The sequence below is a fragment of the Pseudomonas sp. I3-I5 genome, assembly GCF_022699445.1.
Lineage (GTDB): Bacteria > Pseudomonadota > Gammaproteobacteria > Pseudomonadales > Pseudomonadaceae > Aquipseudomonas > Aquipseudomonas fulva.
Genome location: NZ_CP093940.1, coordinates 3951781 through 4067123, shown reverse-complemented (window position 1 = coordinate 4067123; position 115343 = coordinate 3951781). Strand labels below are relative to the sequence as shown.

The following is a 115343-nucleotide window of genomic DNA, read 5'->3' as shown; positions in this document are numbered from 1 at the left end:
TGTTGTTGCTGACCGCGCAATCGTTCAGGCGCCGCAGCTTGCCGCTTCAGAGCCGTGCCCTACGCACAGGCTGCGTTCGGCCTGCTGAAGTCGCGAAGATCAACAGCACAATACACATGGCTGGAAGCCGCGTTCAGTGAATAACCCATGTGGAGTGATCATAGCCAAGAGAAAAACTTCAAGTTGATATCAGCCCGATGAGCCGTCCGCACGATGTGTTTCACCGGAGATATCGTTTTGTAGGCACGCGGTGGCCATTTCGGTCTTTGGCTTACGGGTAGAGGTGCGTTTCTTTCTCTGCGGGCGTTTGCCTGGGCGAGTAGCCCATAGGTAAGCGTTTTCACGCAACCGTGCTTGGATAGCGGGTGGATAATCATCAAGTGTGGTCAGCGGCGGGACGGGTTTTCCGGGCAAACCGGCTTCACGAATGATCCTGGGCCAGCGCGGTTTCCAGCACAGCATCAGGCTTAGCCAATGGCCGGTGCCGATGATCAGGAAGGCGGGCGAGATCAAGACCAGGCCGAGTTTGGTGATTCGAGAGGATTTTCGAAAGTAGTGGGTCAGGCCTTCGAATTGAGGCGTGAAGGCTTGCCAGGGCCAGGGAAAATGCGAGGTGATAGACGGGCGCGGCAGGCCCTCAGGGCCCTCGTCCATGAAGCGGCGGATGAACTCCCACTCGGATTGCTGCTCCGCAAAGTTGTTGGAGGCTTTGCCGACGTGGACGAGTTCTGGATGAAGTGTGCCGGTGAATGAAGGCGGCCATAGGAGTTCCAATGGAAGGCCTACGCCTGCGGCTGTAGCGTATTTTTTATCTGAGCCACTGGAGGTGACGCCGTGCCAGGGAAGTGTGGCGATACCCCCACAGGACGTCGGACGATGCAGGTAGACCTGTTGGGTAATTCGGTTGAAGCGTACTAGCAAATGGCGGGATGTGAACATTTCCAAACGTGAAATACGTAAGCCATATTTTACGTAAGGTATGAAAATCAATAGCGCCAAGCTGGTACTAAATAGCGCTATGAATAGCTGGGGTCCGTATGACTCATCCTGAACGCTTTTATCCATTTCCAACAGTCGCATCAACGATATTGCCGCCATGTATAAGAAAGATGCGGCCGTACCTATGAAAGTAGCGGAAATCAGGCTGATAAGTCCGCGTTTATCCTCCCACATGCCACTGCGTATTTCCAGAACGTGCTCGTTATAAATATAAATTGGTCCGCGACTTTTAGGGATATTGCTGGCTGATTTCTTCGCGGCCTCAATCATTTCCTGATCGTCGCTTTCATACACGATTTTTTTTCTGGTTTTTTTATGTCGCTTTTCGAAAGCTTCGCGCTCGTCCTTCGGATCGGTGTAGGCAAGCCATGTAAGCCACTCAAAAAGGTACACTAGGTGGTCTCCCAGATTGCGCTGAACAGGTCTTTGAGTTCTTCTGAGTCTTCGGCATAACCTTTGTCAGATAGTTGAATGCGAAAGCAGCATTTGTTGCACCATTTTTCAAGGGCGTCTTTGTCGATAATAAGTAAGACGGTACTGCTAATGAGCACGATGGCGCCTCCGAACCAGCTCAGGCGACTAAGCCAAAGCATGGCAGCATTGTTCGCGGCCAGTCGTGCTGATAATAGTGACAGCGTAGTGCTTAAGCTACTTGTGTATGTGCTTTTGACGCTGATGGATAGCCAACTTAGAAGCGCACTAGCCTGGGAAAACGCTATTCCTCCTTGTCCCGTGAGTAAGGCAAGAGTAGCGCCTATCCTGGCGCCATAAGCTGCTACTGATAACTGTTCAGATTTAGCTTGTGCATCAAGGGCATCGGAATAGTCCCACCTAATGCTTATGATTCCCCCCACCGCCGCCAAACCAGCCCCCCACAACCGATACCGTCCCAGGCTAACTTGCGCGCCCCGCGCAGTGACGCTGTTCCCACCAACACCCCTGAGTGTCAGTTCAGTGCCCACCGCAAGCAGCTCCATCCCCGCAGCCGCACTGGTAAATGCGGCCGCAGTCACTTCGCTCCAGAAGCGTCGGTCCTTGTCATCCCGTCTGCCTTGTAACAACAGCAGCCCGGCCTCCAACAGCAGCAATCCGCTGGCGACCCGCAAGCGATAGAACTGATTCCCGTGCACCCCGTTCAACGTCTCGGCATAAGCTCGATCAAGCCGGCGCACGATGGGGGCCGCGACGCGACCGGGCGAGGGCGTTTTACCGTCCAGCGCCTGCTCACTCAAGCGCAGTTCCACGGCTTGCTTACCCAGTGAGGCAATGAGGTAGGTGCTCAGGCGTCGATACAGCAACCGGTCAGTGCTACCGGGCGCACCTACTGACAGGCTCTGGCGCCCCAGCTGCCCGAGCCAGGCCAGCGCGCCAGCAGTGTTGGTGGGGCTGTGTTGCGTGAGCTGGTCCAGGTGGCTGTCCAGCCGGCTGAAGTGTGCGGCGAGCTCTTTGGCTTGTTTGAGGGCCGCCTCCAGTTGAAGAATAGGGTCGCTGCCCGGTGCCAGTGCGTCCAGCGCTGTGCGTGTCTGCGCAAGCACCTCTGCGATCTCGCGCTGATTATGGACAAACGAGCGCAGCGCCAGGTTGTCGGGGGTGATAGCGTCGGCGCGCCACCATTGAGCAAGCAGCGCTGCGCCGGATGGCACGCCTTCGAGGCCGGCTACGCACAGCCCTGTCTGGTGCGCAAAGCACAGGCCATTGGCAGGGTCGTTTTCGTCGTAGTGGGCAAGTGCGTCCACCAGCGCGGACGACTTCAACCATGCGAGGTGATCTGCCGCTCTGGACTCGGCGAGACGTTGGGCTTCGGCGCTCTGCGCCTCAAACACATCAAGGTGCTGGTACATACCTTTTAGGTTAACGAGTGACAGATAGCGCTCTTCGAATTGCTTGGCAAATTCTCCGTTTTTCGCGCGCGTTTCGAGCTTCTGCCTTTCAAGTTCAGCGGCGCTGTCCAGAATGTGCTCTTTAGCTGTTGCCCACCACTCGGCCATGTACCGTGGAACCGCCTCGTCGCTGCCGAGATAGCCGCGCATCGCCTCTCTGCGGCGATCGACCATTGCGGCAACCTTTCGCTCCGTGAATTGCTGATGCAGTTCGGTGAATGTTTGCGCAACCAACACCTTTCGCTCGTTACTAGGGCCACCGCTCTCAGTGCTGGCTTCCAGCCAATGCTTGAGGTGTTCCATGCCAGCGTTGCGCCAGGCATTGAGTTCCTGGGTAATGCCGATGGCATCCTCCACCACCACGGCAACGCCCCGTGCTTCAGGTTTACTGCCCAAGGGGCCCAAGGCTTGGCGGGCCGCCGCCAGCGAGCTGATGCTTGGTGTACTGAAGACCTGAGCGTCCAACAGCGTGCGCAACACGTCGTTGGATTCCGCGGCAAAGTCGGCGACAAGGTTCAACTGGTCATGACGTATCGTGTAGGGCCTGGGCATTGGGCAGCTGGGGCTGGCGAAGGGCGCTATGTCTACGGCAGGCAGCAGGTCGCGTCGACGCAGCAATTGCCGCTGCGCCGCGATGGTCAACGGATCGGGGCTGTAGAACAGGCGAAGCTCGAGCAAGTCGTCGAGATCATGAACCGTGAATGCCCAGGTCATAGCGCGCACGACATCCTGGAATATGGAGATGCCAGGCGGTTTTGGCTCTGGATGTTCAGGGTCGAAGAGCGACAGGGCGCCGTTCGCGGCGATTCGATAGGGAGGGTGAAGGCTGTATTGCCCACTGAGCCTGCGCTTTTCCATGACATACAGGAAACCTTCACGCAGCGGGCGAATGGCATAGTCCGCCTGATGCAGCGCGGCGGTGCGATGCGGGTGGCGCAGGTGTTGAGGCAGAGTAGGGAGCTGCTGACGCTGGTGGGGATTACCGCCCACGGCGGCATAGCGTAATGGCAGAACGGTGAAGGTGCGGGTGCATGAGACGGCGGGCCCTATGGATAAAGGGTCTTGCAAGGCTTCGCAGTTCTGCCGATTGATTTCCATCAGCATCTTCAGATCGAACATGAGGGCCTCTGGCGAATTAAACGGTGCAGGTGTGTTTGAAGGCATTGGGCAAGTGGCAGGCTTCGCTCGAGTGATTCTCCATGGCAGCCTGCCAAACGGAATCGCAAGTCGGTTTTTCGCAAGCAGTACCGAGTAGGCCTGCCGTCTCAACGCCGCATTAACCAGGTACTCATCGAGTCGCTTTCCTGCACTCAATTTATATTCGAAGGTACTGTTTTCGTCTTGCCAGGAAGTTCCCAATGCTCAGTAGGAATTTTCGTTGCAGGGCACGCTTCATACTCAAGCGGCATCGGTGCTTGCTCTTTGCGGCAAGCCAGATCATCAAGTCATGCAAGTTAGAGAGGGCGGCGGGAATACGCAGATTGCTCTGCTAGGTCGGTAGACACCGTTTGCTGGGTGATCGCCATTTGCACAGTGTTTGGCCGCAAGCACCCTGAAGGGCCGTATCAGCCATTAATGAAGCCTAACAGGCAATAAAAAACCCCGGAGCCAGTCCGGGGTTCTTGTACGTCACACTACGCGATCAATCCTGGTTGGCCAGTTTGTGCTCGAGGTAGTGAATGTTGACGCCGCCTTTGCAGAAGCCTTCATCACGCACCAGATCACGGTGCAGCGGGATGTTGGTCTTGATGCCATCGACGACAATCTCGTCCAGGGCATTGCGCATGCGGGCCATGGCTTCGTCACGGTCCTTGCCCCAGGTGATCAGCTTGCCGATCAGCGAGTCATAGTTCGGCGGAACCGAATAACCGCTGTACAGGTGCGAATCGACGCGCACGCCGTTGCCGCCTGGTGCGTGGAAGTGCTTCACCTTGCCGGGGCTTGGGATGAACTTCTTCGGGTCTTCGGCGTTGATACGGCACTCCAGCGAGTGGCCGTGGACCACCACGTCCTCCTGGCGGAACGACAGCTTGTTGCCAGCGGCGATGCTCAGCATCTCCTTGACGATGTCGATGCCTGTGACCATCTCCGACACCGGGTGCTCAACCTGCACACGGGTGTTCATCTCGATGAAGTAGAAGCGGCCATCTTCGTACAGGAACTCGAACGTTCCCGCACCGCGGTAGCCGATCTCTATGCACGCGTCCACGCAGCGCTTGAACACTTCCTGGCGCGCTTTCTCGTTGATGCCTGGGGCCGGAGCCTCTTCCAGCACCTTCTGGTGGCGGCGTTGCAGCGAGCAGTCACGGTCACCGAGGTGGATCGCATTGCCCTGGCCGTCGGACAAGACCTGTACTTCCACGTGACGTGGGTTGGTCAGGAACTTCTCCAGGTACACCATCGGGTTGCCGAAGGCTGCACCGGCTTCGGTACGGGTGAGCTTGGCCGAGGCGATCAAATCCTCTTCCTTGTGCACCACGCGCATGCCGCGACCACCACCGCCACCGGCGGCCTTGATGATCACCGGGTAGCCGACGTCGCGAGCGATGGCCAGCGCGACTTCTTCGTCTTCCGGCAGCGGGCCGTCGGAGCCCGGCACGGTCGGTACACCCGACTTGATCATCGCGTCCTTGGCCGACACCTTGTCACCCATCAGGCGAATGGTGTCGGCTTTGGGGCCAATGAAGGCAAAGCCGGACTTCTCAACCTGCTCGGCAAAATCGGCGTTTTCCGCCAGGAAGCCGTAACCGGGGTGAATCGCGGTCGCGCCGGTGACTTCGGCAGCGGCGATGATCGCCGGGATGTGCAGGTACGAATCCTTGGACGATGCAGGGCCGATGCAGACCGACTCGTCTGCCAGGCCCAGGTGCATCAGTTCACGGTCAGCGGTGGAGTGCACGGCGACGGTCTTGATACCCAGCTCTTTGCAGGCACGCAGGATCCGCAGGGCAATTTCCCCGCGGTTGGCGATCAGGACTTTTTCGAGCTTCCCAGACATCGTTGGCTCTCCGCGATTCAAACGATGGTGAACAGCGGCTGGTCGAACTCAACCGGCTGGCCGTCTTCTACCAGGATGGCGTCGATGACACCGCCGACATCGGCTTCGATGTGGTTCATCATCTTCATGGCTTCGACGATGCACAGGGTGTCGCCTTTCTTCACGCTCTGGCCCACTTCAGCGAAGTTCGGCGAGGTCGGCGAAGGTTTGCGGTAGAAGGTGCCTACCATTGGCGAGCGGATGACGGTGCCCTTGAGGGCCGGGGCAGCGGCGGCAGCTTCGACAGCAGGGGCGGCAGCGGCGACCGGGGCAGCGGCAGGCGCAGCCATCGGGGCAGGTGCGTAGAACTGCTGGGCAGCTGGGGTCTTGCTGTGACGGCTGATGCGAACCGACTCTTCGCCTTCCTTGATCTCCAGCTCGTCGATGCCAGACTCTTCCAGCAGCTCGATCAGTTTCTTGACTTTACGGATATCCATTAATCATCAACTCCCAAAGGTTCGGTCAGGGGGCGAAATTGTTAAAGCGTGTCGACACGCTTCTCTTGACCCTGGCCACCGAGGCCAGGGCTTTCATCATTTGGGCTGTGCGTTGGCAGCCAGCTGTTCCAGCGCGGACTCCAGGGCCAGGCGATAACCGCTGGCGCCCAGACCACAGATCACCCCTACGGCTACATCGGAAAAGTAGGAGTGATGACGGAACGGTTCGCGTTTGTGCACGTTGGACAGGTGCACTTCGATGAATGGGATGCTCACCGCGAGCAATGCGTCACGTAGTGCAACGCTTGTGTGGGTGAATGCAGCCGGATTGATCAGGATGAAATCCACACCCTCGTTGCGTGCCGCATGAATGCGATCGATCAACTCGTATTCGGCATTGCTCTGCAAATACTGCAAATGGTGGCCCGCGGCGCGAGCACGTTGCTCTAGGTCCTGGTTGATCTGGGCCAGGGTCACGGCGCCATAGTGGCCGGGCTCGCGCGTACCGAGCAGGTTCAGATTGGGGCCGTGAAGCACCAGTAGCGTTGCCATCTGCGAGTTCCTTGGATTTGTAGGGCAATTCGACACAGCGCGGCGAGTGTGCCTAAAGCGACGGCAAGTGTCCAGTTCCCGGCAATAGCCAGCACGATGACCGAGATTCGCGCGAAGTATATGACCGAATAGCAGGATCCGGTCACTGATCGCCGATATGTTCCTATGCCAGCGGGCCGTTACAGGCCTGACGTGTCGCGAACGCGGGACAAAATGGACGCAAAGTTCTCGGCATTTATCTCGCCTATCACCCGATCAGCGGTCAGTTCGCTGCCGTTGGCGGCAAAGAACATCAACGCTGGCGGGCCGAACAACCGATAGCGGTCCAGCAGGGCTCGCTGGGCCGCATCGCTGCGCGTCAGGTCCAGGCGCAACAGTTTGAAGCCCGCCAGTTGCGGCAGTACCTGAGGTGCATTCAACACCTCGTGCTCGATGACTTTGCAACTGATGCACCAGTCTGCGTACCAGTCCAGCAGTACCGGCTGGCCTGCGGCCTTGGCATCGGCCAGTGCAGCATCGAGCGCCTCGGCGGTGGTCAGTGTTTGCCACGCCTGGGCAGGGGACGCAGCCTGACCAGCCATGCTCTCACCAACCGGAGGCAACGGCCGCAGCGGATCACCCTGGCCGCTGAGGGCGCCATACCCGCAGGCCAGGGCGTAGACCAGCAGCGCCAGGCCAAGCAGTTGGGCCAGGCGTTGGCGAGGCGTCTTGACGACGAATTCCAGTGTCCCCAGGAACACGGCCACCCCGGCCGCGAGCAACCCGATCAGCCCCAAGGTGACGGGCCCTGGCAAGACCCTGCTGAGCAAACCGATGGCCAGCCCCAGCAACAGGACGCCGATGGCGTTCTTGACACTGTTGAGCCATGGGCCGCTTTTCGGCAGCCAGGCGGCGCCACCGGTTGCGACCAGCAGCAGCGGGGCACCCATGCCCAGGCCCAGCGCGAACAGTTTGAGCGCACCGCCCAGGGCGTCTCCACTGGCACTGATATACAGCAGAGCACCGGCCAGCGGCGCCGAAACGCAGGGTGAAACCAACAGGCTGGACAACACGCCCAAGGCCGCGGCGCCCAGCAGCGAGCCGCCTTGGGTGCGATTGGCGACGCCGTCCAGACGGTTGCTCAGGGCCTGGGGCAGCTTGAGTTCGAACAAGCCGAACATGGCCAGGGCGAAAGCCACGAAGAACAGCGCAAAAGGCACCAGTACCCAGGCCGACTGCAGGCGCGCCTGCAGGTTGAGGCCTGCGCCGAACAGGCCCATCAAGGCCCCGAGGGCGGCGAAGCTGGCAGCCATGGACAGCACATAGGCCAGTGACAGCGACAGCCCGCGCAGCCCTCCTGTCTGACCGCGCAGTACCACACCCGAGAGAATGGGCAGCATGGGCAGCACGCATGGCGTGAACGTGAGGCCTACGCCGGCGATGAAGAACAGCAGGAGCGCTTTCCAGTCCCAGACGTGCGCGGCCTGGCTGCTCGGCGCGCTATCACCGTCAATGCTCAGCCGTTCGGTTTCAGGTGGATAGCACAAGCCTTTGTCAGCGCAGCCCTGGTAGCCCACCTGCAAGGTGAAAGCCCTGGAATCATTGCGTGGCAGCTCGATGTCGACGATGCCGTGATACACCTCCACATCGCCGAAGAATTCGTCATGCTTGGCCTCGCCCTTCGGGATGACCGGCGTGCCCAGAACAATGTCGGCCGGCTCGGTTCGAAACACGAAACGGTGGCGGTACAGGTAATAGCCGTCGGTGGCCACCAGGCGCAGCTTGATGGCATGGGCGTCGGCCTGGATCAGGCTGAGCTTGAAGGCTTCGTGTACCGGGAGGAAGTCGGCATTGCCGGCCAGTGAGGAGGCGCCGAGGGTGGCGCTGGGGCGATTGTCCAGCAACCCCGTGGCGAACACCGGGCTGGCCAGCAGTAGGCACAACAGGAAAAACAGGCGGTGCATGGTGAACTCGCAAGAACGAACGTGCCGCGCATCATAACGGAGTTGACGCTCAGGGAACCATGCGTGGGCCTGCCCGTCTTGCCGGTGATGGTCTAAAGCTATTTCGTGGAGCCAGGGCGGTCGGTTCAGGCCCTGAAGGCACCCACCGCCTGGTTCAGTGCGCTGCCAAGGCTAAGCAGGTGGTCGCCTTGCTCGCGTCCTTCACCGATGCGTTGCAGATTATCTCCGCCCAGTTGATGAATCCGCTCGCTGTGGTCACGGATTTCGCTCACCGCTGCGCTTTGTTGCGCCGTCACTTCGGCAATGCGCAGGGCAGTGTCGGCAATGGTGCGGATCGCGCACACGATTTCGTCCAATGCGCCGTCGGCGGTCTGGGCCTGATTGGCAGTGGCCTCGGCATGCTCCAGTTGTACCCGCGTACCGTCCACGGCGCCCTTGGCTGCCTGCTGCAATCTGTCGATCAGGGTCTGGATTTCCCCAGTAGCGCCGGTGGTGCGTTGGGCCAGGGTGCGGACTTCGTCGGCTACCACGGCGAACCCGCGACCCATTTCACCGGCGCGGGCGGCTTCGATGGCGGCATTGAGTGCCAGCAGGTTGGTCTGTTCCGCGATGGACCGGATCACTGTCAGCACGCCACCGATCGTGGCCGACTCTTCTGCCAGTTGCTCGATCATGCGCGCGTTGCCCTGCACCTCGTCGACCAGCGTGCGTAAACCCGACAAGCTTTGCCCGATCACCGCCTGGCCCTGTTCCACTGCCCGGCCTGCGTCACGGCTGGCCAGGGCTGCAGCGCTGGCGTCGCCAGCCACCTGCTGGATGGTCGCTTCCAGTTCTCCAAGCGCGTCGCGAATCTGCCCGGTATCCCCGGCCTGTCGTTGTGCGCCATCGTGCAAGGCAGCACTCATGTCGGCCAGCGCATGGCTGCTGCCGGCCACTTGCTCGGCGTTGTGCCGCAGGGCGCCTACCAGTTCGACCAGGTACTGGCGCAGGCGATTGAGCGAGGCCTGGATGTCATGCAGCTCGCGGTTGGTCCTGCCCATTTCGACAGGCTGGGTAAAATCGCCCTCGGCCCAGCGCGACAGCGCAGGCGCCAGGCCGGTGAGTGTGCGTGCAAGACGACGTTGCAGGGTGTCGATGAGCAGGGCGATCAGCAGGATCATCACGATCATCCCCCCTTGCAGGGTGCGCACTTCGCCCGCGATCGTGCCATGCAGGCTGCGCACCTCTGGCTCCAGGGCCGCGATGGCCTGGCGCACTGCCTCCAGTTGTTGCGTGGCGCGGGTCGCCAGGGCGGCGCGCTGGGCGATCTGGGCACGGGTACGTTGCAGCTCGGCCGGATAGCGCCCAACCAGGCTTTGCAACTCGCGCTTGAGGCCTACGGCGACGTCTTCCTGCTGGGCACGGGTATCGGTCTGCAAACCCATCAGCGCGGCAAAGTCATCCGCGCCGGATTCGGCAGCACGGGTCACGCCCAGCAGCGGCAAGCCTTCGATGACGTGCGCCTGGGCCTGAATCGATTGCAGCTCGCGTTCCAGCTCGTTCGCAAGTTCCGGCCGGCCGCTGCCCACCAGCTTTTCCCGCGCCAGGCCAAGCCTGCTTAGGTGCAAGGTCGCCTCGACAAGCGGCAGCAGGTATCGCCCAGCGTCGGGGCTGGTGCTGTCGCGCGCATAGGTGGTCAGTTGCTCCAGATTGGCCCCCAGCTCGCGCTCGGATTGCAGCAACAGCGCCTGGGGGTCACCGGCCAACTTGCCGGCGGCCAGCAACTCACCCGCGCTGAAGGCCTGGAGGTCGTCCAGGCTGGGGCGCAGTTGGCTGGCCATCGTCTCGGGCCAGTCGGCCAGCGAGGCTTGCAGTTGCACCGTGGCCTGCAGTGCCGCGGCATGGCGCAAGGCATCGCCGTTGCCAAGATAGGCCTGGATGTTCTCGGCCGCCTCAGTCTGGAAATGGCGCGACAGGGTCAGGTAGCGCTCCATCATCTGGTAGGGGCGCTCCAGCGCCCGCTGCGACCACCACAGCGTGACGCCCAGGGCGATGCACACCGTCACCAGTAACAACGTATTCAAATTGGTCAGCCACTTCAGGCGCATAGCCGCGAGCTTCCTGCGGGGGAGGGAGGAGTCAGGGGCCTGAAGTTATTGCGTTCGTGTGACGCGATGATGACGGCGGCACGCAGTTGAATGGCAAAGTGCCTTTATCCTTTGCCCGGCTTTTCAGGGCTCCACACGCACCACGCAATTGCGTCCCGCATGCTTGGCCCGGTACAGCGCCTCGTCGGCCGCGCTGGCCATGGTCAGCGCATCGAGGCCGTCATCGAGTTGCACCACGCCCGCGCTGAACGTACAGCGCAGGTCATGGGGCTGGGCTGGGTAGAGGATTTCGGCAAAACGCCCGCGGATGTCATCGAGCACCTTGTACGCCGCCTCCAATGGGGTATTGGGCATGACGATCGCGAATTCCTCGCCGCCGTAGCGTCCGATGAAATCGGTCTTGCGCAGGCGTTGCTTGAGAAACAGCGCCAGGCTCTTGATTACCCGGTCGCCCATGGGGTGGCCGTGGCGGTCGTTGATTTTCTTGAAGCGGTCGATGTCGAGCATGGCAAAGCTCAACGGCTGCTGTTCGCGCCGGGCACGGAAGCTGCAATCCTCGAGCAATTGCAGGATATGGGTGTGGTTGTACAGCCCGGTCAGGCTGTCGCGGACCATGCGCGCCTTCAGGTGCCGAGCGCGGGCCGCGCGGTTGCGCACCGTGGTGATCAGGTGGCGCGAGCGAAACGGCTTGGTCAGAAAGTCATCACCGCCTTCGCTCATGGCCTCAAGTTGCTTGTCCAGGTCATCCTCGGCCGACAGGTAGATGATCGGCACACTGACGTAGCGGTCGTTATGGCGAATCACCTTGGCCAGTTCAGGGCCGGTGCACGCCGGCATGTACAGGTCAAGGATGATCAAGTCAGGCTGGAAGTCAGCCAGCTCGGCCATGGTGGCGATCGGGTCGGTCAGGCTGCGGGTGATCATCCCGGCGCCTGCCAACACCCGTTCCGTGAACAGAGCCTGGGTGCGTGAGTCATCGATGATCAGCACGCGCAGGGGATCGTACGGCGCGGCATCGGTCAGTAACTCGACCTTCTCCAGCAGGCTGGAAGCCTCCAGCGTCCCGGTGAGGAAATCGCGTCCGCCCGCCCGCACGGCAGCCAAGCGCGTCGGGGTATCGGTTTCGTGGTGGCTGAAGAACAGCAGCGGCAGGGGTTTGGTCTGCCGCGCCTGGGCTTCGGCCGCCAACGTCAGGCCCTGGCCGACCCCATTGAAGTCGACGTCCATGATGACCGCCGAAGGCGGGCATTCGTCCACCGATGCGCGAAAGGCATCGGCAGTGGGCAAGGCCTGTACGCCCAGGCCGAAGAATTCCAGTTGCTGGGCCAGGCGCTCGGCGCGGTCGTGGTCCTGCAAGAGGATATAGACCGGCCTGCGCTGGGGCGCCAGCAGCAACTGATCCTGTGGATCGTCCTTGCGCAGGCCACTACGCGCAACATGCTCAGCGGGGCACTGCGGGCTCGGCTCAACTGCTTGGCTCATGTCCTGGCTACTTGTCGTTAGGGGTATGCAGGGGCAGTGATGGCTCTATGCTAGCAGCTCTTGAGCTGCGTATGCGTGGCCCCTTTCAACAAACTGGGCTGAATGACTATTCAGTTCTCGACCCAGGGGTCGCTTATGCGTAAGGCGGTGTCTGCTTTATAGTGCTGTCAGGCGGGCTTGCCGTGGCACCCTGGCGTAGGCCTGTGGTCAAAGCCCCTGAACCGTCGTGACTGATCAAGGATATAGCCATGCTGGACTGGAAAAACCGCGAGGCCAAAGCCGAGCCCCGCGAGCGTGTCGACGGCCGCGGCGCTGCCGCCCGTAGCTATTTTGGTGGCCTGTGGGGCCGCTCACTGTTGGCCCTGATCGGGCTCTACCTGCTGGTGTGCATCGGTCTTGCCTGGTACTGGAGCCAGGAACCCGAATTGTTCCCGGTGCAGCAGAACGCCCAGAGCGCAGCCGAGCGTAACGGCCAGCAGATGGTAGTGGGCTACACCACCGTCGAAACGCTCAAGACCGTGGCGAGCACCTTGTTGAACAAGCCAGGTGGCTATATCGCCAATGACCGTCTCCCGCCAGGCCTGTGGATGGACAACATGCCCAACTGGGAGTACGGCGTACTGGTCCAGGTGCGTGACCTTTCCCGCGCGCTGCGCAAGGACTTCGCCCGCTCCCAGTCGCAATCGACTGAAGACGCCGACCTGGCCAAGGCCGAGCCGCGCTTCAACTTCGATTACAAGAGCTGGATCCTGCCGTCCAGCGAATCGGAATTCGAAGAAGGCATCAAGTCGCTGGCGCGCTATCAGGCTCGCCTGGCTTCAGGCGACAAGGGCGCGATCTTCTATACCCGTGCAGACAACCTGAACAACTGGCTGGGTGACGTCGCTACCCGCCTGGGCTCGCTGTCGCAACGACTCTCGGCCAGTGTAGGCCGCGTGAAGCTCAACACCACCCTCAAGACCGAGTCCGTGGTGGCTGGCCAGGCGCCGCAGGTAGATGAGGAAGTGGTGGAAACCCCATGGCTGCAGATCGACGACGTGTTCTATGAAGCCCGCGGCCAGGCCTGGGCGCTGTCGCACCTGCTGCGTGCGATCGAAGTCGATTTTGCCGACGTGTTGGCCAAGAAGAACGCCACCGTGAGTGTGCGTCAGATCATCCGGGAACTGGAGGCCTCGCAAGAGCCTCTGTGGAGCCCGATGGTGCTCAACGGCAGTGGTTTCGGCATGTGGGCCAACCACTCGCTGGTCATGGCCAACTACATCTCCCGCGCCAACGCGGCGGTCATCGACCTGCGCCAGCTGCTGTCGCAGGGTTGAGATGAGCTTCAGCCCTGATGAAGCCGCCCACCGGGCGGCTTCGGACCGGGAGCAGGTTACCTGGGTGGACGAACACGACCAGGTGCTCGGCGCATTGCCCAGGGCGCAGTTGCGCGAGCGCGGGCTGATCGGGCGCTGCACGTTCATTCTGTTGTTCAATGGTGCCGGTGAACTGTGCGTGCACCGGCGTACCCTGAGCAAGGCGCTGTACCCCGGCTACTGGGACGTTGCCGCCGGCGGCATGGTGGCCGCTGGTGAAACGTACGCCGAATCGGCTGCGCGCGAGCTGGCCGAGGAACTGGGCGTCGCCGACGTGACCTTGCGCTTTCACGAGCGGTTTTTCTTCGATCAGCCTGACAATCGCCTGTGGTGCGCCTTGTACTCGGCAGTGTCCGATGCGCCGCTGCGGCTGCAGCCCGAGGAAGTGATCGAGGCACGTTTCATCGGTATCGACCAGGCCCTGGAGGACAGTCGGCTCAGGCCTTATTGCCCTGACTCGATGGCTGCGTTGATCCGCTACAGGAACAGCCTCGTCTAGCCGCTGCAGAGCGGGTCGCAAAACATTCGCAAAATGGCGCAATCCAGTACTTAGCAACTGCACCGTTTATCGTTACACTGCGCGGCCTTTTCGGGCTGCCGCACGTGTTGCGGCAGTAGCGCCGCCCCTGCCAGAGTGGGGCTTCGCGGTCGGCCTCATGTGCAGGTACGACCAGTTTTTGTCCTCAGCACCGAGGCACAAAAGTGGCCAAGAAAGCTTCTTCCCTCTCCGCCCTCGGCGGTCTCGTTTATTCGACCGATACCGGTCGTCATTGCCCTGACTGTGGCCAGCCCGTGAATGCCTGTACCTGCAAGCAGCAGGTCATTCCCGAGGGTGATGGTATTGCCCGCGTGCGCCGCGAGAGCAAAGGCCGTGGCGGCAAGACCGTGACGACCGTCACGGGTGTGCCGTTGCCGGCCGATCAGCTCAAGGAACTGGCTGCCACCCTCAAGCGCCGCTGTGGTACCGGTGGCGCGCTCAAGGACGGCGTCATCGAGATCCAGGGTGATCATGTGCAATTGCTGCTCGACGAGCTGAGCAAGCAGGGCTTCAAGGCGAAAAAGTCGGGCGGCTGAGTCGCTCGGCAGGTTTTCGTCCTGCGCTTTCTAAACTCGTCGCAGTGACCAGGGTCTACCCCAGAGCACGGGCGAACCGTCATTTTTGGCTTCTACACTGCTTCCCCGGTTTGACCGGCAGTGTCTTGACTCAATTTATAGGGGACTTGAATGTCCGTACGACGCACACGCAAAGACGATGGTAGCCAATGGACCGTGGCCGACAGCCGCAGTGTTTATGGCATCCGCCATTGGGGCGCTGGGTATTTCGCCATCAATGAAGCCGGGCGCGTCGAAGTGCGCCCCAACGGCCCGGACAGCTCGCCGATCGACCTGTACGAGCAGGTTGACCAGCTGCGCCAGAGCGGCCTGTCGCTGCCTTTGCTGGTGCGCTTCCCCGACATTCTGCAGGACCGCGTACGCCAGCTGACCGGCGCCTTCGACGCCAACATCGCGCGCCTGGAATACCAGAGCCAGTACACCGCCCTGTACCCGATCAAGGTCAACCAGCAGGAGGCGGTGGTCGAGAACATCATCGCCACCCAGAACGTGTCCATCGGGCTGGAAGCCGGCTCCAAACCCGAATTGCTGGCGGTGCTGGCCTTGGCGCCCAAGGGCGGTACCATCGTCTGCAACGGTTACAAGGACCGCGAGTTCATCCGCCTGGCGCTGATGGGACAGAAGCTGGGCCACAACGTCTTCATCGTCATCGAGAAAGAGTCCGAAGTGGCCTTGGTCATCGAGGAAGCGGCCGACCTCAAGGTCAAGCCGCAGGTGGGCCTGCGCGTGCGCCTGTCGTCGCTGGCATCGAGCAAGTGGGCTGACACCGGGGGCGAGAAGTCCAAGTTCGGGCTTTCTGCCGCGCAGCTGATTTCCGTGGTGCAGCGTTTCCGCGATGCCGGCCTTGATCAGGGTATCCGCCTGCTGCACTTCCACATGGGCTCGCAGATCGCCAACCTGGCGGACTACCAGCACGGCTTCAAGGAAGCCATCCGCTATTACGGCGAATTGCGCGCCCTGGGCCTGCCGGTGGACCACATCGATGTGGGCGGCGGCCTGGGTGTGGACTACGACGGCACTCACTCGCGCAACGCCAGCTCGATCAACTATGACATGGATGACTATGCCGGCGTGGTGGTAGGCATGCTCAAAGAGTTCTGCGACGCGCAGGGCTTGCCGCACCCGCACATCTTCTCGGAGAGCGGCCGTTCGCTGACGGCTCACCATGCCATGCTGGTCATCCAGGTCACTGACGTGGAGCGACACAATGACCAGGTGCCGACCATCGAGAACAAGGACGCGCTGCCCGAAACCGTGCAGTGGCTGGCCGATCTGCTGGGGCCCACCGACATCGAGATGGTGACCGAAACCTACTGGCGCGCCACCCACTACATGGGCGATGTAGCCGCGCAGTATGCTGACGGCAAGATCAGCCTGGCCGAGAAAGCCCTGGCCGAGCAGTGCTACTACGCTGTGTGCCGTCGTCTTTACAACTCGCTGAAGGCTCGCCAGCGCTCGCACCGTCAGGTACTCGACGAGCTGAACGACAAGTTGGCGGACAAATACATCTGCAACTTCTCGGTATTCCAGAGCCTGCCGGACACCTGGGCCATCGGTCAGGTGCTGCCGATCATCCCGCTGCACCGCCTGGACGAAGAGCCCCTGCGGCGTGCCGTGCTGCAAGACCTGACGTGTGACTCCGACGGCAAGATCAACCAGTATGTCGATGAGCAGAGCATCGAGACCAGCATGCCGGTGCACGCCCTGAACGAGGGCGAGGACTACCTGCTGGGCGTGTTCCTGGTCGGTGCCTACCAGGAGATTCTGGGCGACATGCACAACCTGTTCGGTGACACCGACTCGGTCAACATCTACCAGAATGCCGATGGCAGCGTGTACCACGCCGGTATCGAGACCCACGACACCATCGAGGACATGCTGCGCTACGTGCACCTGTCCCCCGAGGAGCTGATGACTCACTACCGCGACAAGGTGGCCAGCGCCAAGATCACCGCGCGCGAGCGTACCCAGTACCTGGATGCGCTGCGCCTGGGCTTGACCCGTTCGTCCTACCTCTCGTCCTGAGAAGCGTCAACCCGTGAGGCCTCATTGCCGTCACGCCTTCGCGGCGTGGCGGCAGTGAACACTGGCTTCGAATGCTCACGGGTCCACGCCACTGATCTCACGCCACCCAGGCGTCCTTGCCTTGCAGGCGCCACCCCACCCAGGCCAATGTCAGGGCGCGCACGCCCATGAAGACGAGAAACGCCAACCACAGGCCATGGTTGCCCAGCCCGCTCAGGGCAAAGGCCAGCGGCAATGCAATCGCGAGAGATGCCAGCATGGCGTTGCGCATTTCCCGAGCCCGTGTGGCCCCGATGAACAGCCCATCGAGCAAATAGCTCCACACGGCGATCAACGGCAGGCACGCCAGATAGGGCAGGTACGGGTAAGCCGCCGCCCTGACACTGTCGATATCGGTTTGCAGATCGATGAACAGGTGTCCTCCCACCCAGAACAGACCGGCAAAGACCGAACTCGCAATCAGCGACCATCCACCGGCCACCACCAGCGCACGGCGTAACGTGTCGCGGTCCCGAGCGCCAATGGCGTGACCGCACAGCGCCTCGACCGCGTGCGCCAGGCCATCGAGGGCATAGGCCGTAAGCAGCAGGCCGTTGAGCAGCAGTGCATTGGCCGCCACCGTGGCCTCGCCCAGGCGTGCGCCCTGTACGGCGATTAGTAGAAAGACCAACTGCAAGGCAAGGCTGCGCAAAAAGATGTCGCGGTTCACCGCCAACAGCGGGCGCCAGGCCTGCCAGCGTCTGAGTGCTGCCCAGGCGATGTGGCCCGGATAGGCGCGCAGGGCCGGACGGGTAAGCGCCAGGCCCAGCAGGGCCGCGCACCATTCGGCAATCACCGACGCGCGTGCCGAGCCCAGGACGCCCCAATCCAGGCCGAGCACGAACCACAGGTTCAGCACGATATTGAGCAGGTTGGTGGTCAGCAGGATCGCCAACGGCGCCCGGGCATTCTGTGTCCCCAGAAACCACCCGACCAAGGCGAAGCTGGCCAGTGCCGCCGGGAGGCCCAGCAACCGGGTGTGGAAGAAGGTTTGCGTAGCCTGCCCCAGGGCCGCGCTGGGCTGCATGGCGTGCAGTGCCAACTGGCTGAAGGGCAGGGCCAGCAGGCCGATGAGCAATGCGAACCCCACTGCCAGCATCAGGCCCTGAACCAACACCTGGCGCAGGGCGGCGCCATCCCCTCGGCCGGCGGCCTGGGCGGCGAAGCCTGTCGAGCCCATGCGCAAGAAGCCCATCAAGCCGACCATGAAGGTAAACAGCGTAGCGCCCACGGCCACTGCGCCGAGTTGATGGGCATGGGGCAGGTGGCCAATGACGGTGCTGTCGACCAGCGCAACCAGTGGCACCGAGACATTGGACAGGATCATGGGCGCGGCCAGCCCCCACACCTTGAAGTGGGTGGGGCGGTGGTGCCAGTCGGCGAAGAATCGGGGCATGTTCATTCCGGCGAAAACGAGGGCTGCAAACGCTCGAACGGACGCGCGCCAGGCGGCAATGCAAGCCAAGGGCGACAGTGTAACGGCCACGCAACCATTGTGTGCGATCAAGGTCTCATCTGGCGCACAACGCTGGGTGCAGCACTCGGCCTTGCGCTATAGTTGCTGCCTTCATCTACACCCTGCCTTCGAGTGTCTACTCCATGTTCAACAAAGGATTGTTGCTGGCCTGCGCGCTGGCCTTGCTCAGCGCCTGTGACGCCTCAACGCCCGACGCCTCGGCCCCTGCCCAGAAGCCAACCGCCAGCGCTACCGCCAAGACAGCGCAGCGCGAAGACCCCGCCGTGCTTGCCAAGCGCTACGAGGGTCGTGAGCTGACGGTACTGGATGTGTCGGAAGTACAGCTCGATGGCGCGGCCACGCTGTCGGTCAGTTTCTCGGCGCCGCTGGATGCCGACCAGGATTTCGCCAACAGGGTTCACCTGGTGGACACGGTCAAGGGCAAGCTGGACGGTGCCTGGGAGCTGTCCGACAGCCAGATGGAGCTGCGCCTGCGTCACCTGGAACCGCAGCGCAAGCTGGTGCTGACCGTGGACAAGGGCCTGCTGGCTGTCAATGGTAAGGCCTTGCAGGAAGAGTCGATCACTCGCCTTGAGACACGCGACCTGCAACCCACCGTTGGCTTCGCCAGCCGGGGTTCGCTGTTGCCGACGCGGCTGGCAGAGGGACTGCCGGTCATCGCATTGAACGTGGACAAGGTGGATGTGGAGTTCTTTCGCGTCAAACCGGACATGGTCTCCTCGTTCATGGCCAACTGGGGGCGTAGCAGCAGCCTGGAGTACTACCAGTCCAAGGACACGCTGAGCATGGCCGAGCTGGTCTACAGCGGCCGCTTCGACCTCAACCCTGCACGCAACACGCGTGAAACCGTGCTGTTGCCCATTGCCGGCATCAAGCCGCTGCAGGAGCCCGGTGTGTACCTGGCCGTAATGCGCGCCTCGGGTACCTATGATTACTCCCAGCCAGCTACCCTGTTCACCCTGAGCGACATTGGCGTGTCGGCCCACCGCTACCGCGATCGCATCGATGTGTTCGCCCAGGCCCTGGAGGGGGGCAAGGCGATGGATGGCGTCAACATCGAGCTCCACGACAAGAAAGGCAAGCTGCTGGCCCAAGCCAGCACCGATGGCAAAGGCCATGCTGAACTGCCGATCACAACGAAGGCCGATACCCTCATCGCCACCCAAGGCGTGCACACGACCTTGTTGCGGCTCAATACTGCGGCGCTGGACCTGGCGGAATTCGACATCACCGGTCCCCAGGCCAATCCGCTGCAACTCTTCATCTTCGGCCCGCGCGACCTGTATCGCCCAGGCGAAACGGTGCTGTTGAACGGCTTGCTGCGCGACCAGGACGGCAAGCCCGTCAAGGCGCAACCGGTGAACGTCGAAGTACGCCGGCCGGATGAACAAGTCAGCCGCAAGTTCGTCTGGGAAGCAGACGATAACGGCCTGTTCCAGTACCAGTTGCAACTGGCCACCGAGGCGCCGACCGGCCGTTGGCAACTGCTGCTCGACCTGGGCGGCGGACGCAAGCAGGTCTACGAGTTCCTGGTCGAGGACTTCCTGCCTGAGCGGCTGGCCCTCGAACTCAAAGGCAGCAGCAAGCCCCTGGCCCCTGATCAGGACGCGCGCATCGAGGTGACTGGCCGCTATCTATACGGTGCGCCGGCCGCTGGCAATCGCCTGAGTGGCCAGGCCTATGTGCGCCCGCTGCGTGAAGCGGTACCTGCACTGCCGGGCTACCAGTTCGGCTCGGTTACCGAAGGCGAACTGGAGCAGGACCTGGAGCTTGATGAAGTCACCCTCGACCAGGCAGGCAAGGCGGTCCTGGATATTTCCAGCCGCTGGGCAGAGGCGCGTTCGCCGTTGCAACTGACCGTGCAGGCGAGCCTGCAGGAGTCCGGTGGCAGGCCCATCACCCGTCGCCTTGAGCAACCTGTTTGGCCGGCCGAACGCCTCCCAGGCCTGCGCGGGCTGTTCGACGGTGATGAAGCCGACAGTGAAGGCCCGGTGGAATTCGAGTTTCTGGTCGCTAACCGCGAGGGCAAGAAACTGGCCGCCGACGACCTGAAGGTCAGGCTGATCCGCGAGCGACGGGATTACTACTGGAATTATTCGCAAGGTGATGGCTGGAGCTACGCCTACAACGAAAAGTTCCTGACCCAGGTGGAAGAGACGGTAAGCGTCAAGGCCGACGCCACGGCCAAGCTGAGCTTCCCGGTCGAGTGGGGCCCCTATCGCGTTGAGATCGAAGACCCGCAGACCGGCCTGGTGTCCAGTCAGCGCTTCTGGGCAGGCTACCGCGCCCAGGACAATGCCGAAGGCGGAGCGGTACGCCCCGACCAGGTCAAGCTGGCCTTGGACAAGCCCTCCTACGCCGACGGTGCAACGGCCAAGGTCACGGTTACGCCACCAGCCGCCGGCAGTGGTTACTTGATGATCGAGTCCAGCGACGGCCCGTTGTGGTGGCAGGAAATCCAGGTACCTGCAGAAGGAAAGACCTTCGATATCCCGCTGGACAAAGCCTGGGCACGCCACGACCTTTACCTCAGCACCTTGGTGGTGCGCCCAGGTGAACGCAAGGCCAATGCCACGCCCAAGCGTGCGGTAGGCCTGTTGCACCTGCCGCTCGACCGTGCCGAGCGCAAGCTGGCGGTGACGTTGCAGGCACCGGAAAAAATGCGTCCCAAGCAGCCACTGACGGTGAAAATCAAGGCGGCAAACGCCGACGGCAGCGTGCCTGCACAGGTGCGTGTGCTGGTGTCGGCGGTGGACGTCGGCATCCTCAATATCACCGACTTCAAGACCCCGGATCCCTTTGCAAGCCTGTTTGGTCGCAAGGCCTACGGTGCCGATCAGCTCGACATCTACGGGCAACTGATCGAAGCCGGGCAAGGGCGTCTGGCCAGCCTGGCATTCGGTGGTGACGCGGCGATGGCCAAGGGGGGCAAGCGCCCTAATACCACCGTCACCATCGTGGCCCAGCAGAGCCTGCCGGTGACCCTGAACGAGAAGGGGGAAGGGCAGGCCACGGTCGATATCCCTGATTTCAACGGTGAGTTGAGGCTCATGGCCCAGGCCTGGACCGAGGATCACTTTGGCATGGCAGAGGGCAAGACCGTGGTGGCCGCACCGCTGATTGCCGAACTCTCGGCCCCGCGGTTCCTGGCAGGCGGCGATCAGACGCGTTTGGCGCTGGACCTGGCCAACTTGTCGGGAGCTGCCCAACAGCTGACCGTGCAAGTGACCACCGAAGGGCAAGTGAGCCTGACCGGCAATGCCATGCAGTCTGTGGCGTTGGCCGAAGGCCAGCGGTCCACCCTGATGATTCCGGTACAGGCTCAAGGTGGCCTGGGGCAGGGCAAGGTGCATGTGCAGGTGACCGGCCTGCAGTTGGCCGGCGAGGCGCAGACCACGTTCGAGCGCGAATGGACACTGGGCGTGCGTCCGGCCTATCCCGCCATGCTCAAGCATTTCCGCGTGGCCTTGAAGGATCAGCCCTGGACGTTGCCCGAGGCGGACCTTGCTGCTTTCGAGCCTGCCGGCCTCGAGGGCACGCTGGCCCTGTCGAGTCGCCCCCCGCTCAACCTCGCCGAACAGATCCGCGCGCTGAAGGCTTACCCGTATGGGTGCCTCGAGCAGACCACCAGCGGGCTGTACCCATCGTTGTATGCGGACGCCGATACCCTAAAACGGCTCGGCATCGAGGGTGAACCGGCCACGGTGCGCAAGCGCAAGATCGAGATGGGCATCGAGCACCTGCTGGGTATGCAGCGCTACAACGGCAGCTTTGGCTTGTGGAGTGCCGACAGCGAAGAGGAATACTGGCTGACGGCCTATGTCACCGACTTCCTTCTGCGTGCCCGCGATCAAGGCTACGGGGTACCCGCCGAGGCGCTGAAGAAAGCCAGCGAGCGGTTGTTGCGCTACCTGCAGGAGCGCAACCTGATCGAGGTGGACTACAGCGAGGACGCCGATCACACCCGGTTCGCCGTGCAGGCTTACGCCGCGCTGGTGCTGTCGCGCAGTCAGCAGGCGCCCTTGGGCGCGCTACGCGGGTTGTTCGAGCGCCGCGCCGATGCGCGTTCCGGTTTGCCGTTGGTGCAACTGGCCGTGGCGCTGGACAAGATGGGTGACAAACCTCGTGCCGACCAGGCCCTGCAGGCAGGGCTCGCCGTCAGCCGCGGCAAGCACTGGATGGCAGACTACGGCAGCCCCCTGCGTGACCAGGCGTTGATCCTGGCACTGCTGCAGGAAAACAAACTTGCCAGTGGCCAGGTGGACCAGCGGCTCTTCGCCCTGTCCGACGAAGTGGCGGCCAATCGCTGGCTGTCCACCCAAGAGCGCAACGCCTTGTTCCTGGCCGGACGTGGCCTGCTGGGTACGCCTGAAGCCAAGTGGCAGGCCCGCCTGGACAGCGCCGGTGAGCTGCGTGATTTCAATAACGCCGAAGCCGGCATGAAGCTGGAAGGGCCACTGCTGGCCTCGCCGCTGACGGTGCAGAACCAAGGCAGCCAGACCGTCTACCAGCAACTGACCCTGTCGGGTTATCCCCGCCAGGCGCCGCCTGCCAGTAGCAATGGCATGCAGATCCGCCGCGAGTACTTGGGCATGAAGGGCCAGCCGCTGGACCTGGCGAACCTGCGCAGCGGCGATCTGGTGCTGGTGCATCTTGCCCTCAAGGCCGATGAGCGCGTTCCCGATGCGCTGGTGGTCGATCTCTTGCCAGCGGGCCTGGAGCTTGAAAACCAGAACCTTGCGCAAAGTGCAGCCAGCCTGGATAACGCCAGCGGCGCAGTGAAGCAATGGCGCGAATCGATGCAAAATGCCAACGTGGTTCACCAGGAGTATCGCGACGACCGTTACGTCGCAGCGCTCAAGCTGGACAGCTACGCAACCACTCACCTGCTGTACCTGGCGCGAGCGGTGACCCCAGGTACCTACCGGGTACCGCCACCGCAGGTCGAGTCGATGTACCGCCCCAACCTGCAGGCCGTGGGGGAAGGGCAGGGTGAAATGACGGTCAAGCCTCGCTAGGGGCAAGCCTTGTGCGGCGATCAGGGCTTTCACCTGTTCGTCGCACGGCCACTCAATGAATCACCCAGCTCATTACCCACAGGCCCAATACCAGCCAGATGATGCCGAGGATGATCGAGGCACGCATGAAGGCGCGGATCGCCGAAAACAGCAACATCAGGCCCACGATCAGGGCCAGGATGCTGACCAGCGAGGTGTCCATGCCCAAGGTGCGCGACAGGCCATCGACGAAGTTGCCGCCCGCATTGGCCAACAGGTTGAACAACCCGCTCAGCGCGTCGACGACGATGCGGATCAGCGATCCCAGTGCTTGCCCCAGCCATTCGAAAAAACCTTCTACATGCATAGTTGCTTCCTGATCAACATGGCGGCGTTCTTGCCGTTTCCAGTGCTTTGGCCCTTGTCGGGGCAGGTCGGTTCCCGATGCCAAGCTTAGCCCGTTGGCGGCGATCGCGAACCGGCAAGGCAGTGCGTGCCCTGGTGATTGGCGCGGTGGCCTTGATGGGGCTGCTGTGGCTGGCCGACCGGATCTGGCCTTTGCCCATGCCTTCCGACGACCTGGCCCGGGTCGTGCTGGCCGAAGATGGCACGCCGTTGTGGCGATTCGCCGATGCCGACGGGGTGTGGCGCTATCCAGTCAGCCCCGAGCAGGTGTCGCCTCTATACCTGCAAGCGTTGCTGACGTACGAGGACCGCTGGTTCTACCATCACCTGGGCGTGAACCCGATGGCTTTGGTCAGGGCGGCGTGGTTGAACGCGCGGGGCGGCCGCGTGGTGTCAGGCGGCAGCACGTTGTCGATGCAGGTAGCGCGCCTGCTCGATCCCCATGATCGCACCGTGGCGGGCAAGTTGCGGCAGCTGTGGCGCACGCTGCAGCTGGAATGGCACCTGTCCAAGCGGGACATTCTGCAAATCTACCTGGACCGCGCGCCGTTTGGCGGCACCTTGCAAGGTGTTGCCGCTGCCAGCTGGGCTTATCTGGGCAAGTCGCCCTTGCACCTGACGCCGTCGGAGGCAGCCCTGCTGGCGGTGCTGCCGCAAGCGCCCAGCCGCCTGCGCCCTGACCGCCACCCCGAGCGCGCCGAACGCGCGCGCAACAAGGTGCTGCAACGGTTGGCGCAGTATCAAGTGTGGCCCGAGCAGCGCCTGCGTGAAGCAGCTGAAGAACCGCTGGTGCTGGCACCGCGCCAGGAGCCGGCATTGGCGCCACTGCTGGCCCGCCGTCTGAACACCCCTGATAGCCCGCCGTTGATCCGTACCACCGTGGACGCCGGGTTACAGCGCCGGCTGGAAGACTTGCTGCTGGGATGGCGAGCGCGCCTGCCGGAGCGCACGTCTGCCGCAATCCTGGTGGTCGATGCGCAGACCATGGCTGTACGCGCTTACTTGGGCTCGATCGACCTCACGGACGCCCGGCGCTTCGGGCACGTGGACATGGTGCGGGCGTTGCGCTCGCCTGGCTCCACGCTCAAGCCGTTTCTGTATGGCCTGGCGATGGATGACGGGCTCATTCATTCCGAGTCGCTGTTGCAGGACGTGCCACGCCGCTACGGTGACTACCGTCCGGGCAATTTTTCCAGCGGCTTCAGCGGGCCAGTGTCGGCCAGTTCGGCATTGGCCCTGTCGCTCAACTTGCCCGCCGTGCAGTTGCTCGAGGCCTATGGCCCGAAACGCTTCGCCGCGCAGCTGCGCATGGGCGGCTTGCCGCTGACGCTACCGCCGCTGGCCGAGCCGAATCTTTCGCTGATCCTGGGCGGTGCCGGTAGCCGCCTGGAAGACCTGGTAGGCGGCTATGCGGCCTTGGCCCGGGAGGGTAAAAGCGCCCAGGTGCGGTTGCAGCCCCAAGCACCCTTGGTGGAGCACCGGCTCTTGTCGCCGGGTGCGGCGTGGATCATTCGGCGCATCCTTGGTGGCCAGGCTCGGCCCGACCGCGATCGGCATGCCGAACTGGTACGTCGCCCCCAACTGGCCTGGAAAACCGGCACCAGCTACGGCTTTCGAGATGCCTGGTCGATTGGCGTCGGCCCTCGCTACCTGATCGGGGTATGGATTGGCCGGCCGGACGGCACCCCTGTGGCCGGGCAGTTCGGTCTGGCCTCGGCCGCCCCGTTGATGCTGCAAGTGCACGACCTGCTCAGCAACCGGGACAGCCAGCGCGGGTTCGAAGCCCCGGTGCAGCGAACGCCTGCCAATGTCGGGGTGGCGGCGATCTGTTGGCCTTTGGGGCAAGCTATGAGCCGCCAGGACGACAACTGCAGGCGCCAGCGCTTTGCCTGGACCCTGGACGGCACCGTTCCCCCTACGTTGCAGGCGGCCGATCAGCCGCTGGGCCTGGGTTTGCGCGAACACATCTGGGTCAACGACCGCGGTTTGCGCGTCGACAGCACTTGCCCAGGCGCCCAGGCGCGCGAGGTGGCCCTGTGGCCCGCCCCCCTGGAACCCTGGTTGCCTCGAGCTGAACGGCGGGCTGCCCGTCTACCGGCCATGGACCCCACATGCCCACCGCAAGGCCCGGTCAGTGCCCCGCCGCTGGCCATCGTCGGTATTCGTTCTGGTGACCATCTGCGTCGCCCCGCCACCAGTGGTGAGCCGCTGCAAGTGCCAGTGTCGGCGCTGGGCGGTGGTGGGCGGCGTTGGTGGTTCCTCAATGGGCAACCGCTGGGGGAAACCCAGGGGCAGGACAGCCTGCTGGTGCGCCTGCCGCAGGCAGGGCAGGCCGAATTGAGTGCGCTGGACGAAAGCGGTGAGACCGCGCGGGTCGTGTTTCAGGTCAACGAGTAGTACGGCGGTGTGCCGGTGCCTTGGCACCGGCACCTGTCAGTGCGCCGTGAAGCGTTGATTCACCGGGGAGGAGCCTGGTGTCAGAGCCAATGCCAGTTGCGTGCGGTTGTGCATATGGGTCAGGCGCAACACCTGGGACACGTACAGTTTCACTGTGTTTTCGGTGATACCCAATTCACAGGCGATCTGATAATTGGTCTTGCCCTTGCCCACTAGCCGCGCCACCTCCAATTGACGGGGCGAGAGCTTTTCGAACACCGAGGGCAGCTCGGCCTCGGCTTCCTCCGTGTCGCCGGCGCGCCGGTGAGCCCCCTGCCCGCGGGCTTTTTCCAAGTCCTGATACAATTCGTCGACGGACTCTGCCAGATCCTGCAGGCGCTGATTGAGCCCACTGAGGTCGTGGAAACCGCGCTGACGTTCCTGCAGCACCTGCTCCTGGCGGCGTACCCCTTCGAGCAGCTCGTCAAGGTCCATCGGTTTCTGGTAGTAGTCCGCAAAGCCTTCGCGCAGCGCCCGAATGACGTCCTGCTTTTCGGCACGGCCGGTCAACATGATCGCCTCGAACATGCGCTGATTGCCGTCGATCTGCTTTAGAGCCCGCATCAGTTCGATGCCATCGCGTCCGGGCATGTGAAGGTCGCAGATGATCAGACCGATGGCTGGGTCGGCCTTATAGTGTTTTACCGCCTCATCCGTGGAGAGTGCCGATACGCAACTGTATCCCTTGGCTTGCAGGAACTCGCACAGCTGTTCGACGATGACCGACTGATCATCGACTACCAGCACTTTCATTTCACTTACAGGTTTGGACACGATCAACTCCCTGTGAATATACGGCCCTGCTCCCGGGCTAGACGCTCTGGCAGATTAAAAGTAGCCGTACCTCTCGTAGTTGTACAAGGTGTGTACAAGATTAGGGACCGCTGGTTTCTTCATTGGATCCATACAGCTGTCAGAAGGTAGCCAGCCAGCACATAGGGGACGAATGCCTGCTTGTCGCCCATGGCTTCGGTCAGGGCCTGCAGGCGTTTTTTCACCTTGGGGTTGAGCAGCGTCCATAAGCGCCTACGGGTAGTCAGCCAGATCAACAACGCGATCCCGGCCCCGATAAAGGTGCCGAGCACATGATCGGTGCCGGTAGCCAATGCCAGCGCGCCCATCAGTTTGACGTCATCGGCGCCGAAGTGGCCCAGCATGTAGCCGGGCAAGGTGAGGAGCATGACGATGGCCAGCCCCCAGCCTGCCGAGCTAGGGTCGGCGCCAAGCCAAGTGTGGCCGGTTGCGAACAGCCATAGCAGAGCCCCTACGGCCACACCCAGCGTCAATAGATCCGGGAGCTGGCGCTGGCGCACATCCTGTTCGGTACACAAGGCAAGCCACAGAAGAAGAACAATGCTTTGCATCGACAGGTCGCCTTTCCTGGTAGATGAACACTTACCCGTTCAGTCAGGTTTCCTTAGTCAAGATAGACCGGAACCTGCATGACGGCCGTGTGCCGCGAGGAAAAGGCGCTGGGAGAATGAGTTTTGTCGCAGTCGTCGTCTGTCGAGAGGGGCGGTCGGCCTCTGCCTGCACCCCGCCACGGGGCGAGGCAGGCAGAACATGCCCCGCTAGCGTTTGCTGCCAGGTGGATAATTGCCCAGCACCTGAGCCACCGTTTTTTGGATGGCTTCGTTGCGTTCCTGCGGGCTTGGCGGGTAGTTGTTCATGATCTGCTCGGCACTGCCGCGCCAGACCAGCTTGCCATCGCGCCCATCAAGCAAGTCGACCTGGATGGTGGCGACCTTGTAGTCGACGCTGCGGGTTTCGTTGTACATCGGCCCGCCCCAGTAACCTCCCCAATAGCCACCCCACCCGCCGCCGTAGTTGGTGGTGACCTGTTGCTGGCGTTGCTCCACTATCAGATAGGTGCGCACGTTGAGGTCCGCTCGCGTGCCAGGGGGCGCTGGGCGTAGGCCACGCTGATCAAGCTGTTCGCTGACCGCCTGACGGATGCGCTGCTCGGTCAGGTCGCTCTTGATGCGTGGATCGTCAGGACGATATTGCAGGCCGGGCTCCTGCCAGGCCCAGTTGCGGTAGGCGGCAAAATCACGACTCGCGTCGTAGTCCTGCTGCACATTATGGCTTGAGCAGGCAGCCAGCAAGGCCGCGAACGACACGAGTAACAGGCGGCGAAACATGATGAATCTCCGTTAGGCGTTAACTGGGAGGATAGCCGCTGAGGGCCTTGCGCACGGCGTCGCGCACGGCATTTTCACGGTCTCGCGGTGAACCCTGGTCGTTGCCGCTTTCGGCGCTGGCGCTCCAGACGGCCTGGCCGCTGCGGCTGTCGTACAGGTCGATGCGCACCACCATGACCTCAACCTGATAGGTGCGCACCACTGGGGTACTGGCATAACCCCCAAAACCGTTGCGGTAACCGCCATAGCCTACGTTGCCGTAGGGCCCGTAGTAGGGGTCGTAGCCGTCGTAGTCGCGCACTTGGCGCAGGCGTTTCTCAAGGCGGATATCGGCGCCGACGAGCAGGTCGCCAACGCCGCTGCGGGCAGGGCGCAAGCCCTGCTGATCAAGCGCTGCGGCGACGGCATCCGCCAACTGCGCAGGATCGGCATTGGCCGAACCGCTGGGCAGGTGGCCGTCACGCCAGCTCCAGCTGCGGTAGCGGCCGTAGTCCCGTGTCGGTGCGGGGTAAGCGCTTGCGTCGAACGTGGTCGCTGCCTGAGGCGGGGCTGGTGGCAGTGGGCGGCTGCTGGCGACGTAGGGATTGGTGCCCTGGCATCCGGCCAGAACCAACGGCAGCAGGGCCAGTGGCAACAGACGGTACGGCATGCTTGCTCCTCACGGCAGGTCAACGTGGGCGACAGACCCAGTGCAGGTAGCGGCCCAGGCCGGCGAAACTCGGATGGCGGCGGTGAGCGAGCTCCATTTCCAGCAGGTCCAGCAGCTCGGCGCGGTCCTGAAATTCCTTGGGCATATAGTCATGGAAAACACGTATGCCACTTTCACTTTCGACCTGCCACAGAGGTTCAAGTTGCGCCCTGAGCGCCCGCGGATCAAGTGGTTTCTGCGGGGTAAGGCTCTGCTTTTCACCTTCGAGGCGATTGCTGCGCAGTTTGCGGAAGTGGCCCTTGAGCAGGTTGCGGTAGACCAGGGCATCGCGGTTGTAGAACGCCAACGACAGCCACCCTTCGGGGGCCGTGAGTTGATGCAGAACTGGCAGGATACTTTCCGGCTCAGCCAGCCATTCAAGTACCGCGTGGCACACAACCACGTCGTAGGGCTCGGTCAGCTCGCCCAGCAACGCTTGCCAGGGTGCCTGGATGAACGTTGCCGCCTGACCCGCTGCGGCAAAGCGGGCCCGTGCCCCTTCGAGCATGGGCTCGGCAGGTTCGGCCAGGGTAAGCTGGTGCCCGCGCTGGGCCAACCATAGCGCCATGTGGCCAAGGCCAGCACCGATATCGAGGATGCGCAACGGGCGATCCGGCAAGGCTTCGGCCAGGTCGGCCTGCAAGACTGCCAGCCTGATCGCACCCTTTGCGCCGCCATAGATCTTTTCGGCAAAACGGGTGGCCAGTTCATCGAAATGACGGTCGTTCATCGTGCGAAGCGCCTTTCACTGTCGGCCAGCTTGGCGCGCACCACCTGGTCCATGTCCAGCCCCAGTTCACTGCACAACAGCAACAGGTAGAGCACGACATCGCCTACTTCCTGACCGGCGTGGGCCAACTGTTCGGGTGGCAGGCGACGTGACTCGTCCTCGCTGAGCCACTGGAAGATTTCAACCAGCTCGGCCATTTCAACGCTGGCGGCCATGGCCAAATTCTTTGGGCTGTGGAAACGTTGCCAGTCATTGGTATCGCGGATTTGATGCAGGCGTTGAGTCAGTTCTTGCAGGTTCATCGGGTTCTCCTCATGGCGCATAGCTTCCGCGCAGGGCCGTTGCAAAGCAAGCTTCCCTGCACGGGGGCAGCACGCGCGAGTCAGCCCTGCAAGCAGGCCCAGCGGCCGAGCATATGTACCACGTCCGCCTGGCCGTCCAGGCGCAGTTCACCCACAGGGCCGGCCTGGCTGGCCCTGAGCACCACCTCCGAGGGCAAGCGCACGGGTTTGTGGAAGTCTACTTCGAACCAATAGCCACTGTGGGGCAAGTGCCCGTGCAGCGCGGCCATGGCCATGGCCTTGCTCCACATGCCGTGGGCGATGGCAGTGGGAAAACCGAACAGCTGGGCGCTGGGGGCGCTGAGGTGAATGGGGTTGTAGTCGCCGCAGACCTTGGCATAACGGCGGCCGATATCACTGTCGGCATACCAGCGCGTGACTTCAGGCAAGCTGCTGGCCTGATCCTCGGCCGTTTCTGCAGTTTCTGCAGTTTCTGCCGCTTCTGCGGGGTCGCCGTCGAGCTTCAGCCCGCGCACGAGCATGCGGCTGGTTTCCCGCCAGAGCACGCCGATACCGTCCGCCGCCTCGGTGACCAGGTCGAACGTTCCGCCTTTGGGGTGGGGCTGCAGGTTGTCGGCGTGAACCGCCATGCGCAGCGACTCGATGCCCCCAAGCGGGCGAATGACGTCAATGCGGTTGTGCAGGTGGACCAGCCCCAGTAGCGGAAAGGGAAACTGCTCGGCGGTCATCAGCTGCAGTTGCAGGTTGAACGCCATGATGTGCGGATACGTGGCAGGCAGCCGGCCATCGTCGACGGAACGACACAACTGCCGGTAGGCATGCAGTTGCTTGGGCTGAACCGCCAGGGTGCAGCGCAGCCCGTGCATAGGCAGTTGATCACCGGTGATGCGTCGTTTGCCCGCTGCGCGCAGGTACAGGCTGGCGCGGCTGGCGGGTTGGTGCAGGTCATGCCATTGTCGTTGCATGCTCAGGCCCCCATCAGTGCTTGGCCGCACACCCGCAGCACCTGGCCGCTCACGACACCAGAGCCAGGTTGGCTAAGCCAGGCGATGGCTTCGGCCACATCCTGGGGCTTGCCGCCCTGGCCGAGCGAACTCAGGCGTCGCCCCGCCTCGCGCAAGCCCATGGGCATGGCGCCAGTCATATGGGTCTCAATGAAGCCAGGCGCCACTGCGTTGATGCTGATGCCTTGCTCGGCAAGCGTCGGTGCCCAGGCCTGAGCCAAGCCAATCAGCCCAGCTTTGCTGGCCGCATAGTTGGATTGCCCACGGTTGCCGGCGATGCCGCTGACCGAAGCCAGCAGGGTGATGCGGGCGTCCGCGTGCAACGCGCCGTTATCGAGCAGGGCCTGGGTCAGCACCTGCGGAGCCTTGAGGTTCACCGCCAGCACGGCGTCCCAATATTCGGGAGTCATGTTCGCCAGGGTCTTGTCACGGGTGATGCCTGCGTTGTGCACCAGGATGTCGAGGCCATCGGGCAAGGCCGCCAGCAACTGTTCGGCGGCGTCACTGGCGCAAATGTCCAGTGCTAGCGCCTTGCCACCCAGGCGCGCAGCGAGCGCCTGCAATGGCTCGCTGGCCTGGGGCACATCGAGCAGCAACACGTCGGCACCGTCGCGGGCCAGGGTTTCTGCAATGGCGGCGCCGATGCCGCGGGCAGCCCCGGTGATCAGCGCACGCTTGCCGCTAAGCGGCCGTGTCCAGTCCTCCACCTGAGCCTGGCAGGGCTGAAGGCGCAGCACCTGCCCCGACACGAAGGCGCTCTTGGGTGACAGGAAGAAGCGCAAGGCGCCTTCGAGTTGAGATTCGGCGCCATCACCCACGTACAGCAACTGTGCAGTAGCGCCGTTGCGCAGCTCCTTGGCCAGTGACCGGCTGAACCCTTCAAGCGCACGCTGGGCGACGCTGGCCATCGGGTCAGCGACGGCCTCAGGCGGGCGACCCAACACCACGATATGGGCGCAGGGCGCCAGGTTGCGCAGCAGCGGCTGGAAGAATTCGCGCAACTGCGTGAGCGCATCGCTGTCGGACAAGTGACTGGCATCGAACACCAGCGCCTTGATCTTGGGGCCCAACCCGGCGACCCAGGGTTCGCACTGGAGGTCTTGGCCGTTGAAACCGTAAACCGCGTCGGTCAACCGCGCTGCGAGTGTTTCGACCTGGCGTGCCAAGGGGCCGCCGCCAAGGACCAACGGCCCGTCCACTGGCCGCATGCGGCCCGCTTCCCAGCGCTCCAGGGTGGCTGGACGAGGCAGGCCCAGGCTGTCGACAAGTTTGCGGCCGAGGCTTGAGTTGGCAAAACCAAGGTAGCGATCACTCATGGTGGGTCCTCCGAAAGCAAGTCTGACAGTGTGGACCAGGATTGTGGCCAGGTCGTTCGAATGCAGCAAAAACACCTAGGCTCTACGGATCAAATTGTTTCAGGAGGAACATGCGCATGCGCTCACTTCGCCGGGTCGCTATCTTGGGCGGCAATCGAATCCCATTCGCCCGTTCCAATGGTGCGTACGCCACCGCCAGCAATCAGGACATGCTGACTGCCGCACTCGAGGGGCTCATCGAGCGCTACCGCCTGCACGGCCTGCGCCTTGGCGAAGTGGTGGCAGGGGCGGTACTCAAGCATGCCCGGGACATGAACCTTACGCGCGAGTGCGTGCTGGGTTCACGCCTGTCGGCCTCGACCCCCGCCTATGACATTCAGCAGGCCTGCGGCACCGGGCTTGAAGCTGCATTGCTGGTGGCCAATAAAATTGCCCTCGGGCAGATCGACTGCGGCATCGCCGGCGGCGTCGACACGACCTCCGACGCACCCATCGCCGTGAGCGAAGGCCTGCGCCGGATGATGTTGCAGGCCAACCGGGGCAAGACGCTAGGTGACCGACTCAAGCCTTTTCTGGGCTTGCGGCCTCACCATCTCAAGCCGTCGCTGCCGCGCAACGGCGAGCCACGCACCGGGTTGTCGATGGGCGAGCACTGCGAACGCATGGCCAAAACCTGGCGCATTGGCCGGGACGAGCAGGATGAGATGGCGCTGCGTAGCCATCAATGCCTGGCACGTGCCTACGAAGAAGGTTGGCAGGATGATCTGATGACCCCTTTTCGGTCGCTGACCCGGGACAACAACTTGCGCCCCGAGCTGACACGGGAGCAACTGGCCAAGCTCAAACCGGCCTTCGACCGCAGCGATGAGGGCACCTTGACGGCAGGCAACTCCACGCCGTTGACCGATGGCGCCTCGCTGGTGTTGCTGGGGACTCAGGAGTGGGCAGACCAACATGGCCTGCCGGTGCTCGCCTACCTGGTCGATGGCGAAACAGCCGCGGTGGATTTCGTCGACGGCCGCGAGGGCTTGCTGATGGCGCCCGTGTATGCGGTGCCGCGATTGCTGGCCCGCAACAACCTGACGCTGCAGGATTTCGATTACTACGAGATCCATGAGGCATTCGCGGCCCAGGTACTGTGCACCCTCAAGGCCTGGGAGGATGACCAGTACTGCCGGGACCGCCTTGGGCTGGATGCGCCGCTGGGGGCGATCGACCGTTCTCGGCTGAACGTGAAGGGCAGCTCACTTGGGGCAGGCCATCCATTCGCCGCAACGGGTGGGCGCATCCTGGCCAACTTGGCCAAGCTGCTGTCGACAGCGCCCCAAGGGCGAGGCCTGATCTCGATCTGCGCCGCAGGCGGGCAGGGCGTTACGGTCATCGTCGAGCGGTGAGCGTCGGTGTTGATCCGGCTGGGTGACCGAAGGTGGCCATCGAGCCGGATAACGCCGAGGGCGCCTGGGCTGTTAGGCTTGTCCGATCATCATGATAAGAAGTCGCCATGCCTGCCATCGGACATCCCCGTCCCATTCCAACGCTCGATTGCCTGCCTCGACCACTCTATGCCCGCGCCGAGCGACTGGTCGCCGGCTCGTGGACGACGTCGCATCAACACGACTGGGTGCAGTTTTCCTATGCCATCAGTGGCGTATTGGGGGTGTACACCCAGGCAGGCAGTTACTTCGCCCCGCCGCAATGGGGCGTGTGGATACCCGCGCAGGCCGAGCATGCGGTGTCCAGTTCGATGCAGGCTGAAATGCGCAGCCTCTACATACGCCGCGATGCCTGCCCTTGGGCGGCTGAGCGTTGCCGTGTGCTGGAAGTGACCCCCTTGGCCCGTGAGCTGATCAAGCAGTTCTGCCTGTACCCTGCACATTACCCAGAAGGCGATAGCGCACAGGCGCGTCTGGTCGCCGTGCTGCTTGACCAGTTGCAAGCGTTGCCAGAGGTGGCGTTTTCGTTGCCGCTGCCGCAACATCCAGGCTTGCTTGCCCTGTGCAATGGCCTGATCGCTGCACCGGAGCAGCCGCAGACCTTGCAGCAATGGGCGCGCGAACTGGGGTGTTCGGAAAAGACCCTGATGAGGTTGTTCCAGCGCGAGACCGGGTTGAGCTTTCGCAACTGGCGCCAGCGCATGCGCCTGCTGTCGTCCTTGACCGCGCTCGAGGCGGGGCACACGGTCACTGACGCGGCGCTGGGCTGCGGGTACGACTCGACCTCCGCCTACATCGCCGCGTTCAAGCAGCTGTTCGGTGCCACGCCAGGCGAGCTTAAACTCTAGCGGCTTACCTGGTTCGGCGCCCCGCGAGCCGGGTGAACGTGCACGCCCGATACTTGCGAGGCTTTTGCCGTCAGGTACGGAACCTGCGGACCAGCGCGTCCAGCTCGTTGGACAGGCCGGCGAGGCTTTCGGAGTCCTGGCGGGCTGCCTGGGCCAGTTCTGCCACCAGCTGGGCATCGCCGTGGATCTGGCTGATGTGCCGGTTGATGTCCTCGGCTACCTGGTGCTGCTCTTCGGCTGCCGTGGCGATCTGCGTGTTCATGTCACGGATCACGTCCACCGACTCGCGTATTTGACCAAAGCTGTCGCGGGCCATGCCGATACGGCTCACCGATTGCTGCGAAACTTCGAGGCTGGCGTGCATTTGCGCCGCCACCTCGGCCGTACGCCCGGCCAGGTTGCCCAGCAGGCCGTCGATTTCGGCCGTGGAGTCGGCGGTTCGCTTGGCCAGGGCACGCACTTCATCTGCCACCACTGCGAACCCACGCCCTTGCTCACCGGCACGGGCCGCTTCGATGGCGGCGTTGAGCGCCAGTAGGTTGGTCTGCTCCGCAATGGAACGGATGGTGCCCAGGATCGACTGGATGGCGTTGCTGTCGCGCTCAAGCTGCTGAATCGACTGCGCCGACTGTTCGATCTCGTGGCTCAGGCGGTCGACGCTGCTGACGGCGGCATCGATCTGCTGCTGGCCTTCGCGCGCCTGCTGCTGGCCGCTGTCGGCCGACTGCGCCGCCTGGCTGCAGGAACGTGCGACCTCGTTGGCAGTGGCGACCATTTCATGGAAGGCAGTGGAGACCATGTCGACTGCCTCACGCTGGCGCCCGGCGGCCTCGGCCATGTCGCTGGACACGCGTGTCGAGCTGGTGGAGGTGTTGAGGATATTGCCGGCCGCGGCGCTGATGTGCTGGATAAGGCTGCGAATGGCCCCCAGGAACTGGTTGAACCAGCTCGCCAGCTGGGCAGTTTCGTCACGGCCGCGGATTTCCAGGTTGCGGGTCAGGTCCCCTTCGCCCTGGGCGATGTCCTCAAGCCCGTTGGTGACGCTGTTGATCGGGCGCACGATCAGTTTGGCGAAGGTGGCACCCACGACGGCGAACACGGCAGCCAGTACCAGCGCGACGATCCCGATCAGCCAGGTCAGGCGGGTGGTGGTCTGCATCACCTCGCGCTGCTCGATCAGCCCGATAAGCGTCCAGCCCAGCTGTTCGTCCGGGTAGATGTTGGCCATGTAGCGAACACCGTCCAGCTCGACTTCAGCCAGGCCCTTGCCGTGCTTGGCAAGCTCGGCGTAGCCGTCGCCGAAGCTCGCCAGTTGTTTGAAGTTGTGCGCGGTATCCCGTGGGTCTACCAAGACGTTGCCGTTATTTTCGACCAGCAGCAGGTACCCACTTTCGCCCAGCTTGATCTGCTTGACGATTTCGGTGAGGCCTTTGATGGAAACGTCGACGTTGACTACGCCGCCAGGGTTGCCCAGCTGGTTGGCCACGGCACGCACGGTGCTGACCAGTACGGCATCGTCGGCGGCCCAGTAGTAGGCACCGGTGCGCAGGGTCTTGCCGGGATTGGCCATGGCCAGCTGGTACCAAGGGCGCGTACGCGGATCGTAGTTGACGAACTTCTGCCCTGCCGGCCAGCCGACGTAGCCCCCGTCGGCGACCCCGTAGGAGAGGTAGGCATAGGCAGGATGAGCATTGGCCAGGCTGGTCATGAACGCCAGAATCTTGCTCGATTGCTCGCCCAGCTCGTAGGAAGGCGTGGCGCTCGTGTACTTGGTCAGCTCGTTGCCAGTGGCCGCCACCAAGGGTTGCGAGGCCATGTACTCCACGTTCTGGCTGATGCCTTGGAAGAAGATGTTCATCGCGTTGCTGACCTGACGGATTTCTCGACTGCTGCTGTCGAGGAAGCCGTCCCTGGCCTCGCCGCGTAGGTTGAGTACCACCAGGGTGGCCACCAGCACGATGGGCAGGGCGGCGATGATCGCAAAAGCCCAGGTCAGTTTCTGTTTGATGCTCATCGGCGCTCCCGAATTATTGTTGTCGACACATGAGGCAGGTACCTAATGCATCGGCAGCAACCGAATTTTATGTAGGAAAACGCCCGTAATTATTGGGCGAAGTCGCTATTGATGCCTATTCGGTCGCGTTTGGACGGGTATGCCCTATGAGCTTGGTTGCACGGGTGCCGGGAATGCTCAGCGGCAGCAGCGCCCCGGCGCTTCGTTGGCCAGTTCCTTGAGAATCGGGCAGTCCGGGCGGTCATCACCCTGGCAGCTGGAAACCAGCTCGACCAAGGTGTCGCGCAGGCTAAGCAGTTCGTCGATACGTTTGTTCAACACATCGATATGCTGGTTGGCCAGTGCTTTGACATCAGCACTGGCTCGCTGCCGGTCCTGCCACAAGGTGAGCAGCTTGCCGACCTCCTCGAGGGAAAACCCCAGGTCTCGCGAGCGCTTGATGAAGGCCAAGGCGTGCAGGTCGGCAGGCTGATAGATCCGATAACCGCTGTCGCTGCGCAGGGCAGGCTTGAGCAGGCCGATGGATTCGTAATAGCGGATCATCTTGGTGCTGAGCCCGGTCCGGGCCGCCGCTTGGCCGATATTCATGGTGCCTCCTGATCGAGGGCGGGCTTCCAGGCCTTGAGCAACAGCGCATTGCTGACCACGCTGACGCTGGAGAGCGCCATGGCCGCGCCGGCCATGACCGGGTTGAGGTAACCGAAGGCAGCCAGCGGGATGCCGACGAGGTTGTAGATGAACGCCCAGAACAGGTTCTGGCGAATCTTCGCGTAGGTTCTACGGCTGATTTCGAGGGCTGCCGGCACCAACCGCGGGTCCCCGCGCATCAGGGTGATGCCGGCGGCCTGCATCGCCACATCCGTGCCACCGCCCATGGCGATGCCGATGTCTGCAGCCGCCAATGCCGGTGCGTCGTTGACGCCGTCGCCGACCATGGCTACGGCGCCGCCCTGCTTGAGGGTCTCCACGGTGGCGGCCTTATCCGCTGGCAGCACCTCGGCGTAGACATCGGTAATGTCGAGGGCGGCCGCCACGGCCATGGCGCTGCCCCGGTTGTCGCCTGTGAGCAGGTGGCTGCTGATGCGCTGGCTGCGCAGCGTCTGGACCGCCTGACCGGCCCCGGGCTTGAGTCTGTCACCGAATGCGATCAAGCCAAGCACGCTGGGCGAAGTCCCGCGCTGGACGAGCCAGGACAAGGTGCGCCCTTGTGCTTCCCAGGCGTCAGCCGACGCGGCCAGTTCGCCGGGTGCCAGGCCAAGGTCTTGCAGCAGGCGGCGATTGCCCAGTGCCAGGTCACGTCCATCGACACGCCCGGCAATGCCGCGGCCGGTCAGGGATTGGCTGTCAGTTACCTCGTGCACCCGCAGGCCACGCTCGGCGCAGGCGTCCAGCACGGCCTTGGCCAGCGGGTGTTCACTGCCGCGCTGAAGCGCGCCGGCCAATCGGTAAAGGTTGTCCGTATCGCCGTCCAGCGCTTGGCTATGCACCACGTTCGGGCTGCCGGAGGTGAGCGTGCCTGTCTTGTCGAACACGACGCGGTTGACGGCCTGCGCGCGTTCCAGTGCTTCGGCATCTTTTATGAGAATGCCGTGGCGTGCGGCAACGCCTGTACCCGCCATGATCGCGGCCGGCGTGGCCAGCCCCAGCGCGCATGGGCAGGCGATGACCAGAACGGCCACGGCGTTGATCACAGCGGTTTCGAACGGGGCACCGGCCAGCCACCACCCTATCAAGGTGATCGCGGCGAGTATCAGTACGGCGGGCACGAACACCTGGCTTACCCGGTCGACCAGTTTCTGAATGGGCGCTTTGGCGGCTTGGGCGTCTTCGACCAAGCGGATGATGCGCGCCAGGACGGTTTCGGTGCCAAGCGCCTGGGTGCGGACCAGCAACCGGCCTTCGCCGTTGATCGCACCCCCGGTGATGCTGTCCCCGGGTTGCTTGGCGACTGGCAGGCTTTCGCCGCTGATCAGGGCCTCATCGGCATGGCTGTGGCCGTCTTCGACGATACCGTCGACCGGAAAACGCTCACCTGGTTTGACCATGACCAGGTCACCCACGCGCAGCTGGGTGATGGCGACCTCCTGCTCCACGCCATCGATGACCCTTAGCGCACGCTCGGGACGCAGCGCTTCCAGTGCGCGTATGGCGCTGGCGGTCTGGCGCTTGGCACGGCTCTCCAGGTATTTGCCCAGCATGACCAGGGCGATGACCACTGCACTGGCTTCGAAGTAGAGGTGTGGTGTGGTACCCGATGGCGCGTTGGCCCATTGATAAAGACTCAAGCCGTAACCGGCACTGGTCCCGAGGGCGACCAGCAGGTCCATGTTGCCGCTGCGCGCACGCACGGCCTTCCAGGCCGCAACGTAGAAGCGGGCACCCAGGATGAACTGCACCGGCGTTGCCAGCAAAAACTGCGCCCAGGCCGGCAGCATCCAGTGCAGGCCCAACGGTTGTACCAGCATAGGCAACACCAGGGGAGACGCCAGCAGCAGCGCCGCAGCGACTGCAAGCCGTTCCCGGCGCAAGCGGCGCTGGATCGTCGCTTGTTCATTCTCGGGGGCGCGCGGCAGGCTGGCGTCATAACCGGCTTGCCCTATCGCATCGATCAGCGCCGCGTCCGGCACGCCGTCGAGAACGTCCAGGTGGGCACGTTCGTTGGCCAGATTGACGCTGACCTTCAGCACCCCCTGCACCTTGGCCAGCGCACGCTCGACTCGGCCGACGCAGCTGGCACAGGTCATGCCGGCGATCTGCAATTCCACCGTATGACTGGGTACAGCGTAACCGGCTGCGTGGACGGCGTTGACCAGTGCATCCAGGCTATCGGCCGGCGCCTGCACACGGGCCTGCTCACTGGCAAGGTTGACGGTGACGTGATCTGCGCCGGTGACCTTGCGCAAGGCACGCTCCACCCGGCCAGCGCAGCTGGCGCAGGTCATGCCGGAGACGGGCAGGTGATAAGTGACGGGCGTGGACATGGTTTCCTCCTTGGGCACGCTGCCAGCATCAACCTTGCCACCTGGGGAAGGTCAATAGTCCAGCGGCGTTCGCTTGAGCTCCATCCCATAGTGGCCCATCGCGATGCGGTACTTGTTGATCTGCCCGGCTTGCAGGTTCAACCGGGTGCTACGTTGATCCTCAAGGCCCGGGGCGCAACCGGGTGTCTGCCCAGGCAGCAGGCGCAGGCGTACATCGACGGGGCCCGCAGGCAGGTTGAACGACGTGGACTGTTCCTGGAACAGTCGCCCCGCCAGTTGATCGTTGAGGTAGACACCGATCTCGCAACTGGTGGCCACTTCAAGCCGTTCGCGGGAAATGATCAGTACGCTGTAGGCCGAGTTGTCTTCGGCGGCGGCCGGCGGCACTGCAGCGAGCGCACCCAGCAGCCCGATGAAGCCCATTGCTGTCCTGAACATGAACACTCTCCTGCTTGCCTGTTTCAAAGTCGCAGCTTGGCCGAGGTGGACGCGAATTGCCACCTCCAGACACGCCCGCTTGACCTTGCCCCCATGGCAAGCTTGAAACTCGCTGAAAACCTTGAGGAGGTGTTTCCATGCACGTATTCACTGTAGAAGGCATGACCTGTGGCCATTGCGTGAAGGCGGTCACCCAAGCTGTTCAGGCGCTCGATGGCGCTGCCAAGGTCGATGTCGATTTGGCCAAGAAGCAGGTTCGCGTCGATAGCAGCGCCGACCCAGCGCAGATACGGGCGGCCATCCAGGAAGAGGGTTACCAGGCCGAAATTGCGTAGGCGCTCGAGCTGGCAACGCTATTATTGGATTGTTTTGCGCAGCACGGGGTCCACAGCAGGTAGAATGTGCAACTTTGTTAGCTTGCTATGGATTCCCGATGAACCTGCGAATGGTCCTTATCCTGGGCGCACTCAGTGCGTTCGGGCCTTTGGCGATCGACTTCTACCTGCCTGCCTTTCCGGCGATAGCCCAGGCGTTCGCCACTGATGAAAAACACGTCCAGACCACTCTGGCTGCCTACTTTCTCGGGTTGTCGATCGGGCAGCTCCTCTATGGCCCGGTAGCTGACCGTTTCGGTCGGCGCAAGCCGTTGCTGTTTGGCGTGGCGCTTTTTACCCTGGCATCGCTGGGATGCGCCTATGCGCCCAACCTGGACACCCTGATTCTGGCGCGCTTTGTCCAGGCACTGGGCGGCTGCGCGGGTATGGTGCTATCCCGGGCGATCGTCAGCGACAAGTGCGACCCGGTGGCTTCGGCCAAGGTGTTCTCGCAGCTGGTGCTGGTCATGGGCTTGGCGCCGATCCTTGCGCCCATGCTCGGCGGCGTGCTGGTCAACCATGCTGGGTGGCAGTTCATTTTCCTGTCCTTGAGCCTGTTCAGTGCCGGTTGCCTGCTCGCCGTCAGCCTCGGGCTGCCTGAAAGCATGCCTGATCATATTCCCCGGCAGCCATTGTCAGGGGCTTTGCGTCAGTACCTGCGCCTGCTCGCCGACCGTGTGTTCCTGGGGCACGCCTTGACGGGCGGTATCGCCATCGCCGGCATGTTTGCCTACATCGCAGGCTCGCCGTTCGTGTTCATCAAGTTGTACGGAGTACCTGCCGAGCATTACGGGTGGTTCTTCGGTGCCAATGCTGCGGGGTTCATCCTGATGGCTCAGGTGAACGCACGCCTGCTGGCTAAACGCGGGCCCGCCTGGCTGCTGACCCGGGCGGTATGGGTATACCTGGCAGCAGGCCTGGTTTTGCTGAGCATGGCGGCAATCAGGCCCCCAGCGCTCTGGCCGCTATTGGTACCGCTATTCGTGTGCATAGCGAGCCTGGGCTTCATTCTGCCCAACGCCTCGGCTTGCGCCATGAGCGGGCAGGGCGCTCGGGCTGGCAGCGCGTCGGCCATGATGGGCTGCGTGCAGTTCAGTGTTGCCGCTGGGGCCGCGGCGTTGGTGGGTTTGCTGCACGATGGCAGCGCGGTGCCCATGGCGCTGGTGATGAGCCTGTGTGGGGCATTGGTGGTCACGGTTGCGCTGTTGACGCGGCGCTTGCAATTTAAACGCTCGGTATGAGGCGTGAAGAACCTTCGATTATATCTGCGCTATTTGGTGAAGACGGCTGTGGGCATCTTCCGAATTTGCAATAAGTGATATGCCTTAACTCACTCCATGCTGGGCCATGTTTCCTGTCAAACCGCCGATATACAGGCTGTTTTGCGAACATGCCGTTGAATAAGTCTCCTGCAAAGGGTAGCCCTACCCAGTGCATTTTTGCGACAACTAGGCCTGGGAGTGGCGCCAGGGTGGCTCCAGGTGCGGCTTATACTGACGAGCCAGGCCGGCGCGAGCGAGGGCGTTCGTGGGCCAGGGTCGGCCATCGCACCTACACAGTGAATATGCAGGAGTCACAGGGACATGAAAGCAGCCAGCAGCATCAGCCAGATCGCCAGCCTGATGGCCGACCCCAAGCGCAGTGCCATGTTATGGGCCTTGATCGATGGCACCCCCCGCCTGGCCAACGAGTTGGCCATCATGACCGGGCTCAGCGCCTCATCGGCCTGTGCACATCTTTCGCTGCTTTCTTCAGCGGGCTTGCTTCGGCATGAGGCCAGGGGACGCAAGCGTTATTTCCGCCTGGCAACGCCTCAGGTGGGCGCCGCTGTAGAGGCCCTTGCCAGCGTGCAACTCGAACAGGCAAGAAACCGTCATGCCCACACGCCGCGCCCTTCATTGCCCATGTCCGTGCGACGCGCCAGGCGGTGCGGCGATCACCTGGGCGGTGAGCTTGCAGGCGAACTCTACCATCGACTGGTAGTGGCTGGATGGCTGGATGGTTGTGGGCGGCAGTTGGTGGTCAGCGATGAGGGGCGAGCGCAACTGGCTCGCCTCGGCGTATACATCGATGCGCTGGCACCGCATCAGCCCCGAGCATGCACGATGTGCCGCTGCACCGAGTGGCACGACATGGAACCGCACCTGGGGGGCATTCTGGGCCAGGCGCTGTTCCGGCTGTTCCTGCAATCAGGGTGGATGCGCGAGGCCGAAGATACCCGGGCGTTGCACATATCACCGCTGGGTATCCAGCAGATCAATCGCATCGCCCGGGTCGAGACGCTGCAGGTGGGCTGAACGCGTCAGACCAGGCGCGCATCCAGGCTGTTCTGGGCAAGCCGGCGAGCTTGCTCTTGGGTCATACCCAGGTGAGTGTGCAGGGCGTGGAAGTTTTCCGTCACGTAGCCACCGAAATAGGCTGGGTCGTCCGAGTTGACGGTGACCTTCACGCCTTTTTCCAACATGTCGAGAATGTTGTGTTGGCTCATGTGGTCGAACACGCACAGCTTGGTGTTGGACAGTGGGCACACGGTCAAGGGGATCTGCTCCTCGATGATGCGCTGCATGAGGCGCTCGTCCTCGATGGCGCGCACACCGTGATCGATACGCTTGATCTGGAGCAGGTCCAGCGCTTCCCAGATGTACTCGGGCGGGCCTTCCTCGCCGGCATGCGCGACGGCCACGAAGCCTTCGCTGCGTGCCCTGTCGAACACACGCTGGAACTTGCTCGGTGGGTGGCCCATTTCGGAACTGTCCAGCCCAACGGCAATGAATGCGTCGCGAAACGGCAGGGCCTGGTCCAACGTCTTGTGGGCTTCGTCTTCGCTCAGGTGACGAAGGAAGCTCAGGATCAGGCCGCTGCTGATGCCCAACTGGTCACGGCCATCCTTGAGTGCCTGGTTGATGCCATTGAGCACCACTTCGAAAGGGATGCCGCGGTCGGTGTGTGTCTGTGGATCGAAGAAGGGCTCGGTGTGAATCACATTCTGCGCTTTGCAACGCTGAAGGTAAGCCCATGTGAGGTCATAGAAGTCCTGTTCGGTGCGCAGAACGTCGGCACCCTGGTAGTACAGGTCGAGAAACTCCTGCAAGTTGTTGAAGGCGTACGCACCGCGCAACGTCTCGACATCAGCCCAAGGCAGGGCAATCTTGTTGCGCTCGGCCAGGGCGAACAGCAACTCGGGTTCCAGGGAGCCTTCAAGGTGCAGGTGCAGTTCGGCCTTGGGCAGGGCGTTCAACCAGTCATACATATAAGGTGATCTCAATCAGGTACGGTTGCCGCCATTCTACAGGGCCCGGCCCGGCCGTGCGCCCCAATGGCGGCAACCTGCCCAATCACCAGACCAAGGGTTCGCCCTTGTAGTTGATGAAGCGCAGGCCCGCCGTTCCACCCTGGGCCTTGATCTGCTCGAGCATGCCACGCGTGCTGGTCAACACGTCGATCTCCGCGTTTTCTCCGCCCATGTCGGTTTTCACCCATCCTGGGTGCATGGCCAATACGCACAGGTCATGGCGCTGCTGGGCCACCACAAAACTGTTGATCATGGAGTTGAGGGCCGCCTTGCTGGCTTTGTACAAGCAAATCTCCCCGCCATCAGGCACTGCGACACTGCCCAGAATGGAGCTCATGAAGGCGAGTACGCCGGTATGTTCACGTACATGTTCAACCAGGCGGCGTGCGACACGAATCGGTGCAACGACGTTGGTCATGAACAGGTCACCGATTTCTTGGTGTGTGACGTTTTCCACATCCTGTGGGAGAGGGCCCATGACACCTGCGTTGATAAACACCAGGTCGAATAGCTGGCCGGTCAGACGCTCGGCCAGGGTGTCGAGTTGGGCTGGGTCATTCATTTCCAGCTGTTCGATACGCACGCCTGGAACATCAGCCAGAGCGCCTGGTGTTTGCAGAGTGCGTACGGTGGCGGTGACCTCCCATCCGTCTTCGTACAGGCGGTTGACCAAGCCTAACCCCAGGCCACGTGAGGCCCCGATGATCAGAGCGGTTTTTGAATCGGCCATGAGCGTGCTCCGTATGATTGTCAGAGCCACTGAGCATAATCCATAGGGCGCGGGGTCGTGCCAGGTCATTCGTGTTGTTGCTCGGGAGAGCGTTGCTGCTCGAAAAATGAGCGAACCTTGGTGCGGCCTTGTGCAACAGGCGCCCTGTCGTTCCACTCACGGGTTATCCACAGGCTGCTCCACAATTAATGTGTGCAAACCGCAGCGGTCCAACCTTATTACCACCTGCGCATGGGGATAACTCGGGCCGGCTTTGGTCAAGCCGCCGATCCAGCAACCGTGGTCAAATTTTGAACAAACCTGTGGAGGGCTCATGCTTATTGGGCTCTAGGCGTATGCCCCAAGCTTATCCACAGCCAGGCCCACAGTTGCTGTGGGCAATACTCAGCAACTCTCCAACAGGATCCGGCCGCGGCTAAGGTCTGCCAATTGCTGCTGCAGTGGCTGCCTGTGGGCATCTTCAAAGGCAAGCCTCAGGTCTACACCATTGGCGGTGAAGTGCTCTTCAAGCACCAGACCCTGAACGTCGGCGATCCGCAGTTTCACCAGTGCCAACTCGCTGAACGCACAACTGCAAGTGAACTCGCTGCGCTGTACCAGCAGGCGTTTGGGGGCCTGCTGCAGGCATTTGTTGGCACCGCCGCCGTATGCCCTGGCCAACCCGCCGGTGCCAAGCTGAATGCCACCGTACCAGCGGATGACCAGTACTACTACCTGATCGCAATCCTGTGCCTCGATGGCTGACAAGATCGGGCGCCCGGCCGTGCCGCCGGGTTCACCATCGTCGCTGCTGCGGTATTGAGCACCGATTTTCCATGCCCAGCAATTGTGGGTGGCGTCGGGGTCGCTGTGACGCTCGATGAAACTCATGGCATCGCTGGCACTGTCGATGGGCCCGGCCAGGGTAATGAAGCGGCTTTTGCGAATGTCCTCGCGGTATTCGCAGAGGTCGAGCAGGGTAGAAGGCATAAATGTCGGTCAGGCAACTGGCGCGATGCCGCATCCTTTGAGAATGATGTGGATAAGGTTGGTGCTGGCATCTTCCATGTCTTGCTTGGTCAACCGGCTGCGGCCAGTGACTTGGCAGATCTGCGTGGCGAAGTCGGCGTAATGCTGGGTACTGCCCCATAGCAGGAAGATCAGGTGGACGGGGTCGACAGGGTCCATCTTGCCGGCGTCCATCCAGGCCTGGAACACTGCCGCCCGGCCCCGGAACCACTCGCGGTAGTCAGCGCTGAAGTATTCGGTCAGGCATGAGCCGCCGCTGATGACTTCCATGGCGAAGATTCGGGACGCCTGCGGGTTGCGCCTGGAGAACTCCATCTTCGTGCGAATGTACCGGCTAAGCGCCTCGCCCGGGTCGTCCTCGACGCTCAAGGCGTTGAAGGTGCTGTCCCATAGCTCGATGATGTTGCTGAGTACGGCAATATACAGGCCCAGCTTGTTGGTGAAGTAGTAATGCAGGTTGGCTTTGGGCAGCCCCGCCTTGAGGGCGATGGTGTTCATGCTGGTGCCCTTGAAACCATGACGGGCGAACTCGTCTTCGGCGGCCTTGATGATGGCCTGTTCGTTTTTCTGTCGGATACGGCCTGCGGGTTTGCCGGAGGCGGATAGGCGATGCGCAGGGACTTCTAATGTCATGAACGATTCCGTGCAGGGGGATGGCTGCGTCTGTAGGACAAGATTACCTTCCCACGGCAAAGTAACAAGCATTGGCGGCAGAGAGTGGCATCAACGTGTCGCAGCCAGACTTTCCAGAAAACTCTCAAGCACCAGGTTGGGCCTTCTGCCTTTTCGCGTCACCCAGCTCAAGCTCAGGTCATAGAAACGTTGCTGCGGCTTGAGCGCTCTCAGCCTTCCTTGCTGGACCCAGAGCGCAGCGTAGTGATCAGGCAAGTAACCCATGTAGCGCCCTGTCAGGATCAGAAACGCCATGCCTTCGCGATCAGAGGCGCTGGCCGTGCAGTTGAGCACCTGGTAGTGGGCCTGGACTTCGGCAGGCAAGCGGAAGGTTGGGGTAATGGCTTCCTGGCGATTGAGGCGCTCATCGTCGAGCAGATGGTCATCGGCGTAGAACAGCGGATGACCGACGGCGCAGTACAGCAGCGAGCGTTCGCTATACAGCGGTTGATATTCCAGCCCCGACAACGGGCTGGTCTGGGGGACGACGCCCACATGCAGGCTACCATCTAGAACGCCGTGCTCCACCTGGCTGGGTGCAATCATGCGGATCTGGATACGCACGTCCGGACCTCGGTCCTTGAGTTCAGCCAGCGCATGGGTGATGCGCATGTGCGGCAGGGTGACGAGGTTATCGGTCAGGCCGATGTTCAACTCGCCGCGCAAATGCTGGTGCAGGCCGTTGACTTCGGTACGGAAGGTCTCCAGTGCGCTCAGCAGTTGCAGCGCCGAGTGATAGACCTCTCGGCCTTCCTCGGTCAACGAGAACCCTGCACGCCCGCGCTGGCACAGGCGCAAACCCAGACGCTGCTCAAGATCGTTCATCTGCTGACTGATAGCCGATCGCCCGATACCCAGCACGTTTTCCGCGGCGGAAAACCCGCCACATTCCACCACGCTGCGGTAGATTTTCAGCAGGCGAATATCGAAGTCGCTGACTTGGGCAAGCGGATCGGGGCGTCGGCTCATCAGTTTAGTCGTGGCCTGTGTAAAGGTTAGAAATGCAGGCTTTTTCAGACTTTATCGCCGTGCCAAGTTAGCTGCAACAACATCCATCGTTGCCTAATCGTCTCTCGAGGAACCGCCGATGAACATGCTCCAAACCGCGCCTGCCGGTATCGCCAGCCAGCTCAAGCTGGATGCGCACTGGATGCCCTATACCGCCAACCGCAATTTCCAGCGCGATCCTCGGCTGATCGTGGCGGCCGATGGCAACCATTTGGTGGACGACAAGGGGCGCAGGATTTTCGATGCCCTGTCAGGTTTGTGGACATGTGGCGCGGGCCATACCCGCAAGGAAATCACCGAGGCGGTGTCGCGTCAGATCGGCACCCTGGACTATTCGCCGGGGTTTCAGTTCGGGCACCCGCTGTCCTTCCAGCTGGCTGAAAAGATTGCCGAACTGACCCCGGGTGACCTGAATCATGTGTTCTACACCAACTCAGGCTCCGAATGTGCCGATACGGCGCTGAAGATGGTGCGCGCCTATTGGCGCTTGAAAGGCCAGGCCACCAAGACCAAGATCATTGGCCGCGCCCGTGGCTACCACGGGGTGAACATCGCGGGTACCAGCCTGGGCGGTGTCAACGGCAACCGCAAGATGTTCGGGCAGTTGCTGGACGTCGATCATCTGCCCCACACCGTATTGCCGGCCAACGCGTTCACCAAGGGCCTGCCGGAAGAAGGCGGCATCGCGCTGGCTGACGAGATGCTCAAGCTGATCGAGTTGCACGACGCGTCCAATATTGCAGCGGTGATCGTCGAGCCGCTGGCGGGTTCGGCCGGCGTGCTGCCGCCGCCCAAGGGTTACCTCAAGCGTTTGCGTGAAATCTGCACTCAGCACAATATCCTGCTGATCTTCGACGAAGTGATCACCGGCTTTGGCCGCATGGGCGCGATGACCGGCGCCGAGGCCTTCGGCGTTACGCCTGACCTGATGTGCATCGCCAAGCAGGTGACCAACGGGGCGATCCCCATGGGGGCCGTGGTCGCCAGCAGCGAGATCTATCACACCTTCATGAACCAGCCGACGCCGGACTATGCCGTGGAATTCCCCCATGGCTATACCTACTCCGCACACCCGGTCGCCTGCGCGGCAGGTCTTGCCGCACTGGATCTGCTGCAAAAAGAAAACCTCGTGCAGTCTGCTGCCGACCTGGCACCGCATTTCGAGAAGCTGCTGCACGGCGTCAAAGGCACCAAGAATATCGTCGATATCCGCAACTATGGCCTGGCAGGCGCCATCCAGATCGCCGCCCGGGACGGAGATGCCATCGTTCGCCCTTATGAAGCGGCCATGAAACTGTGGAAAGCGGGCTTCTATGTGCGGTTCGGTGGCGACACCTTGCAGTTCGGCCCAACCTTCAATACCAAGCCCGAAGAGCTGGACCGTCTGTTCGATGCCGTGGGCGAGACCCTGAACCTGATCGACTGATTTCCTGCGTTCAAGGCAGGCGTTTGCCGCAGGCACGCCTGTCACGCCTCTTTTTTTCTGGAGTGTTACATGAGCATTGTTCAGCACCTGATCAACGGTGACCTGGTTACCAAGGGCGAGCGCACCGCCGATGTGTTCAACCCTTCCACTGGCCAGGCCATTCGCAAGGTCGAACTGGCCAGTCGTGCGACCGTGCAGCAAGCCATCGATGCCGCCAAGGCCGCGTTCCCGGCCTGGCGCAACACCCCGCCGGCCAAGCGCGCGCAAGTCATGTTCCGTTTCAAGCAACTGCTCGAGCAGAACGAAGCGCGAATCGCACAGATGATCAGCGAGGAGCACGGCAAGACCCTGGAAGATGCCGCCGGTGAGTTGAAGCGCGGTATCGAGAACGTCGAGTTCGCCTGTGCTGCACCTGAATTGCTCAAGGGCGAGTACAGCCGAAACGTAGGACCCAATATCGACGCCTGGTCCGACTTCCAACCGCTGGGCATAGTGGCGGGTATCACGCCCTTCAACTTCCCGGCGATGGTGCCGCTGTGGATGTATCCACTGGCAATCGCATGCGGCAACGCATTCATTCTCAAGCCGTCGGAGCGCGACCCCAGCTCGACGCTGTTCATCGCCCAGCTGTTGCTGGAAGCGGGCCTGCCCAAGGGCATCCTCAATGTGGTGCACGGTGACAAGGAAGCGGTGGACGCCCTGATCGAGGCACCGGAGGTCAAGGCGCTGAGTTTCGTGGGTTCCACGCCGATCGCCGAGTACATCTACGCTGAGGGTACCAAACGTGGCAAGCGCGTCCAGGCACTGGGCGGCGCGAAAAACCACGCAGTGCTGATGCCCGATGCCGACCTGGACAACGCCGTCAGTGCGCTGATGGGGGCTGCCTATGGTTCGTGCGGTGAGCGTTGCATGGCCATTTCGGTCGCGGTATGCGTGGGTGACCAGGTGGCCGATGCGCTTATTGCCAAGCTTGAGCCGCAAATCAAGGCACTGAAGATCGGTGCGGGCACATCGTGCGGCCTGGACATGGGGCCGCTGGTCACGGCGGCTGCTCGCGACAAAGTGGTTGGCTACATCGAGGAAGGCGTAGCGGCGGGGGCCAGGCTCGTTGTCGACGGTCGCGGCCTGCACGTATCGGGTAATGAAGAAGGCTATTTTGTCGGCGGCACCTTGTTCGACAAGGTGACCCCGCAAATGCGCATCTACAAGGAAGAGATTTTCGGGCCGGTGTTGTGTGTAGTACGGGTCGACAGCCTTGAACAGGCCATGCAACTGATCAATGATCACGAGTATGGCAACGGTACCTGCATCTTTACCCGTGACGGTGAAGCGGCACGGTTGTTCTGCGATGAGATCGAAGTAGGCATGGTGGGGGTGAACGTTCCGCTGCCGGTCCCTGTGGCCTACCACAGCTTCGGCGGTTGGAAGCGTTCGCTGTTTGGTGACCTGCATGCCTACGGGCCGGACGGCGTGAGGTTCTACACCCGGCGCAAGGCCATTACTCAACGCTGGCCGCAACGTGCTAGCCATGAAGCATCGCAGTTCGCGTTCCCTAGTTTGTAAGCGTGCTGTAAACGAAGAAGGAGGCCACGGGGCATCCTTCTTCTATATAGCGTCATGGTTCATTCATGTACGGCGTCTTTCCCACCCACGGCCTGAATATTTCAAATACATGAAATTAAAGGTTGACGCGGTTTCGAATCCCCTTATAATGCGCCCCACTTCCAGCGACATCGGAACGCGAAACTCCTTGAGATTCAATGAGTTAGCCAGTTCGGGTGGTGCTGAAAGGGCTACGATCGAATAGATCGAAGGCGGTTGAGAAGAAGGTTGACAGCGTGTTGAAACGCTGTAGAATTCGCCTCCCGCTACGAGAGATCGAAGCGAGTCAAGTGGTTGAAGTTGAACGAGTTTCTCGAAACAAACTTCAAAATAAATGCTTGACAGGCAATGAGGAAAGCGTAGAATGCGCGCCTCGGTTGAGACGAAACACTCTTAGCCAAACGCTCTTTAACAAATCGAATCAAGCAATTCGTGTGGGTGCTTGTGAGTACGGACTGATAGTCAGAAAGATTATCAGCATCACAAGTGACCATGCGAGAAATCACATAGTCATTTGAGATTGCTGAGCCAAGTTTAGGGTTTCTTAAAAACCCAAGCAGTATTGAACTGAAGAGTTTGATCATGGCTCAGATTGAACGCTGGCGGCAGGCCTAACACATGCAAGTCGAGCGGATGACAGGAGCTTGCTCCTTGATTCAGCGGCGGACGGGTGAGTAATGCCTAGGAATCTGCCTGGTAGTGGGGGACAACGTTTCGAAAGGAACGCTAATACCGCATACGTCCTACGGGAGAAAGCAGGGGACCTTCGGGCCTTGCGCTATCAGATGAGCCTAGGTCGGATTAGCTTGTTGGTGAGGTAATGGCTCACCAAGGCGACGATCCGTAACTGGTCTGAGAGGATGATCAGTCACACTGGAACTGAGACACGGTCCAGACTCCTACGGGAGGCAGCAGTGGGGAATATTGGACAATGGGCGAAAGCCTGATCCAGCCATGCCGCGTGTGTGAAGAAGGTCTTCGGATTGTAAAGCACTTTAAGTTGGGAGGAAGGGTTGTAGATTAATACTCTGCAATTTTGACGTTACCGACAGAATAAGCACCGGCTAACTCTGTGCCAGCAGCCGCGGTAATACAGAGGGTGCAAGCGTTAATCGGAATTACTGGGCGTAAAGCGCGCGTAGGTGGTTTGTTAAGTTGGATGTGAAAGCCCCGGGCTCAACCTGGGAACTGCATCCAAAACTGGCAAGCTAGAGTACGGTAGAGGGTGGTGGAATTTCCTGTGTAGCGGTGAAATGCGTAGATATAGGAAGGAACACCAGTGGCGAAGGCGACCACCTGGACTGATACTGACACTGAGGTGCGAAAGCGTGGGGAGCAAACAGGATTAGATACCCTGGTAGTCCACGCCGTAAACGATGTCAACTAGCCGTTGGAATCCTTGAGATTTTAGTGGCGCAGCTAACGCATTAAGTTGACCGCCTGGGGAGTACGGCCGCAAGGTTAAAACTCAAATGAATTGACGGGGGCCCGCACAAGCGGTGGAGCATGTGGTTTAATTCGAAGCAACGCGAAGAACCTTACCAGGCCTTGACATGCAGAGAACTTTCCAGAGATGGATTGGTGCCTTCGGGAACTCTGACACAGGTGCTGCATGGCTGTCGTCAGCTCGTGTCGTGAGATGTTGGGTTAAGTCCCGTAACGAGCGCAACCCTTGTCCTTAGTTACCAGCACGTTATGGTGGGCACTCTAAGGAGACTGCCGGTGACAAACCGGAGGAAGGTGGGGATGACGTCAAGTCATCATGGCCCTTACGGCCTGGGCTACACACGTGCTACAATGGTCGGTACAGAGGGTTGCCAAGCCGCGAGGTGGAGCTAATCTCACAAAACCGATCGTAGTCCGGATCGCAGTCTGCAACTCGACTGCGTGAAGTCGGAATCGCTAGTAATCGCGAATCAGAATGTCGCGGTGAATACGTTCCCGGGCCTTGTACACACCGCCCGTCACACCATGGGAGTGGGTTGCACCAGAAGTAGCTAGTCTAACCTTCGGGGGGACGGTTACCACGGTGTGATTCATGACTGGGGTGAAGTCGTAACAAGGTAGCCGTAGGGGAACCTGCGGCTGGATCACCTCCTTAATCGACGACATCAGCCTGCTGATGAGCTCCCACACGAATTGCTTGATTCATTGTAAAAGACGATGCTGTAACGCGACCCTGTTATAGGTCTGTAGCTCAGTTGGTTAGAGCGCACCCCTGATAAGGGTGAGGTCGGCAGTTCAAATCTGCCCAGACCTACCATTACTTGGTTCAGCCGTAGAATACGGGGCCATAGCTCAGCTGGGAGAGCGCCTGCCTTGCACGCAGGAGGTCAGCGGTTCGATCCCGCTTGGCTCCACCAATCCTTCAGGTTTGCAGCACTGTTCAGAATACAGAAATGAACATTCCGGTGTGAATGTTGATTTCTGACTTTTGTCAGATCGTTCTTTAAAAATTCGGATATGTGATAGAAATAGACTGAAGACCAGTTTCACTGCTGGAATTCAGGCTAAGGTAAAATTTGTGAGTTCTGCTCGAAAGAGCGACGTGCGAATTTTCGGCGAATGTCGTCTTCACAGTATAACCAGATTGCTTGGGGTTATATGGTCAAGTGAAGAAGCGCATACGGTGGATGCCTTGGCAGTCAGAGGCGATGAAAGACGTGGTAGCCTGCGAAAAGCTTTGGGGAGTCGGCAAACAGACTGTGATCCAGAGATCTCTGAATGGGGGAACCCAGCCAGCACAAGCTGGTTATCTTGTACTGAATACATAGGTGCAAGAGGCGAACCAGGGGAACTGAAACATCTAAGTACCCTGAGGAAAAGAAATCAACCGAGATTCCCTTAGTAGTGGCGAGCGAACGGGGACCAGCCCTTAAGTTGATTTGAGATTAGTGGAACGCTCTGGAAAGTGCGGCCATAGTGGGTGATAGCCCCGTACACGAAAATCTCTTATCAATGAAATCGAGTAGGACGGAGCACGAGAAACTTTGTCTGAATATGGGGGGACCATCCTCCAAGGCTAAATACTACTGACTGACCGATAGTGAACCAGTACCGTGAGGGAAAGGCGAAAAGAACCCCGGAGAGGGGAGTGAAATAGAACCTGAAACCGTATGCGTACAAGCAGTGGGAGCCTACTTTGTTAGGTGACTGCGTACCTTTTGTATAATGGGTCAGCGACTTATATTCAGTGGCGAGCTTAACCGAATAGGGGAGGCGTAGCGAAAGCGAGTCTTAATAGGGCGTTTAGTCGCTGGGTATAGACCCGAAACCGGGCGATCTATCCATGGGCAGGTTGAAGGTTAGGTAACACTGACTGGAGGACCGAACCGACTACCGTTGAAAAGTTAGCGGATGACCTGTGGATCGGAGTGAAAGGCTAATCAAGCTCGGAGATAGCTGGTTCTCCTCGAAAGCTATTTAGGTAGCGCCTCATGTATCACTGTAGGGGGTAGAGCACTGTTTCGGCTAGGGGGTCATCCCGACTTACCAAACCGATGCAAACTCCGAATACCTACAAGTGCCGAGCATGGGAGACACACGGCGGGTGCTAACGTCCGTCGTGAAAAGGGAAACAACCCAGACCGTCAGCTAAGGTCCCAAAGTCATGGTTAAGTGGGAAACGATGTGGGAAGGCTTAGACAGCTAGGAGGTTGGCTTAGAAGCAGCCACCCTTTAAAGAAAGCGTAATAGCTCACTAGTCGAGTCGGCCTGCGCGGAAGATGTAACGGGGCTCAAACCATGCACCGAAGCTACGGGTATCATCGTATGATGATGCGGTAGAGGAGCGTTCTGTAAGCCTGTGAAGGTGAGTTGAGAAGCTTGCTGGAGGTATCAGAAGTGCGAATGCTGACATGAGTAACGACAATGCGAGTGAAAAACTCGCACGCCGAAAGACCAAGGTTTCCTGCGCAACGTTAATCGACGCAGGGTTAGTCGGTCCCTAAGGCGAGGCTGAAAAGCGTAGTCGATGGAAAACAGGTTAATATTCCTGTACTTCCAGTTATTGCGATGGAGGGACGGAGAAGGTTAGGCCAGCCTGGCGTTGGTTGTCCAGGTTTAAGGTGGTAGGCTGAAATCTTAGGCAAATCCGGGATTTCAAGGCCGAGAGCTGATGACGAGTTGCCTTTAGGCGATGAAGTGGTTGATACCATGCTTCCAAGAAAAGCTCCTAAGCTTCAGATAACTGGGAACCGTACCCCAAACCGACACAGGTGGTTAGGTAGAGAATACCAAGGCGCTTGAGAGAACTCGGGTGAAGGAACTAGGCAAAATGGCACCGTAACTTCGGGAGAAGGTGCGCCGGCGAAGGTGAAGGGCTTGCCCCGTAAGCTTTTGCTGGTCGAAGATACCAGGCCGCTGCGACTGTTTATTAAAAACACAGCACTCTGCAAACACGAAAGTGGACGTATAGGGTGTGACGCCTGCCCGGTGCCGGAAGGTTAATTGATGGGGTTAGCGCAAGCGAAGCTCTTGATCGAAGCCCCGGTAAACGGCGGCCGTAACTATAACGGTCCTAAGGTAGCGAAATTCCTTGTCGGGTAAGTTCCGACCTGCACGAATGGCGTAACGATGGCGGCGCTGTCTCCACCCGAGACTCAGTGAAATTGAAATCGCTGTGAAGATGCAGTGTATCCGCGGCTAGACGGAAAGACCCCGTGAACCTTTACTATAGCTTTGCACTGGACTTTGAATTTGCTTGTGTAGGATAGGTGGGAGGCTTTGAAGTGGGGACGCCAGTTCTCATGGAGCCATCCTTGAAATACCACCCTGGCAACTTTGAGGTTCTAACTCAGGTCCGTTATCCGGATCGAGGACAGTGTATGGTGGGTAGTTTGACTGGGGCGGTCTCCTCCCAAAGAGTAACGGAGGAGTACGAAGGTGCGCTCAGACCGGTCGGAAATCGGTCGTAGAGTATAAAGGCAAAAGCGCGCTTGACTGCGAGACACACACGTCGAGCAGGTACGAAAGTAGGTCTTAGTGATCCGGTGGTTCTGTATGGAAGGGCCATCGCTCAACGGATAAAAGGTACTCCGGGGATAACAGGCTGATACCGCCCAAGAGTTCATATCGACGGCGGTGTTTGGCACCTCGATGTCGGCTCATCACATCCTGGGGCTGAAGCCGGTCCCAAGGGTATGGCTGTTCGCCATTTAAAGTGGTACGCGAGCTGGGTTTAGAACGTCGTGAGACAGTTCGGTCCCTATCTGCCGTGGACGTTTGAGATTTGAGAGGGGCTGCTCCTAGTACGAGAGGACCGGAGTGGACGAACCTCTGGTGTTCCGGTTGTCACGCCAGTGGCATTGCCGGGTAGCTATGTTCGGAAGAGATAACCGCTGAAAGCATCTAAGCGGGAAACTTGCCTCAAGATGAGATCTCACTGGGATCTTGAATCCCCTAAAGGGCCGTCGAAGACTACGACGTTGATAGGTTGGGTGTGTAAGCGCTGTGAGGCGTTGAGCTAACCAATACTAATTGCCCGTGAGGCTTGACCATATAACACCCAAGCAATTTGCTCCTGCAGATTGCGGTGGTGAAGATGACATGAACCGAAAGTTCGCAACGCATCACAAACATCACATATCCGAATTTGCTGGGCTGTCCAACAGGACATTCTGGCTACAGAATTTCTTGACGACCATAGAGCATTGGAACCACCTGATCCCATCCCGAACTCAGTAGTGAAACGATGCATCGCCGATGGTAGTGTGGGGTTTCCCCATGTGAGAGTAGGTCATCGTCAAGATTCATTTCGCAAAACCCCTATCTGCGTATGCAGGTAGGGGTTTTGTCTTTGGGCTGAAAAAAACCTTTCTAGCCTGCCTGTCGCTCAAGGCACCCCTTCCTGTTCGTCAAGAGCCCGCATTTCGAGCGCCGGGCCATTCGAACCGCAATCTCCAGCCTATGCCGGCCTCCATAAGATCACTAGAATAACCCCACGCACTTACTCAGAAGCGTCCTATGTCCAACCCCGTCGAGCCAGAAACGCTGGCTGATCTGCCACTCGAAGACCTGGTCGCATGCCATGAATGCGATCTGCTCTTGCGCAAACCTGTGATCCACCCCGGTGAAAAAGCGCTTTGCCCGCGCTGCGGCTACGAGCTCTATGCGCACCGGCATAATGTGGTCAACCGCAGCCTGGCGTTGGTGCTGACGGCGCTCGCGCTGTTCATCCCAGCCAATTTCCTGCCGATCATGCAGTTGCATCTGCTAGGCCAGACATCGGACGACACGGTCTGGAGCGGCGTACTGGGGCTGTATGATTCGGGCATGCAGGGGGTGGCCATCGTGGTTTTCCTGTGCAGCATGGCCATACCGCTGGCAAAACTGATGTGTCAGCTGGCCGTTCTAGTGGCGATTCGGCTCAACACAGGGCGCAGGTTAGGTTTGTTGCTGTACAGAACCTATCACCACTTGCGTGACTGGGGCATGCTCGAGGTCTACTTCATGGGCGTGCTCGTGGCCATCGTCAAATTGGTGGACTTGGCAGAACTTACCGTAGGGGTTGGTCTGTTCTGCTTCATCAGCTTGCTGTTGATTCAGGTTTGGCTGGAGGTTGTCATGTCACCGCACCAGGTCTGGAGTGCGTTATCGGGGGAGGACCCGCATGCGGGCGATTGATGCAGGTATCGTTGTCTGCAACGAGTGTCATGAACTGAACAGGCAAACCACAGGTGACGCATCCCAAACGTGTATGCGGTGCGGTGCCAGGGTGCATCCGCGTCGACCGAACAGCATCATGCGCACCTGGGCGCTGCTCATCGCTGCATCCATTCTCTATATTCCGGCCAACGTGCTGCCGATCATGACCGTCAGCTCATTTGGTCAAGGCACGCCCGACACCATCATGTCGGGCGTCATCGCCCTGCTCAAGCACGGCATGGTTCCGATTGCGGCCGTGGTATTTACGGCCAGTATCCTCGTACCTACGTTCAAACTGGTAGGAATCGGTTTGCTCCTGTATTCCGTGCAGCGCAGACAGCCCCTGTCGGCGCGGCAACGGATCTGGATGTACCGTTTCATCGAATTCATAGGACGTTGGTCCATGCTCGACATATTCGTCATCGCCATTCTGGTGGCAGTGGTGAATTTCGGCAGGATAGCCAATGTCGAAGCCAATCTGGGCGCTGTCGCCTTCGCAACTGTGGTGATCCTGACGATGCTTGCTGCTTTGACCTTCGATCCCCGATTGATTTGGGATAACACGGAGTCGGATGACGACCATGAGTGACCTGCCAACGGCTAAAACTCGGCCTGCCTCCAATTGGTCGGCCATCTGGATCCTGCCCTTGATCGCGCTGATGATCGGAGGCTGGCTCGCATGGCAGGCTTACCGTGAGGCCGGGGTGCAGATCGAGGTGCGTTTCGAATCGGGCGAAGGCATCGTCGCCAACAAGACCGAAGTCATCTACAAAGGCATGCCGGTCGGTAAGGTCAAGAGTTTGGTACTCGATGCCGAGGGCGAGAATCAGGGTGTCATCGCCACCATCGAGATGAACCAGGCGGCTGAAGGGCACCTGAACAAAGGCACGCGTTTCTGGCTGGTCAAGCCGAGCGTCAGCCTGGCGGGCATTTCCGGCCTCGAGACGTTGGTATCGGGTAACTACATTGCCGTCAGCCCCGGAGAGGGTGAGCCAACCAAGCGGTTCACCGCGCTCAAGGTGGCACCGCCCCTGTCGGATTCCGAACCTGGTTTGCACCTCACCCTCAAGGCCGAGCGCCTGGGGTCGCTCAATAAAGACAGCCCGATCTTCTACAAGCAGATCCAGGTCGGCCGCGTGAAAAGCTACCGGCTTTCCGACGACCAGAGCACGGTCGAGGTAAAAATCTTCATCGAGCCTGCCTACGCGAGCCTGGTGCGCAAGCATACGCGCTTCTGGAACGCCAGCGGCGTCAGCATCGATGCCTCGCTATCGGGGGTCAAGGTGCGCAGTGAATCGCTGTCGAGTATCGTCGCCGGCGGCATCGCCTTTGCCACGCCAGAGCACCGCAAGGACAGCCCGCCTACCGACCCAAGCCTGCCATTTCGCTTGTACGAGGACTTCGATGCAGCCCAGGCCGGTATCCGGGTGAAAGTGAAGCTGAGCGACTACGAGGGCCTGCAGGCCGGGCGTACGCCTGTCATGTACAAAGGCATCCAGGTGGGCTCTCTGAAGACCCTGAAAATGGAGGACAACCTTGCCAGCGCCACTGCCGAGCTGACATTGGACCCGTTGACCGAAGACTACCTGGTGGAGGGCACTCAGTTCTGGGTGGTCAAACCTTCCATTTCCCTGGCGGGTATCACGGGCCTGGAAGCACTGGTCAAGGGTAACTACATTGCCATCCGCCCTGGGGAGAAAGGTGCTCGACCTGAACGGGAGTTCGAAGCGCGCGCCAAGGCGCCGCCGCTGGACCTGAAGGCGCCGGGCCTGCACATGGTGCTGTTCGCAGATACCCTGGGTTCACTGGAGGTGGGTAGCCCCGTAACCTTCAAGCAGGTGAAGGTAGGTAGCGTTCAAAGCTATCAGTTCGCCCGTGACAGCAACCGTATTCTGATCGGTGTTCACATCGAGAAAGAATACGAAAAACTGGTAAACGGCTCGACACGGTTCTGGAACGCCAGTGGCATTACCCTCACCGGTGGCCTGTCCGGCATCAAGATCAAGAGTGAGTCCCTGCAAACCCTGATGGCAGGGGGCATCGCCTTCGACACGCCAAGGCCCAATGTGCCGCTAAAGCGCCATATCCCGCGTTTCCGCCTGCACGAAAGCCAGGAGGCAGCCAACCGTGCCGGTACCCTTATCACGATCCGTGTGGAGCGCGCCGATGGGCTCAAGCCAGGCACCGCCATCCGCTTCCGGGGGCTGGATGTGGGCAGTGTGGAAAGTGTCGACCTTACCAAGGACATGCAGGCCGTGCTGTTGAAGGCACGTATTACCGAAGCTGCAGAGCGCATTGCCCGTGCCGGCACCCAGTTTTGGGTGGTCAAGCCATCCTTCGGCCTGGTGCGCACCGAAAACCTCGACACGCTGGTGGGCGGGCAGTACCTGGAAGTACAGCCTGCGGTCAAGGACAGGGGCCCGCAGCGTGACTTCATCGCACTGGCCGAAGCGCCCGAAGTTGCCGGGCCGGAGGTGGGGCTGCCAGTGACCCTCAGCGCACCTCGGCTAGGCTCCATCAAGCCCGGTGTGCCCGTGACATTCCGCGAGGTGGCGGTTGGCAAGGTGACCGACGTCGAGCTGGGCCAGAGTGCCGACAGGGTGCTGATCCACATTCTGATCGAGCCGCGTTATGCCAGCCTGGTACGTAGCGGCAGCCGCTTCTGGAACAGCAGCGGTTTCGGCTTCGACTGGGGCTTGTTCAAGGGCGCTACCGTGCGCACGGAGTCGCTGGAAACACTGATCGATGGTGGTATTGCCTTCGCGACGCCCGAGGGGGAACGCATGGGCACTCCGGCTCGGCCAAGGCAAACGTTCCCGCTGTTCGAGAAAGCTGAAGACGAATGGCTGCAGTGGGCACCCAAGATTCAGATCGCCAAGTAATGCAGGGTAGGGCCGCCATGCGGCCCTGCCACTTTACAGCGCGTGCGTTGAGCCGCGAGCCTGGCACTTCACAAAACCCAGGCATAAAAAAACCGACCCTGAGGTCGGTTTTTTGACTAGCGCGTCGCTTAGGCAGCTGCAGCTTCTTTCAGCGCCTTGATGTGGCCATTCAGACGGCCTTTGTGACGAGCAGCCTTGTTCTTGTGGATGATACCTTTGTCGGCCATACGGTCGATTACAGGTACAGCCAGAACGTAAGCGGCTTGCGCTTTTTCGGCGTCTTTTGCGTCAATGGCTTTGACTACATTCTTGATGTAGGTGCGGACCATGGAACGCAGGCTGGCGTTGTGGCTGCGACGCTTCTCAGCCTGTTTTGCACGTTTCTTGGCGGAAGGTGAGTTGGCCACCGTCGAGCTCCTCGAAAGACTTTAGGTAAATAGCAAACAAAATAGGCCGCGAATCATGCCGATCAGTCGGGCGGATGTCAAGGCCACTTGCAAGGTTCCGCCGAGCGGTGCGCCAACAAGCGGGAAAGATTCCTTTCTGCTGCGCGACCTGTACACTCGGGAATTTTTGGCTCCCCTGCGAAGGCGCGGGAGTATCGCACATTCGGACGCGCTCTGGCAGCGTCCTCTGTCATTGGCGTGAATCTTTTCGATGAACCTGCTCAAATCCCTCGCTGCGGTAAGCTCGATCACCATGATTTCGCGGGTGCTGGGTTTTGTCCGCGACACCATCCTGGCGCGTATTTTCGGCGCCGGCGTTGCTACCGATGCTTTCTTCATTGCGTTCAAGCTACCCAACCTGCTGCGCCGCATCTTCGCCGAGGGTGCGTTCTCCCAGGCATTCGTGCCTATTCTTGCCGAATACAAAAGCCAGCAGGGCGAAGAGGCCACGCGTACCTTCGTGGCCTACGTCAGCGGCCTGCTGACGCTGGTGCTGGCCGTGGTGACCGGCATCGGTATCCTGGCCGCGCCCTGGGTGGTGTGGGCCACGGCGCCTGGCTTCGTCGACAACGCCGAGAAATACCAGCTCACCACCGATCTGCTGCGGGTCACCTTTCCTTATATATTGCTGATCTCGCTGTCATCCCTGGTGGGCGCCATCCTCAACACCTGGAACCGCTTCAGCGTGCCGGCCTTCACGCCGACCTTGCTCAACGTGGCGATGATCGTGTTCGCCGTATTGCTCACGCCGTATTTCAATCCGCCGATCATGGCGCTGGCCTGGGGCGTGCTGGCCGGTGGCCTGGCGCAACTGCTCTACCAGCTTCCGGCCCTGAAAAGGATCGGCATGCTGGTGTTGCCGCGGCTGAACCTGAAAGATGCAGGCGTGTGGCGGGTGCTCAAGCAGATGCTCCCTGCCATCCTCGGCGTCTCGGTGAGCCAGATATCGCTGATCATCAATACCATCTTCGCCTCGTTCCTGGTGGCAGGCTCCGTCTCCTGGATGTATTACGCAGACCGGCTCATGGAGCTGCCGTCGGGTGTTCTGGGCGTGGCTCTGGGTACCATCCTGCTGCCGACCCTGGCCAAAACCTACGCCAACAAGGACCGGGAAGAGTACTCGCGCATTCTCGACTGGGGCCTGCGCTTGTGCTTTTTGCTGGTGCTGCCGTGTACGCTGGGGCTGGCGATCCTAGCCGAGCCGCTGACCGTGGCCCTGTTCCAGTACGGCAAGTTCAGTGCAACCGATGCCGCCATGACCCAGCAGGCGCTGATCGCCTATTCCGTCGGCCTGCTGGCAATCATTATGGTCAAGGTGCTGGCGCCGGGCTTCTATGCGCAGCAGAATATCCGCACGCCGGTGAAGATCGCCGTCTTCACCCTGGTCTGCACGCAGCTGTTCAACCTGGTGCTCATCGGCCCGCTGGCGCATGCCGGACTGGCCCTGGCCATCAGCCTTGGCGCCTGCCTCAATGCCGGCTTGCTGTTCTGGAAGCTGCGCACCCAGCAGCTATTCCAACCGCAACCAGGTTGGGCCATGTTTCTGCTCAAGCTGGTGTTGGCGGCAGGCCTGATGTCCGGTGTCCTGCTGGCTGGCATGCACTACCTGCCGGCCTGGGTCGAGGGAAACATGCTTGAACGACTGATGCGGCTGATGGCGCTGGTCATGGCAGCCGTCGTCACCTACTTTGGTTGCCTGTACCTGTGCGGTTTCCGACCTCGGCAGTTCGCCCGCAAAGCCTTGCACTAAGGCTGCGGGCGCGTCAGGCGTCGGTTTTTCGCAATCCACGCCGCCCTTGGGCGCTGCTGCCTGTCACCGGCGCCCGGGTGTGGTTATAATCGGCCACTTTATGAGCAAGAAGCGCGTTATGCAGCTGGTTCGAGGTCTTCACAACCTGCGCCCCGAGCACCGGGGGTGTGTCGCCACCATTGGCAACTTCGACGGGGTTCACCGCGGCCACCAGGCAATCCTGGCGCGCCTGCGCGAGCGAGGCCAGGCCCTGGGCCTGCCGACCTGCGTGGTAATCTTCGAACCGCAGCCGCGCGAGTACTTCACGCCCGATACCGCGCCGGCCCGCCTGGCCCGGCTGCGGGACAAGATCGCGTTGCTGGCCGGCGAAGGCATCGACCGCGTATTGTGCCTGGCCTTCAACCAGCGCCTGGGTGAGCTCGACGCCGATGACTTCGTCAGGACCATCCTGGTCGATGGCCTGGGCGTGCAGCATCTCGAAGTGGGTGACGACTTCCGCTTTGGCTGTGATCGCAAAGGCGATTTCGCCTTCCTGGTCCAGGCCGGCGCGCAGTATGGTTTTACCGTAGAAGCCGCCAACACCGTGATCCAGGACGGCCTACGGGTCAGCAGCACCGAAGTACGCAAGGCGCTGGCGCAAGGCAATTTCGAGCTGGCCGAGCATCTGCTGGGCCGCCCGTACAGCATCACCGGCCGCGTATTGCATGGCCAGAAGCTGGCCCGCCAGCTCGGCACACCCACTGCCAACATCCAGCTCAAGCGTCGCCGCGTACCGTTGGCCGGTGTCTACCTGGCCAGCATCGAGATCGACGGCAAGGCCTGGGCGGGTGTCGGCAACATTGGCGTGCGTCCTACCGTTGCCGGTGACGGGCGCCCGCACCTGGAGATCCATCTGCTGGACTATGCCGGTGACCTTTATGGTCGCCGTCTGACGGTGGTGTTCCACCACAAGCTGCGTGAAGAGCAGCGATTCGCCTCCCTGGAGGCGCTGAAGTCGGCGATCGATGCGGATATCGCCGCCGCACGTGCACATTGGCACGCTCAACCGCTAACCAAGAGCCTGAAATGACCGACTACAAAGCCACGCTAAACCTTCCGGACACCGCCTTCCCCATGAAGGCCGGCCTGCCTCAGCGCGAACCGCAGATTCTGCAGCGCTGGGACAGCATTGGCCTGTACCAGAAGCTGCGCGAGATTGGCAAGGATCGTCCCAAGTTCGTCCTGCACGACGGCCCGCCCTACGCCAATGGCAAGATCCACATCGGTCATGCGCTGAACAAGATCCTCAAGGACATGATCGTCCGCTCCAAGACCCTGGCCGGCTTCGATGCGCCGTACGTGCCGGGTTGGGACTGCCATGGGCTGCCGATCGAACACAAGGTCGAAGTCACCCACGGCAAACACCTGACCGCCGACCGTACCCGCGAGCTGTGCCGCGAGTACGCTGCCGAGCAGATCGAAGGGCAGAAGACCGAGTTCATTCGCCTGGGCGTGCTGGGCGACTGGGACAACCCCTACAAGACCATGAACTTCGCCAACGAGGCCGGTGAAATCCGCGCCCTGGCCGAGATGGTCAAGCAGGGGTACGTGTTCAAGGGCCTCAAGCCGGTGAACTGGTGCTTCGATTGCGGCTCGGCACTGGCCGAGGCGGAAGTCGAATACGCCGACAAGAAGTCGCAGACCATCGACGTGGCGTTCCCTGTCGCCGATGACGCCAAGCTGGCCGCAGCCTTCGGCCTGGCGGCACTCGAAAAACCGGCCGCCATCGTGATCTGGACCACCACCCCGTGGACCATCCCTGCCAACCAGGCGCTGAACGTTCACCCCGAGTTCCAGTACGCCCTGGTCGACATCGGCGAGCGTCTGCTGGTCCTGGCCGAAGAGCTGGTCGAGTCCTGCCTCAAGCGCTACGAACTGGAAGGTTCGGTGATCGCCACCGCCCCAGGCTCGGCCCTTGAGCTGGTCAACTTCCGTCACCCGTTCTACGACCGCCTTTCGCCGGTTTACCTGGCCGAGTACGTGGAACTGGGCGCAGGCACTGGCGTGGTGCATTCTGCGCCGGCCTACGGTGAAGACGACTTCGTGACCTGCAAGCGCTACGGCATGATCAACGATGAAATCCTCACGCCCGTGCAGAGCAACGGCGTGTACGTCGAATCGCTGCCGTTCTTCGGCGGGCAGTTCATCTGGAAGGCCAACCCGGCCATCGTCGAGAAGCTGGCCGAAGTCGGTGCGCTGATGCACACCGAAACCATCAGCCACAGCTACATGCACTGCTGGCGTCACAAGTCGCCGCTGATCTACCGTGCCACCGCACAGTGGTTCGTCGGCATGGACAAGCAGCCACGCGACGGCGAACCGCTGCGCGAGCGTGCCCTGAAGGCCATCGAGGACACCAAGTTCGTCCCGGCGTGGGGCCAGGCACGCTTGCACTCGATGATCGCAAACCGGCCTGACTGGTGCATCTCGCGCCAGCGTAACTGGGGCGTGCCTATCCCATTCTTCCTGAACAAGCAGACGGGCGAGCTGCACCCTCGGACCGTCGAGCTGATGGAAGAGGTCGCCAAGCGCGTCGAGCAACAGGGCATCGAGGCCTGGTTCAAGCTGGACGCCGCCGAGCTGCTCGGCGCCGAAGCCGAGCAGTACGACAAGATCGCTGACACCCTGGACGTATGGTTCGACTCCGGCACCACGCACTGGCATGTACTGCGCGGCTCCCACGACATCGGCCATGCCACCGGCCCCCGCGCCGACCTGTACCTGGAAGGTTCCGACCAACACCGCGGCTGGTTCCACTCGTCGCTGTTGACCGGCTGCGCCATCGACGGCCACGCGCCATACCGCGAGCTGCTGACCCACGGCTTCACCGTGGACGAGAACGGCCGCAAGATGTCCAAGTCGCTGGGCAACACCATCGAGCCCGAGAAGGTCAACAACACCCTGGGTGCCGACATCCTGCGCCTGTGGGTCGCTGCTACCGACTACTCCGGTGAAATGGCAGTGTCCGAGCAGATCCTGCAGCGCAGCGCCGATGCCTACCGGCGTATTCGCAACACCGCACGCTTCCTGCTCTCCAACCTGACCGGCTTCGACCCGGCACGCGACCTGCTCGCGCCGCAGGACATGCTGGCCCTGGACCGTTGGGCGGTGGATCGCACCCTGTTGCTGCAACGCGAGCTGGAAGAGCACTACGGCGAGTACCGCTTCTGGAACGTCTACTCGAAGGTGCACAACTTCTGTGTGCAGGAGCTGGGTGGTTTCTACCTCGACATCATCAAAGATCGCCAGTACACCACGGGCGCCAACAGCGTCGCCCGCCGTTCCTGCCAGACCGCGCTGTACCACATCAGCGAGGCGCTGGTGCGCTGGATCGCGCCGATCCTGGCTTTTACCGCCGACGAAATCTGGCAGTACCTGCCGGGTGAGCGTAACGAGTCGGTCATGCTCAATGGCTGGTATGAAGGCCTGAGTGAGCTGCCGGAAGGCACCGAACTCGATCGCGCCTATTGGGACCGCGTCATGGCGGTCAAGGCTTCGGTCAACAAGGAACTGGAAAACCAGCGTACCGCCAAGGTCATCGGCGGCAACCTGCAGGCCGAAGTCACCTTGTACGCGGACGAGGGCCTGAGCGCCGATCTGAACAAGCTGGGCGATGAGTTGCGTTTCGTGCTCATCACCTCGGCTGCCAGCGTGGTGCCGTTCGCGCAGGCGCCTGCCGAAGCGGTGGCGACCGAGGTCGAAGGCCTCAAGTTGAAAGTGGTCAAGTCCGGCTACACCAAGTGCGGCCGTTGCTGGCACTTCCGTGCAGACGTCGGCAGCCATCCGGAGCATCCGGAAATCTGCGGTCGCTGTGTGGAAAACCTGACCGGCTCCGGCGAGGTGCGCCACTATGCCTAACCTTGCAGCGGGGCGCTTCGGGCGCCTCGTATGGCTGTGGCTGAGCTTGCTGGTCCTGGTCGTCGACCAGGCCACCAAGCTGTACTTCAACAACGCCCTGACCATGTACCAGCAAATTGTCGTCATCCCCGACTACTTCAGCTGGACCCTGGCCTACAACACCGGCGCTGCGTTCAGTTTTCTGGCCGATGGCGCCGGCTGGCAGCGCTGGTTGTTCGCCCTGATCGCCGTGGTGGTCAGTGCAGTGCTGGTGGTGTGGCTCAAGCGCCTCGGCCGTCATGAAACCTGGCTGGCCGTAGCGCTGGCCCTGGTGCTGGGCGGGGCCATCGGCAACCTCTACGACCGTATCGTGCTGGGCCATGTGGTCGATTTCATCCTGGTGCACTGGCAGAACCGCCACTACTTCCCGGCCTTCAACGTGGCCGACAGCGCCATTACCGTCGGCGCAATCATGTTGGCGCTGGACATGTTCAAGAGCAAGAAATCCGAGGAGCCGGTCCATGACTGACATTCGTATCGGCCAGAACACCGAAGTTACCCTGCATTTCGCCCTGCGCCTGGAAAACGGTGACACGGTCGACAGCACCTTCGACAAGGCGCCTGCCACCTTCAAGGTGGGCGACGGCAACCTGCTGCCGGGCTTCGAGGCCGCGCTGTTCGGTTTTAAGGCTGGCGACAAACGCACCGTGGAGGTGGCCCCGGAGAACGCCTTCGGCCAGCCTAACCCACAGAATGTGCAGGTTATGCCAAGGTCTCAGTTCGAAGGCATGGAGCTGTCCGATGGCTTGCTGATCATCTTCAAGGACGCCGCCAACGCCGAGCTACCGGGCGTGGTGAAGGCCTTCGACGACGATCAGGTGACCATCGACTTCAATCACCCACTGGCTGGCAAGACCCTGACCTTCGAGGTAGAGATCCTCGAGGTGAAGGCCCTGTAGGCCTGGAGCCGATCATGCAAATCAAACTCGCCAACCCGCGCGGCTTCTGCGCGGGGGTCGACCGGGCGATCGAAATCGTCAACCGCGCGCTGGAAGTGTTCGGCCCGCCCATCTATGTGCGCCACGAAGTGGTACACAACAAGTTCGTCGTCGAGGACCTGCGCAGCCGTGGCGCCATTTTCGTCGAGGAGCTGGACCAGGTGCCTGACGATGTCATCGTCATCTTCAGCGCCCATGGGGTTTCCCAGGCCGTGCGTCAGGAAGCCGGTGGGCGTGGCCTGAAGGTATTCGATGCCACCTGCCCATTGGTCACCAAGGTGCACATCGAGGTGGCCAAGTACAGCCGCGATGGCCGTGAGTGCATCCTGATTGGCCATGCCGGCCACCCGGAAGTCGAAGGCACCATGGGGCAGTATGACGCTAGCAACGGCGGGGCCATCTACCTGGTAGAAGACGAGGACGACGTAGCCAATCTGCAGGTGAGAGACCCTGACCACTTGGCATTCGTGACCCAGACCACCTTGTCGATGGACGACACCAGCCGCGTGATCGACGCGCTGCGTGCGCGCTTTCCGAACATCGGCGGGCCGCGCAAGGACGACATCTGCTACGCCACGCAAAACCGCCAGGATGCCGTTAAGCAACTGGCCGACGAGTGTGATGTGGTCCTGGTGGTCGGCAGCCCTAACAGCTCCAACTCCAACCGCCTGCGTGAGCTTGCCGAGCGAATGGGTACCCCAGCCCATCTGATCGACGGCGCTGAAGACCTGCAGCGGGCCTGGTTCGACCAGGTTGGCCGCATCGGCATCACCGCAGGCGCGTCCGCGCCGGAAGTGCTGGTGCGCGGCGTCATCGAACAGCTCAAGGCCTGGGGCGCTACGGGCGCCGAGGAGCTGGACGGGCGTGAAGAGAACGTCACCTTCTCGATGCCCAAAGAGCTGCGTGTGCGCTCGTTGATCTGATCGCCTGCGCGGGCCTGAGCGGTTAGCCGCGAACGCTCAGGCCCCTGCACCTTCGCACCCTCGGGTGTCGCGAGTTTCATTCGATACCCTGACTCTGCCGCTGGACGCCATCACCACTTGATGCTGGCTGGTGCCAGCCGACCGCGCGCATACTTCGAAAGTCGCCGCCAGCCAGTTGCCGGCGGGGTTCACTGGCAGGCCCATGGCCGTGAACGTCATCGTCGTACCTAGGTTCGCGGCGATCTGCAGAGGCCGACGCAGGCGGTGTTCATGCAGCACCCGCGAATCCTGCTCCAGCGTCACTCGCCATCCATTGCCCCATGCTTCGTCCAGCGCTTGCACCCGCACGGCCTCACCCAGCAGCATGGCGCGCCCACGCGCGCTCCGCAGCGTTTGCGACAAGTCTCGCGTGACGGCAGCGCGGTGCACGTCATCGCTGAGCTTGACGTAGGCAGGCGCCCCCAGCTGCGTCAGGACAGCGAGCACCGCCAATGCCGACACCGTTTGTATCAGTGTTACTCCCTGTTGCTTCACCGTGCATTTCTCCTTGGTCGTGCTTGGCTTTAGCTTCACGCACGCTGGGTCACCCTTCCAGTGGCAGGCGTACATCGACAATGCATGAAAAGTCGCAGGAGCTGCAGGGATGCAGGTAACGCAACGGGGCATGACGCTCCTGGAAACGCTGTTGGCCATGGTGGTGATTGCGGTGGGAATGTTTGCCGCAGCAGCGCTGCACATGCAGGCTTTGCAGGCCTCGCAAGACGCTCGGCAGCAGGTGCAGGCGGTGCTGGCATCTGCCAGTGCACATGAGCAGGCGCTGCCATGAGGCCCTGGCAAAAAGGGGTCGGATTGCTCGAGCTGCTACTGGCGCTGGCACTCGGGTTGATGCTGTTGGCCGGCGCCAGCCAGTTGTTCACCTCTGCCCACCGAGCGTGGCAGCTGCAAGGGGCAGCGCTGCGCATGCAGGAAGATGCACGGCTGGCCTTGTTGCGCATGGCCCAGGACATCCGCATGGCTGGCATGTTCGGCTGCCTGCGGTTGGAGCCCGCGGATCTGCCAGACGGCGACACCTTTACCGCATTTAGCCGACCTCTGGAAGTGGAGGGCTCAAACCTTGAGGTGGTGGTGGCCGACCTTCCTGGCCATCCGCTGAAGCCTCAATGGACCCTGCTCACTGACTGCGTGGGGTACGCCAAGGTACATCGAGGGCATGTCCAAGCCGCCGCGCCGCTGATGGCCATCCCCATCACCCGACATCGTTACGCCGTCAGGGGCGCTACCCTGTACTTCACCCGTGGCAGCAGCACCCAGCCCCTGCTTGAGCATGTGCGCCGTCTGCACGTGGTGGCTGCGGCCGATGGCCAGCGCATCGACCTGCACTTGGATCTGTTCGATCCCGTGTTGGCGCTGGAGCAGCAGTACGTTGTCAGTGTGGCCCGCCGCAACGGGGGCGAGCCATGACACGAGAACGTGGGGTGGTGCTGCTGTTGGCATTGGTGCTGAGCCTCTTGCTGGGTGTGCTGACCACCTCGGCGCTACGTGCGGCCGCCGTTGAGACGCAAATGGTGGGCCTGTTCAAAGAAGGGCAGCTGGCCTTCGAGCAGGCCGAAGCCACATTGGACGTTGGCAAGCAGTCGATCATGCAGGTACGGCCACCGCCATGTGAAGTGTGCCCGCCGCCTGAGCAGCCGCATCGCCTGGCCGGGGTCTGGGAAGCCGGGCCAGAAGGCTTTTTTCAGGTGCAGAACCTGGGCACCACGCAACGCGCCGTGGGTGTCCCGGCCGGGCGATCAGTGACAGTGTTCCGGGTAACCGCGGTCAGCCAGCTAAGTCATCCCCGGCAGGTGGTGGAAGCGGTGTATGCCAGCGATGGTAGTGCGCTTGTACGCATGACGTGGCGACAAAGATTCAGAGGAGACTGACATGCAGCAAGGCATCAGCCTGATCGAGCTGTTGATTGTGCTGGCCGTCACCGGCATTCTGGCAGCCATTGCCTACCCCCGTTACAACGACCACCTGCGGCAGGCAGCGCGCCACGAGGTGGTCGCCCTGTTGCAGGATGCTGCATTGCGCCTGGAACGCCATCGCTTGGTTACTGGCCAGTATGCCGAAGGCGACCCGAGCCTGCCTTCGGGCAACCGCTACTACAGCCTGCAAGCGCTGCGCGAAGACCAGACCTTCACCCTGCGCGCCCGACGTTTGCAAAAGGGCTGATGGCCGAAGACCGCTGTGGCGATTTCGAGCTTGATCAAGCTGGGGTAGGACGCAACCACGGCGCCATCGACAGCGCGCGCTGCTGGGGAGGCTGAACGGTCACAGGTGCCCGGTGCATCGCGGTTTTTTTCTTCAGGTGTTGAATCGACAGATGAGCAAGCAAGTAGTGGTGGTCGGTGGCGGGGTCATTGGCCTGCTGACGGCATTCAACCTGGCGGCGAGCGTCGACCAGGTAGTGATATGCGACCAAGGCGAGGTAGGTCGCGAGTCCTCCTGGGCCGGGGGCGGTATCGTCTCGCCCCTGTACCCCTGGCGCTACAGCCCGGCAGTGACCGCCCTGGCGCATTGGTCGCAGGACTTTTATCCACAGCTGGGTGAGCGCTTGTTCGCCAGCACGGGCCTGGACCCTGAAGTGCATACCACCGGGCTGTACTGGCTTGACCTGGATGATCAAGCCCAGGCCTTGGCATGGGCGGACCGTCAGCAGCGGCCGTTGAGCGCCGTGGACATTTCGGCGGTGTACGACGCAGTCCCTGTGCTCGGGCCAGGCTTTGAGCGAGCCCTCTACATGGAGGGCGTGGCCAATGTGCGCAACCCGCGCCTGGTCAAATCGCTGAAGGCGGCGTTGCTGGCATTGCCCAATGTGAGTGTGCGGGAGCACTGCCAGATCACGGGGTTCGTGCAGCAGGGCGGTCGTATCATTGGGGTGAGCACCGCTGAAGGCGAGCTGGCGGCCGACGAAGTCGTACTCAGCGCCGGTGCCTGGAGCGGCGAACTGCTGCGCTACTTGGGCCTTGAGCTTCCGGTCGAGCCGGTGAAAGGGCAGATGATCCTGTTCAAATGCGCTGAAGACTTTCTGCCAAGCATGGTGCTTGCCAAAGGTCGTTATGCAATTCCGCGCCGGGATGGTCACATTCTGGTGGGCAGTACGCTGGAGCATGCCGGCTACGACAAAACACCCACCGATGAGGCGCTGGCAAGCCTCAAGGCATCGGCAGTGGATCTGCTGCCCGGCCTGGAAGGCGCGCATGTGGTTGCCCATTGGGCCGGGCTACGGCCAGGTTCGCCTGAAGGCGTTCCGTTTATCGGGCCGGTGCCCGAGTTCGAGGGGCTATGGCTGAATTGCGGCCATTATCGAAACGGGCTGGTGCTGGCGCCAGCCTCGTGCCAACTGCTGGCCGATTTGCTCAATGGCGCCGAGCCTATCATCGATCCGGCACCCTACGCTCCGCAGGGGCGCCTTGGCTAACCGCCCGATCAGCCCTGTCGGCCAGGCCCCTGCTGCAAGTGTGCCTGGCTGCAATACCAGGTGTTGCCCTGCGCCAATGCCTGGTCGGTGGGCAGGTGCACGCCACAATGCGCGCAGCGAACCATTTTCAGCGGCGCGTCGAGCTTGGCCTCTTGGCGCGGTTGCTGGCTGAGTTTGAATTTGCGCCACAGCCAGAACGCGGCGGCGATCAGGACGATCCAGAAAAGTAGGCGAACCATGGTGTTCAGCTTGTCGAATGAAAGAGGATGACAGTCTAGGGCGCAGGCATAAAAAAAGGGAGGTCCCAGACCTCCCTTTCATGCAACGGCTGAATCAGTCGAACAGACCGAAGGTCATGTAGCTGAACCAGGAGCGGTTGCTGTCGGCTTCCTTCGGCCCTGGTGGCTCGATCGGGTCGCCGTTTTCATCCTTGGGCAACAGCTCCTTGGGCATTTCATCACGCGCATCCTGGAACTGCTTGATCACGTCCTGGTTGGCGCGGGTCTGACCCGGTGGCAGCGGGGTGTCGGTTTCGATCAGGCCCAGCGTGGCCTTGGACAGCCAGCCGCGACCGTCAGATTCGGTCTGCTTGGGCTGGAACTCGCCATCGGCCAGGCTCGGGTGGTCCGGGTAGTTGAGCTTCAGGGTTTCCAGGCTGGTGGCAGCCAGGTCGTCCAGGTGCATCTTCTGGTACGCCTCGACCATCACCGCCAGGCCGTCGCCAACCGAGGGCGTTTCCTGGAAGTTCTCGACCACGTAGCGGCCACGGTTGGCGGCAGCCACGTATGCCTGACGGCTGAGGTAGTAGTCGGCCACGTGGATTTCATAGGAGGCCAGCAGGTTGCGCAGGTAGATCATGCGCTGCTTGGCGTCCGGGGCGTAACGGCTGTTGGGGAAGCGGCTGGTGAGCTGCGCGAACTCGTTGTACGAGTCGCGGGCCGCGCCCGGGTCGCGCTTGGTCATGTCCAGCGGCAGGAAGCGCGCCAGCAGGCCACGGTCCTGGTCGAAGGAGGTCAGACCCTTGAGGTAGTACGCGTAGTCGACGTTCGGGTGCTGCGGGTGCAGGCGGATGAAGCGCTCGGCGGCAGACTTGGCAGCCTCCGGCTCCGCGTTCTTGTAGTTGGCGTAGATCAGCTCCAGCTGCGCCTGGTCGGCATAGCGGCCGAACGGGTAACGCGACTCCAGGGCCTTGAGCTTGTTCACGGCGCTGGTGTAGCTGGAATTGTCCAGGTCAGCCTGGGCCTGTTGATACAGCTCGGCCTCGCTGAGGTTCTCGTCGATGACTTCCTTATTAGAGGAACAGGCCGCGGTGAGCCCGAGGATGGCGATCAGCAGCAGGTGTTTCACTTGCATGGCGGCTTGCGTCCCTTTGACGGCCGCTGTCTTGGGCGGGGCCGTCCTGTTATGATGAGCGCCCCGGCCAACCCCGGGACAAAAGAAGCCGTATTTAACCACAAGCTCGCAGCTGAAACCAAAGGCTGTGCGCCCACTGAATCGAGCATGTCCGAGATCATTCAACTTAGCGCAGAGGTCCCGTCCGAACTGGGCGGTCAACGCCTCGACCAGGTCGCCGCCCAATTGTTCGACGAGTATTCGCGCTCGCGGCTGACGGCATGGATCAAAGATGGCCGTCTGACGGTCGACGGGGCTGTCCTGCGCCCGCGTGACACCGTGCATGGCGGTGCCGTGCTGGCCCTGGAAGCCGAGCAGGAGGCCCAGGGCGAATGGGAGGCCGAGGACATCGCGCTGGACATCGTCTATGAAGACGACCAGATCCTGGTCATCAACAAGCCTGCGGGCCTGGTGGTGCACCCGGCTGCCGGCCATGCCAGCGGTACCTTGCTCAACGCCTTGCTGCACCACGTGCCCGACATCATCAACGTGCCACGTGCCGGCATCGTCCACCGCCTGGACAAGGACACCACCGGTCTGATGGTCGTGGCCAAGACCTTGCAGGCGCAAACCCACTTGGTCGACCAGCTGCAGAAGCGGTCGGTCAGCCGTATCTACGAATGCATCGTCGTGGGCGTGGTCACCGCCGGTGGCAAGATCGACGCCCCCATCGGTCGTCACGGCGGCATGCGCCAGCGCATGGCCGTCACCGACGGCGGCAAGCCAGCGGTCAGCCACTACCGTGTGCTCAAGCGCTTCCGCTCGCACACCCACGTGCGGGTCAAGCTCGAAACCGGGCGTACCCACCAGATTCGCGTGCACATGGCCCACGTCGGCTTCCCCCTGGTTGGTGACCAGACCTACGGCGGGCGTTTCCGCATCCCGCCTGCGGCCAGCCCGACCATGGTCGAGGCGGTCAAGACCTTCCCGCGGCAGGCCCTGCACGCACGCTTCCTGGCACTGGTGCACCCGGCGACGGGCGAGCGCATGGAGTGGGAATCGCCACTGCCCGACGATTTCGTCTGGCTGCTGTCGCTGCTCAATCAGGATCGCGAGAGCTTCATCGGATGAGTGGCTTGACGCAGTCGCTGCTGACGCCGGACTGGCCTGCGCCAGCCTCGGTTCGCGCCTGCGTCACCACCCGCCAGGGCGGCGTCAGCCTGCCGCCTTTCGATACTTTCAATCTGGGTGACCATGTGGGGGACGACCCTGCGGCCGTTGCCCAGAACCGCCTGCGCCTAAGCGGCGAGTTCGACATCCAGCCCGCCTGGCTCAAGCAGGTGCACGGTCTGGCCGTCGCCGATGCAGACCCTTCCCGCGTGGTCGAAGCCGATGCCAGCTGGACCAACCGGCCAGGCATCGCCTGTACGGTGATGACCGCCGATTGCCTGCCTGTATTGTTTTGTGACCAGGCAGGTACGCAAGTGGCGGCCGCCCATGCAGGCTGGCGCGGGCTTGCCGGCGGTGTGCTCGAAGCCACCCTGGATCGTCTGAACGTACCACCGGCTCAGGTGCTGGTGTGGTTGGGCCCGGCCATTGGGCCGCAGGCATTCGAAGTGGGCCTGGAGGTGCGCGATGCTTTTACTGCGGTGCACCCTGAGGCCGCACGGGCATTCGTCGACGGCGAACGACCCGGCAAGCTGATGGCCGATATCTACGCCCTGGCCCGTATTCGCCTGGCAGCCCGTGGGGTCACGGCTGTTTACGGTGGCGGCTTGTGCACGGTGAGCGACGAGCGGTTCTTCTCCTATCGGCGTACCCCGCAAGGCGGGCGTTTCGCTTCTTTGGTGTGGCTGGCGCCGCGCTAGCGCGCAATAGGCTGTACCTGCCATTACACCTGTGCAAATCCAGCAGCTTGACCTCCGTCAACCGCGCTACGCTTGAATCTTCCAGAATCAGCCTTATCTATAAGACATCTCAGGCAGGTTTCTTCATAAACAGGCGCTGTCCATCGCTCCGACCTGCCCTTTACAGGAAGGTACATCATGCGAATAGACCGTTTGACCAGCAAGCTCCAGCTTGCAATATCCGATGCGCAATCCCTGGCCGTTGGCATGGACCACCCCGCCATCGAGCCTGTCCACTTGCTGCAGGCCTTGCTCGAACAGCAGGGTGGCTCCATCAAGCCACTGCTGATGCAGGTCGGCTTCGACATCAATAGCCTGCGTCAGGCCATGGTCAAGGAGCTCGACCAACTGCCTAAAATCCAGAACCCAACGGGCGACGTGAACATGTCGCAGGATCTGGCGCGCCTGCTCAACCAGGCAGACCGCCTGGCCCAGCAAAAGGGTGACCAGTTCATTTCCAGCGAGTTGGTAGTGCTGGCGGCCATGGATGAGAACAGCAAGCTGGGCAAGTTGCTGCTCAGCCAGGGCGTGAGCAAGAAAGCCCTTGAAAACGCCATCAATAACCTGCGCGGTGGCGCGGCCGTAAACGATGCCAACGCCGAGGAATCACGCCAGGCGCTGGACAAGTACACCGTCGACCTGACCAAGCGTGCCGAAGAAGGCAAGCTTGACCCTGTGATCGGCCGTGACGACGAAATCCGCCGCACCGTCCAGGTGCTGCAACGCCGTACCAAGAACAACCCCGTGCTGATCGGTGAGCCTGGCGTGGGCAAGACCGCCATTGCCGAGGGCCTCGCCCAGCGCATCATCAACGGCGAAGTGCCAGATGGCTTGAAAGGCAAGCGCCTGCTCGCCCTGGACATGGGGGCCCTTATTGCCGGCGCCAAGTACCGGGGTGAATTCGAGGAGCGCCTCAAAGGCCTGCTCAACGAACTGTCGAAGCAAGAAGGGCAGGTGATCCTGTTCATCGACGAATTGCACACCATGGTCGGCGCCGGTAAAGGCGAGGGTGCCATGGACGCAGGCAACATGCTCAAGCCTGCCCTGGCCCGTGGTGAACTGCACTGCGTAGGCGCCACCACCTTGAACGAATACCGCCAGTTCATCGAGAAGGATGCGGCCCTGGAACGTCGCTTCCAGAAGGTACTGGTGGAGGAGCCTAGCGAAGAGGACACCATCGCCATTCTGCGTGGCTTGAAAGAACGTTATGAAGTCCACCACAAGGTGGCCATCACCGACGGCGCTATCATCGCGGCGGCCAAGCTCAGCCACCGCTACATCACCGATCGTCAGTTGCCCGACAAGGCCATCGACCTGATCGACGAGGCAGCCAGCCGTATTCGGATGGAAATCGACTCCAAGCCGGAGGTGCTCGACCGTCTTGACCGCCGTCTGATTCAGCTGAAGGTCGAGTCCCAGGCACTCAAGAAAGAAGAGGATGAGGCTGCCAAGAAGCGCCTGGAGAAACTGACCGAGGAAATCGAGCGCCTGGAGCGTGAATATTCCGACCTCGAAGAGATTTGGGCGTCGGAAAAAGCTGAAGTCCAGGGTTCGGCCCAGATTCAGCAGAAGATCGAACAAGCGCGCCAGGAGCTCGAGGCCGCCCGCCGCAAAGGCGACCTGAGCCGCATGGCTGAGCTGCAGTACGGGGTAATCCCGGACCTGGAACGCAGCCTGCAGATGGTCGACCAGCACGGCAAGACCGATAACCAGTTGCTGCGCAACAAGGTCACCGAGGAAGAAATTGCCGAAGTGGTTTCCAAGTGGACGGGCATCCCAGTGTCCAAGATGCTGGAGGGCGAGCGCGAGAAGCTGCTGAAAATGGAAGCGCTGCTGCACCAGCGCGTCATTGGCCAGAGCGAGGCCGTTACTGCCGTGGCCAACGCGGTGCGCCGGTCCCGGGCAGGTCTGTCCGACCCCAACCGGCCCAGCGGCTCGTTCATGTTCCTCGGCCCGACCGGCGTGGGCAAGACGGAGCTGTGCAAGGCGCTGGCCGAATTCCTGTTCGACACCGAGGAAGCCATGGTGCGTATCGACATGTCCGAGTTCATGGAGAAACACTCCGTGGCGCGGCTGATCGGTGCACCGCCAGGCTATGTGGGGTACGAGGAGGGCGGTTACCTGACCGAGGCCGTGCGCCGCAAGCCGTATTCGGTGGTGCTGCTCGATGAGGTGGAGAAGGCTCACCCCGACGTCTTCAATGTGCTGTTGCAGGTGCTGGAAGACGGACGCCTGACCGACAGCCATGGCCGCACCGTGGACTTCCGCAATACGGTCATCGTGATGACGTCCAACCTGGGCTCGGCGCAGATTCAGGAGTTGGTGGGCGACCGCGAGGCGCAACGTGCCGCTGTAATGGATGCGGTAGGTGCGCACTTCCGTCCCGAGTTCATCAACCGGATCGACGAAGTGGTGGTGTTCGAACCGCTGGGCCGCGAGCAGATCGCCGGCATTACCGAGATCCAGCTGGGACGGCTGCGCAGCCGCCTGATGGAGCGTGAGCTTTCGCTGAGCTTGAGCCCGCAGGCCCTGGACAAGCTGATCGCAGTCGGTTACGACCCGGTGTATGGCGCGCGGCCGCTCAAGCGTGCGATTCAGCGCTGGATCGAAAACCCGCTGGCGCAGTTGATCCTGTCGGGCAAGTTCGTGCCAGGTACGGCCATCACTGCCACCGTGGAAGGCGACGAGATCGTGTTTGCGTGATGTTGGTCGCATAGGATTGTTGGGGCCGTCTCGCGGCCAATGGGCCAGGCAGGCCCCGCGCGGTCAATGTACGCGCGCCCTTGCCGGGGCGCCGGACCGGCCGTGATGGGACGCAACGCGGCCCCAACAACCTCTATGCTGTCTTCAAGGAGACCAGCTAACCCCCGTAAATCCGGGCCTTTGTACCCATCCAAGATAACTCGCTGAAATTTTTGAAATTTATGCTTGCATGATCAATCGAGTGGCCCTAATATACGCCGCGTTGTCAGGCACTAAGCGAATCACCAGCAACACCGGTGACCGCAAAACAACTTAGAAATCAGTAAGTTGAATGAAAAAAAGTGGTTGACAAGCAAAACGAAGAATGTAGAATAGCCGGCCTCAGCAGCGATAACGCGAAAGCGGATAGCCAAAGAGACCGAAGTTAACACAAGCTTCGAAGATGTAAGGTTGTACCGAAGTTCAGTTCCGCGATAGCTCAGTCGGTAGAGCAAATGACTGTTAATCATTGGGTCCCTGGTTCGAGTCCAGGTCGCGGAGCCAATCTCGGGGTGTAGCGCAGTCCGGTAGCGCGCCTGCTTTGGGAGCAGGATGTCAGGAGTTCGAATCCCCTCACCCCGACCATTTTCCGGGTCGTTAGCTCAGTTGGTAGAGCAGTTGGCTTTTAACCAATTGGTCGTAGGTTCGAATCCTACACGACCCACCATGTAAGAAGGGCATCTCGAATGAGATGCCCTTTTTCTTTTGTCTCGGTTTTTCCAAAGCCCTGTATTTTCCCGCAAATCCGCTATTCTGCCCTGTGTCTTTGGCAGTCTGGGGACCTATTGGCATGGGAGCCAACACATCAAGTGTCGTGGTCGTGGGTGGAGGCATCATGGGTGCTTCCATTGCGTGGCACCTTGCAAGGCTCGGTGCCCGGGTCACTGTTCTGGAGCAAGGGTCTCGCGCCGCCAGTGGCGTTACCCGTTGGTCATATGGCTGGGTAGGCACCGCCAGCGCCAGTGCATCGGACAACCCGGCGGCATTTTCCTCCACGTTGCAGGCTATTGCCGATTTCAAACGACTGGCGCTTGACCTCGGGCCTTTGCCGATTGCCGCCCGTGGCGCCATGGTGTGGTTGGAAAACGATGCACAAACGTCCGCCCTCATCAATCAGCAACGTTCTGCCGGCGTAAACCTTCAACCACTGAATGCCCAGCAGATAAGCGCCCTTGAGCCTTGCATGATCACGCCACCGGCCCTGGCGGCGTGGGCGCCGGACGATTTTGCCGTGGAGCCCGTTGCCTTGGCGAAGATGCTGTTGAGCGGCGCTGAGCAAGCCGGGGCAGAGATTCTCTACGGCCGGCGGGTCGATGGCATAGACACGCACAACGGACGCGTGACGGCCGCCAGGTGCGCAGCGCAAACCTACGCCGCCGATACCGTGGTGCTGGCCAATGCCGGTGCCGCTATCGGCCTTGCAGCGGGTGTCGGTCTGCCCTTGCCCTTGCTTACCCGGCCTGCCGTACTGATGCGCTTCGCGGCGCCTGCCGGTGTAGTGCGGCACCTGGTCTACGGTAATGGTTTGGAGTTACGCCCGGCATTGGAAGGGGGCGTGGCCTGCGCCGAAGAAGCGCCTGCCGAGGGTGAGGCAGGGTTGCCAGCCTTGGTCGAGCTTACGACCAAGGCCATCCAGCAGATGTTCATCGGTGCCACGGCGCTTTCGCTGCGCGCGGTCAGTATCGGGCACCGACCGATGACCCCGGAAGGCAAGCCTGTGATGGGTTACCTTCCTGGTGTCGAGGGGTTGTATACCTTGGTGGCACACCCTGGGATCGTGCTTGCGCCCCACCTCGGCCGTCTGGCAGCCGAGGAAATCGTACGAACGCGAAGCTAGCCGGGCGCCTGCGAACGCACCCGGTCAGCAGCCAGGTCAGTGCAACTTCAGCCTTGGTTCGGTGCCGCGGCCAATCTTGCTGCCCAGCATCATCAGGGCCGTGCGGAAGAATCCGTACAACGCCATCTGGTGCATGCGATACAGCGACACGTAGAACATCCTTGCCAGCCAGCCTTCGAGCTTCACATTGCCCATCAAGTTACCCATCAGGTTACCCACTGCCGAGAATCGCGAGAGCGACACCAGCGAGCCATAATCCTTGTACTGGTAGGTCGGCAGCGGCTTGTTCTCCAGGCGTGCCTTGATGCTCTGTGCCAGCATTGAAGCCTGCTGGTGAGCTGCCTGCGCCCGGGGCGGCACGTTGCGATCGCTGTCTGGCTGCGGGCAGGCGGCGCAGTCACCGAAGGCGAAAATATCGTCATCACGGGTGGTTTGCAGGGTAGGACGTACGACCAGTTGGTTGATGCGGTTGGTCTCCAGGCCATCGATCTCCTTCAAGAAGCCCGGCGCCCGGATGCCCGCTGCCCAGACCTTCAGGCTGGCCTGGATCACTTCGCCGTCCTTGGTCTTGAGACCTTCAGCCGTCACTTCGCTGACAGCCGCGTTGGTCATTACTTTCACCCCAAGCTTCTCAAGGGTCTGATGCACGGGCACGCTGATGCGCTCCGGCAGTGCCGGCAGCACGCGTGGGCCCGCCTCGATCAGGGTGATGTGCATGTCCTTGGGTTGGATGCGATCCAGGCCGTAGGCCGCCAGCTCATGCGCCGCGTGGTGCAGCTCGGCAGCCAGCTCCACGCCCGTGGCACCCGCACCGACGATGGCCACGCTGATCTTTTCGCTGGCCACATCGCCTGCATGGGCGCGCAGGTAATGGTTAAGCAGTTGCTGATGAAAGCGCTCTGCCTGTTTGCGCGTGTCCAGGAACAGGCAATGCTGCGCCGCACCCAAGGTGCCAAAGTCGTTGGTGTTGGAACCGACGGCGATGACCAGGGTGTCGTAGGCAAGGGTGCGCGCGGGCAGCAACTCGCGACCATCTTCATCCAGCGTGGCAGCCAGCTGGATCCGCTTGCTCTCACGCTCCAGGCCACTCATGCGCCCCAGTTGGAAGTTGAAGTGGTTCCACTTGGCTTGCGCTACGTAGTTCAGTTCGTCTTCGGAGGAGTTCAACGAGCCGGCGGCCACTTCGTGCAGCAGCGGTTTCCAGATATGGGTGAGGTTGGTGTCCACCAGGGTGATGTCAGCCTGCTTGCGCTTGCCCAGGGTCTTGCCCAGGCGGGTCGCCAGTTCCAGGCCGCCGGCGCCGCCGCCGACAATCACGATGCGATGAGTCATGGGAATATCTCATAAGGTTTACGGAATTCTTGGCCCAACGGGCCGGTCGCACGGGGCATGAGGGGAGGGCGAGCGCAAGGCAGCTCATAGCTCCGGTCCACTCAACAGGTGCCTGACCCAAGACGACGGGGGTAGCGAGGTACTCGACACAGCGTCCCAAGGGCTTGCAGGTCATCATCGACACTGGCTGACACGCAGGGTTCAGGCGATGGGTCATGCTGGGCCTCTAGGCATAGACGTTCGCGCATCGGCAAACGCTACAGCGCTCGCGCACGCGGCTGTGACAAATGATAATCCTTTCTATCGGCGCCGCCGAGTGTACGTCATCGCAAGCGATCACTGCATAGGATCAAAGACTGATCCCCACATCGAAGACGATGCTGCGCCCCAGGTTACCGCGTAGGAAATCCGGCGCATCTGGGTGGGCGAACAACACCCGGGCAAAGGTTGGCCCGACCAGCGACAGTGAGCGCCAGCCCTGGCGCAAGTACTCGGTGGGCGGCGGGAAGTGGGTGTTGAGGTCCAGCACCTCGCGTTTGAGACTGGCGAAAGCAATGATGTCCAGCTCGTTCAGGTCTAACCCGCGTTCACGGTAGTTGTGCGCTTTCTTGCGCAGGGTGGGCGCCAGCCTGCCCAGCAACTCGGTCGCACTGATGCGGCGAGGGCGTGCTTCGCGTCGCACCAGTTGCGCCAGTGAAAAGGCGCTGCGCCTGCGTTGCAGCTCTTCTCGCCATTCATCGTTAAGTCGGCGACCCTCGTCCAGCACGAAGAACACCTCGAAGGCCGCATCGCGGAACAGTACGTCAGGCGGCTCCTGGCCGGCGGGCGTGAAGTCGTCGTTGCGATAGGCGATATTCAAGCCTTGGAGCAGGCGCTGGCAGACCCAACGCTCGCGCTCCCATTTGCGGGCATTGGACAAGAAGGCGTTGGCTTGTTCGGCCTGGATGGTAAGCAGGCGCAGGTAATCGGAGTCATCCATGAAGCAAGCTTAGCTGTAATTTGATGACGATCAGGAGTTGATCGCGCCTTGAATCAATGAATTACCTGCCCTTTGGGCCAAAAGCACGCTGATGGCAATCCGTGTAGACTCGCATTTATCCATGCATTCATTGAGGTTATTCCTACATGATCAGCGCGCAGGTGCTGTCGGCAACAACGCTGACCGTTGGCTGGCTAGGCTACGTGCCACTGCTCGCGTGGGCCGCCAGTCAAGCCCGCTGGGTCGAGCTGGTCACGGACCGGCGGCGCCAGCACTTGCTGTTCGGCACTGTGGTTGGGTTGTTCGCGCTGTGGTTGGTTCGGCGCGATTTCGACACGGGCGTGTCCTACCACTTCATTGGCATGACCGCCGTCACCCTGCTGCTGGACTGGCCGCTGGCGGTACTGGGTGGCTTCATGGCGCAACTGGGCCTGCTACTGCTCGGGCGTCAGGAGTTGGCTGGGTTAGGGGTCAACGGTCTGCTGCTGGTCGGCCTGCCGGTCCTGGTCACCGAAGCCTGTGCCATCGCGGTGGAACGAGCGCAGCCGCGAAATCTTTTCGTGTACATCTTTTGCTCAGGGTTTTTCCCGGCGGCACTGACGGTGGTCGTGTGCCTCACCGCCGCGCTGGGGCTGCTCTGGCTCGATGGCCTGTTCGCCATGCCAGAGTGGCTAAGTGATTTTGTGGGCTACCTGTGGCTGATGATGTTTCCCGAAGCGTTCATCAACGGAACCGTGATCAGCGCACTGGTGGTCTTTTGCCCTGAATGGCTGGAGACGTTCAACCACACTCGATACCTGCAGGCTCCCTGGAAAGAAGGGGGTGACTGAAAGCCATGCCCCCCCTGCACAGCGTCTACGGGGTGTATTTCTCCAAAGAATCAGTGACGAGGCTCTAGATCCCCCGAATACAATTCGTCTTCCGAGTCCTCGGCCCCGGGAATCTTGTGCTCCTCGGACGCCCAGGCGCCCAGGTCGATCAGTTTGCAACGGTCGGAGCAGAACGGCCGGAAGGTATTCTTATCGTTCCATTCCACAGGTGCGCCGCAGGTCGGGCAATCGACGGTCAATGGCTGGCTCATGGCTGGCCTCCTCGTAAAGTCAGGTAAAAGTTGTGCAATCGGTCGATCTGCGCATGCAAATGGCCCAGGTCGCCGTCATTGACCACCACGTCATCGGCATGGTGCAGGCGTTCTTCACGCGGCAGCTGGGCCTGAAGAATGGCCTGCACCTGTTCGGCGCTGGTGTGGTCACGGGCAAGGGTGCGTGCTACCTGCAGTGTTTGCGGTACGTCGATGACCAGTACGCGCTGAGTTTTTCGATACTGCCCCGACTCGATCAGCAGGGGCGAGACATACACCGCATAGGGCGATCGCCCTTTGGCCAGGTAACTGAAAATCTCCTGGCCGATCAGCGGGTGCAGCAATTGCTCCAGCCATTTGCGCTGCGCCGGGTCGGTGAAGATCAACTGGCGCAGCGCGGCACGGTCAAGCTGCCCATCGGCCTGCAGCACGGCGGGGCCGAAGTGCTCGACGATGCTCGCCAGAGCCGGGCGTCCGGGCTCGACCACCCAGCGCGCCGCCTGGTCAGCATCGACCAGGTGCACGCCAAGCTCGACAAAGCGCTCGGCTGCGGCGCTCTTGCCGCTGCCGATGCCGCCGGTAAGGCCCAGAATCCAGGGTGTTGTGGCCGCTGTGGTCATTGGGATCCAAGCAGTTGCATGTAGGAGGGGGATATTTCATCATCCCAGAGCACGGCAATCCACCCTGCAATGGCCAGATAAGGCCCAAAGGGCATTGCCGCCCCCATGGCATGCCGACGCAACGCGATCAGGCACAGCCCTATGAATGCGCCTGCTACCGAAGACAGCAAAAGGGTTAGCGGCAATGCCTGCCAGCCACCCCAGGCACCGATGAGCGCCATCAACTTGAAGTCACCGTACCCAAGGCCTTCCTTGCCGGTCAGCAGCTTGAATGTCCAGTAGACGGCCCACAGGCTCAGATACCCCAGCACGGCACCCCACAGCGCATCGCCAAGTGGCGCGAACCCATCGCCAGCATTGACGATCAGCCCCAGCCACACTGCCGGCAGCACCAGTACGTCGGGCAACAGCTGGTGATCCGCATCGATCAGGCTCAGCGTCAGCAGGCACCAGGTCAGCAGCAGCGCGTAGAGCGCTTGCTCCGACGGGCCGAAGCGCCAGGCAATCGCCACCGACAACACAGTACAGGCCACCTCGACCAACGGATAGCGCACGCTGATTTGGCCCTTGCACCCCCGGCAACGGCCATTGAGTGCCAGGTAACTGAGCACAGGGATGTTCTGCCACGCACGGATGACGTGCTTGCACAGAGGGCAATGCGAGCCGGGCAACCATAGATCGAACCGCGCAGACGTACTCAAAGGTAACTTCAGCACCTCTTGCGCAGTGCGTCGCCATTGCCGCTTGAGCATGATCGGCAAACGATACGCCACGACATTGATGAAGCTGCCTGCCAGCAGACCGAGCAGCGCGGCCCAGGCGATGAAGTGCGCAGGTTCCATGCCCTGCAGTGTCCATACCGTCATATCAGATCAGGCTACCCAGTTGGAAAATCGGCAGATACATCGCCACCACCAGTCCACCGACCAGTACCCCCAGCACCAGCACGATGGCCGGCTCCAGCATACTGGCCAGCTGGTCCAAAGCCTGGCTGACCTGGTCCTCATAGTGGCTCGCAGCCTTGTCCAACATCTGGTCCAAGGTCCCGCTGGCCTCGCCGATCGCCGTCATTTGCACCAGCAAGGGAGGAAACACGCGTTCCTCGGCCATCGCCTGATTGAGCACCCGACCGTTTTCCATTGCCTGCCGCAACCGCATCACCGCCTGCTCGTGAAGCTCACTACCGCACGCGCTGGCCACTGTGCCCAGCGCGTCCAGCAACGGTACCCCAGCCGCATAACTGGTCGCCAGGCTGCGGGCGAACCGTGCCAGCGCGGCCTGCCCCAATAGCGCCCCGAACACCGGCATTCTCAGCAGTTGCTGTGCGCACCATAGGCGTGTCGGTGCATGCTGGCGATACCGCTGGCGCCCACCGACGCCCAGCAGCACCCCCACAAGCGCCATCCAGGGCGCCACCTGCCCGAACCCCGCAGACAGGTCTATCACCCACTGGGTGAGGGCGGGCAATGCCGTACCCATGCCAGCGAACATCGACTCGAACTGCGGAATCACTTCCAGCAACAGGATGGTCGAAACCCCCAACCCGGTCAGTAACAGCAGGATGGGATAGGCCATCGCCTTTCGGACTTTCTTCTCAAGGGTGCGCCGCTGCTCCAGCATGCACGCCAACTGCTCGAGTTGCCGATCCAGCGTCCCCGACTGCTCACCTACCCGCACCAGGTTGCAGTACAACCTATCGAACCAGTGAGGATGGCGCTGCAAGGCATCCGCCAGCCCCAACCCTGCGCCCAAGTCTTTTTTCAGCGCCAGCAGCACCGCCGCCTGCCCTTCGGGGCAGCCGCTACGGCTCATCACCTCGAACGCCTGCAACAAAGGCACCCCCGCTCGCAGCAAGGTCGCCAGCTGCCGACTGAAGCCCGCAGTGTCCGGCCTGGCCTGCCAACGCGGCCAGCTCAGTGCCAGCCCACCCGCTGGCCGTACCCGCGCCACCGTGATGCCCTGGCGAATCAGCGCAGCCCGTACATAGGCCGGGCTGCGCCCCGTGGTCTTGCCGCTGACGTGGGCGCCGCTGGCGTCCGTCCCCTGCCAGGTGTAGAGATGCGTAGATGACGTCATTCACATGTCCTTTTCGTCCCTGCGACAAGCCTGGAAACAGCTTGCCCCGTCCTTGGAAAGGCACGCCTTTCCGATGGTCACTAGAGTAGTGCAGCGAGGGCAAAGCCCAAGCGGGCAGGGGTGACAAAAGGTGTCTGTTCAGGCCTACTGCGCCGCTGCCGGTCGAGGCAAGCCTGACCTCACTGAGTCTGCGTATCGAAAAGGAAATTGTTCATGAAAGGGCAACGCGGCATCACCCTGATCGAACTGATGATCGTCGTCGCGATCATCGGCATTCTGGCGACCATCGCCTTACCGATGTACACCAACCACCAAGCCCGCTCCAAGGCCGCCGCCGGCCTGCTGGAAATCAGCGCCCTGAAAACCGCGATGGACCTGCGCCTGAACGAAGGCCGCGACGTCACCGACGTCGCCAGCCTCGGCGGCCAGCCCAGCACCGCCCACTGCGCGATCACCGCCACCGGCAAGGCCACAGATGCCAGTGGCCGTATCGTCTGCACCCTGGTCGACGCCCCCGCGACCGTGTTGGGCAAGGCCCTGACCCTGACCCGCTCAGCGACTGGTTGGGCCTGCACCACCGACATCGAAACCGACCTCGCACCCAAAGGCTGCGCCGCGCCGTGAGGGTGGCGGAATAAACGAGCGGAAACAGGGGTTTGCGTAACGGGTGCAGCAGTGGTACGTTGCGCTACACGCCGGTGTAGCTCAGTCGGTAGAGCAGCGCACTCGTAACGCGAAGGTCGCAGGTTCGATTCCTGTCTCCGGCACCACATCCAGCTCCACTGCATTCCGCTGAATGCTTCGGAAGCCCTCTAAACCGGCCTTCTGGCCGGTTTTTCTTTTCCACGACCCTCCGTCGGAAACCAACAAAATCCCCCAATAAACGGGGGTATTTTTGGGGTACAGCGTCTTTCCTGAATGGAGAACGTATCCCTATGCCACGCCTAGCCATTCCGCTCAGCGACCTAAAATGCCGTACGGCCAAACCGCGTGATCGTGCATACAAACTGTTCGACGACGGGCGTATCTACCTGTAAGTCGCGCCCAGTGGCTTGAAGACTTGGCGGCTGGGGTATTTCAAACCCAGCGGCAAGGAGGGCACGCTGATCGCTGCAAGATGCCAGCCCCGCGAAAACTGGGCGCTCACGTCCAACAACCGTTCTTCTGTTTCCGCCCCAGTATCACTTGACCTATAGCGATGTCTCGCTAGCTGGTATCAATAGGAGCCCGCCTCATGCGGGTTTTTTTGTTGTGCGTAGCTCCCAAACCGCCAAGTCGTGCCCTAGTCCTAAATCCGCGTTACTCGTAGGAATCGTCTCGTTAGCTGCTTGAGGCCTCATTTGCCCCTTCTTAGCTGTTAGGTTCTCTCGATCCTACAATTCGCAAGGGACTCTAAATGCGCGTCAGTCTGGATGGGCTTGGCCAAGCAGTAGATGGTGATATGACCACCACGGGTGCGATTTGCATCGCCACCGGGGAAGATTACCTCGACAAGGGGCGAATGGTCCTGAGGCTGGGGGATCCCACCACACCTTGTCCACTGTGCGGGCTGGAAGGAAAGGTCGTCGAAGGGGTATGGCACTTCATCTCGGATGGCCAGCCAGTCGCGATGGATGGCGCGTTAGTCGATTGCGGTTGCCCAGAGGGTAGCAACCGGGTGGTGGCGCCTTTAGGGGAGATGCCCTCGCCGCGGCTACCGGTTGCCGTCCGCACTAGCGTCAAGCCCGCTGGCCTTGGCAGCTCTAGCGCTTTAGCAGGGGCCTCGCCCGCCATGGTTGGCGGGTTGCCTGGGCAAATGCAGCCGGGATTCTATGTGGTGCCCCGGAGCATGTCGTTCCCGCAGATTCTGTTGGAGCTGGCTAGACATGATTCGACCTTGCCCATTTCGTACCTTCAACGCCTGAACCCGACTTTCGAGCAGGGGTTCAAGGCAGGGGAAATCTTCGTCATCGGCGATCCGGATAACGGTTATGCCTGCACCCAGGAGGAGGGCCAACTCATGGCAGCCGCTGAGCACGCGCGACGTTCCTTGGCTGTACTCGATTTTGCCGAGTCAGATTTCATGATGGAGTATCAGGCTGAAATTGCCGGACTGCTTAGTGACGCTAGTCTCGCCATGGGTGTGGGTAAGGACATGATGGATCACGGCCTTCGGCAGCTTCGCAGCACACTTGGCAATATCGAGCGTTTGCATCAGCAAGAATTTCTGCGCCATGGCCATCTGAATAGCCCATCGTTTTTCGCCGAGCGACGACTGTTATTGGAGCAGCTAAATGGTCAGCTGAAGGCGACTTTTCTTAATAAACATCTGAATCTTGGGGCTTACGAGAAGCTGAAGAAAAGCTTGAATATTTCCACCAGGAGCCTTGTGCATCATTGGTCGAAAGCCGGTGGGCCAGGGCATATTCCTGGATACGCCACATACTTGGACAAAGTGGCAAAACTTAGTAAGTACCTCAGGTATGGTGGGTATGTCGGAATTGGCTTAGGTGGGACATCGTCCTATCTGAAAGTCCAGGAGGCCTGCCGTGCAGGGGAAACAAAGGCCTGTAAAAAAATTCGTTTGTCTGAGGCAGGAGCTTTCACTGGGGGGCTAGTGGGAGGCACCGCGGGTGGCAAGATTGCTGGGATCACTGCGCTCGCTGTATGTGGGGTGTTCTCTGCGGGTACCGCGGGTCTCGGAGCTCCAGTGTGTGGCATTGCGCTGGTCGGGGGAGGGTCTTTAGCTGGGAGCATCGCCGGTGCGCAGGGCGGTGAGCAAGTGGGCGAGCTGATCTACGAATCACATTATGACTGAGTTCGAGAATTGGCCCGTGTGGCTGAAGTGGATAATGCTGGCATGTCCGTTCGTGATCTCGTCGGCCGGTTGTGCAATCAGTGCATTCATCGCGGGTACAAGACATTTCACTGTTGCAACCTCGGCTATCCAAAGTAATCCCGGCCTGGAACAGATGAAACTGTTTTTGGGCACGCGGCGCTTTCGCGCTCGGTGGCTGCTGATAACATTTCTTTGTGGAATACTCATTTGGCCTGGCATACACATGCGCAGGGGGCATCTGGACATTGAAGAATTCGAAAACTTTCCTGCAAAAATTAAGTTGGCTCTACAAATATCCTCGTGGCTGACGGCCTTCGGCTTCGCTTGGATGTGGGTGACCTACGCATTCATCAAGGCATGAACGTTGATGCCACGGCGGTCGTCGCTCTCGCGCAATGCGATTTTTAACCTCCGCCTAAGCAGGCATCACCGTACCAATCACTTAAAAGCCCAATCTCGCCCTAACACCACCTCACAAAACGCCCCCTCAAGCGTCGCATTGTGATGCGCAACAATCTGCTCAGCCCGCATCTGCGCTGTATCCGTACAACTGTGCCCATCCGCAACCAGCACCGCCTCGAACCCGAGATCCCGAGCAGCCCTGCAGGTACTGTCCACACAGTACTGAGTCTTCATACCGCCAATCACCACCCCAGTCACCCCGAGTGCCCGCAAATCCTCAGCGAGCGCCGTCCGTGTAAACGCATTGGGCCGGTGCTTCTCGAACACCACCTCGCCACCCGCAAGCCTCAGTTCCGGCGCAAGTTGCGTCAACACACTGTCAGGCGCAATCGGCGAGCCAGCGGGGCCTACATGACGGGCGAGAAAGATCGGCGCGCCAGCATTGCGCGCCTTGTCCATCAGTTCGTTGACGGTTGCCAACAATGCTTCGCAACGCCAGGGCTTTTCCTGGCCATGCACCAACCCAACTTGAACATCCAGAATCAATAGCGCGTACATTCGTGCGTTTCCTTGCATGAGGCCATTGAGGCAAGGGCACAAAAAAGGCCCTGTCCATCGCTGGCGGGCCTTTGAAGTCTGTTCGCTATCTGCTCACGACACCTCGCACGCTCCGCCATGGGCGGTCGTGGTGGTGGTTGCGGTGGTCGAATGGTAGATGATCATTGCCCGACACTAGCAACACGGCGCTGCGCTGACAAGCGTGGTCGGATTCAGCATCACTGCCCCATGAGATCCTTGCCACGGTCATCGATCATTATCGGATAACCCAGTCTTCGCTCCGCAGTCCAGGTACTCGCTCATACTCACGACGGTTATTAGTGACAATAATCAGACCTTGTGAGCGAGCGTGACCAGCGATCATTTGATCGAAAGGGCCAATAGGCGTGCCCAAACGTGCCAATTCAGCACGGAGCTGTTCAGTGTGGGCGGCAGCGTTTCTATCATATGTAAGAACTTCCAAGCGCGCTGCCAGGTCTTCAACCGCTGCTAGATTACGCTCGGGATTCGAGGATTTCTCAGCACCATAAATCAACTCCAAAGTGACGGTGCTTATGCACATCTAGTCATGATGCCGCTTGAAGGCATCGCGTACTTAGATAGGACGGTTTTTGATAGTGAAAATACATATAGTTGTGTCGAGCATGAATTTGAGCATCAAAAACGCTCGCGCTCTTGATCAGCCGGCTGATCACGCTCTGTCATGAAATCTTCTGTAGGGGCTAAGTCGTCGAACCAGCTATCCCACGCTTCCCCGGCAGGTGTGATGATGCGTGTGCGCCCAATCGCGACGACGTCAACGCGCTTGACGTCTTCCGAAAATGCTGCAGCTTTGGGCAGTCTTATAGCTTGGCTACGATTACTCAAAAAAACGGCACCATGTTCCATACCTACCTCCAGAACATGGGGGAAGAAGTCATATGGGATGATAACGTGAGTAAGGGACATGGCAATGGGATATGGCAGATACTTACCCATCATTCCCAAGCGTCGAAGGATCAACCACCGCTCACGGCCTATCCTCGCTCGCGTTTTCCACAGCACAAGTTCTGATCATACTGCGCCCCGTCGCAGCGCACCGGTTCAGTTCCGTGGGAGGTACGCACCGTACCCTGGCACAGCGCTGAGCCTAGTGCTCGGCGGGGTAGCATGCCGCGCCGTGGGCGCTTCAAGCCATCCGAGCTCCATCAGGAGCCGGATGGCTTACCCGTATTCAGCATGTGCTGGCGTTGGCCTGCATGCACTCGACGGTGCGTCCCGGCTCTGAACCGTTCCATCCATTGCCTGCCAGCGCAACGCGGCTTTACAACACTGACCTGACGTTCAAAATGGCGGGCTGAAAAGGAGCCCCCAATGAAACGCGTCATGATCGTTGGTCAGCCAGGCGCCGGCAAAAGTACGCTTGCTCGCCAGCTGGGCGAGCGAACCGGCTTGCCGGTCGTGCATATCGACACCATTCACTGGCTACCCGGCTGGGTCGAGCGCAGTCGGGACGAAAAGACCCGCCTGTGCCATGAAGTGGAGGCGCGCGAGCGGTGGATATTCGAGGGCGGGCATTCGGCAACCTGGGAGAACCGCCTTGCCAGGGCCGACCTGTTGATCTGGATTGACCGTTCCCTGACGGTCCGACTGTGGCGTGTCCTGGTCAGGACCTTGACCCAGTTGGGCCGCACACGTCCGGACTTGCCAGATGAATGCCCCGAGTCGCTACGCAACTTGCCTGGCTTCATCCGGTTCATCTGGTCCACGCGGCATTCTTCACAGGACAAGATCAAGCACCTGATGGCGACGGCACCTCCCGGGTGTCAGGTAGTGCACCTGCGCTCCAACCGGCAGACGCGTCAGTTTCTGGCATCGCTCGATTCGCCGTCCCCTGGCATGTAGCGCGCGTCGACCATGGCGCTAGCGTCGTGTGGCCTGGTCCCGCAATGGAGGCGCATCCTGCGGGTCAGCGAGCATCCCTTCGACACACGCCTTGAACTGGCCGAGCGTGAAGGGCTTGGGCAGCAAGCGCGTATGCGGCTGCTGCTCGGCAAGGCTGGCCGGCGCCTCGATCAACCCAGAAATGAACAGCACCCGCACCGCTGGCACGAGCGCCTGCACCCCTTGGGCGATGTTGTCTCCCGTCAAGCCGCCGGGCAGGACCAGGTCGGTTACCACAAGCTGCAGGTTCTGGCACTGTTCGATCAGGTGCAGCGCATCGGCAGGATGAGTGACTTCGATTACGTCGAAACCCAGCTCCTGCAAGGCTTCGCTGACCAGCTCCCGGATCGCGCCCTCGTCTTCGATCACCAGTGCACTGCCGCGGTGGTCGGTGCGGGCCGCCAGGGTGGCGTGCGTGATCGCTGTGACACTGGACGAAACGGACTCAAGGTGGACGGGCAGCAACAGGCTGACTGTGGTGCCGCTGCCCATCACCGACTCGATCACTGCGGTGCCGCCCGCCTGGCGAGCGAAGTCCCTGACCATCGACAGCCCCAGACCCGTGCCCGACCCCAGCGGCTTGGTGGTGAAGAACGGTTCGAAGGCCCGCTCGGCAATGCTGGCCGGCATCCCCAGACCCGTATCGGTGACGCTCACCTGAATGTATTCGCCAGCGCGTAGCCCAAGCTGCTCCAACTCAGCCGTGCCGCTCGTCACCTTGCTGACCCGCACCTGCAAACGGCCCCCTTGGGGCATGGCGTCACGTGCGTTGATGCACAGGTTCAGCAGCGCATTTTCCAGTTGATGGGGATCGCAGTAGCACAAGGCTGGCGACGGATGCGGGCTGAGCTGAAACTCGATCTTGGGTGTAAGGGTTCTGGCCAGCAGCTCTTTCATGTCGTCCACCAGCAGCACCACATCGACCGTGGCGCTGGCCAGCGGTTGTCGTCTGGCGAAGGTCAGCAGGCGGTGGGTGAGGGTGCTGGCTTTGCGAGTGGCAGTTCTGGCCAACGACAGGTAACGACCCAGCTCGTCGTGCCGGCCTTGCGCCAGGCGTTGTTCGATCATGTCCTGCGTGCCGGTGATCACGGTCAGCAGGTTGTTGAAGTCATGGGCCAGGCCGCCGGTGAGCTGGCCGAGCGCTTCCATCTTCTGGCTTTGCTGCAGTTGCTGGCTGACCTGCTCGAACGCCTGCTGCCGCTCGCGGTACTGGGTGACGTCCCGCGCCACGGCGAAGTAACGGCCCTCGAACCTGGCTATGCGCCAGTTGAGCAGCAAGGGTTGGCCATCGCTGCGCACGCTCTGGGTGTCGAGCTCGACGATGGGCTTGTGGTTGAGCTCACGTAACGCGTTCGCCAATTGCGCGGGGGAGATGAAACTGTAGAACGTCCCAGCCTTGAGTTGCTCTTCAGTGAAGCCCGTTTCTACCTGCCATGCCGGGTTCACCGACAGCACCTGACCGTTTTCGGACAACGTGCAGATCAGGTCGGGGGACACGTTCCACAGGCTGTCGCGCTCACCCGTTCGGTGTTGCACTTGCTGCTCGAGCGTTTCATTGAGCCGTTCTACGGCGCTCAGGTTACGCCTGAGCGAAGCACACACCACTGCCATGGCGAAGGTGACCACGCCAAAACTCAGGCTGTTGGCCCACGTGGTCCAGTCAGCATCGAAACCCAGCAGCCCGATGAAGAAATACTGGGCGATCAGCACCGCCATGATGCAGCCCAGCAGGGACGGGCCTGCGCCGAACCAGAACCCGATCAGCATCAGGCCAGGAATGAAAAACAGGTACGGGAGCGCGGCAGGCGACATCTGCGCGCGCGCCAGGGAGCACGCAGCGATGATCAACGCGGCGCCCACGTAGCGGCTGGCCGTGCTCGGCTCGGCACGTCGCAGGCGTTGCAGGATGGCGGTAATCCTTTCTTTGAACCAGGCCAAGGCTGACTCCGTAACAGGCTGAGCATCATCTATGCAATCTGCCGTGCCAAGCGCGGCTGACAGCCTTTTAGGCTAGCTGACCGCAGGCGTCCAATAGATTTTTTGGCCGACCACCGGTGGGGGCGCTCAATTGTCGAGAGAAACCGATCACAGCTAAGCTGGCAATGTGCCTTATGGGCTAGAATTTGCTGTTACCGCGACCGGAGTTTTCATGGACAACTTGACGACCCTTCGAGACGAGCGCTTGCGCCTGGTTGAAGTGGACCGCCTTACATCGGACCTGGCAAATGGAGAGGATCCGGTGCTCAACGGCGTCGTCAACATGCTCTGTGCGCACTTCGACGTCCCGACCGCGCTGGTCAGCATCGTCGACCGCGATTACCAGGTATTCAAGGCCAAGATCGGCATGGCCGACGACCGCACGCCGCGCGAAATGTCCATCTGCGCCCACGGCCTGCGCCAGGAAACGCTGCTGGAGATCTGCGACACGCTGCAGGATCCCCGCACGGTGGATAACCCCCTTGTGCAATCGGCCCCCCACATTCGCTATTACGCCGGCGCGCCGCTGATCGTTCGGCCAGGCGTCAGCCTGGGTGGGCTGTGCATCATCGACCATGCCACGCGCGAAGCCTTGTCGGAGCGCGACCGTAACCTGCTGACCAACGCCGCCAACGTGGTGGTGGCCCGGCTGCAATCGATCCACCGGCAGAACTTCTACGATCCGATGACCGGGCTGCCCAATCGGCGGCGCTTCGAGACGGACTTCAAGGAAGGTGCCGTGACGGCCGGGCAGGTGGCTGTTTTCATCGAGCCGGTGTCGGCTGCGGGTATGGACCGGCTGTTCAAGGCGCTGGGCATCGAGTTCTTTACCGATTTCATGCTGGCAGTCAAAGAAGTGCTGCTCACGGCACTTGTGCCCGGTTGCCGCCTTTATCGGGCCAGCACCCTGGGCTTCATGACGGTCATCGATGCGTGCGATACCCGCTTTCTCGCCGGTTGGCTTCAGACGCTGGTGGCTTCGCTCAGTGGGCCGCTGCGCAGCGGTCACATACCGGTTACGCCGGATGTTGGCATCAGCGTCCTGACGCTGGGTGTGGACGCCAGCGCCTCGTCGGACATCCTGCGGCTGATGGCCAGCATGACCGACACCGCTCGCAAGAGCGAGCAGCGCTGGTTGGCGTACGACCCGGTGGTGGACGCGAACCTGCGTCGCAACACCGCCATACTCAACGCCCTGGAAGCCGCACTGCTGGCACCGGACCAGTTGAGCCTGGCCTACCAGCCCAGGATCGACCTTGGCAGCAACCGCTGCGTGGCGGTCGAGGCGCTCTTGCGCTGGACGCACCCGCAACTGGGTGTGATCAGCCCGGCCGAGTTCATTCCGCTGGCAGAAACCACCGCTTCCATCCGCGGCATCACGCGCTGGGTCGTGGAGCAGGTGTGTCGTCAGATCGCCCAGTGGCAGGCCAGCAACGTGGTGTTGCAGGTCTCGCTGAACATCTCGGCCCTCGACCTGGGTGATGGCCAGTTGTACGAAGATGTGACCCGAGCGCTGGCCCGACACCAGGTCCACCCGAGCCTGGTGGAACTTGAGTTCACCGAAAGCGCCCTGGTGGCCGATTTCGATGCCGTGCAGGAACAGCTCCAGCGCTTCCGCGCCCTGGGTATCTCGATTGGCATCGACGATTTTGGCAGCGGCTACAGTAACTGGATCTACCTGCGCAAAATCCCCGCCACCAGCGTGAAGCTCGACCGCTCCCTGCTGGCCGAACTGCAGCCTGGCGGTAACGACTGGCACATCGTGCGCGGGTTGGTCAGCCTGCTGCGTGACCTGCGCCTGACGGTAGTGGCCGAGGGCGTGGAGACGGACCTGCACCATCATGTGCTACGGGGATGGGGCTGTGATCAAGGGCAAGGCTATTATTACGCAAGGCCCCTCTCGGCAGATGACCTGGCGACATGGTTGTGTCAGCCGCGGCAAGCCTGACGTTGTGTGAAGCAGCACTCGGTGGGCGCTGCCTGACAGCGCCTGTTCATTCCCAACAGTTGTCATCCGCAATGACGAGGATCGCCATGTTCAACAAAGCGCTTAGGGATGAGGTCGAGGCACTCAAACGGGAGCTTCATGGGCTCAGGGCCGCGCAGCAGAGCAGGTCCGACGAGATGCTTGAAATCACCGTGGACCGTGACCTGCTGATCACGGCCGTCAATCCGCGGTTTTCCAGCTTCGTAGGTATCGACGCTTCGAAGCTTGTCGGTACATCGATGGGCACGCTCACGCCTGACTATGTGAGGGACTTGCCATGCTACAAGGATTTTCAGACCGCGATGAGCCAGGGCACTGGGGTGAGCGACGACTACCGCTACATCGCGGCCGATGGGCGCCTGGTCTGGATGCGCGCGGCGTGGTGCCCGGTCAAGACCCCCAGCGGCGAGGTGACCCACATGACGGCTTACGGCACCGAGGTCACCGCTGCCATCGACAAGGCCCGGGAAAACGACGAGTTGATCAAGGCGCTTTCCCGCTCCACGGCGGTGATCGAGTTCGGGCTGGACGGCACCATACTCACCGCCAACCAGAACTTCCTGAATACGGTGAACTACACGCTCCCGGAAATCGTCGGCAAGCACCACAGTATTTTCTGCGATCCGGCCTACACGAAGTCGCCGGACTATCAGCGACTCTGGGCCAGCCTCAACGATGGTCGCTTCGTCGCCGAACGTTTTCAGCGGTTCGACAAGGGCGGCCGCGAGCTGTGGCTCGAAGCTTCCTACAACCCCGTGCGCGATACCCGGGGGCGGCTGTACAAGGTCGTGAAATTTGCGGTGGATATCACCGCTCAGGTCGAAAGCGAGAAACAGGTCAGCTCAGCGGCGGACGTTGCCTACGAGATCTCCATGAAGACCGACAGCTCCGCCCAGCGCGGCGCTGAGGCGGTCAGGGACACGGTAGAAACCATGAACCGCATCGTCGAGCAGGTCTCGAACGTATCCAGCGGCGTCGAGGCGCTGGGGCATCAGTCGCACCTGATCACTTCCATCGTGTCGACCATCGGCGGCATCGCCCAACAGACCAACTTGTTGGCCCTGAACGCGGCCATCGAAGCTGCGCGTGCAGGTGACCAAGGGCGGGGCTTTGCCGTGGTGGCGGACGAGGTGCGCAAGTTGGCCGGCCGAACCAGTGCCGCGACCCAGGAAATCGTCGAGGTGGTGCAGAAGAATAACGCCTTGGTGGAGGAGGCAGTACACAGCATGGGCGAGAGCAGGAAGCAGGCTGAGCTGGGCCTGAGCCTGGCCCAGCAGGCAGGTACCGTGATCACTGAAATACAATCAGGTGCGCAGGAGGTGGTCACTGCCGTGGGCCAGTTTTCCTCGAAACTGGTGGCAGAGGCGGGACGTTAGCCCCATCGGCGCCTGACTGGCGATTGATTGCTACGCCCGCCCCTGCGCAGTGGCCGGGGCAGGCGCTACGCACCTTCAGCGCTGATAGGCTTTGCCGTAGTGCCGCTCAAGGCGCGCCTGCACCAACTCCAGCGCGATCGACAGCACCCAGTAGATCACGGCAGCGGTGGTCAGCATTTCCAGGTAGCGGTAGCTCGACCGTCCGTAGGACTGGGCCAGGAACATGATTTCCCACACCCCCATCACCGAGATCAACGACGAATCCTTGAGCATGGAGATGAACTGGTTGGCGGTTGGCGGGATGATCACCCGCATGGCCTGCGGCAGTACGATGTGGCAAAAAATCTGCGGCGGGCGCATGCCCAGCGCCAGCGCCGCTTCGCGTTGGCCTTGGGCAACACCCAGGATGCCTGCGCGAAAGATCTCACTGAGATAGGCGCCGTAGTTCAGCGACAGGGCGATGATACCGGCACTGATCGCGCCGGGCACCAGGCCTATCTGGGGCAACCCCAGGTAAATGAGCAGAATCTGGATCAGCAGCGGTGTACCACGGAAAAAAGACGTGTAGAAACTGGCAACACCCACCAGCACCGCGCTGCCGGACAAGCGTGCCAGCGCGGCGGCAAAGCCCAGCGCCACCGACACCACCATCGAGCACATGCACAGGAACAGCGTCAGCGCTGCGCCCTGCAGAAAACCATTGGGTCCCAGTTTGAAACCGGCCAGGTTAGGAAACTTCTCCAGGATGATCGAGAACTTGAGGTCGAAGCTCAGGAAGAACCCGACGAACAGGGCGAACATCACCAGCCAGGTGAGCATCAACCGTGTGCGAAAACCCAGCAGGCGTGTGCCCGTGGTATTGGCCACGGGCTTGGGGGAGGGCGTAAAGGTGCTCATTTGCTGATATCGGCGCCGATCCACTTCTGCGACAGCTTGCTCAGGGTGCCGTCCGCCTTGAGTTCGGCGAACACCTGGCGAACTTTGGCATCCCACTCCGGGTCGCCCTTCTCGATGGCGACCGAGTTGGGTTCTTCATACAGCGGCGCACCGGCGAGCTTGAAGCGTTTGTCCTGGTCCAGGCGCGGCTTGGCCGTGACCAGGTTGGTCAGGATCGCATCCAGGCGCACGCCCGCGCCCAGCCCAAGGTCCTGGAACGCCACATTGTCGGTGTCATACGGGGCGATCTGCACGAAATCGAAGGGGTAGTCGAGGGCGCGTTCTTCGTCACCCTCGATGACCAGGTTCTTGTTCAGGTAGCTTTCATAGCTCGACGCGCTGGTCAGGCCGACCTTGCGCCCGTCCAGGTCCTTTGCACCGTGGATGCGCTCATCCTTGGCATTGACCACGATGACGGCCGGGGAGGCGTAGTACTCCACCGGGAAGTCGAACACCTGGGCGCGGGCCTTGCTGGGGGTCATCGAGCAGATGCAGATGTCGTAGCGCCCACTCCAGCGACCGGCGGCGATTACATCCCAGGAAGGGGTCTCCAGGCGCAGCTTCACGCCCAGTTTATCCGCCACCGCCTTGGCAACATCCACGTCAAAGCCGTCGAGCTGGTTCTGGTCATTGAGGAACGAGAACGGGGGATAGCTCTCCATCAGCACATTGACCAGTTCCTTGCGTGATTCGACCCGCTCCAGCGTGGCGCCGGCAAGAGCCTGAGTGGCGGTCGCAAGCAGCGCAAGGCCTGCACCGAGCAATGTGGAAAAACGCATGTTCATACCTGAAGTGTTGGCCAAATGAGTATTAGGGTATTAAATAGTTATATATCCAACCCACATAATGAATTTTATTCATAAGCACCTTCAGAGTAGTTATATGACAGAGCGAGCGATGGTGATTCTCGACGGTGGCATGGGCCGCGAACTGCAGCGCAGCGGTGCGCCGTTCCGCCAGCCAGAGTGGTCCGCACTGGCGTTGACCGAGGCCCCGGAAGCGGTGGTGGGGGTGCATGCGGCGTTCATTGCCGCAGGTGCCCAGGTCATCACCAGTAACAGCTATGCGGTCGTCCCCTTCCACATTGGTGAAGCGCGCTTTGCCGAAGAGGGCCGGCAGTTGGCCAATGTCGCCGGTCAACTGGCCCGCCACGCGGCCGACACCGGCCCGCACCCAGTGAGGGTGGCCGGTTCGCTGCCGCCGTTGTTCGGGTCCTATCGTCCCGACCTGTTCCAGCCTGAGCGCGTCGAGGAAGTCCTGCGGCCGCTGCTAGAGGGCCTGGCGCCACACGTTGACCTGTGGCTTGCCGAAACCCAGAGCGCGATCGCTGAAGTGCGCGCCATACGTGCCCACCTGCCCGAAGACGGCCGCCCGTTCTGGGTGTCCTTCACCTTGCAGGACGAAGACGTCGATACGGTGCCGCGCCTGCGCTCCGGTGAGCCGGTGGCCGAGGCGGTGCAAGCGGTGATCGAGCTCGGCGCGGCAGCGGTGCTGTTCAACTGCAGCCAGCCAGAAGTGATCGGCGCGGCCATCGATGTCGCCCGTTCGGTCATCGATCAGCAGGGTGGAGAAGTCGCCATCGGTGCCTATGCCAATGCCTTCCCGCCCCAGCCCAAGGAAGCCACCGCCAACGACGGGCTGGACGAACTGCGCGAAGACCTGGACCCACCGGGCTACCTGGCCTGGGCCAAGGACTGGCGCGCACGCGGCGCCAGCCTGGTAGGTGGCTGCTGCGGCATTGGCCCCGAGCACATTGCCGAGCTCAAATTAAGCCTCGGCTGACGGGTTCCAGAGCATCTGCAAGGCAAACGAAGCGTTTAAGTTTGGGAAACGCTGGAACTGACGGTAAGGTTTCAGCATCTTCCATTCATCATGCGCCACGGGCAGTCGTGTTCTGACTGCCCAACCATGGAGCGCAGCGCTGAACGTCAGAAGGAGCAATGCCTATGCCTGAAGAACAACAACGCACGAGCACCATCAACCCGCCTGTCTTTTTCACCAGTGCCGTACTGGTGCTGTTGCTGGTTTTATACGCCACGCTTTTCCAGGAGCATGCCCAAAGCGTCTTCGAGCATGTTCAGCAATGGATCGTCACCAATGCGGCCTGGTTCTACATTCTTACCGTCGCGTTGGTGCTGATCAGCGTCGTCTTCCTGGCCGTCAGCCGCTACGGCGATATCAAGCTGGGCCCGGACCACAGCGAGCCCGATTACCCCAACAAGAGCTGGTTCGCCATGCTGTTCTCGGCGGGCATGGGCATCGGCCTGATGTTCTTCGGCGTGGCCGAACCTGTGATGCACTTCATCAACCCGCCTGTGGGTGACCCCAATACGGTGGCTGCGGCCCGCGAAGCGATGAACATCACGTTCTTCCACTGGGGCCTGCATGCCTGGGCGATCTACGCCATCGTGGCGCTGATCCTGGCCTACTTCAGTTTTCGCAACGGGTTACCGCTTACGCTGCGCTCGGCGCTGTACCCCCTGATCGGGGAACGTATCTACGGGCCCATTGGTCATGCGGTAGATATCTTCGCCATCCTGGGCACCGTCTTTGGCGTGGCGACCTCACTCGGTTACGGTGTGCTGCAGATCAACAGCGGCCTGCACCAGCTGTTCGGCCTCCCCATCAGCACCACGATCCAGGTCATCCTGATCGCCGTCACCTGTGCGCTGGCCACGCTGTCGGTGGCCAGCGGCCTGGACAAGGGCATCCGGATCCTTTCGGAGCTCAACCTGGGCCTTGCTGTAGTGCTGATGCTCTTCGTCCTGGCAGTCGGGCCTACGGTCTTCCTGCTTCAGGCCTATGTGCAAAACACAGGTGCGTACCTGTCCGATATCGTCAACAAAACGTTCAACCTGTTCGCTTATGAACCCACTGACTGGATTGGTGGCTGGACCTTGCTCTACTGGGGCTGGTGGCTCTCCTGGTCGCCCTTCGTCGGGTTGTTCATTGCACGTATCTCCCGTGGCCGCACCATTCGCGAGTTCGTCTGTGGCGTGTTGTTCGTACCGGCAGGCTTTACCTTGCTGTGGATGACCGTATTTGGCGATTCGGCCATTCACATGATTCTGCACGGCGGTATCAGAGACTTGGCCACGGTGGTCGACCAGGACAGCTCGTTAGCCTTGTTCGCATTTCTCGAGCACTTCCCCTGGTCTACGGCCATTTCGATGCTGGCCGTGCTGATGGTCGTCGTGTTCTTCGTCACGTCAGCCGACTCAGGCGCCTTGGTGGTGGACATGCTGGCTTCGTCCGGCAGGGGACATTCGCCGCTCTGGCAACGTGTGTTCTGGTCGGTCAGCATGGGTGCAGTGGCCATTGCCCTGCTGTTGGCCAACGGTTTGAAGGCCTTGCAGGCTGCCACCATCGCCAGCGCCTTGCCGTTCGCGATCATCCTGCTGTTTTCCATCTGGGGGCTGTTCAAGGCACTGGGGCTGGACGCCACACGGCGTGGTCTGCGAACTCAGGCGTTGCCGGGCCAGCGGCAGGGCCGTCAAAACCACGGCGGCTGGCAGCGTCGGTTGCGCAACATCGCGATGATGCCGCGCAGGGCCCATGTCACCCGCTTTATCGGGGAAGTGGTCAAGCCCGCGTGCGAGGAAGTGGCACAGGAGCTGCGCAAACAAGGCTACGAGGTGACGGTAGATGAGCGCGAAGACGGCCGCATCGCGCTTGAGCTTTCCCATGCTGGTGAGGGCCGCTTCAAGTACGAGGTTCGCCCTCGCGCCTTCAATACACCAAGCTTCGTCATGCGCGATGCCGATGACAACAGCGATGCCCGCAAGTACTTCCGTGCAGAGGTGTACCTGCGCGAAGGCGGGCAGGACTACGACGTCATGGGCTGGAGCCGTGAGGATGTGATCGGCGACATCCTCGACCAGTACGAGCGCCACCTGCACTACCTGCACGTGGTCAGCTGAAGCCGCCTACGTGCGGGCGATCACTGGAATCGCCCGCACGTACACCAACTCGCAGATCAGCTCGACCAATGTCTGCGTGATCACCGCCGCTGCTGCCAGCGTTCGTATCTGCTCTGGCAAGGCGAGCGCCAACGGCAACACTACCAACGAATTGCGCGTCGAAGCACTGAACATCACGGCGCGCTTTTGTTGTACAGGCAAGCCCATCAACCTTGCCGTCGCCCAGCCAATGACCGGTGCCAAAAGCGCAAAGCCCAGGTACACCGGCACCACCGGCAGCAATTGGTCCAGCCTGTGCAATACCATGCCGATCTGCGAAGCGATCACCACGAACAGCACGAGTGCCATCCCCGGCACGGGCATCCACGCACAGGCGTCGTTCCAGCGACTGACCCGCTCTGATTTGGCCACCTGTGCACTGGTCAGCACCGCCAAGGCCAATGGCACGGCGATCATCAGCAAGAACGCCTGCACGAAAGGCCCGACCGTCAGGCTTATCCCATGGTCCTCTTCGATCATGAGCGTCAGGTAAAGCGGCAGAAGCACCAGTTGCAGCAGCAACAGCACGGGTGTGGCGGCCAGCATGAGCCGTGCATCGCCCTTGCCCATGTGCGTGAACACCACCACGTAGTCGATGCAGGGTGCCAGCAGGACCAGCAGGGCGCCGATGAGCAAGGCCGGGTGGCCTGTCAGCCCACGGGTCAACGCCCAAGCCAGGACGGGCACCAGCACAAAATTGGCCAGGAGCAAGGCCGTCATGAACCGCCGATTGGCCAGGCTTGCGCGCAGGTGCAGAAAGGGGATTTGCAGGAACATGGCGTACATCAGCACGGCGATGGCTGGTGTGATCAGTGCTTCCAGAACAGCGCTAGTGGTATCGGCTACAAGGCCGAAGGCGATGGCTGCCAGCACGGTGGCGAAATACACCGGTGTCTGCCGGGTTTCGAGTTGGTCTTTGGTCAAGAGCGTACCTGCTTGGAAAAAGGCGCAGCGCTGCAGGGGGATGCGGCAATCGAGCGCGTGTAGCCGTTTTAAGACTCGTCTGAGTTATCCAACAGCGCCAAGGCTGCATTCTATGCGCAGCCCACATGACAACCACAGGACGCTGTAATGAATATTCGCGCTATCGCTTTTGCTGCAGCTGCAACCCTGGCCGTGCCTGGCCTGGCGAACGCGGCCAACACCATCACGTTCAGCGGCGAGGTCACCGACCAGACCTGCTCGGCTGTCGTCGATGGCAACACCGAGCCAACCGTTGTCATGCAAAGCGTGCCAGCCAGTGCGCTGAACGGCAGCATCGGCAAAAACACCGGGGAAACCCAATTCACCCTGCGCCTGACCGGCTGCGCCGCGCCGACCGACGCCAACGAGCAATTCACCACGCTGTTCCAGGCTACCAACCCGACATCGCTGGGCAACCTGACCAACACCGCCACCAATGGCGCGACCGGCGTTGCATTGCAGTTGCTCGACGCACCCGGCGGCAGCCCGGTGGACCTGGCAGGTGGTGCAGCCGTCACCGCCGGAAAAATCATCTTGAGTTCCGGCCAGACCTCCACAAGCCACGACTATGCCGTGCGTTACGTGTCCGAGGCCGCCACCGTTACGGCAGGCCCTGTCCTTGGCGCCGTTACTTACACCCTGCGTTACGAGTAATTGGCGCACGCCACTTTTTCCGACTGCCGCCATGGGGCTCGTATCCAGAGCGGCAGGCCTTCGAGGTATCTGCATGAGAACTTTGCCAGTGGGCCGGCTCAGGCTGGTCGCCATTGCGCTTGCCTTCGTGCTCGGCATGACGGGCGCCACCCTCGTCCAGGCCAGCGTGGTAGTGACGGGGACGCGGGTCATTTATCCCGGAAATGCGAAGGAAAAAACCCTGCAGCTCACCAACCAGGACCCCTTCGCCAATGTTGTGCAGGCCTGGGTGGACGTCGATGACCCCGCCTCCACACCTGAAACCGCCAAGGCTCCGTTCATGGTCAATCCGGCCGTGTCACGCGTGGCTCCGGGCAGCGGACAATCCCTGAGGCTCATATATACCGGCGCCGCGCTCCCCCAGGACCGGGAGTCGGTGTTCTATCTGAACGTGCTCCAGATCCCCCCGCGCAACGCTGCACAGGCCGACAGAAGCCAGATGCTGCTGATCCTGCGCAATCGCCTGAAGCTGTTCTACCGGCCTGCTGGCATCGCAGGCGCGGTCGAGCAGTTGCCTGAAAAACTACGCTTCAGGCTGGTCGAAAACGGCGCCAGCTGGCAAGTGCTCGTCGATAATCCGACGGGCTTCTATGCCTCGTTCGGGGCTGCGACGATCACTGTCGGCAACAGACAGGTGAAACTCCATGCTGCCATGGTGCCGCCCTACGGCTCGGTGCACTGGACGCCAGAGGCTACCGGAGCGCTCACAGGTACAGCGCCGCAGCTCACGGCGCAGTTGATCAACGACTATGGTGCACGTGTGGGCATCACTCATGCCTTGCAGCGCTAATGTGCGGCGCACCTCGGTCCTGCTGGGCAGCATTGCCTGGATGATGGCCCGGCTGGCCCACGGCGAAGGCGACTACCGTTTCGACGACAGCCTGTTGCTGGGCTCGGGGCTGGCCGGTGGCAGCCTGGAGCGCTTCAATCGGGTGCAGCAGATCGACCCGGGTACTTACCTGGTCGATGTGTACGTGAACACGCACTACGTGAACCGAAGCGAAGTGAGTTTTCGACTGCAAGACGATGCTGTCGAACCTTGTTTTTCCGAACGGTTTTTGCATCGACACATGAACGCCCGCAAGCTTGAAACCCCTACCGCCGACGCGGGCCAGTGCCTGGCGCTGAGCACGCGGCTACCAGGGTCAACGTTCCAATATGACTCAGCCCGCTTGCGCCTGGACCTCTCCGTGCCCCAGGCATTGCTCGACATCAAGCCGCGCGGCTACGTCGATCCGCAGGACTGGGACGCAGGCGGTATGATGGGCTTCGTCAACTACGACGCAAGCCTGTACAACTCGCGCTACGAAGCCTCAGCAAGCGAGGCGGCCAATTACGGTTACCTGGGCCTGAACACGGGGGTGAACGTTGGGCTCTGGCGTTTGCGGCATCAGTCCAACTACAGCTACTCAAGCTTCGGCGGCGCCGCGGTCAGCCGCTGGAACAGCATTCGCACCTATGCTCAGCGTGCCATTGCCCCTTGGCAGAGCGAACTGACGGTGGGTGACAGTTTTACCGAGGGCAACCTGTTCGGTAGCATCGGCTTTCGAGGCGTGCGGCTGGCCAGCGACGATCGCATGCTGCCCGACTCTCAGCGTCAATATGCCCCACAAGTGCGCGGCACGGCGGTGAGCAATGCGCGCGTGGTAATCAGCCAGAACGGCCGCAAGGTGCATGAAACCACAGTGGCGGCGGGTCCCTTTGTCATCGACGATCTGTACGGTACGGCCTACAACGGTGACTTGGACGTGCAGGTAATCGAGGCCGACGGCAGCGTCACACGCTTCACTGTCCCCTATGCGGCGGTGCCCGACTCCATCCGTCCGGGTATCTCTCGCTACAGCGCCACGCTCGGTGAGGTACGCCAGACGGGCGCGAACCAAGGGGCTTTTGCCGAGGCCACTTATCAACGGGGCCTTAGCAATGCACTTTCCGCCAACCTGGGCGCTCGGGTAGCGCAGGATTATCTCGCCGTGCTGGGCGGTGGCGTACTGGCAACGCCCTATGGTGCCTTCGGGGTCAACAGCACGTTTTCCAGCGCCACCGTTGAAAACCAACAGCGCAAGCAAGGCTGGCGCATGGGGCTTAGCTACAGCCGTACCTTCCAGCCAACCAACACCACTCTCAACCTTGCCGGCTATCGATACTCAACCCAAGGGTACCGGGATCTGGCCGATGCGCTGGGTGCGCGGCAGGCCTCCGAGCGCGGTGACAGTTGGGACTCGACCAGTTTCAAGCAGCGTAACCAGCTGACCTTGCTGGTCAACCAAGGGCTAGGGGGGTACGGAAACCTGTACCTGTCTGGCTCGAGCAGCGACTATTACGACGGCAAAAGCCGTGATACGCAGGTGCAGTTCGGTTATTCCAACACCTGGCGGCAACTCAATTACAGCCTGGCCTATTCACGCCAGCGCACGACGTGGTACCGGGACACGGTAACCAGTGCCGTGCCCGATTTTGCAAACCTGGCAGACCAGCGCGACACCAGCAATCGCACCAACACCCTGACGCTGACGTTCTCCATGCCCCTGGGCAACTCGACCCGGGCACCGAGCATCAGCTCGATGCTGACGCAGCGCTCAGGTGATACCCGGGGCAGCAGTCTCCAGACGGGGATCAACGGCACCCTGGGCGCCCAGCGCGACATGAGCTACGCAATCGCAGCCAGTCGTGACAGCGCCGGACGCGGGACGAACTGGACTGGCAATCTCCAGGCACAGAGCGCCGTTGCCACCTTTAACGGTGGCTACTCGCAAAGCGCCGATTACCGGCAAATCAATGGCGGCATTCGCGGCGCAGCTGTCTTGCATGAAGGCGGTCTGACCTTGGGGCCTTATGTGGGCGACACCTTCGCGCTGGTGCGGGCCAAAGGCGCAGGTGGCGCGACCATCCGGGGCGGGCAGGGGGCTCGTGTGAACGCTGATGGCTATGCGCTGGTGCCTTCGTTGTCGCCCTACCGGTACAACCCGGTAGGGCTCGACCCCAGCGGCATGGGTGATCAAGCCGAGCTGATCGAAACGGAGCGAAAGGTCGCGCCCTACGCCGGTGCTGCGGTTGTGGTGGATTTCAAGACGTTGATCGGCCATGCCTTGCTGATCCAGGCCAGCTTGCCGGGCGGTGGGGCTATCGCGCTGGGCGCCGATGTGCTGGATGAGCAGGGCACCATCATTGGCATGGTGGGGCAGGGAGGGCAGGTGTATGCACGCGCCCAAGCTGATAGCGGGCACCTGCAGGTTCGCTGGGGCGTAGGCCCTGACCAGGCATGCCTGTTGCCCTTCGACGTCAACAGCAGCAACGCCCATGACAGCCAGGGCTTCATTCATCTGAAAAGTATATGCACGCCTAACGAGGAACCCACATGACGCTCAGGGCCTGGCTATTGGCAGCCGTTCTGTTTGCAACTGCTCCGCACGCCTGGGCGACCTGCTACAAGGTCACTTACGTGGGCGCCGCCACTACCATGGCTAACGATGCCATCCGGCCCGGGGAGGGCACTGCCGGTGCGTGGGCCGGTGGCTGTGATACGTGCAATGGATCCTTGGGCTTACCCAGCGTGATCAACGTCAGCGACCCCAGCTTTCAGCCCTACGGCTCATTGATTGCCAGCTCGGTGGCACCCTTCACCCAATATGGCGCCACGGCCGGATACAACCCGGAGTATGTGTTTTTTCGCTGCGCGGCCCAGGATGCGGTTTACGAGATGTTTTCCACCAATGGTGACGACGTCTACAGCGGCTGGTTCCAAGGGGGCGACAGCGTCGGCAACACCCTGGGTTTGCGCAGCGCCTACCGCACGGCCTGGACGAATGTACTGTTGCGCCTGACTCACCTGGAAACCGGCCAACTGTTCACCGACATCTGGCAGGAGCGACGGCTCACGGGGCTGGACGTCGATTCGCGGGGTTATCAGCTGGTCAAGGCCAAGAACCTCAGTGCCGTACGCGCGGAGCTGTTCAGTGCACCGAAAGACCCCAGCTACAACTACTACAGCGAAACCGTCCCATCGCAGCTCTACGCCTACGCACAGGCGGCGGCCTATATCGCTATCAAGGGGCCAGGGCTGGCCTATCCAACAGTGGGTCAAACGCACTATGGAAACTGGAGTGGCTGGTACGGAAACTGGCCGGGAGCGTTGGGCTTGTACAACAAGGTCACGCTCAAGCGTTACCCCACCTGCAGCGTCACCAGTGTCACCCCCTATGTGGTGTTTCCCTCGATCAGCGTGAGCGAGATCAACGCGGGCGGGCGCCGCGAAATGCCCTTTCAGATCAACTTTCGCTGCCAGAGCAACATCGTCAACAGCACCAGCGCCAACGGCACGGCCATTGGCATCAAGGTTTCATCCGGTGCCCTGGCTGCGTCGTCTTCCCTGGGTTTGGTCAATGCCCAGGGCGGCCTGACCTACCTGCTGGCGGACCGTTATGGCCAGGCAGGTGTGGCGCAGGGAGTAGGCATACAGTTGCTGCGCGACGGTGCGCCCATCAATTTGCTGGCCAATGAGGATTCTGCCAATGGCAGTGGCGCAGCTGGCCGGGGTTGGTACCCGGTGATTAGCAGCGCTGCCAACCTGACCGGTACCGTCAATGGCATCGGTCAGTACACCGAGACATTCCGAGCGCGTCTGGAGAAACTCTCCACCGGCACCATGCCTACCGTAAGGCCCGGCCGGGTCGAGGCCACAGCGCAGGTGGTGATACGTGTTCAATAGCTGCGGGCAGCGTCTGCTGCTGCTGGTCGCCGTGCTGATCAGCACCCTCGCCGATGCTGGGGTCACTGCCGAGCGTACGAGGGTCATCGTGCATGAGGGCCAGCGCGAAACCTCACTGGCGCTGGTCAATCAAAACGCCTATCCGGTCGTGGTCCAGACCTGGATCGACAATGGGGATCTGGCTGTTACCCCGGACACGGCAAGCGCACCGATCATGCCGCTTCCCCCGATGTTCAGGCTTGAACCCCAACAGCAGCGAAGCGTGCGCCTCGTGACGACCGGGCAGGTGCTTGCCCAGGATCGAGAGTCGCTGTACTGGCTTAATGTGTACGAGATTCCACCTCGGCCAAACGAGGTGCTGGAGGAGGGCGCGACGCGCCTGACGATCACGCTGCGCACTCAGCTGAAAGTCATCTACCGGCCTCAGGGTCTGTCGAACAAGGCCGAGCTAGCGCCTTCGCACCTGGTTGTCAGGGTCCAGGGTCGCCGTGTGCAGTTGCGTAATCCGACGCCGTTCTACATCTCCCTCTCCCACGCACAGATCGGCGAAGGCGAGCGTTCGATCATTCTGGATGCGCCCATGCTGGCACCGTTCAGTACGCAGCATCAGACGGCACCGGCCACCGCGCCGAGCGGCGCGACGTTTCGCTTTTCATGGCTGGATGATGAGGGTAACGCGCAGCGCGGTGAGCGGCCCATCACGCACGCGGTGTCCATCAGCCCGTAAGGCCACATACCGTCTCGCCAGATTGAGATTCGTCCTATTCAGGTCTGTCGGTGCCGCCCCTAGGCTGGCTGGATGAAGCTAGCCAACCTGTTACCTGCCGCCCAGTGGAACCTGTCGACGCCTATTGCAGCGCGTAATCTCTTACGCCTGTTTGCGATCACCCTCGTAGCGGGTGTCTATGTCGGCGCCTACGGTTACATGCGCATGACCCTGAACGAGGAGATTTCGTCCCGGCGCAGGTACATGAACGAGGCCATCTTCAACGCTCAGGATTTCTTTGTCAGCCGTCAGACCCTGCTCAAATCGCTGGGGCTCTCGACGGTCAAGCACGCCGCTGCTGCGGGCGATAGCGAGACCTACATTCCAGGCGAGGAAGTCCACATTTTCCTCCGTCAGCCCGGGGGTACCTGGAGCTTGTGGCTGACGCCACGCATGCTGGATTTTCTACGCGCCAAGCAGACCAACCTGGTCTACGTGCCGCACGCCCTGGATGCCTCGGTGCAGTGGCTCTACAGCCGGCCTGAGGTTCCACCCCTGGTCCCCAACGCCGTGCTGCAACGTCTGCGTGGATCGACCGGCGAACCTGGGGACGAGCAAATCTGGCTGGCGGAGCCTGGAGACGATAAACCGCCTTCGCTCTACATTTTCACTGCCATGGATGACCGCGACCGCGCTTCAGGTTGGCTGGGGCTCGAAGTAGAGGGCCCGCAGTTGGTCGCAGCGTTGCGCCATGAGCAGGCGGGTGACTTCCAACTGGTCGACAGCGCAAGCCAGATCATCGCCAGCAAGGACCGCGAGCAGCAATTGACTTCCCAGCGCCATACGGCAACGCGCGTGGATGATGGTTTCGGTTGGGAGGGCGGCTATTGGCTCCCGGACCGCCTGACTATTCGCAAACAGCTCGACCATTCGGACTGGCAGATCATCTACAGCGCACCCTTGGCCTCTATCATTCCGGCGCTGATTCTGCCGTTCGGGCTGGCAGTGCTGATCAGCGTTGCCGTCACACTGTTGATGCTGTGGCTGGTCCGCCGGGTCGACGTGCGACTCATCCGCCCGGCAGCTGCTCGAATCGAGGCATTGGTCGAGAGCGAAGCGTTCAGCAGTGCCGTCATCCGCACCGCCCCGGTTGCGCTGTGCGTGTTGCGCCGCAGTGACGGTGCAGTGGTGCTGGCCAATCGGCTGAGCGAGCAGTGGCTTGTAATGGGTGATGAGCGAACCCGAGTCTGTCAGGACTGGATTACCCGTGCGTTCGGCAAGCCTGCGCAGACCAGTTGCACACAAGAGCTGCAAATGGCCGATGGCCGTCACCTGTGCCTGAGTTACGCACCTACCCGCTATCGACGTGAAGATGTTCTGATCTGCGCCTTCAGCGACATCACCGAACGAAAAACCGCCGAGCTGTCGCTGCAACAGGCCAGGGCACTGGCCGATGCTGCCAATGAAGCAAAAACGCTGTTTCTCGCCACCATGAGCCATGAAATCCGCACGCCGCTCTACGGCATGCTGGCAACGCTGGAACTGCTTTCACGCACCCACCTCGATAGCCAGCAAAGGGGGTACCTCAATGCCATCGAAGGTTCATCGGCTACCTTGCTGCAACTGATCTGCGATGTGCTGGATGTGTCCAAGATCGAGGCTGGTCAGCTGGCGCTGGAGGTCAGTGCGTTCTCACCCGTAGAGCTGACCCAGGACGTCATGCAAGGCTATATGGGGGCCGCACACACCAAAGGGTTGCAGTTGCTGAGTTGCATGGACCCGCAGCTTCCTGAACAGGTAGTGGGTGACACGACGCGTACGCGCCAGATCCTTGGCAATCTGCTTAGCAACGCGGTCAAGTTCACTCGCAGTGGCCGAATCATGGTCAGGCTTCACCTGGTTGGGGTCGAAGGTGATCGCATGATGCTGCGCTGGCAGGTAGTGGACACGGGGCAGGGCATCCCTGAGCAGGACCAGCAACACTTGTTCGAACCGTTCTTCCAGAGTGGTCCCAGTACCAATACGGTGGCAGGGACCGGCCTTGGCCTGTCCATTTGCAAGCGGCTGGTCGAGTTGATGAACGGGTCGATTCGTGTGTTCAGCGAGCCGGGTCTGGGCAGCAGCTTCTCGTTCACGCTGCCACTGGGGCAATTGGCGCTTGATGAGGACCAGAGCTGGGCCCAGCCTTTGCTCAACCAGGGCGTCATGGTTTATTCACCTGTGCCCGAACTGGCCGATCATGCCGCTGGCTGGCTACGTCGCTGGGGCGCCCGGGCGCAAGTGATTGCCGTGCCGGACGTCCGTCATGAACCGGGCATCGTGCTGGTCGAGTTATGTCCAGGGCCTGCCAGCTCGGCTGTCATCAGGCAATGGCCTGGCCCATTGGTACTGGCCTGCGCCGATGAGCATGCGCTTTCGCGTCCTTCGGCTCAATACTGGCAGGTGGGGCTGAACAATCTTCAGTGCCTTAACCAGGCGGTGAGCCAGGCCCAGGGCATCGAGGCACGACACAGCGCAACGGCCCGTCAGGCAATGATCGAAACCAAACTGTGCATTCATGTGCTGGTGGCGGAGGACAATGTCATCAACCAGTTGATACTGCGGGATCAACTGGAGAAGCTCGGCTGCACGGTCACCCTTGCCAACGATGGCGAGCAAGCGCTGGCCCTGTGTCAGAAGGAGGTCTTCGACCTGGTGCTGACCGATGTGAACATGCCCAGACTCAACGGGTATCAGTTGGCGCAGAACTTGCGCCAACAGGGCCATGCCCTACCCATCATCGGCGCAACTGCCAACGCCATGCTCGATGAGGCAGAGCGTTGCCTGGGCGCCGGAATGGATCAGTTTCTGGTCAAGCCCTTCACTCTGCACGCGCTCTATCAGTGCCTGCTGCCGTATCGCAAGGGCTCGGCCTGATGATCCACCGCGTCTTGATCGTCGAGGATCATCCCTTTCAACACCAGTACCTGGCTCAGCTGTTCCGGTCCGTCGGTGGGTTCGACGTCGAGCTGCAAGCCGATGCCAACCTGGCGATCGAGCAGTTGCGCAATCAAGCCTTCCACCTTGTCGTCACTGACCTGATGATGCCGCAACTGGACGGGGTACAGTTCATCCAGAAAATGAGCCTGCTACCGTCGCCTCCGGCGCTGGGGCTGATGACCGCTGCCTCTGCGCGCGTGCTCGCAGGCGTTGGCAAGGTCGCCGAAAACCTCGGTATCCGCCTGGCCGGCATGATCAGCAAGCCCGTGCAGGGTCATCATGTCGCTGCACTGCGTCGCTACATGGATAGCACCTGCGATCAAGGCCATCTGCAACCTCGATCCTGTTCCGGTGGCCATTCGGTCAGTGCGCTTACCCGTGCACTGCAGGCGGGCGAGATCCAGGCGTGGTTTCAACCCAAGAAATCCATGCTCGACGGCAGGATCGTCGGTGCCGAGGCCCTGGCCAGGTGGCTGCATCCGGTCGAAGGTCTTTTGTTGCCGCGGGCATTTCTGGCCGATTTGGAATCTGCAAGGCTCGATTTGCCGTTGCTGTACAACATGCTTGAGCAAACGCTCACCGCTCAATCACGCTGGGCCGCAGCAGGATACAGGCTGCCGGTCTCGATCAATCTGCCTACACACCTGCTGGACCGTCCTGATCTGGTCGACACGTTGTACCGAACGGTCCGAGAGCGAGGTGCCGACCCCAGGACCATCACCTTCGAGCTGACCGAAACGTCGACCACCCGACGGTCCAGTGATTACTTTGCAGGGACGTGCCGGCTGCGCATGATGGGCTTCGGCCTGGCCCAGGATGATTTCGGCAAGGGGTACAGTTCCTATTCCAACCTGGTATCCACGCCCTTCACCGAAATGAAGATTGATCGCTCTCTGGTCAGTGGTTGTGCGAGCAATCCTGACATGGCCATCGCTTTGGCCAGTGCCGTCCACCTCGGCCGCGCACTGGGGCTTGTGACAGTAGCAGAAGGCGTTGAAACGCGTGATGAGCTGGAAGTTGTCCGCAAGGCTCAGTGTCATCAGGTGCAGGGGTTCATCATCTCCCCGGCTGTGGATCGAGACGGCATGCTCCCATTGCTCAACGGACAGCTCTCCGAGTGAGGGGTGAGTTGGCGAAGAAACGTTTCAGCATCTGCAATGTGCCGTCATATGGCATGAATTTTGTGTCTGTTTGAGCACTCTCATCTTCATAACGTAATGTCGACGATCAACACCATGAAAAATGCCAGCCTGCGCATGGATAAACTTGCGCGCAGCTCTCAGCGCCTGAACAAAGCCATCTTGCTGCTCAGCGGGCTCATGCTGCTGTTGTCCAGTACCTGTTATTGGGCAGTATCGCGCCTTCTGGAATCGGAACAGCAGCGGTTGGAGCTCCATTTTGCCCGGGTGATCGAAATCATTCATGAGCATGAGATCTTCCTACGCAATCTCGCCAACAGCATGCCAGCCGGTCGCGCGCTTCCTGCGCCGGTGGAGCAGGGCGTCATGATGCTCGATTCGACGAGCGTCGATGGCAAGACACTGGTCAAGGCAAAAGGATTCGAACTCTCCTTACCCTTCACCCTGGCCTACACCGGCGACTTTCGAGCTCAGGAGATACGCGGTGCCTTGGGGTTGGGGTTGCGTCTGACCGACTACTACGGTGGGTTCTGGGCCCGCTCGTTCTACGCATCGCCGCAGCTGTTCGTGCTCGAACGGGGAACCGGCGCGAGCATTGCCGTCCCCGCGGCTGGCGACCAACGTCAACATCAGCCGCTGTTGCCTCACCATTATGTGACCGTGGTTGATCGCTTGGTGCACTTACTGGCTCAACCCGACCTGCTACCCGATCAGCATGTCCACTGGGTGCGAGCGCCAGCACGCCTTTACAATGACAACCTGCGCATGGTGGCGCTTCTGAAGTTGGGGGCTGAGCACACCCTCAAGCCGAGTACGACGGGCGACCGGACAATGGTCTTGGCTGCCGTAATGGATACGGAGCAGATCGACGAATTCGAGCGTGTGCTCAGGTTATCGGTCTACAACCAGTTCACCCTGATTTCCCCGGATGGCAAGGTCTTGATGGGAGAGCGCAGCAAGGGCGATCTGGCGCCGCTTGGCCTGAGCTTCAACCGTAGCGGCTTGCGTTTCAAGATGATGTCGTCGTCGGGAGACGCGTGGACTGGGCTGTATGCCATCAGTTACGGGGACTTTCTGCGCTACGCCAAATGGCCGCTGCTTGGCCTGGCGTTGACAATCATCGCTGCGATCCTGCTAGGGCTCTGGGTCAATCACTGGTACAAGTCGCGCATTGTTCGGCCCGCCCAACGAGCACAAGTCCGGCTTGCAGAAAGCGAGGCCTTCAGCCGCATCATCCTACACAACGTGCCGGTCGGGCTGTGCGTCGTGAGGCGCCACGATCACCGGGTGTTGTTGGAAAACGAATGCGCGGTACGCCTAGGCGTTACCGCAGCGGTGCTGCAACTGCTGCGTGATAACCACGGTGACCAGGCGCCGGGCGAACTGTGCCTGCTGGTGGATGGGCGTTACGTCCAGGTGGTGGCGGTCGCTACCCGTTATGACGGAGAAGACGTGTTTCTATGCGGCTGCAACGACATCACCCGCCACGTTGGCGAGCAATTGCAGCTCAATCAGGCCCACCAGCGTGCAACGGCTGCCAATGAAGCCAAGACCGTTTTCCTGGCCACCATGAGCCATGAGATAAGAACCCCGCTCTATGGTGTGCTGGGCAACCTTGAGCTGCTGTCGCTGACCGAACTCAGCGAACGCCAGAGGCATTACCTGCAAATCATCGAAACCTCGTCGACAGTCCTGTTCCAGCTGATCAGTAATGTTCTGGATGTGACCAAGATCGAGTCTGGGCAGATGGCCTTCGAGCATGCCGCATTCGATCCGCGTCAGCTGGTCGACGATGCGCATGCCAGTTTCGAGGCCACAGCGCAAAGTAAAGGGCTGCAACTTGAGGCTGAAATCGACGCACAAGTGCCTGCACGGGTGGAAGGAGATGCCGGGCGAATCAGGCAGATCCTGCACAACTTGCTGGGCAACGCGATCAAGTTCACCCCCTCCGGACGCGTACGTCTGCGCCTGATCGTTCAAGAGCGAAGCGACCAGGATGTGTTGTTGCAATGGCAAGTGACGGACACCGGAAAAGGTATCCCTGAAAAAGCCCTGGAGCATCTGTTCAAACCGTTCTATCAGGTGTCCGCAGGGCAGGAAGGTGGGGGTGCAGGGCTCGGGCTTTCCATCTGTTCACGCTTGAGTGAGTCGATGGGCGGTACCATGCGCGTGGTCAGTGAGCCCGGTCTGGGGAGCAGCTTTTCCCTGTTCATACGCTTGCCCATTGTGGCCTCCTCGCCGGCCTTGGTGCCTGTGCCGAAAGAGGGTTCGCAGGCGCCGTCTGCGCCGTTGAAATTGAGCGTGTTGGTGGCAGAGGATAACCCAGTCAGCCAGGCGGTCATGCGTGAGCAGCTCGAAGCCATCGGGGCTTACCCAACCGTCGCGGCTGACGGCCACCAGGCACTTCAACTTTGGCAATCCAAGCGTTTCGACATGGTCATCACCGACATCAACATGCCCAGGATGAACGGCTACGAGCTGACCCGCGCGCTGCGAGAGGCAGGTGTCGAAGCACCTATCATCGGCATCACCGCCAATGCACTGCGCGAAGAAGGTGAGCGCTGCCTGCAAGCGGGTATGACCGCGTGGATAGTCAAGCCTCTGAGCCTTGGCACCCTTCGGCAGGTACTGATGAACCACTGCCCTGGAACGGTTGACACTCACGTTGCAACCGACCCGGGCAGGGATGATTTTTCAGGCTGGATTCAACTGTCCCAGCCCATGCGCCAATTGCTTGCCCAGACGTTGGCCAGCGATATCGAGCAGTTGGAGAAGGGGGTGATCGAGCACGATGCGGTTCTGGTCGAGCAACGGTTGCACAGCTTGAGCGGTGCACTGGCCAGCATCAATGCCACGGCGTTGTACGGCGCATGTCAACGGCTGGAAAACATGTTGCAGGAGCTGCCGCTCGACGCACGCCTGGGCGGGCAAGTCCGTGCTCTGTGCAGGCGGCTTGCCAAGGTCGCGCAGCGCTTGTCAGACGAGATTCCCGGATGAGCCTTGTCCCCTAATGGAGTAATTCTGCATGCCTCATCACAAGGTTGTCATCGCTGACGATC

Annotated in this window: 91 protein-coding genes, 6 tRNA genes, 3 rRNA genes and 3 pseudogenes (1 of these 103 running past the window's edge); 59 read left to right on the top strand and 44 right to left on the bottom strand. The window is 61.2% G+C overall.

What is annotated here, in order from left to right; genetic code table 11:
• Positions 1–189: 189 nt before the first annotated feature.
• The 8 genes from MOP87_RS18145 to MOP87_RS18110 all read right to left on the bottom strand — a co-directional run bounded on the left by MOP87_RS18145 (position 190) and on the right by MOP87_RS18110 (position 12417).
• Positions 190–1392 (bottom strand): hypothetical protein, encoded by a 1203-nt coding sequence (locus tag MOP87_RS18145; protein ID WP_242809875.1) that lies wholly within the window; start codon positions 1390–1392, stop codon positions 190–192.
• Positions 1392–3998 carry a T6SS effector BTH_I2691 family protein gene (locus tag MOP87_RS18140; RefSeq protein ID WP_242809874.1) on the bottom strand — a complete coding sequence of 869 codons (2607 nt, stop codon included), beginning with the start codon at positions 3996–3998 and terminating at the stop codon, positions 1392–1394. The genes MOP87_RS18145 and MOP87_RS18140 overlap by 1 nt, the downstream gene beginning before the upstream one ends.
• 523 nt (positions 3999–4521) lie before the next feature.
• A complete protein-coding gene (gene accC, locus MOP87_RS18135; protein ID WP_242809873.1) occupies positions 4522–5877 on the bottom strand; it encodes an acetyl-CoA carboxylase biotin carboxylase subunit in 1356 nt (451 codons plus the stop codon).
• A 17-nt stretch (positions 5878–5894) separates the two neighbouring features.
• On the bottom strand, positions 5895–6353 hold the full coding sequence (accB, locus tag MOP87_RS18130) for an acetyl-CoA carboxylase biotin carboxyl carrier protein (protein ID WP_023535179.1): 459 nt from the start codon (positions 6351–6353) through the stop codon (positions 5895–5897).
• A 96-nt stretch (positions 6354–6449) separates the two neighbouring features.
• Positions 6450–6905: a type II 3-dehydroquinate dehydratase gene (gene aroQ / locus MOP87_RS18125; protein ID WP_003255330.1), complete on the bottom strand. Its 456-nt coding sequence runs from the start codon at positions 6903–6905 to the stop codon at positions 6450–6452.
• A gap of 179 nt (positions 6906–7084) precedes the next feature.
• Positions 7085–8848 carry a protein-disulfide reductase DsbD gene (locus MOP87_RS18120; protein ID WP_128610116.1) on the bottom strand — a complete coding sequence of 588 codons (1764 nt, stop codon included), beginning with the start codon at positions 8846–8848 and terminating at the stop codon, positions 7085–7087.
• 125 nt (positions 8849–8973) lie between these two features.
• Positions 8974–10935, bottom strand: coding sequence for a methyl-accepting chemotaxis protein (locus MOP87_RS18115; protein WP_145280788.1), 1962 nt, complete (start codon positions 10933–10935; stop codon positions 8974–8976).
• A gap of 123 nt (positions 10936–11058) precedes the next feature.
• Positions 11059–12417, bottom strand: coding sequence for a diguanylate cyclase (locus tag MOP87_RS18110; protein ID WP_028687886.1), 1359 nt, complete (start codon positions 12415–12417; stop codon positions 11059–11061).
• A gap of 248 nt (positions 12418–12665) precedes the next feature.
• Here MOP87_RS18110 and MOP87_RS18105 point away from each other — a divergent pair, with 248 nt between their 5' ends.
• The 4 genes from MOP87_RS18105 to speA all read left to right on the top strand — a co-directional run bounded on the left by MOP87_RS18105 (position 12666) and on the right by speA (position 16910).
• A complete protein-coding gene (locus tag MOP87_RS18105; protein WP_027915166.1) occupies positions 12666–13733 on the top strand; it encodes a DUF2333 family protein in 1068 nt (355 codons plus the stop codon).
• A 1-nt stretch (position 13734) separates the two neighbouring features.
• On the top strand, positions 13735–14271 hold the full coding sequence (locus MOP87_RS18100) for an NUDIX hydrolase (protein WP_028687887.1): 537 nt from the start codon (positions 13735–13737) through the stop codon (positions 14269–14271).
• Between the two features lie 203 nt (positions 14272–14474).
• Positions 14475–14846, top strand: a complete 372-nt coding sequence (locus MOP87_RS18095; RefSeq protein WP_128610119.1) for a translation initiation factor Sui1 — start codon at positions 14475–14477, stop codon at positions 14844–14846.
• A gap of 150 nt (positions 14847–14996) precedes the next feature.
• Positions 14997–16910 (top strand): arginine decarboxylase, encoded by a 1914-nt coding sequence (gene speA / locus MOP87_RS18090; protein WP_023535169.1) that lies wholly within the window; start codon positions 14997–14999, stop codon positions 16908–16910.
• Between the two features lie 97 nt (positions 16911–17007).
• Here the strand turns inward: speA and MOP87_RS18085 are convergent, their stop codons facing one another.
• Positions 17008–18345, bottom strand: coding sequence for an MATE family efflux transporter (locus tag MOP87_RS18085; protein ID WP_242809872.1), 1338 nt, complete (start codon positions 18343–18345; stop codon positions 17008–17010).
• Positions 18346–18548: 203 nt separating this feature from the next.
• Here MOP87_RS18085 and MOP87_RS18080 point away from each other — a divergent pair, with 203 nt between their 5' ends.
• Entirely contained in the window at positions 18549–23444 is a 4896-nt protein-coding gene (locus MOP87_RS18080; RefSeq protein WP_196110203.1) for an alpha-2-macroglobulin, read from the top strand.
• 52 nt (positions 23445–23496) lie between these two features.
• On the opposite strand, the gene MOP87_RS18075 is transcribed toward MOP87_RS18080, so the two are convergent.
• Positions 23497–23790, bottom strand: a complete 294-nt coding sequence (locus MOP87_RS18075; protein WP_023535173.1) for a hypothetical protein — start codon at positions 23788–23790, stop codon at positions 23497–23499.
• A 77-nt stretch (positions 23791–23867) separates the two neighbouring features.
• Here MOP87_RS18075 and pbpC point away from each other — a divergent pair, with 77 nt between their 5' ends.
• Positions 23868–26225, top strand: coding sequence for a peptidoglycan glycosyltransferase PbpC (gene pbpC / locus MOP87_RS18070; protein WP_242809871.1), 2358 nt, complete (start codon positions 23868–23870; stop codon positions 26223–26225).
• 36 nt (positions 26226–26261) lie between these two features.
• On the opposite strand, the gene MOP87_RS18065 is transcribed toward pbpC, so the two are convergent.
• The 8 genes from MOP87_RS18065 to MOP87_RS18030 all read right to left on the bottom strand — a co-directional run bounded on the left by MOP87_RS18065 (position 26262) and on the right by MOP87_RS18030 (position 32445).
• Entirely contained in the window at positions 26262–27038 is a 777-nt protein-coding gene (locus tag MOP87_RS18065) for a response regulator transcription factor (RefSeq protein WP_027915172.1), read from the bottom strand.
• Positions 27039–27157: 119 nt separating this feature from the next.
• Positions 27158–27628 carry an A24 family peptidase gene (locus MOP87_RS18060; RefSeq protein WP_023535174.1) on the bottom strand — a complete coding sequence of 157 codons (471 nt, stop codon included), beginning with the start codon at positions 27626–27628 and terminating at the stop codon, positions 27158–27160.
• Between the two features lie 207 nt (positions 27629–27835).
• Positions 27836–28405: a DUF4136 domain-containing protein gene (locus MOP87_RS18055; RefSeq protein ID WP_028687892.1), complete on the bottom strand. Its 570-nt coding sequence runs from the start codon at positions 28403–28405 to the stop codon at positions 27836–27838.
• 19 nt (positions 28406–28424) lie between these two features.
• On the bottom strand, positions 28425–29054 hold the full coding sequence (locus tag MOP87_RS18050) for a DUF4136 domain-containing protein (RefSeq protein WP_104926551.1): 630 nt from the start codon (positions 29052–29054) through the stop codon (positions 28425–28427).
• A gap of 19 nt (positions 29055–29073) precedes the next feature.
• The gene (locus MOP87_RS18045; RefSeq protein WP_028687894.1) at positions 29074–29823 is read right to left on the bottom strand and encodes a methyltransferase domain-containing protein; all 750 of its coding nucleotides are present in this window, start codon (positions 29821–29823) and stop codon (positions 29074–29076) included.
• Entirely contained in the window at positions 29820–30125 is a 306-nt protein-coding gene (locus MOP87_RS18040; RefSeq protein WP_023535180.1) for a MazG-like family protein, read from the bottom strand. The genes MOP87_RS18045 and MOP87_RS18040 overlap by 4 nt, the downstream gene beginning before the upstream one ends.
• 80 nt (positions 30126–30205) lie before the next feature.
• The gene (locus MOP87_RS18035; RefSeq protein ID WP_242809870.1) at positions 30206–31090 is read right to left on the bottom strand and encodes a MaoC family dehydratase; all 885 of its coding nucleotides are present in this window, start codon (positions 31088–31090) and stop codon (positions 30206–30208) included.
• Positions 31091–31092: 2 nt separating this feature from the next.
• Positions 31093–32445, bottom strand: a complete 1353-nt coding sequence (locus tag MOP87_RS18030) for a 3-oxoacyl-ACP reductase (protein ID WP_242809869.1) — start codon at positions 32443–32445, stop codon at positions 31093–31095.
• Positions 32446–32561: 116 nt separating this feature from the next.
• Between MOP87_RS18030 and MOP87_RS18025 the strand changes: the two genes are divergently transcribed.
• Both MOP87_RS18025 and MOP87_RS18020 read left to right on the top strand, forming a co-directional pair.
• A complete protein-coding gene (locus MOP87_RS18025) occupies positions 32562–33839 on the top strand; it encodes an acetyl-CoA C-acetyltransferase (protein ID WP_111475914.1) in 1278 nt (425 codons plus the stop codon).
• Positions 33840–33946: 107 nt separating this feature from the next.
• Positions 33947–34726 carry a helix-turn-helix transcriptional regulator gene (locus MOP87_RS18020; protein ID WP_027915180.1) on the top strand — a complete coding sequence of 260 codons (780 nt, stop codon included), beginning with the start codon at positions 33947–33949 and terminating at the stop codon, positions 34724–34726.
• 70 nt (positions 34727–34796) lie between these two features.
• Here the strand turns inward: MOP87_RS18020 and MOP87_RS18015 are convergent, their stop codons facing one another.
• The 4 genes from MOP87_RS18015 to MOP87_RS18000 all read right to left on the bottom strand — a co-directional run bounded on the left by MOP87_RS18015 (position 34797) and on the right by MOP87_RS18000 (position 40159).
• Entirely contained in the window at positions 34797–36740 is a 1944-nt protein-coding gene (locus tag MOP87_RS18015; RefSeq protein WP_027915181.1) for a methyl-accepting chemotaxis protein, read from the bottom strand.
• Between the two features lie 177 nt (positions 36741–36917).
• Positions 36918–37328, bottom strand: coding sequence for a Cu(I)-responsive transcriptional regulator (cueR, locus tag MOP87_RS18010; protein ID WP_145280781.1), 411 nt, complete (start codon positions 37326–37328; stop codon positions 36918–36920).
• Positions 37325–39721: a heavy metal translocating P-type ATPase gene (locus tag MOP87_RS18005; RefSeq protein WP_242809868.1), complete on the bottom strand. Its 2397-nt coding sequence runs from the start codon at positions 39719–39721 to the stop codon at positions 37325–37327. The genes cueR and MOP87_RS18005 overlap by 4 nt, the downstream gene beginning before the upstream one ends.
• 51 nt (positions 39722–39772) lie before the next feature.
• The gene (locus tag MOP87_RS18000; RefSeq protein WP_027915184.1) at positions 39773–40159 is read right to left on the bottom strand and encodes a hypothetical protein; all 387 of its coding nucleotides are present in this window, start codon (positions 40157–40159) and stop codon (positions 39773–39775) included.
• Positions 40160–40296: 137 nt separating this feature from the next.
• On the opposite strand from MOP87_RS18000, the gene MOP87_RS17995 reads away from it, so the two are divergent.
• From MOP87_RS17995 to MOP87_RS17985, 3 genes are all read left to right on the top strand, one after another.
• Positions 40297–40494 carry a cation transporter gene (locus MOP87_RS17995; protein ID WP_049695393.1) on the top strand — a complete coding sequence of 66 codons (198 nt, stop codon included), beginning with the start codon at positions 40297–40299 and terminating at the stop codon, positions 40492–40494.
• 98 nt (positions 40495–40592) lie between these two features.
• Positions 40593–41774, top strand: coding sequence for a multidrug effflux MFS transporter (locus MOP87_RS17990; protein ID WP_028687901.1), 1182 nt, complete (start codon positions 40593–40595; stop codon positions 41772–41774).
• Positions 41775–42116: 342 nt separating this feature from the next.
• A complete protein-coding gene (locus MOP87_RS17985; protein WP_027915187.1) occupies positions 42117–42830 on the top strand; it encodes a helix-turn-helix transcriptional regulator in 714 nt (237 codons plus the stop codon).
• 5 nt (positions 42831–42835) lie between these two features.
• Here the strand turns inward: MOP87_RS17985 and MOP87_RS17980 are convergent, their stop codons facing one another.
• From MOP87_RS17980 to MOP87_RS17960, 5 genes are all read right to left on the bottom strand, one after another.
• Positions 42836–43783, bottom strand: coding sequence for an adenosine deaminase (locus MOP87_RS17980; RefSeq protein WP_049695395.1), 948 nt, complete (start codon positions 43781–43783; stop codon positions 42836–42838).
• A gap of 85 nt (positions 43784–43868) precedes the next feature.
• On the bottom strand, positions 43869–44555 hold the full coding sequence (locus MOP87_RS17975; protein WP_027915189.1) for an SDR family oxidoreductase: 687 nt from the start codon (positions 44553–44555) through the stop codon (positions 43869–43871).
• A gap of 384 nt (positions 44556–44939) precedes the next feature.
• Positions 44940–45524: a YigZ family protein gene (locus MOP87_RS17970; protein ID WP_028687904.1), complete on the bottom strand. Its 585-nt coding sequence runs from the start codon at positions 45522–45524 to the stop codon at positions 44940–44942.
• Between the two features lie 9 nt (positions 45525–45533).
• Positions 45534–46196, bottom strand: coding sequence for a TetR/AcrR family transcriptional regulator (locus MOP87_RS17965; protein ID WP_023535181.1), 663 nt, complete (start codon positions 46194–46196; stop codon positions 45534–45536).
• Positions 46197–46286: 90 nt separating this feature from the next.
• Positions 46287–47207 (bottom strand): LysR family transcriptional regulator, encoded by a 921-nt coding sequence (locus MOP87_RS17960; protein WP_027915191.1) that lies wholly within the window; start codon positions 47205–47207, stop codon positions 46287–46289.
• Positions 47208–47322: 115 nt separating this feature from the next.
• Between MOP87_RS17960 and MOP87_RS17955 the strand changes: the two genes are divergently transcribed.
• The 10 genes from MOP87_RS17955 to MOP87_RS17910 all read left to right on the top strand — a co-directional run bounded on the left by MOP87_RS17955 (position 47323) and on the right by MOP87_RS17910 (position 59798).
• Positions 47323–48669, top strand: a complete 1347-nt coding sequence (locus tag MOP87_RS17955) for an aspartate aminotransferase family protein (protein ID WP_027915192.1) — start codon at positions 47323–47325, stop codon at positions 48667–48669.
• A 69-nt stretch (positions 48670–48738) separates the two neighbouring features.
• On the top strand, positions 48739–50232 hold the full coding sequence (locus MOP87_RS17950; RefSeq protein ID WP_242809867.1) for a CoA-acylating methylmalonate-semialdehyde dehydrogenase: 1494 nt from the start codon (positions 48739–48741) through the stop codon (positions 50230–50232).
• A gap of 603 nt (positions 50233–50835) precedes the next feature.
• A 16S ribosomal RNA gene (locus MOP87_RS17945) occupies positions 50836–52372 on the top strand.
• Positions 52373–52457: 85 nt separating this feature from the next.
• A tRNA-Ile gene (locus MOP87_RS17940) sits at positions 52458–52534 on the top strand.
• Positions 52535–52558: 24 nt separating this feature from the next.
• Positions 52559–52634 (top strand) — tRNA-Ala (locus MOP87_RS17935).
• Between the two features lie 243 nt (positions 52635–52877).
• Positions 52878–55770: ribosomal RNA gene (locus MOP87_RS17930) — 23S ribosomal RNA — on the top strand.
• A 134-nt stretch (positions 55771–55904) separates the two neighbouring features.
• Positions 55905–56020 (top strand): 5S ribosomal RNA (gene rrf, locus MOP87_RS17925).
• The 16S, 23S and 5S rRNA genes sit together here with 2 tRNA genes alongside, the layout of an rRNA operon.
• Before the next feature lie 215 nt (positions 56021–56235).
• Positions 56236–56895 carry a paraquat-inducible protein A gene (locus MOP87_RS17920; RefSeq protein WP_128610133.1) on the top strand — a complete coding sequence of 220 codons (660 nt, stop codon included), beginning with the start codon at positions 56236–56238 and terminating at the stop codon, positions 56893–56895.
• The gene (locus MOP87_RS17915; RefSeq protein ID WP_028688058.1) at positions 56882–57505 is read left to right on the top strand and encodes a paraquat-inducible protein A; all 624 of its coding nucleotides are present in this window, start codon (positions 56882–56884) and stop codon (positions 57503–57505) included. Before MOP87_RS17920 ends, MOP87_RS17915 begins: the two co-directional genes overlap by 14 nt.
• A complete protein-coding gene (locus tag MOP87_RS17910; RefSeq protein WP_027915687.1) occupies positions 57498–59798 on the top strand; it encodes an MlaD family protein in 2301 nt (766 codons plus the stop codon). The genes MOP87_RS17915 and MOP87_RS17910 overlap by 8 nt, the downstream gene beginning before the upstream one ends.
• 128 nt (positions 59799–59926) lie before the next feature.
• Here MOP87_RS17910 and rpsT read toward each other — a convergent pair whose 3' ends face one another.
• On the bottom strand, positions 59927–60205 hold the full coding sequence (rpsT, locus tag MOP87_RS17905; protein WP_023533220.1) for a 30S ribosomal protein S20: 279 nt from the start codon (positions 60203–60205) through the stop codon (positions 59927–59929).
• A 250-nt stretch (positions 60206–60455) separates the two neighbouring features.
• Here rpsT and murJ point away from each other — a divergent pair, with 250 nt between their 5' ends.
• The 6 genes from murJ to ispH all read left to right on the top strand — a co-directional run bounded on the left by murJ (position 60456) and on the right by ispH (position 67791).
• Entirely contained in the window at positions 60456–61994 is a 1539-nt protein-coding gene (gene murJ, locus MOP87_RS17900) for a murein biosynthesis integral membrane protein MurJ (protein ID WP_110606899.1), read from the top strand.
• A 118-nt stretch (positions 61995–62112) separates the two neighbouring features.
• Positions 62113–63063: a bifunctional riboflavin kinase/FAD synthetase gene (ribF, locus tag MOP87_RS17895; protein WP_027915689.1), complete on the top strand. Its 951-nt coding sequence runs from the start codon at positions 62113–62115 to the stop codon at positions 63061–63063.
• Positions 63060–65891 (top strand): isoleucine--tRNA ligase, encoded by a 2832-nt coding sequence (gene ileS, locus MOP87_RS17890; protein ID WP_242809866.1) that lies wholly within the window; start codon positions 63060–63062, stop codon positions 65889–65891. Before ribF ends, ileS begins: the two co-directional genes overlap by 4 nt.
• On the top strand, positions 65884–66399 hold the full coding sequence (gene lspA, locus MOP87_RS17885; RefSeq protein ID WP_027915691.1) for a signal peptidase II: 516 nt from the start codon (positions 65884–65886) through the stop codon (positions 66397–66399). The genes ileS and lspA overlap by 8 nt, the downstream gene beginning before the upstream one ends.
• Positions 66392–66829: an FKBP-type peptidyl-prolyl cis-trans isomerase gene (fkpB, locus tag MOP87_RS17880; protein WP_027915692.1), complete on the top strand. Its 438-nt coding sequence runs from the start codon at positions 66392–66394 to the stop codon at positions 66827–66829. Before lspA ends, fkpB begins: the two co-directional genes overlap by 8 nt.
• Positions 66830–66843: 14 nt before the next feature.
• A complete protein-coding gene (gene ispH, locus MOP87_RS17875; RefSeq protein WP_027915693.1) occupies positions 66844–67791 on the top strand; it encodes a 4-hydroxy-3-methylbut-2-enyl diphosphate reductase in 948 nt (315 codons plus the stop codon).
• Positions 67792–67827: 36 nt separating this feature from the next.
• On the opposite strand, the gene MOP87_RS17870 is transcribed toward ispH, so the two are convergent.
• Positions 67828–68325, bottom strand: a complete 498-nt coding sequence (locus tag MOP87_RS17870; protein WP_242809865.1) for a GspH/FimT family pseudopilin — start codon at positions 68323–68325, stop codon at positions 67828–67830.
• 109 nt (positions 68326–68434) lie between these two features.
• On the opposite strand from MOP87_RS17870, the gene MOP87_RS17865 reads away from it, so the two are divergent.
• From MOP87_RS17865 to thiO, 5 genes and pseudogenes are all read left to right on the top strand, one after another.
• Positions 68435–68617 (top strand): prepilin-type N-terminal cleavage/methylation domain-containing protein, encoded by a 183-nt coding sequence (locus MOP87_RS17865; RefSeq protein WP_027915695.1) that lies wholly within the window; start codon positions 68435–68437, stop codon positions 68615–68617.
• The gene (locus MOP87_RS17860; RefSeq protein ID WP_027915696.1) at positions 68614–69252 is read left to right on the top strand and encodes a hypothetical protein; all 639 of its coding nucleotides are present in this window, start codon (positions 68614–68616) and stop codon (positions 69250–69252) included. The genes MOP87_RS17865 and MOP87_RS17860 overlap by 4 nt, the downstream gene beginning before the upstream one ends.
• The gene (locus MOP87_RS17855) at positions 69249–69713 is read left to right on the top strand and encodes a hypothetical protein (RefSeq protein WP_027915697.1); all 465 of its coding nucleotides are present in this window, start codon (positions 69249–69251) and stop codon (positions 69711–69713) included. The genes MOP87_RS17860 and MOP87_RS17855 overlap by 4 nt, the downstream gene beginning before the upstream one ends.
• Position 69714: 1 nt before the next feature.
• Positions 69715–70100: pseudogene (locus tag MOP87_RS17850) on the top strand (type IV pilin protein).
• A 56-nt stretch (positions 70101–70156) separates the two neighbouring features.
• On the top strand, positions 70157–71254 hold the full coding sequence (gene thiO / locus MOP87_RS17845; protein WP_049695403.1) for a glycine oxidase ThiO: 1098 nt from the start codon (positions 70157–70159) through the stop codon (positions 71252–71254).
• 8 nt (positions 71255–71262) lie between these two features.
• Here thiO and MOP87_RS17840 read toward each other — a convergent pair whose 3' ends face one another.
• Together MOP87_RS17840 and MOP87_RS17835 are read right to left on the bottom strand one after the other, a co-directional pair.
• Positions 71263–71493 carry a PP0621 family protein gene (locus tag MOP87_RS17840; protein ID WP_023533255.1) on the bottom strand — a complete coding sequence of 77 codons (231 nt, stop codon included), beginning with the start codon at positions 71491–71493 and terminating at the stop codon, positions 71263–71265.
• Between the two features lie 94 nt (positions 71494–71587).
• Positions 71588–72607, bottom strand: coding sequence for an outer membrane protein assembly factor BamD (locus tag MOP87_RS17835; RefSeq protein ID WP_027915700.1), 1020 nt, complete (start codon positions 72605–72607; stop codon positions 71588–71590).
• A gap of 147 nt (positions 72608–72754) precedes the next feature.
• Here MOP87_RS17835 and rluD point away from each other — a divergent pair, with 147 nt between their 5' ends.
• The 7 genes from rluD to MOP87_RS17800 all read left to right on the top strand — a co-directional run bounded on the left by rluD (position 72755) and on the right by MOP87_RS17800 (position 79072).
• Positions 72755–73717, top strand: a complete 963-nt coding sequence (gene rluD, locus MOP87_RS17830) for a 23S rRNA pseudouridine(1911/1915/1917) synthase RluD (protein WP_023533229.1) — start codon at positions 72755–72757, stop codon at positions 73715–73717.
• Positions 73714–74454, top strand: coding sequence for a peptidoglycan editing factor PgeF (gene pgeF / locus MOP87_RS17825; RefSeq protein ID WP_027915701.1), 741 nt, complete (start codon positions 73714–73716; stop codon positions 74452–74454). The genes rluD and pgeF overlap by 4 nt, the downstream gene beginning before the upstream one ends.
• A gap of 177 nt (positions 74455–74631) precedes the next feature.
• Positions 74632–77196 carry an ATP-dependent chaperone ClpB gene (gene clpB / locus MOP87_RS17820; protein WP_023533276.1) on the top strand — a complete coding sequence of 855 codons (2565 nt, stop codon included), beginning with the start codon at positions 74632–74634 and terminating at the stop codon, positions 77194–77196.
• A 467-nt stretch (positions 77197–77663) separates the two neighbouring features.
• Positions 77664–77739, top strand: a tRNA-Asn gene (locus MOP87_RS17815).
• Positions 77740–77743: 4 nt separating this feature from the next.
• Positions 77744–77820: transfer RNA gene (locus MOP87_RS17810), tRNA-Pro, on the top strand.
• Positions 77821–77826: 6 nt separating this feature from the next.
• A tRNA-Lys gene (locus tag MOP87_RS17805) sits at positions 77827–77902 on the top strand.
• A 168-nt stretch (positions 77903–78070) separates the two neighbouring features.
• Positions 78071–79072, top strand: a complete 1002-nt coding sequence (locus MOP87_RS17800) for an FAD-binding oxidoreductase (protein ID WP_197874496.1) — start codon at positions 78071–78073, stop codon at positions 79070–79072.
• Between the two features lie 36 nt (positions 79073–79108).
• Here the strand turns inward: MOP87_RS17800 and MOP87_RS17795 are convergent, their stop codons facing one another.
• Positions 79109–80404 carry an NAD(P)/FAD-dependent oxidoreductase gene (locus MOP87_RS17795; RefSeq protein ID WP_028688063.1) on the bottom strand — a complete coding sequence of 432 codons (1296 nt, stop codon included), beginning with the start codon at positions 80402–80404 and terminating at the stop codon, positions 79109–79111.
• 349 nt (positions 80405–80753) lie between these two features.
• Positions 80754–81383: a DUF1780 domain-containing protein gene (locus tag MOP87_RS17790; protein ID WP_023533234.1), complete on the bottom strand. Its 630-nt coding sequence runs from the start codon at positions 81381–81383 to the stop codon at positions 80754–80756.
• A 146-nt stretch (positions 81384–81529) separates the two neighbouring features.
• Here MOP87_RS17790 and MOP87_RS17785 point away from each other — a divergent pair, with 146 nt between their 5' ends.
• Positions 81530–82213: an energy-coupling factor ABC transporter permease gene (locus tag MOP87_RS17785; RefSeq protein WP_145280920.1), complete on the top strand. Its 684-nt coding sequence runs from the start codon at positions 81530–81532 to the stop codon at positions 82211–82213.
• A 50-nt stretch (positions 82214–82263) separates the two neighbouring features.
• On the opposite strand, the gene yacG is transcribed toward MOP87_RS17785, so the two are convergent.
• Genes yacG through MOP87_RS17765 form a run of 4 tightly spaced genes read right to left on the bottom strand, consistent with a single transcriptional unit; the run spans position 82264 to position 85160 of the window.
• Positions 82264–82464 carry a DNA gyrase inhibitor YacG gene (yacG, locus tag MOP87_RS17780; RefSeq protein ID WP_027915705.1) on the bottom strand — a complete coding sequence of 67 codons (201 nt, stop codon included), beginning with the start codon at positions 82462–82464 and terminating at the stop codon, positions 82264–82266.
• Entirely contained in the window at positions 82461–83084 is a 624-nt protein-coding gene (gene coaE / locus MOP87_RS17775; protein WP_242809864.1) for a dephospho-CoA kinase, read from the bottom strand. The genes yacG and coaE overlap by 4 nt, the downstream gene beginning before the upstream one ends.
• Positions 83081–83950, bottom strand: a complete 870-nt coding sequence (locus tag MOP87_RS17770; RefSeq protein ID WP_145280922.1) for an A24 family peptidase — start codon at positions 83948–83950, stop codon at positions 83081–83083. The genes coaE and MOP87_RS17770 overlap by 4 nt, the downstream gene beginning before the upstream one ends.
• A gap of 1 nt (position 83951) precedes the next feature.
• A complete protein-coding gene (locus tag MOP87_RS17765) occupies positions 83952–85160 on the bottom strand; it encodes a type II secretion system F family protein (protein WP_145280924.1) in 1209 nt (402 codons plus the stop codon).
• A gap of 213 nt (positions 85161–85373) precedes the next feature.
• Here MOP87_RS17765 and MOP87_RS17760 point away from each other — a divergent pair, with 213 nt between their 5' ends.
• The 5 genes and pseudogenes from MOP87_RS17760 to MOP87_RS17740 all read left to right on the top strand — a co-directional run bounded on the left by MOP87_RS17760 (position 85374) and on the right by MOP87_RS17740 (position 88339).
• Positions 85374–85784, top strand: coding sequence for a pilin (locus MOP87_RS17760; protein WP_027915709.1), 411 nt, complete (start codon positions 85374–85376; stop codon positions 85782–85784).
• A 70-nt stretch (positions 85785–85854) separates the two neighbouring features.
• Positions 85855–85930 (top strand) — tRNA-Thr (locus tag MOP87_RS17755).
• Positions 85931–86095: 165 nt separating this feature from the next.
• Positions 86096–86269, top strand: a pseudogene (locus MOP87_RS17750) (integrase arm-type DNA-binding domain-containing protein); the annotation flags it as partial.
• Between the two features lie 287 nt (positions 86270–86556).
• Positions 86557–87957, top strand: a complete 1401-nt coding sequence (locus MOP87_RS17745; protein WP_145280926.1) for a PAAR domain-containing protein — start codon at positions 86557–86559, stop codon at positions 87955–87957.
• A complete protein-coding gene (locus tag MOP87_RS17740) occupies positions 87950–88339 on the top strand; it encodes a hypothetical protein (protein WP_028688067.1) in 390 nt (129 codons plus the stop codon). The genes MOP87_RS17745 and MOP87_RS17740 overlap by 8 nt, the downstream gene beginning before the upstream one ends.
• Before the next feature lie 77 nt (positions 88340–88416).
• Here the strand turns inward: MOP87_RS17740 and MOP87_RS17735 are convergent, their stop codons facing one another.
• The 3 genes and pseudogenes from MOP87_RS17735 to vapB all read right to left on the bottom strand — a co-directional run bounded on the left by MOP87_RS17735 (position 88417) and on the right by vapB (position 89826).
• Positions 88417–88938 carry a cysteine hydrolase family protein gene (locus MOP87_RS17735; protein ID WP_145280927.1) on the bottom strand — a complete coding sequence of 174 codons (522 nt, stop codon included), beginning with the start codon at positions 88936–88938 and terminating at the stop codon, positions 88417–88419.
• 256 nt (positions 88939–89194) lie between these two features.
• Positions 89195–89596 (bottom strand): annotated as a pseudogene (gene vapC, locus MOP87_RS17730) (tRNA(fMet)-specific endonuclease VapC).
• Positions 89596–89826: a type II toxin-antitoxin system VapB family antitoxin gene (gene vapB, locus MOP87_RS17725; protein ID WP_028688069.1), complete on the bottom strand. Its 231-nt coding sequence runs from the start codon at positions 89824–89826 to the stop codon at positions 89596–89598. Before vapB ends, vapC begins: the two are co-directional and overlap by 1 nt.
• A gap of 465 nt (positions 89827–90291) precedes the next feature.
• Between vapB and MOP87_RS17720 the strand changes: the two genes are divergently transcribed.
• Positions 90292–90822, top strand: coding sequence for an AAA family ATPase (locus MOP87_RS17720; protein WP_145280929.1), 531 nt, complete (start codon positions 90292–90294; stop codon positions 90820–90822).
• An 18-nt stretch (positions 90823–90840) separates the two neighbouring features.
• Here the strand turns inward: MOP87_RS17720 and MOP87_RS17715 are convergent, their stop codons facing one another.
• Positions 90841–92799, bottom strand: coding sequence for an ATP-binding protein (locus MOP87_RS17715; protein ID WP_145280931.1), 1959 nt, complete (start codon positions 92797–92799; stop codon positions 90841–90843).
• Between the two features lie 211 nt (positions 92800–93010).
• Between MOP87_RS17715 and MOP87_RS17710 the strand changes: the two genes are divergently transcribed.
• Positions 93011–94786 carry a sensor domain-containing phosphodiesterase gene (locus MOP87_RS17710; RefSeq protein WP_028688071.1) on the top strand — a complete coding sequence of 592 codons (1776 nt, stop codon included), beginning with the start codon at positions 93011–93013 and terminating at the stop codon, positions 94784–94786.
• 86 nt (positions 94787–94872) lie between these two features.
• Entirely contained in the window at positions 94873–96201 is a 1329-nt protein-coding gene (locus tag MOP87_RS17705; RefSeq protein WP_145280935.1) for a PAS domain-containing methyl-accepting chemotaxis protein, read from the top strand.
• A gap of 75 nt (positions 96202–96276) precedes the next feature.
• Here MOP87_RS17705 and MOP87_RS17700 read toward each other — a convergent pair whose 3' ends face one another.
• Both MOP87_RS17700 and MOP87_RS17695 read right to left on the bottom strand, forming a co-directional pair.
• Entirely contained in the window at positions 96277–97098 is an 822-nt protein-coding gene (locus MOP87_RS17700; RefSeq protein ID WP_049695413.1) for an amino acid ABC transporter permease, read from the bottom strand.
• Positions 97095–97916 (bottom strand): ABC transporter substrate-binding protein, encoded by an 822-nt coding sequence (locus MOP87_RS17695; RefSeq protein ID WP_145280937.1) that lies wholly within the window; start codon positions 97914–97916, stop codon positions 97095–97097. The genes MOP87_RS17700 and MOP87_RS17695 overlap by 4 nt, the downstream gene beginning before the upstream one ends.
• Before the next feature lie 118 nt (positions 97917–98034).
• Here MOP87_RS17695 and MOP87_RS17690 point away from each other — a divergent pair, with 118 nt between their 5' ends.
• Positions 98035–98919 (top strand): homocysteine S-methyltransferase family protein, encoded by an 885-nt coding sequence (locus tag MOP87_RS17690; RefSeq protein ID WP_027915495.1) that lies wholly within the window; start codon positions 98035–98037, stop codon positions 98917–98919.
• A gap of 164 nt (positions 98920–99083) precedes the next feature.
• Positions 99084–101057: a choline BCCT transporter BetT gene (betT, locus tag MOP87_RS17685; protein ID WP_145280939.1), complete on the top strand. Its 1974-nt coding sequence runs from the start codon at positions 99084–99086 to the stop codon at positions 101055–101057.
• Between the two features lie 6 nt (positions 101058–101063).
• Here the strand turns inward: betT and MOP87_RS17680 are convergent, their stop codons facing one another.
• On the bottom strand, positions 101064–102020 hold the full coding sequence (locus MOP87_RS17680) for a bile acid:sodium symporter (RefSeq protein WP_145280941.1): 957 nt from the start codon (positions 102018–102020) through the stop codon (positions 101064–101066).
• A gap of 147 nt (positions 102021–102167) precedes the next feature.
• Here MOP87_RS17680 and MOP87_RS17675 point away from each other — a divergent pair, with 147 nt between their 5' ends.
• The 9 genes from MOP87_RS17675 to MOP87_RS17635 form a co-directional block, all read left to right on the top strand.
• Positions 102168–102713 (top strand): fimbrial protein, encoded by a 546-nt coding sequence (locus tag MOP87_RS17675; RefSeq protein WP_145280943.1) that lies wholly within the window; start codon positions 102168–102170, stop codon positions 102711–102713.
• Positions 102714–102849: 136 nt separating this feature from the next.
• On the top strand, positions 102850–103542 hold the full coding sequence (locus tag MOP87_RS17670) for a molecular chaperone (protein WP_225806719.1): 693 nt from the start codon (positions 102850–102852) through the stop codon (positions 103540–103542).
• A gap of 40 nt (positions 103543–103582) precedes the next feature.
• Entirely contained in the window at positions 103583–106114 is a 2532-nt protein-coding gene (locus MOP87_RS17665; RefSeq protein ID WP_242810556.1) for a fimbria/pilus outer membrane usher protein, read from the top strand.
• Positions 106111–107460 carry a fimbrial protein gene (locus MOP87_RS17660; RefSeq protein WP_242809863.1) on the top strand — a complete coding sequence of 450 codons (1350 nt, stop codon included), beginning with the start codon at positions 106111–106113 and terminating at the stop codon, positions 107458–107460. The genes MOP87_RS17665 and MOP87_RS17660 overlap by 4 nt, the downstream gene beginning before the upstream one ends.
• Complete coding sequence (locus MOP87_RS17655; RefSeq protein ID WP_242809862.1) at positions 107450–108187, top strand: molecular chaperone; 738 nt, start codon at positions 107450–107452, stop codon at positions 108185–108187. Before MOP87_RS17660 ends, MOP87_RS17655 begins: the two co-directional genes overlap by 11 nt.
• 72 nt (positions 108188–108259) lie before the next feature.
• Positions 108260–111082 (top strand): ATP-binding protein, encoded by a 2823-nt coding sequence (locus MOP87_RS17650; RefSeq protein ID WP_111475590.1) that lies wholly within the window; start codon positions 108260–108262, stop codon positions 111080–111082.
• Positions 111079–112266 (top strand): EAL domain-containing response regulator, encoded by a 1188-nt coding sequence (locus MOP87_RS17645; protein WP_111475603.1) that lies wholly within the window; start codon positions 111079–111081, stop codon positions 112264–112266. Before MOP87_RS17650 ends, MOP87_RS17645 begins: the two co-directional genes overlap by 4 nt.
• 114 nt (positions 112267–112380) lie before the next feature.
• On the top strand, positions 112381–115281 hold the full coding sequence (locus tag MOP87_RS17640) for an ATP-binding protein (RefSeq protein ID WP_242809861.1): 2901 nt from the start codon (positions 112381–112383) through the stop codon (positions 115279–115281).
• A gap of 28 nt (positions 115282–115309) precedes the next feature.
• A protein-coding gene (locus MOP87_RS17635) for a response regulator (protein WP_027915484.1) crosses the window boundary here: on the top strand, positions 115310–115343 show its beginning. 614 nt of this gene lie beyond the right edge of the window; only the first 34 of its 648 coding nucleotides appear in the window; its start codon is at positions 115310–115312; the stop codon falls past the right edge of the window.

Excerpts from the sequence above, each read along its gene's own strand:
- ileS (WP_242809866.1), top strand. The coding sequence starts at position 63,060 with ATGACCGACTACAAAGCCACGCTAAACCTTCCGGACACCGCCTTCCCC.
- MOP87_RS17675 (WP_145280943.1), top strand. The coding sequence starts at position 102,168 with ATGAATATTCGCGCTATCGCTTTTGCTGCAGCTGCAACCCTGGCCGTG.
- vapB (WP_028688069.1), bottom strand. The coding sequence starts at position 89,826 with ATGGAACATGGTGCCGTTTTTTTGAGTAATCGTAGCCAAGCTATAAGA.
- MOP87_RS18060 (WP_023535174.1), bottom strand. The coding sequence starts at position 27,628 with ATGCAAAGCATTGTTCTTCTTCTGTGGCTTGCCTTGTGTACCGAACAG.
- MOP87_RS17640 (WP_242809861.1), top strand. The coding sequence starts at position 112,381 with ATGAAAAATGCCAGCCTGCGCATGGATAAACTTGCGCGCAGCTCTCAG.
- yacG (WP_027915705.1), bottom strand. The coding sequence starts at position 82,464 with ATGAGCCAGCCATTGACCGTCGATTGCCCGACCTGCGGCGCACCTGTG.
- MOP87_RS17955 (WP_027915192.1), top strand. The coding sequence starts at position 47,323 with ATGAACATGCTCCAAACCGCGCCTGCCGGTATCGCCAGCCAGCTCAAG.
- MOP87_RS18100 (WP_028687887.1), top strand. The coding sequence starts at position 13,735 with ATGAGCTTCAGCCCTGATGAAGCCGCCCACCGGGCGGCTTCGGACCGG.
- MOP87_RS17700 (WP_049695413.1), bottom strand. The coding sequence starts at position 97,098 with ATGAGCACCTTTACGCCCTCCCCCAAGCCCGTGGCCAATACCACGGGC.
- MOP87_RS17985 (WP_027915187.1), top strand. The coding sequence starts at position 42,117 with ATGAAAGCAGCCAGCAGCATCAGCCAGATCGCCAGCCTGATGGCCGAC.
- MOP87_RS17910 (WP_027915687.1), top strand. The coding sequence starts at position 57,498 with ATGAGTGACCTGCCAACGGCTAAAACTCGGCCTGCCTCCAATTGGTCG.
- MOP87_RS17835 (WP_027915700.1), bottom strand. The coding sequence starts at position 72,607 with ATGCAAGTGAAACACCTGCTGCTGATCGCCATCCTCGGGCTCACCGCG.
- MOP87_RS17990 (WP_028687901.1), top strand. The coding sequence starts at position 40,593 with ATGAACCTGCGAATGGTCCTTATCCTGGGCGCACTCAGTGCGTTCGGG.
- ispH (WP_027915693.1), top strand. The coding sequence starts at position 66,844 with ATGCAAATCAAACTCGCCAACCCGCGCGGCTTCTGCGCGGGGGTCGAC.
- fkpB (WP_027915692.1), top strand. The coding sequence starts at position 66,392 with ATGACTGACATTCGTATCGGCCAGAACACCGAAGTTACCCTGCATTTC.
- rluD (WP_023533229.1), top strand. The coding sequence starts at position 72,755 with ATGTCCGAGATCATTCAACTTAGCGCAGAGGTCCCGTCCGAACTGGGC.
- accB (WP_023535179.1), bottom strand. The coding sequence starts at position 6,353 with ATGGATATCCGTAAAGTCAAGAAACTGATCGAGCTGCTGGAAGAGTCT.
- MOP87_RS17975 (WP_027915189.1), bottom strand. The coding sequence starts at position 44,555 with ATGGCCGATTCAAAAACCGCTCTGATCATCGGGGCCTCACGTGGCCTG.
- MOP87_RS17860 (WP_027915696.1), top strand. The coding sequence starts at position 68,614 with ATGAGGCCCTGGCAAAAAGGGGTCGGATTGCTCGAGCTGCTACTGGCG.
- MOP87_RS18115 (WP_145280788.1), bottom strand. The coding sequence starts at position 10,935 with ATGCGCCTGAAGTGGCTGACCAATTTGAATACGTTGTTACTGGTGACG.
- MOP87_RS17660 (WP_242809863.1), top strand. The coding sequence starts at position 106,111 with ATGACGCTCAGGGCCTGGCTATTGGCAGCCGTTCTGTTTGCAACTGCT.
- MOP87_RS18025 (WP_111475914.1), top strand. The coding sequence starts at position 32,562 with ATGCGCTCACTTCGCCGGGTCGCTATCTTGGGCGGCAATCGAATCCCA.
- MOP87_RS18020 (WP_027915180.1), top strand. The coding sequence starts at position 33,947 with ATGCCTGCCATCGGACATCCCCGTCCCATTCCAACGCTCGATTGCCTG.
- betT (WP_145280939.1), top strand. The coding sequence starts at position 99,084 with ATGCCTGAAGAACAACAACGCACGAGCACCATCAACCCGCCTGTCTTT.
- MOP87_RS17790 (WP_023533234.1), bottom strand. The coding sequence starts at position 81,383 with ATGGATGACTCCGATTACCTGCGCCTGCTTACCATCCAGGCCGAACAA.
- MOP87_RS17965 (WP_023535181.1), bottom strand. The coding sequence starts at position 46,196 with ATGACATTAGAAGTCCCTGCGCATCGCCTATCCGCCTCCGGCAAACCC.
- pgeF (WP_027915701.1), top strand. The coding sequence starts at position 73,714 with ATGAGTGGCTTGACGCAGTCGCTGCTGACGCCGGACTGGCCTGCGCCA.
- lspA (WP_027915691.1), top strand. The coding sequence starts at position 65,884 with ATGCCTAACCTTGCAGCGGGGCGCTTCGGGCGCCTCGTATGGCTGTGG.
- MOP87_RS18040 (WP_023535180.1), bottom strand. The coding sequence starts at position 30,125 with ATGAACCTGCAAGAACTGACTCAACGCCTGCATCAAATCCGCGATACC.
- MOP87_RS17785 (WP_145280920.1), top strand. The coding sequence starts at position 81,530 with ATGATCAGCGCGCAGGTGCTGTCGGCAACAACGCTGACCGTTGGCTGG.
- MOP87_RS18050 (WP_104926551.1), bottom strand. The coding sequence starts at position 29,054 with ATGCCGTACCGTCTGTTGCCACTGGCCCTGCTGCCGTTGGTTCTGGCC.
- aroQ (WP_003255330.1), bottom strand. The coding sequence starts at position 6,905 with ATGGCAACGCTACTGGTGCTTCACGGCCCCAATCTGAACCTGCTCGGT.
- MOP87_RS18015 (WP_027915181.1), bottom strand. The coding sequence starts at position 36,740 with ATGAGCATCAAACAGAAACTGACCTGGGCTTTTGCGATCATCGCCGCC.
- MOP87_RS17760 (WP_027915709.1), top strand. The coding sequence starts at position 85,374 with ATGAAAGGGCAACGCGGCATCACCCTGATCGAACTGATGATCGTCGTC.
- MOP87_RS18120 (WP_128610116.1), bottom strand. The coding sequence starts at position 8,848 with ATGCACCGCCTGTTTTTCCTGTTGTGCCTACTGCTGGCCAGCCCGGTG.
- MOP87_RS17865 (WP_027915695.1), top strand. The coding sequence starts at position 68,435 with ATGCAGGTAACGCAACGGGGCATGACGCTCCTGGAAACGCTGTTGGCC.
- MOP87_RS18030 (WP_242809869.1), bottom strand. The coding sequence starts at position 32,445 with ATGAGTGATCGCTACCTTGGTTTTGCCAACTCAAGCCTCGGCCGCAAA.
- MOP87_RS17650 (WP_111475590.1), top strand. The coding sequence starts at position 108,260 with ATGAAGCTAGCCAACCTGTTACCTGCCGCCCAGTGGAACCTGTCGACG.
- MOP87_RS17800 (WP_197874496.1), top strand. The coding sequence starts at position 78,071 with ATGGGTGCTTCCATTGCGTGGCACCTTGCAAGGCTCGGTGCCCGGGTC.
- MOP87_RS18005 (WP_242809868.1), bottom strand. The coding sequence starts at position 39,721 with ATGTCCACGCCCGTCACTTATCACCTGCCCGTCTCCGGCATGACCTGC.
- MOP87_RS17720 (WP_145280929.1), top strand. The coding sequence starts at position 90,292 with ATGAAACGCGTCATGATCGTTGGTCAGCCAGGCGCCGGCAAAAGTACG.
- MOP87_RS17915 (WP_028688058.1), top strand. The coding sequence starts at position 56,882 with ATGCGGGCGATTGATGCAGGTATCGTTGTCTGCAACGAGTGTCATGAA.
- MOP87_RS17920 (WP_128610133.1), top strand. The coding sequence starts at position 56,236 with ATGTCCAACCCCGTCGAGCCAGAAACGCTGGCTGATCTGCCACTCGAA.
- cueR (WP_145280781.1), bottom strand. The coding sequence starts at position 37,328 with ATGAATATCGGCCAAGCGGCGGCCCGGACCGGGCTCAGCACCAAGATG.
- accC (WP_242809873.1), bottom strand. The coding sequence starts at position 5,877 with ATGTCTGGGAAGCTCGAAAAAGTCCTGATCGCCAACCGCGGGGAAATT.
- MOP87_RS17950 (WP_242809867.1), top strand. The coding sequence starts at position 48,739 with ATGAGCATTGTTCAGCACCTGATCAACGGTGACCTGGTTACCAAGGGC.
- MOP87_RS18085 (WP_242809872.1), bottom strand. The coding sequence starts at position 18,345 with ATGCCCCGATTCTTCGCCGACTGGCACCACCGCCCCACCCACTTCAAG.
- MOP87_RS17670 (WP_225806719.1), top strand. The coding sequence starts at position 102,850 with ATGACGGGCGCCACCCTCGTCCAGGCCAGCGTGGTAGTGACGGGGACG.
- MOP87_RS18110 (WP_028687886.1), bottom strand. The coding sequence starts at position 12,417 with ATGAGCCAAGCAGTTGAGCCGAGCCCGCAGTGCCCCGCTGAGCATGTT.
- MOP87_RS17710 (WP_028688071.1), top strand. The coding sequence starts at position 93,011 with ATGGACAACTTGACGACCCTTCGAGACGAGCGCTTGCGCCTGGTTGAA.
- MOP87_RS18045 (WP_028687894.1), bottom strand. The coding sequence starts at position 29,823 with ATGAACGACCGTCATTTCGATGAACTGGCCACCCGTTTTGCCGAAAAG.
- MOP87_RS17765 (WP_145280924.1), bottom strand. The coding sequence starts at position 85,160 with ATGACGTCATCTACGCATCTCTACACCTGGCAGGGGACGGACGCCAGC.
- MOP87_RS18055 (WP_028687892.1), bottom strand. The coding sequence starts at position 28,405 with ATGTTTCGCCGCCTGTTACTCGTGTCGTTCGCGGCCTTGCTGGCTGCC.
- MOP87_RS17855 (WP_027915697.1), top strand. The coding sequence starts at position 69,249 with ATGACACGAGAACGTGGGGTGGTGCTGCTGTTGGCATTGGTGCTGAGC.
- MOP87_RS17740 (WP_028688067.1), top strand. The coding sequence starts at position 87,950 with ATGACTGAGTTCGAGAATTGGCCCGTGTGGCTGAAGTGGATAATGCTG.
- thiO (WP_049695403.1), top strand. The coding sequence starts at position 70,157 with ATGAGCAAGCAAGTAGTGGTGGTCGGTGGCGGGGTCATTGGCCTGCTG.
- MOP87_RS17690 (WP_027915495.1), top strand. The coding sequence starts at position 98,035 with ATGGTGATTCTCGACGGTGGCATGGGCCGCGAACTGCAGCGCAGCGGT.
- MOP87_RS17770 (WP_145280922.1), bottom strand. The coding sequence starts at position 83,950 with ATGACGGTATGGACACTGCAGGGCATGGAACCTGCGCACTTCATCGCC.
- MOP87_RS17735 (WP_145280927.1), bottom strand. The coding sequence starts at position 88,938 with ATGTACGCGCTATTGATTCTGGATGTTCAAGTTGGGTTGGTGCATGGC.
- MOP87_RS18140 (WP_242809874.1), bottom strand. The coding sequence starts at position 3,998 with ATGTTCGATCTGAAGATGCTGATGGAAATCAATCGGCAGAACTGCGAA.
- MOP87_RS18000 (WP_027915184.1), bottom strand. The coding sequence starts at position 40,159 with ATGTTCAGGACAGCAATGGGCTTCATCGGGCTGCTGGGTGCGCTCGCT.
- MOP87_RS17795 (WP_028688063.1), bottom strand. The coding sequence starts at position 80,404 with ATGACTCATCGCATCGTGATTGTCGGCGGCGGCGCCGGCGGCCTGGAA.
- pbpC (WP_242809871.1), top strand. The coding sequence starts at position 23,868 with ATGCCAAGCTTAGCCCGTTGGCGGCGATCGCGAACCGGCAAGGCAGTG.
- MOP87_RS17705 (WP_145280935.1), top strand. The coding sequence starts at position 94,873 with ATGTTCAACAAAGCGCTTAGGGATGAGGTCGAGGCACTCAAACGGGAG.
- MOP87_RS18105 (WP_027915166.1), top strand. The coding sequence starts at position 12,666 with ATGCTGGACTGGAAAAACCGCGAGGCCAAAGCCGAGCCCCGCGAGCGT.
- MOP87_RS17840 (WP_023533255.1), bottom strand. The coding sequence starts at position 71,493 with ATGGTTCGCCTACTTTTCTGGATCGTCCTGATCGCCGCCGCGTTCTGG.
- coaE (WP_242809864.1), bottom strand. The coding sequence starts at position 83,084 with ATGACCACAGCGGCCACAACACCCTGGATTCTGGGCCTTACCGGCGGC.
- MOP87_RS18080 (WP_196110203.1), top strand. The coding sequence starts at position 18,549 with ATGTTCAACAAAGGATTGTTGCTGGCCTGCGCGCTGGCCTTGCTCAGC.
- MOP87_RS18075 (WP_023535173.1), bottom strand. The coding sequence starts at position 23,790 with ATGCATGTAGAAGGTTTTTTCGAATGGCTGGGGCAAGCACTGGGATCG.
- MOP87_RS17995 (WP_049695393.1), top strand. The coding sequence starts at position 40,297 with ATGCACGTATTCACTGTAGAAGGCATGACCTGTGGCCATTGCGTGAAG.
- murJ (WP_110606899.1), top strand. The coding sequence starts at position 60,456 with ATGAACCTGCTCAAATCCCTCGCTGCGGTAAGCTCGATCACCATGATT.
- MOP87_RS17665 (WP_242810556.1), top strand. The coding sequence starts at position 103,583 with ATGATGGCCCGGCTGGCCCACGGCGAAGGCGACTACCGTTTCGACGAC.
- MOP87_RS17745 (WP_145280926.1), top strand. The coding sequence starts at position 86,557 with ATGCGCGTCAGTCTGGATGGGCTTGGCCAAGCAGTAGATGGTGATATG.
- MOP87_RS17970 (WP_028687904.1), bottom strand. The coding sequence starts at position 45,524 with ATGCCTTCTACCCTGCTCGACCTCTGCGAATACCGCGAGGACATTCGC.
- clpB (WP_023533276.1), top strand. The coding sequence starts at position 74,632 with ATGCGAATAGACCGTTTGACCAGCAAGCTCCAGCTTGCAATATCCGAT.
- speA (WP_023535169.1), top strand. The coding sequence starts at position 14,997 with ATGTCCGTACGACGCACACGCAAAGACGATGGTAGCCAATGGACCGTG.
- ribF (WP_027915689.1), top strand. The coding sequence starts at position 62,113 with ATGCAGCTGGTTCGAGGTCTTCACAACCTGCGCCCCGAGCACCGGGGG.
- MOP87_RS18035 (WP_242809870.1), bottom strand. The coding sequence starts at position 31,090 with ATGCAACGACAATGGCATGACCTGCACCAACCCGCCAGCCGCGCCAGC.
- MOP87_RS17980 (WP_049695395.1), bottom strand. The coding sequence starts at position 43,783 with ATGTATGACTGGTTGAACGCCCTGCCCAAGGCCGAACTGCACCTGCAC.
- MOP87_RS17695 (WP_145280937.1), bottom strand. The coding sequence starts at position 97,916 with ATGCGTTTTTCCACATTGCTCGGTGCAGGCCTTGCGCTGCTTGCGACC.